This is a genomic window from Enterococcus sp. LJL98, from assembly GCF_054871745.1.
The window spans coordinates 57,672-173,014 of sequence record NZ_JBTXLU010000001.1; the positions used below are offsets into that span (position 1 = coordinate 57,672).

The following is a 115,343-nucleotide window of genomic DNA, read 5'->3' on the forward strand; positions in this document are numbered from 1 at the left end:
AGTCAACAACTAAAGAAAAAGGGGATTGCAGAAAATATCATTGGAACAGCCATTGATTTATATACCGATGAGGCGCAACGAGAGGTTGCCGTAAAAACGGCTGAAAAGAACTGGAAAAAAAACCAGAATCGCAGTCATCGAGAGGGGCTTAGTCGAGTGCGAAGCCATTTAATACAAAAAGGGTTTCATCAGGAGGTTATTCAGTTTGCCCTTAGTCAATTGCCGCAAGAAAAAGATGAGACAGCTGAATGGGAGAACTTAATGAAAGAAGGTCAAAAGGCTTTGCGTCGACAGCAGCGATTTCCCTATCCTACTCGTGTGCAAAAAATTAAAAATCAATTGTATCAAAAAGGATTTAGCATTGATCAAATTCAACAATTTATTGACGAGGAAGTTATAGATGAAGAGTGAACAATTAAAACAGTGGCAGGCAGCAGAAGTCGATGATTTTAATGAGCGGTTTCTTGCTTGGTACTATCAACACCAACGGCATTTACCTTGGCGTGGAACAAAAAATCCTTATTTTATTTGGATTTCTGAAATCATGCTCCAGCAAACGAGAGTGGAGACGGTAATTGGTTATTATTATCGTTTTATTGAGAAATACCCAACGATTGAAGCTTTGGCTCAAGCGGATGAACAAGAACTTTTAAAAGTCTGGGAAGGACTCGGTTATTATTCTCGGGCACGTAATCTAAAAGTAGCTGCACAGCAAGTGATGGCAAATTTTGAAGGCCACTTTCCACAAACGTTAGCTGACATTCAAACATTAAAAGGGATAGGGCCCTACACATCAGGTGCGATTGCGAGCATTGCTTTTGGATTGCCAGAACCTGCGATTGATGGCAATTTAATGCGTGTTGGCAGCCGTTTGCTAGGAATTGATGCAGATATTGCAAAGGCGAGTAGCCGTAAAGTTTTTGACGCTGGATTTCGAGAAATCTTATCAACGGATTTACCTGGCGATATGAACCAAGCCTTTATGGATTTGGGCTCAAGTATTTGTACGCCAACGAGTCCAGATTGTGCAAACTGTCCTTTAAAAGACTTTTGTTACGCGTATCAAACCAAGACGCAAGTCAACTATCCTGTTAAGACAAAAAAACAACCACCAAAAGATGTCTATTACGTTGCAGGGGTTATCGAGAACCAGGAAAAAGAATTTTTAATCATACAACGCCCAGAAAAAGGGTTGCTGGCGAAGATGTGGCATTTTCCTTTAGAGGAAGTGTCTAAAGAACGTTTTCTTGCTTATCAGACCCAATATTCAAAAGAAGCAGTCCAAGGAACACTGGATTTCGTTGCAGAGGACGCGCCATTTGATATTTTTGAAAACTATCCCGTAACCTGGCAAAAACGACACTTGAAAGAAGTCAAGCATGTTTTTAGCCATTTACGCTGGCATGTCCTGCTCTTTTATGGGAGAACACATGCGCCTTTGACCGTTGAAACGAGTCGCTGGGTAAGAGAAGCGGATTTTGAAACACTCGTTTTTCCGACCATTCAACAAAAATTGGTGAAACAATGGACCCAAAATCATAAAGTTCAGAAAGATTTGTAGGCAAGAAGCATTTTTATTGCTATAATGTTTACGAGGTTGGTGTGATGAACACCCAAACAAATGCGAGAATTCGCTGAGGGAAGGGTTGCTATGCGCGTTCCAAAAGAAGGAGAGTTTGTTAGCATCCAAAGCTACAAACATGATGGCAATTTGCATCGCACGTGGCGTGATACCATGGTATTGAAAACCAGTGAATATTCGATGATTGGCGTGAATGACCACACATTAGTGACGGAATCGGATGGCAGACGTTGGGTTACTCGAGAACCAGCGATTGTGTATTTTCATAAAAAATATTGGTTCAACGTCATTGCAATGATTCGAGAAAAGGGTGTTTCTTACTATTGTAATCTGGCTTCACCCTATCTATTGGATGAAGAAGCACTAAAGTATATTGACTACGATCTAGATATCAAGGTTTTTCCTGATGGTGAAAAACGTCTTTTAGATGTGGATGAATATGAGTTGCACAGCAAAATCATGGGCTATCCGGAAGACATTGATTATATTTTGAAAGAAAATGTCAAAATTTTAGTAGACTGGATTAACAACGGAAAGGGTCCCTTTTCCCAAGGATATATCGATATATGGTATGAGCGCTACAAGCAATTGTCGCAAAAATAACAAAAAAGAGGAGGCTGAAAAGGCCTCTTCTTTTTTGTTATATGGAGAAAATAAACGTAGCCGCTTCCTTGGGACGGTTGACTGCTTTTTCTTCCTTTCCCTTATCGTTTATAGGTTTGGTAATTTTTTTGTCATCATACGATGGGAGATACCTGCATCCATAAAAGGTTCTCCCTCAGGATGATAACCTAATTTTTTATAAAATGGGATGGCCGCTTCTTGTGCACCTAGAGAGACAAGTTCAAATCCTTGTTGTTTTGCAAATTTCTCAGCAAATAAGATTAGCTGTTTGCCTAATTGTTTTTTCCTAGCTTCTTTAACGACAGCCATTCGCTGTAATTTTATTTTGGAATCACTGATCGGTAGTAATCTTAGAGTCGCTAGGGCCTTCTCATCTTCATAAAGGACAAAATGAATCGCATAAGCTTCATCTCGATCAATTTCTAGTTCAAGAGGTACCTGTTGTTCTTTTACAAAAACATCTTGACGTATACGTAAAGCGTCCAGATAGGTTTGACTCATTGTATCTTTTGTTTCTCTGATAATCATTGTTTTCCCTCCCTCTAAAAGGAGTATAACCTGAAAAGAGAAAAGGGAAAAGGAAAAGATGATTCCTTACTCGAATCTTGAAAGAGTTTTCGTTTTTTTATTGCAAAGAAACGCGCTTTATGATACGATTCTCTCGTGGATAAGTCCACGCTTTTTTTTACCAATTATGCAAAAACAAGGAGAGAAACAACTATGAATTCTGACCCCGACAGTCAGTCGCTACTAGCGCAAATAATATTACTCGTCGTCTTAACGTTAATTAATGCTTTTTTAGCTGCATCAGAAATTGCAGTCGTGTCAATTAATAAAAATCGCGTCGAGCAAAAAGCCGAAGAAGGCGATCGGAAATCACAAAAAATCTTAAAAATACTAGAAAATCCAACGAACTTTTTATCTACGATTCAAGTAGGTATAACCTTGGTGAATATTTTATCAGGGGCCTCTTTAGCTGACAGTTTAGCTGTTCGTCTGGCACCTTTTATTGGAACCGGTGCAGCGGCTCGAAGCATCGCAACATTTATTGTACTTGCAATTTTAACGTATGTCTCAATTGTTTTTGGTGAACTCTATCCGAAACGAATTGCGATGAATAAGTCCGAGGAAGTGGCAATGTATACTTCAGGCGTCATTCGTATTTTAGGTGTCATCACGAAACCCTTTGTTTGGTTGTTATCTGCGTCAACGAATTTATTATCACGCTTAACGCCAATGACCTTTGATGATGAAAATTCGAAGATGACACGCGATGAAATGCGTTATATGTTGGAAAACGAAGGCGTTTTAGAAGAAGACGAGCTTGAAATGCTCCAAGGAATTTTTGCTTTAGATACAAAAGTAGCCCGTGAGGTTATGGTCCCTAGAACAGATGCTTTTATGGTCGATATTAATGGCGATGTCACAGACATTTTGCGTCGCATCTTAGATACGAATTTTTCTCGTATCCCAGTCTATAATGAAGACAAAGACAAAGTAATTGGCGTCTTACACACGAAAACACTATTAAAAGCGGCATATGAGGTCGGCTTTAGTGAATTAAATTTACAGTCTTTAATGCAAGAGCCCTTATTTGTACCCGAAACTGTTTTTATTGATGATTTAATGTATGAGTTGAAGAAAACCCAAAATCATATGGCTATTTTGCTGGATGAATATGGTGGTGTGGTTGGTCTCTTGACTCTTGAGGATTTATTGGAAGAAATCGTTGGTGAAATTGACGATGAATCCGATGAAGTCGAAACCTTATATGAAAAGATAAGCGAGCACGAATATATTATTCAAGGGCGTATGCAAATCGAAGAATTTAACGATGCCTTTGATGAGCATTTAGAAATGCCGGACGTCGATACAATGGCTGGTTACTTCATCACTGCTTTAGGAGCGATTCCAGAAGAAGAAACCCAGCTTACTTTAGACAAAGGCAACATTACTTTAATTTCTGAAGAGATTGAAGGGTCACGTGTACTTAAAATTCGGGTCATCTTTAAAGAACCTGAAGCAGTGGAAGACAAAGTTGAAGAAGAACGACGATTTTTCCGTAAAGACACTGAAGAAGAAGACTCAAAAAAATAATTTAACTGAAAGTAACAAAAGGAATTGTGGCGCAAAAGCGAGCAATTCCTTTTTATTTAAGTACAAACTCTTTTTCGAGAAACCTTTTCATGTTAAACTAGTTGAGGCGAAAGAGCCGGTCACTATGATTGCAGGCTTTTGAATGACTGATTTTTTAGAAAGAAAGGAAAACGAATAAATCAATGAAAAATCCGAATTTAAAACAACAAGTGGATAGTCGTCGCACCTTTGCGATTATTTCTCACCCGGATGCGGGAAAAACAACGATTACAGAAAAACTATTATATTTTGGTGGTGCAATCCGTCAAGCAGGGACTGTGAAAGGAAAGAAAACAGGAAACTTTGCGACGTCCGACTGGATGGAAATTGAGAAACAGCGGGGAATCTCGGTAACGAGTTCAGTCATGCAATTTGATTATGAGGGGAAACGAGTGAATATTTTAGATACCCCGGGGCATGAGGATTTTTCTGAGGATACGTACCGTACCTTAATGGCCGTTGATAGTGCCGTGATGGTAATTGATAGTGCCAAAGGGATCGAAGCGCAAACGAAGAAATTGTTTCAAGTCGTAAAACGTCGAGGCATTCCAATTTTTACTTTTATTAATAAGTTAGATCGAGATGGTCGTGACCCCCTCGATTTATTAGAAGAACTTGAAGAAGTGTTAGATATTGAATCGTATCCAATGAACTGGCCATTGGGGATGGGAAAAGGTTTGGAGGGCTTATACGATATTTATAATAAACGCGTGGAATTTTATCGTCCAGACAATTATGGCGGCGAAGCCTTTGTCCCCCTAGATGAAAATGGCGAAATCCCAAGTGACCACCCACTCCGACAAAATAGCATCTACAGTCAAGTCTTAGAGGAAGTTGAGTTATTAACGGAAGCGGGCGATTCGTTTGACCCTGAAAAAGTTGATCGCGGCGAGCAAACGCCAGTCTTTTTTGGGTCTGCCCTAACGAATTTTGGTGTCCAAACCTTCTTAGAAACTTTCTTACAGTTTGCCCATGCTCCTTATGCTCATGAGCTTGCAGATGGCCGGACCTTAAGTCCTGAGGAAGAGGAATTTTCAGGTTTTGTCTTTAAAATTCAAGCAAATATGAATCCGGCTCATCGCGACCGCATTGCTTTTGTTCGCGTTTGCTCAGGTACCTTTGAACGAGGGATGGATGTGACACTTGAACGAACCAAGAAAAAAATGAAATTAAGTAACGTGACTCAATTTATGGCAGATGCGCGTGAAAACGTGCAAGAGGCGGTTGCAGGAGACATTATCGGAATTTATGATACGGGAAATTATCAAATTGGGGATACCATCTATGAAGGAAAACTAAATGTCGCCTTTGAAGAACTCCCATCCTTTACACCAGAGTTATTTATGAAAGTATCTGCTAAAAACGTCATGAAACAAAAATCATTTCACAAAGGGATTTATCAGTTGGTTCAAGAAGGAGCCATTCAATTATATAAAACCTATTTAACAGAAGAATATATTTTAGGTGCTGTGGGTCAACTACAGTTTGAAGTCTTTCAACATCGCATGTTAAACGAATATCATTCTGAAGTTGTGATGACACCAATGGGCTCTAAAATCGCTCGCTGGATTGATCCCAAAGACTTAGATGAAAAAATGAGTTCGAGTCGAAATATTTTGGCTCGGGACCGTTTCGATCAACCCTTGTTCTTATTTGAAAACCAATTTGCGGAACGTTGGTTTGCGGATAAGTACCCAGGTGTTGAATTAAAGAGTTTGATGTAAAAAATAAAAGTTTGGTCTTTTCCTTAGGGGAAAGACTGAACTTTTTTCGAATTGGAAAATACAATAAAGGAGAGGGAAACGTTTGATTCAAGTCATCCTTACAGCAATCATTGGCTTTGTCTCGACGAATATAGACGATCTTTTTTTATTAATGTTTTTATTTTCCCAAGTTGGACCTCGTTTTAAAAAACGAGACATCTTATGGGGACAGTATCTTGGTCTAGGTAGTCTTACCTTATTTAGTTTTTGCTTCAGTTATGGTATCGGAGCGCTCCTCGTGGATTATGTACACCTTTTAGGAATTATTCCAATGATGATTGGCTTGAAACTATGGTGGGATCAACGACAGATTGCATCGGAAACTGCTGATTTAGTAAAAGCATCTTCAGCAGAGGCCAGTTCGATGAAAGCACCCAGAACATGGGGCGTTTTACCAGTGATGTTATTAATTGTTTCTGGTGGTGCGGATAATATTGGTGTGTATGCTTCGTTATTTTCTCACTACGCTTTAGCCGACTGGTTGTTGGTCCTTATGGTTTTTATTTTACTCGTTCCAATTTGGTGTCATTTAGGTGAAAAGATGGGGAATAACCCCTTAATCAAAGCAAAAATTGAAAAATATGAACTCTTTTTATTGCCACTTGTTTTTCTTCTTTTAGGATTTGCGATTCTCTTAAAATGGCTATAGTTGGTTGTCGCTTTTCCTCTCAATTCAATCTGTCTTTCTAACACTGAACAAGAAAACTATGCTATGATCGAAGAGATAAAAAAGGAGGTGGAAGAAATGAGGTGGAAAACAGAGAAAGCAGCCTTACCTTTCTTTCAAATTCGTCGATTCGGTTATTTACTGAGTCAACTTATGATGCCGCATTTAAGTATTTTTATTGCCTGGGGCTTTATCAATTTGATTGCAAGTAACCCAGCCAGTGACCTTCATTTGCTTCTTGGAAAAATGGAAGAAGCATTACTTTCTTTTTTACTTCCTTTGTTAATCGGCTACACTGGTGGGAAGCAATTAGAAGAACAACGAGGGGGAGCGATTGGAGCCATTGCGACAATTGGTTTAATTGTAGCAACCGATTCACCACAAATTATTGGTAGCATGTTGATTGCGCCATTAGCCGTTTGGAGTTTTTTATTCTTTGAAAAACTTTTTTTATCCAACTTAAAACAGGGCTACGAAATGTTAATAAAGAATATGCTGGCAGGTTTTATTGGGAGCTTTTGGTGTGTGGTGAGTCTTTCCTTTTTTGCACCGATTGTGAATCGGTTGAATCAGGAAATTGTGAAGGCGGTTTACACTTTGATTCATTTTCATTTATTACCACTTGTAAGCGTATTAATTGAACCTTTAAAAGTCTTTTTCTTTAATAATACAATCAATCATGGAGTCTTAACACCTCTTGGCTTGTCTTTCATCACACAGACAGGTCAATCCTACCTTTTTTTACTTGAAACCAATCCAGGGCCAGGTTTAGGCGTTTTACTCGCTTATCTAAGCAGTCATTTGTCCGCTGACGAAAAAAGGAAAACAGGGACAGCGTTACTGGTTCATTTGATTGGGGGGATTCAGGAAGTCTACTTCCCTTATGTTTTAATGGAGCCGAAGCTTTTTTTTGCTGTTATTTTAGGTGGAGTATCAGGGACAGCGATCTTTGAATGGTTAGAAGTCGGGCTAACGAGTCCGGTTTCTCCGGGGTCACTCCTCTTGATTTTGAACCATACCCCTGCCGAACACGTTTTTAGCTTGTTATTTGGAATCTCAGTTAGTACCTTGAGTTCCTTTTTAATGAGTTATGCGATGTTAAAAAATAGAAAGGAAGGAAAAACGATGCTCAACGAAACATCCCCTCAAATGCTGGGGCAAAAACCCGCTTGCTTCATTCAAGAAATTATCGTCGCCTGTGATGCAGGAATTGGGTCTAGCGCGATGGGGGCGAGTTTAATTCAAAGGCATTTAAAAGAAAAAGGACGAGAAATTCCAATCCGCCACCAATCCGTTTACCAATTAGAAAACAAAGCGGATCAGTTAGTCCTCCTTCATCCGCAACTTAGTGAGCAAGCCAAACGAATCGCGCCAAAGTCTGCAATTTTGTACATTGATAACTTTTTAGCAGTTGAGGAAAACGTGCTTAAAATTCAACAGTATTTGGCGCAGAATTCGCCAATCAATCCTCCTGTACTCGAAATGTCTTTGGCAAGGCCAGTCGGTTCAAAAGTTGTTTTATTATATGAAAAAAACCAAAGAGGGACGCAAACGATGGCAATTGAGATGATGCGGCAAAAAGCGCAAAGACAAGGGCACGATTTATTTTTTTCAAAGGCGAGTATCGAAGCTTGCCATTGGAATCAAGAAACGCTATATGTCATATCATCCGAAATGCTTGCGAAAAATCCAATTGACCGGCAAAAATATCAGATTTTGGTTGTACAAGATTTATTGAAAATGTCAGAATTTGAGAGGTGGCTAAAGGAGAGTGAAGACGATGTTCTTATCACCAAGAGAAAAGGAATTACTGATTGAATTGTTCAACCAACGTGAAGGACTTTCGATTCCTCAAATGATGAGCTTGTTAAAGGTTAGCCGTCGGACCGTTTATCGTGAGTTAGAAAACTTGGAGACGTCTTTGTTGACAATTGGCGCAGCTTTAAAAAAAGTTTCGCGTGGACATTATCAGTTAATTGCGAAAGAAGATGTCCGTCAAACAATTCAAAAACATCTCGCAAGTACGCCACTCATTGAACTTTCGACAAGTGAGCGGCAACGAGCGATCCTTATTGAATTATTACGAACGGAAATCCCCCTTTCGCTGCAAATGTTTTTAGACAAGTATCAAATAAGTAATACAACTTTTTATGCAGATATAAAACAATTGGAAGCACGTTTAGCAAAATCCCCCCTTCAAATTATTCGTAACCAAGGCTATGAAATTATCGGTTCAGAAAAATATCGACGTTTATTGATGGCCAATGTTTTGCAAGCAGAAATCAATGAATATCAATTTTTTCATTATGAACCGATTGAGGGGTCGAATCATTTTTTCTTTCAATTTTTAAACACGGGTGATCTATCCTTTACCAAAGAATTGGTTCTTACCGAACTGAATGAAAGTCTCCCCAATTTGAGTGATCGTAAGCTTGTTCATCTTATCTTTGTTTTGATGTTGACCATTGAACGGGTACATGCAGGACATCTCATTATAGAAGAAACGTACATGGAACAACTAAATAAAGAAATGCTTAATAGTAGTAAACGAATATTTGCCAAGTTAGCAGTTGAAACCAAGCAACTGTATCCAGTCAACGAGATTGTTTTTTATGCAAGTTTACTGAGTGATTTTGCCAACTCCTTTGAAGAAGATTTCTTTGAGGAAAACTTTGATACCGAAATGGCCTACGACGTTAAACGTTTAATTGAGGGCGTCAGTCGTGAAACAGAAGTTGATTTTTTTGAAGATTCCGATTTGTATAAAATGTTATTGACCCATTTATCCGGTGTTTTTTCACGTGTAATTTTACAAGAAGAGACATTAACGAACCCGATTTTAGAACGAATTATGGAACAATACACAGATGTTGTTCGAGGCATTCGCCAGACGTTACCGCTTGTTTTTCCCGGTAAAGTTTTATCGGAAGAGGAAATTGCGTATATGGTTTTACATTTCGCTAACGCTTTAGAACGGAGTCCAAAAATTATCGAAGTCGATATTGCAGGCTTTTCACCCAGTGGCCTTGCTTCAACAAGGATGTTAGAAATGCGTTTAAGAAAAAACTTTCCTTTTATCGATCAAATTCATTTTTTTAGTGTGTCACAATTAGGCGCAATCGATTTAATGGCACACTATGATCTGATTGTTTCCACCGCCTTATTGCCTGGGTATAGTGGCTCGTATCAATTAGTTTCTCCCTTGTTGTTAGAAGATGAAGTCAAACAGTTAAAAGAACGTTTTAAAGAAATTGGCAAACAACAAACGAAACCAAAACGAAAAAGGAAACACATAGAAAAAACAACGCCTAGCTATGAAGAAGTTTTGCATTTTATTGAAGAAGTGAATGGTCTTTTAGAACGTTTTTTTATTGGGAAGATTAAGAATCCAATGGAACTTTCTGGAATCGTTGATGCAGCAATTGCAACCATTCCAGAAAATCTAGTAATCGATGCGGCGGCAGTAGCCGTTCAATTACTTCGTCGTTTAAAGCAGGCGCCTGTGGGTATTCCTGGAACAACCATGGCACTTTTTCACGCGGCAACATCAGGGATCAAAGCCCCTCTTTTTTGTATCGTTGACTTGGAAACGACCGCCGTTATTACCGGTATGGATCAAACCCAGATGCCATTAAAACGTATTTTATTCATGCTTGCTCCTGAAAAAATTGAACCAATCGAAAGCCAATTACTAGGAAAAATAAGTGGTGCAATCATTATGAACGACTTATATACGGAAATTTTTCATTCGGGCAATGAAGCAATTGTGTACCAGTTATTGTCTTCTTTACTTATGGAAAAAATGCAATCGTAAGGGGTGGGAAAAATGCTAACAATCACATCGAAACAAGTGGTACTCGATCAATCCTTTGAAACGGCGGAAGAGGCGATCGCATATGCCGGGCAGCAACTAGTCAATTTGGGCTACGTGACACCCGATTACACGCAATTAATGCAAGAACGCCAACAAAAAGTGAGTGTCTATATTGGAAATTTTGTGGCGCTTCCACATGCTGAAATGCCGGAAGAAATGCTTTTAAAAGAAGGAGTTTTTATGATTCAAGTCCCAGATGGCGTGAATTTCGGTACAGCTGAGAAGCGACAAGTAGCCACTTTGATTGTTGCTGTCGCTTTATCAATGAAGAGCCAATTGATAATTTTACAAGAATTGGCATTGTTTTTTTCAGATATAAAAAATGTCCAAAAATTAAGCGATGCAACAGAGAAAAGCAGCTTCTTAGCGATACTAACTGATTATTTTGGTGAACAATCAAAACAATAAGTTTCATACAAGCAACCAGCCACCAAATCAAGGGAAATTCCTTTGATTTGGTGGCTGGTTTTGTTTTGGCACAAAAGATTGTGCCAAAGTACGACTATTTCCCATTGAGGAAAGCGGATACACTAAAGGTGTCAAGAAACACAAAATGAGGAGGAACAAAAATGGAAAGACAAATCAGGGAGAAAAGTTCACTAAAAGCAAGCGTTCAAAAGTTAGGCAGTACACTTTCAAGTATGATTATGCCCAATATCGGTGCCTTAATTGCCTGGGGAGTACTTACGGCATTATTCATTCCAGACGGTTATTTTCCAAATGCGCGCTTAGCAGAAATGGTCGGTCCCATCTTAACTTATTTAATTCCAATTCTAATTGGTTTTACCGGGGGGCGAGTAGTGGCTGGTGAACGGGGAGCAGTTGTTGGAGCAATTGCGACGATGGGAGTGATTGTTGGAACCAACGTACCAATGATGCTTGGTGCGATGATGATGGGGCCGTTTGCTGGTTTTTGCATGAAGCAATTTGATCGTTTCTTTCAACATCGAATTCGTACCGGATTTGAAATGTTAGTCAATAATTTCTCTGCTGGATTGATTGGTTTTGCTCTAGCAATTTTAGGATTTTTAGTAGTCGGTCCAGTTGTAGATAGTTTAACGCAAGTGATGGCTACAGGTGTCGATTGGATTTTGAATGCCCACCTCATTCCATTAGCCAATGTCTTTATCGAGCCAGCCAAAGTTTTGTTTTTAAATAATGCAATTAATCATGGCATCCTAACACCACTTGGAACAGAGCAAGCAATGGAAACGGGTCGCTCAATTTTATTTTTATTAGAAGCGAATCCTGGCCCAGGCTTAGGTATCCTTCTTGCCTTTATGTTCTTTGGCCGAGGTGCTGCAAAATCATCTTCTCCTGGCGCAATTTTAATTCATTTCTTTGGCGGCATTCATGAAATCTATTTTCCTTACGTGATGATGAAACCGCTATTATTTTTAGCAGCGATTGCTGGAGGAATCACAGGAACCTTCACTTTACAAGCCTTAGGTGCGGGACTAAAAGCTCCGGCTTCTCCAGGGTCAATTATTGCAATCCTAGCCATGGCTCCCCAAGGCGGACATGCAGCGGTTTTAGCAGGAGTCTTGGTCGCAACAGTGACTTCATTTGCCGTGGCTACAGTAATCTTAAAAGCAGACGTGAAAGAAACGGATGAAGATTTTGAAAAGAATGTAACGGCTTCCCAACAAGCGAAGGCTCAAGCCAAAGGACTCGAAAAAGCAGGGGAACTTGGAGCGATCACAGCCATTCAAAAGATCGTATTTGCTTGTGATGCAGGAATGGGGTCTAGTGCGATGGGTGCTTCTATTTTACGAAAAAAAGTCAAGGATGCGGGATTAACTCAGTCGGTAACAAACAGTGCGATTAGCCGTTTGGTTGATGATTCGAAGACATTGATTGTAACACAAAGCGAATTACAAGAGCGGGCAAAACAAAAAGCACCAAGCGCAACTTTTATTGCCGTTGAAAATTTCTTGAACTCACCTCGTTATGATGAAATTATCGGACAACTACTGGGTGAAACGGCTCAACCATCATCCTCAAAGGCTTCAAAAAGTTTGTCGCAAAGACAAGTACCACTTTTTGAAGGCGTGACTGAAATATACTTGGCACACGATGCACGCGTGGGGTCCGCAACGATGGGCCTTCGGATGATTGAAGAAATTCTTGCGAAAAATAATTTAGAGATTCCAGTAAAAAAAGTCAAGCTGGAAACTTTAACGACGAATGAAGGCAGTTTGGTTGTTTACCGTGAAGATTTAAAAGAAGAAGTCTTGAAACAAGCACCAAATGCGCAGTACTTAGAAGTGAAAAGTCTCATTCAGGCGAAACAATATGAAGCGGTAGTTGAGCAATTGAAGAAAGCAGCTTGAATCAGAAGGAGGAAAACAAAATGCAAACGAATTTTTTATCAATCGATATGATTGAGTTGAATCAACATTTTGAAACAAAGGAAGAGGCGATTCGTTTTTGTGGTCAAAAACTGGTGGATGCCGGTTGTGTCGAAGAAGATTACATAGAAGCCATGATTGAAAGAGATCGTATGCTTTCCGTTTATATGGGGAATTTTATTGCAATTCCTCATGGGACGGAGGAGGCGAAGAAATTTGTAAAAAAATCTGGGATTTGCATCGTTCAAGTTCCAGAAGGGGTGAATTTTGGAACCAAAGAGGAACCCCAAATTGTAACGGTGCTGTTTGGCATTGCAGGGGTAGGAGAGGAACATTTACAAATCATTCAACAAATTGCTCTTTATTGTAGCGATATGAATCATGTGGTCTATTTAGCAGATGCTTTAGAGAAAAAAGAAATAACAGAGCAATTACTCATTGCATAGGAGATGAAAAAGATGAAAATAAGGAAAGCAGTCCATTTTGGCGCGGGAAATATTGGACGCGGATTTATTGGTGAAGTTCTACATAAAAATCATTTTGAAATCACTTTTGTTGACGTGAACCAGCAAATCATTCAAGCATTACAAGAACGCAGAAGCTACACGATTGGCTTAGCGGATGCTTCAAAAGAACAGATTCAAATCGATCGGGTCACTGGTATAAATAATCAAGAGAATCCAGCTGCAGTCATTCAAGCGATTTGTGAAGCCGATTTGGTCACAACAGCGATTGGACCAACGGTTTTACCATTCATCGCAGAACTCATCGCAAAAGGGTTACAAGCCCGAGAAGCAATGGGGCTTAACCAGCCGCTTGATCTGATTGCTTGCGAGAATATGATTGGTGGTTCAACTTGTTTAAAAAGTGAAGTCTTAAAACACACAGAAAATAATGCGTATTTTAAAGAATTCTTCGGATTTCCCGATGCGGCGGTGGATCGAATTGTTCCAGAGCAATCACATGAAGATGTTTTATATGTGGAGGTTGAACCTTTTTCAGAATGGGTAATTAACGAAAACCAATTAAAAAATCCAGAGGTTCGGTTAGCAGGCGTCCATTACGTCGCCAATTTAGAACCATACATTGAACGGAAGTTATTTAGTGTAAATACAGGGCACGCAACCGTAGCATACACAGGAGCATTACTCGGCTATCAAACAATTGACGAAGCGATGGAAGACGCACTTGTCGTCGCCCAATTAAAATCCGTTTTAGAAGAAACAGGTGAACTGCTAATTGCAAAGTGGGGATTTGATTCGAAGGAACATCAAAGCTACATTCAAAAAATTATTCAACGTTTCCAAAACAAGCACATTTCGGATGCCATTACACGCGTTGCAAGAACACCATTAAGAAAATTAGGTGCAGAGGAGCGTTTTATTCGACCGATTCGAGAAATGAATAATTATGCGTTAGCTTCACCGCATTTAATTGCTATGGTAGGGATCATTTTTAATTACAATGACCCCCAAGATGAACAGAGTCGGGAGTTACAGCTGTTACTTCGTCAAAAAAACATGGATGAAGTCATCACTGATGTAACTGGCCTACATGATTTGACGACCATCAGTCGCATCAAACAAAATGTTGAAAGGTATGCAAAAAAAGTTGCATAATAAAAAAGTTGGTATTTTCCAAACGGAATTGCCAACTTTTTTTATGCTGTTTGGTATAATGAACGAAAAAGAAAGCGTTTTAAAAATGTTCTATACCGGTAAAAAAGTGATGTGACTCAAAAGAGAAAAAAAGGAGTGGATTTCATGTGTACGAGTATTGGTTATCAAACGAAAAATGGCATAAATTTTCTAGCAAGAACAATGGATTTTTATGTGAAGCTTGAAGCCCAACCGATAGTTATTCCTAGAAACCATCAGTGGACGACTGCTTTTGGACAGCCGATTTCTTCTCGCTTTGGCTATGTTGGAACTGGTCGTAAGCTGGCGAGTTATTTTTTTGCTGATGGGTTGAATGAAAAGGGTTTGTCTGGCGCAGAGTTGTATTTTCCGAATGAAGCAAAGTATGCCAGCGAACCCAGGCAAGCAAAACTCAACTTGGCTCCGCATGAGGTGTTGTCTTGGCTATTAGGTGAAATAAGCCATCTAGCAGAACTAGAAACCAGGTTGTCTGAAATTTCAATTGTCGCTAAAGAAAATGACTTGTTAGGAAATGTTTTACCCCTCCATTATATTTTGACAGATCCAAGCGGAAAAACAATGGTGATTGAACCGGATGGACAAGGTTTAAGAATCAAGAATAATCCCGTACATGTATTGACGAACAGTCCTGAACTCGAATGGCATCTGAAAAATTTGCATCATTATATTGGTTTGCAGTCAGAGAATTTTAGCCCCAAACTTTTTGGTGAGTGGCCAGCAAAGCCAATCGGTCAAGGTTCAGGTACGTTCGGGCTGCCAGGGGGCTATACTTCGGCGGAACGTTTTGTTCGTGCAGCTTTTCTTTGCCAACGAACAAAGCCAGCGGAAACGGCAGAAGAAGGGATGCAACATATTTTTCGAATATTAGAAAATGTGACCATCCCACGCGGAATCAATCTGAATGCAGATGGGAGCGATGATTTCACGCAATATCGTTCAATCATGAATACGACCGAAAGAAAGTATTATTTGAATAATCTAGATTCCAATCGTTTGTTTGAAGTGGAATTGACGGAAGAGGTATTAAATCAAGAAGTCCCAATCATTTATGAAACAAGTCCAGGCTTAGTCACAACTCGATTGAATTCCTAAAAAAAGAAAATCAAAGCCTCTGCAGCACCTGAAACAAGGATGTTCGAGGATTTGTCAGGGCTTTGATTTTGTTAGTCGTCCCAATCAACTTCGAGGACGGCCTTGGTCTTCGCATCAACTTTGACTTCATGTTCCTTTTTTCCGTCTTCAACGGTTACTTGCCAGTAGGTGATGTCTCCTTTTTTCTCAAGCTCCATTTCGGTTGCTTGACCGGAACCGATTTTTGAGACTGCTACCGTCTGGATTTCTGTAAAGGGCGCAAGATTTGTTAAATCAAGTGTTTTACGTTCACGATAAGCCGCAGTTCGTTCTTCTGAATCGAGCATTTCTTCTTCTCTTTGGTGGATGGCACCTGTTATCGGATCGATTTTTAACTCGTACTCTTTCGTATCATCCATTCCTTCAATTTTAAAATACCATTGATTGAAAGAAGTATCGTAGTCAAGCGATGTAATCGCAGCTTTGGGATATTCGTCTTGATAGATTTGAATCACCGCTTCCAACGAAAGTATTTTTTGAGAATCTGCTGGATGGCTACTGTCGTTACTGGTCGCTTCTTCATTTGTTGTGTGAGTACTTGGTACAAGGTTTTGACTGTTCACTTGCGGGACTTGTTCGCTAGGGGAACTGCAACCGACAACTACCAAAAGCATACTAGCTAAGATACTTAAAGTGACCCAGTTTTTTTTCTTATTCATTGAAATACACCTCCTTTTAAAGTGATGGGTTCAGCTATGCGTTCCTTCATTGAAAAAAGATGGGACATTCTCGAGGTCGGCGAAAACATTCCATCTTTTTTCAATCTGTTTGAGTTAACCGAATGCTCGGTGTTTTTTTTCTTTTGGAAATTTTGGGATGGAAATTTCAACGAGACCTGGACTCTCGATGGTCGATACTTGATCTTTTGCATATTCGTCAGTAGTGAGTTTGTTTAGGAAGTATTTCTTGATTTCTTGGATTTCTGCCAGTTCAAGCGGACGTTTTTTATTGACGATAACTACCTCATTATGTAAAGGGGCCTCGGTATAAATGACAGTAATACTACCTGACGTATAAACTTTGACGAGTTCCGCATCGGTATTTTCTAATTGCTGGAGGACTAGTCTAGAATAACTATTTGTAACATTGATCAGTCGCATTTGAATCACCTCGATTTTCTCTATTTATATCTAAGTATAAATATCTTTGCAGTAGATTGAAAGGAAAAACGTCTAAAAAAAGAAAAAAGATGACATTTCTTTACATTTTGATAAAAAAAACCTTTATTCTAAAAAAATAATAGAATAAAGGTTTTTTTTTAAGCGTTCATCTCAATGGATGTTTTTGCTAGTTCATGTGGCAAGATAACAATTTTTCCATGTTCATCTAGATTTGCGTAAAGTTGATGTTCTCCTGGATGGTCCAGGAAGAAGTCGGCGATGCCATCTTCAATTTGTTCTTGAATTGTACGGCGTAACGGTCGTGCCCCCATGGCAGGATCATACCCTAGCTCCACCAATTTCTCTAAGACCGTTTGTGGGACTTCAATCGAAAGTTCTTGTTGTTTGATTTGTTGATTGACTTCTTCAATCATTAAGGAAACAATCGAAAGTAAGTTTTCTTTTGAAAGTGCTTGGAATTCAATGATTCCATCAAAACGGTTCAAGAATTCCGGCGCAAAATAGTGATGTAGTTGATTTAAGATGGAACGAGTTGTTCCTGCGCGACTTGCTGCAAAGCCAACATTCGCTTCAACGTTTCGTGTGCCTGCGTTACTCGTCATAATAAATAAAGTATCTTTAAAACTCACTGTTCGACCTTTCGCGTCAGTTAATCGGCCGTCTTCTAGAATCTGTAAGAAGAGATGCAAGACATCTGGATGTGCTTTTTCAACTTCATCTAATAAGATGAGACTATATGGATTGCGACGAACCTGCTCAGTCAATTGACCAGCTTCTTCGTACCCAACATAGCCCGGAGGAGAACCAATTAATTTGGCAGTACTGTGTTTCTCCATATATTCAGACATATCAAAACGAATCATCGCATCAGCGGAACCAAACATTTCATCTGCTAATTGCTTAGCAAGTTCTGTTTTCCCTACACCTGTCGGACCGACAAAGAGGAAGGAACCAATCGGACGATTTGGTTTTCCTAAACCAACACGATTTCGTCGAATCGCTTTTGCAACTTTATCAATGGCTTCTTCTTGACCAATCACATGTTGTTTTAAATCGATTGCCAGATTTTTGAGTTGGGTTTGCTCTTTTTCTTTCAACTCGCCAACAGGAATACCTGTGCGAATTTCAACAATTTCTTCCATTGTTTGTTCGGTAATCACCGGTGTTTCCTCATCGGTAATTTGATGTTTTTTCATTTTTTCCAACTTAACAATTTGATCACGGTAGTAGGCAGCTTTTTCAAAATCTTCTTCTTGTGAGGCTTTGGTTTTTTCTTTTTCCGCATTGGCCAATCGATCAGCAATAGCTTGCGGATCAATCGTCTGAATGGTTAAGTTTTTCTTTGATCCAGACTCATCGAGTAAGTCAATTGCTTTATCCGGTAAGAAACGATCTTGAATGTAACGATAGGATAAGCGTGCAGCGGCTTCAATGGCTTCTTCTGTATACTTCACATGATGATAGTCCTCATAACGCGATTGCAAACCTTTTAAAATGGCAATAGTTTCTTCTACTGAAGGTTCATCGACGCGGACAGGTTGCATGCGACGTTCAAGTGCCGGGTCTTTTTCGATAATTCGGTACTCATTTAAAGTGGTTGCGCCAACCAGCTGCAATTCTCCACGTGCTAAGGCAGGTTTTAAAATATTTCCGGCATCTAGGTTGCCATCGCCTGCATTTCCTGCACCGACAATTTCGTGAATTTCATCAATAAACAAGATAATATTGTCAGCTGCTTTTACTTCTTCAATCAATTTTTGCATTCGCTCCTCAAACTGGCCACGAATACCGGTACCTTGAACAAGTGAAGCGACATCTAAACGAATGACTTCTTTATTTTTTAGTTTTTGTGGAACCGTGCCATCGACGATTTGTTGGGCGAAGCCTTCAACGACAGCAGTTTTGCCGACACCGGGTTCCCCAATCAAGACTGGGTTGTTTTTTGTTCGGCGATTTAAGATTTCAATTAGACGAGTGACTTCCGCGTCGCGCCCGATAACGGGATCGATTTTTCCATCGCGAGCTTGCTGAGTGATATTTATTCCAAACTCGTTTAAGAGGCTACCAGTTGATTGTTGCGGTGGCATCCCTCCAAAGTTTCCGCCACCTGTTTGAGTCGGAGGTGTTTGTCCTTGCTGTGAAGATTCTTGTTGCATTTTTTGTGACAGTTGTTTAAATAGTTCATCTAAGTTATTAAAACCAAAAGGATCTTTGGCACCATTTGTTGTGGCAGCGGACAGCTGATTTTTCATTTGTTGGTAACAATTTTGACAATAATCGATTTGTTTTCTTTGTCCACCGACGTTAGCGTACAAATGAATGGTTGCTTCGTTTTGATTACAATTTTGACAGCGCATGATTGTACACGACCTTTCTTTCATAGAAATTAAAAAGGAAACAACAACTTTGACCATTGTTGACCTTAATGATTTCATTATACAATTTATCGGAAAATCTGCAAGTATTTTGTTCATATCTTGAAACTACTATTTGCAACTAAAAATAAAGCAAGGTATGCTAAAAGAGAAGTCAAGCGACTGAATATGCGTACGAAAAGGTGAGAAAAGATGGAAGAAAATCGTTACATAGAAGAGATTCAAGCATTAAAACAAGGAGATCTCAAGGAAATCGTTGTGAATCGTGAAGATTTTATTGAATTTCGTAATGCTTGGTTACAAACAGAGAATCGGACAGAAATTGTCGGTGAAGCCGGCTTAAATGGCCAAATTACTTACCGATTTGTCAAGTTGAACAAATAAAGTCATGAATTCTTAGTAATTGTTACAAAAGTAGTTGTCTAAGCACTGAAAAAATGGTAACCTTAACAACTGAAAGGGTAAATTTATCTTAAGTTCAAAAGCTTGATTTAAAAAAATCGCCCTCAAAAAATAACCCAAATGATGAAGGAGAATGATACATATGGAAAAGAAAGATTTTCATGTAATTGCAGAGACAGGAATCCACGCGCGTCCTGCAACATTATTAGTTCAAACAGCGAGCAAATTTAACTCTGATATTAACTTAGAGTACAAAGGTAAATCAGTAAACCTTAAATCAATCATGGGCGTAATGTCTTTAGGTGTTGGTCAAGGTTCTGACGTAACAATTACAGCTGAAGGTACTGACGAAGCAGATGCAATCGTTGCAATCGCAGAAACAATGAAAAAGGAAGGATTGTCTAATTAATGGTTGAAATGCTAAAAGGGATTGCTGCAAGTGATGGTGTCGCTGTCGCAAAAGCCTATCTATTAGTCCAACCTGACCTATCCTTTACAAAAGTAACAATTGAAGACATTTCTGCTGAAGAGGCACGTCTAGATGAGGCATTAAGCCAATCATCAAACGAATTACAACAAATTCGTGACAAGGCAGCTCAGAGCTTAGGAGAAGAAGAGGCACAAGTATTTGATGCGCACTTAATGGTTTTAAGCGATCCAGAAATGATCGGTCAAATTAAACAAAACATTTCAGATAATAAAGTCAATGCAGAACACGCATTGAAAGAAGTAACTGACATGTATATTGGTATGTTCGAAGCGATGGAAGATAATGCCTACATGCAAGAAAGAGCAGCGGATATCCGTGACGTAGCAAAACGCGTTTTAGCTCATTTATTGCAAGTAACCTTACCTAACCCAGCAATGATTAACGAAGAAGTAATTGTGGTTGCTCACGATTTAACTCCAAGTGATACTGCCCAATTAGACCGTAATTTCGTTAAAGCTTTTGTAACGGATATTGGTGGACGTACTTCACATTCTGCAATTATGGCTCGTTCTCTAGAAATTCCAGCGATTGTTGGAACAGGCGAAATCACTGCCAAAGTGAAAGCGGGAGATATTTTAGCTGTAAACGGAATTGAAGGGGATGTTATTATTCATCCAACTGAGGAACAAAAAGCAACATTTATTCAAGCTGGCGAAGCTTATGCGGCTCAAAAAGCAGAATGGGAAAAACTCAAACATGCAGAGACAGTGACAGCTGACGGCAAACATTTTGAACTCGCAGCAAACATTGGAACACCAAAAGATTTAGAGGGTGTTCACAATAACGGCGGCGAAGGCGTTGGTTTATACCGGACTGAGTTCTTATATATGGACTCTCCAGATTTCCCAACGGAAGATGATCAATTTGAAGCTTATAAAGCAGTACTAGAAGGCATGGATGGGAAGCCAGTTGTTGTACGTACGATGGATATCGGTGGAGATAAAGAATTACCTTATCTAACACTGCCACATGAAATGAATCCATTCTTAGGATACCGTGCGTTACGAATTAGTCTTTCTACTTTGGGAGAAGAGATGTTCCGTACGCAATTGCGCGCTTTATTACGTGCATCGGTTTATGGTAATTTACGAATTATGTTCCCAATGGTGGCAACATTAAAAGAATTCCGTGCCGCTAAGAAAATGTATGACGAAGAAAAAGCAAAATTAATGACTGAAGGGGTGGCGGTTTCAGAGACCATCCAAGTGGGAATCATGATTGAAATCCCTGCAGCAGCTATCTTGGCAGATCGCTTTGCCAAAGAAGTTGACTTCTTCAGTATTGGAACGAATGATTTAATTCAATATACAATGGCAGCTGACCGTATGAACGAGCAAGTTTCTTATTTATACCAACCTTACAACCCATCGATCTTACGTTTAATTAAAAACGTTGTAGATGCAGCACACGCTGAAGGGAAATGGGCAGGTATGTGTGGAGAAATGGCAGGCGATCAAACAGCAGTGCCGCTATTGATGGGAATCGGCCTAGATGAGTTCTCAATGAGTGCCACTTCTATTCTAAAAACTCGTAGCTTAATGAAAACATTAGATACAAGTAAAATGAAAGAATTAGCAGATCGTGCATTGACTGAGTGCGATACGATGGAAGAAGTCCTTGAATTAATGAAAGCATACATTGGTTAATTTTACTAAAAACAAGATAGGTTTGAACCGAAATCTGAAAAGAAATCGGTTCAAACCTATTTTTTTGTTTAAGTGCCGAAGATAATCGCTTTTAACTGTGTAAGAGATTTTTGGTGGATAAATAGGACACAAAAGCCTGCCCTTTCGGAAACTTCGCGAAATTCGAGCAATTGAAAAAGCCAATGGTTCGAATTTCCCTCTGGTTACAATCATCTCTTTTGAAAATCGGACTATAGTATGGTTTTTTAATAAAAATGCTATGCTATACTAAAGAGGTAAAGAAGAAAGGGAGGGATTTTTCATGAAAGTCCTAATTTATTTTGAGGGACAAGACCTCTTATCTAAGTCTGGGATTGGGCGAGCATTTGATCATCAAAAAAAAGCGTTAGAATCTGCCGGCATCGCCTATAGCTTTAAAGAAAACGAAACGGATTATGATATCCTCCATATTAATACTTATGGTTTAAATAGCCAACGTATGGTTCGACGTGCAAAAAAAGCGGATAAAAAAGTGATCTATCATGCCCATTCAACCGAGGAAGATTTTCGAAATTCATTCATTGGTTCGAATCAAATTTCACCTATTTATAAAAAATATTTGATTCACCTGTATTCTTCAGCGGATCAATTGATTACGCCGACTTTATATTCAAAAAAAATTATTGAACAGTACGGGATCAAGGTCCCAACAAGTGTTGTTTCTAACGGAATTGAATTGGGGAAATTTCAGTCATCTGCTGAAAAAGAATCCCGTTTTCGTGAATATTTTCAATTAAAACCTCAAGATAAAGTCATCATCTCAGTAGGCCTGTATTTCGAAAGAAAAGGATTAATTGATTTTATCGAGGTAGCCAAACGCTTTCCAGAATATACCTTTATTTGGTTTGGTCATACGCCGCTGTACACAATTCCTAAAAAAATCCGGAAAATTGTCCAAGGAGAACATCCGACAAATGTTATCTTTCCCGGATACATTAAAGGTGATATTATTGAAGGAGCCTATACGGGAGCGGATTTATTTTTCTTTCCCTCTTATGAAGAAACAGAAGGCATTGTGGTCTTAGAAGCATTAGCTAGTCGTCAACACGTCTTGTTACGCGATATTCCTGTTTATGAAGGATGGTTAGAAAACCATAAAAATTGCTATATGGCGACATCGAATCATGAATTTGGTAATTATATTGAAAAAATAATGGCGAATCAATTACCTGATCTTCGAGAAGCAGGCCGAAAAGTAGCAGAAGCGAAAAGCATTGCAGCCGTCGGGCAGCAATTGAAAAGCGTCTATGAAAAAACGTTAAGTCAAAAGTAAAGGGATGAAAAGAAATGAAAATTGGTTTTTTTACAGACACCTACTTCCCCCAAGTAAGTGGCGTAGCGACATCGATTCAAACGTTAAAAGAACAATTGGAAAGACATGGACATGAAGTTTATATTTTTACAACGACTGATCCAAAAGCACCGAAAGACGAACCGAATATCATCCGCATGCCAAGCGTTCCATTTATTTCATTTAAAGAACGTCGGATTGTTGTCCGAGGGATGTGGTTTGCTTATCAAACAGCCAAAGAATTGAATCTAGACTTGATTCATACGCATACAGAGTTTGGTGCAGGCTTGTTGGGAAAATGGGTAGGGAAAAAATTAGAAATACCAGTTATCCACACCTATCACACGATGTATGAAGACTATATTCATTATATTGCTAAAGGGAAAGTACTTCGTCCCTCTTACGTTAAATATTTGTCACGTCAATTCGTTGACCATTCAACCGGTGTCGTTTGTCCGAGCCAAAGAGTTGTTGAAACGCTACGAGGGTATGGTGCAACGGCTTTAATGCGTGTCATTCCAACCGGGATTAAATTGGAGAAATTCAATCGACCGGAGATTACTCCTGAAAAGGTACGAGCATTTCGTGAAAAATGGGGAATAACGGATGAGCATACGCTCTTGCTTTCTTTAAGTCGTTTATCTTATGAGAAAAAAATTCACGTGATCTTACAAGCTCTACCTACAATTATTGAGAAACGCCCAGAAGTTCGTTTAATGATTGTTGGTGGGGGACCATATGAGGAAGAATTACGAGCAATTGTGGAAAAACAAGAGTTAGGAGCTTTCGTGTATTTTATTGGAGAAGTGGCAAGTGACGAGGTAGCCTGTTACTATTATGCGGCTGATTACTTTGTGAGTGCTTCGACTTCCGAAACGCAAGGATTAACGTATACCGAAGCAATGGCTGCCAAGCTCCAGATGGTTGTCGCAGGCAATGCCTACCTGGACCATTTATTAAGCGATCCTTCTCTAGGAGTCACTTATCAAGAAGAAAATGATTTTGCTCCTTGTTTACTCGATTACATCGAATCGAACATTGCAATGGATGAAGAAAAATTAGAGAAAAAGATGCATGAAATTTCAGCGGAATATTTTGGGCAATCGATGCTTGAATTTTACGAAGAAATGCGTCTTCATTATACCGAAGTGCAAGCCGAGAAGAAGAAAAAAGGCGCGCTTGAAGGGAAAATAAAAAATCGGTTAGAGTCGTTTAAAATACTTGTCAAATAAAAAAGAAGCGCTGCATACTGAGGAGGAATGATTAATGAAAATTGGATTCATTGGGATTGGTGTCATGGGACACTCAATTGTCTCACATTTATTGGCTGCAGGACATGATTTAACGCTTTTTACGCGTACCAAAAGAAAAGCGCTCGACTTAATCGAACAAGGTGCGGATTGGCGCGAAACGCCAAGAGAAGTAGCGGAAGCCAGTCAGATCATCTTTACGATGGTGGGTTACCCAAGTGATGTCGAACAGACGTATTTTAGTGAACAGACAGGCTTGTTAGCGGCAGATGTAACCAATAAGATATTGGTTGACTTAACAACGAGTACGCCTTCGCTAGCAGAAAAAATTCACCAAGCTGTCAAGCAAAAAGGCGGTCAGAGTCTGGATGCACCTGTTTCAGGTGGTGATTTAGGTGCTAAAAATGGGACTTTAACGGTAATGGTTGGAGGAGAGACGGCTGTTTATCAAGAGGTTCTTCCAATCTTTCAATTGTTTAGTCAGACTTCGATGTTACATGGGGGTGCTGGAAAAGGACAGCATACGAAAATGGCCAATCAAATTATGATTGCTGGGACGATGACAGGGATGACTGAAATGCTGGCATATTCCAAAGCGAGTGGTCTCAATCTAGAAAAAGTGATTGCGACGCTCTCGGGAGGTGCGGCCTCCAACTGGTCGATGATTCATTACGGTCCTCGTATATTAAAAGAAGATTACAGTCCAGGATTTTTCGTTAAGCATTTTATTAAAGATTTAAAAATCGCCTTGGATGAAGCAGCCAAGTTGGGTGTGCACTTGCCAGGAACACAATTAGCAAAAGAGTTATACGAAAAGTTAGCGGGAAGAGGTGCGCAAGATGACGGCACACAAGCTTTGATTAAGCTATGGTGGCAAGAGACGGTTGAATGATTGGGCTAGCGGCGATGAATTCTAAGTAAAAATGAAGATTAACTAAAAAAAAGAAGAAAAATCGACAAAAATCTATGCAAGAAACCTCTACTTTTGATACAATATAACAGAAGTGAGAAAAGGAGGTCTAGTGATGAAACATTCTCAGCTAGTAGCAATCATTAAACGCTTAGAAGCGATGATTGAAGCACAAGATAACGAGGTACAGATTCGACGTTTTGAAAAGGATGGCGTAGAACAATGTATCGTTAGTTATGATCATTCAACTGAAACATTCGAATTAACAGAAAGTCAAAGCAAGCAACCCTATCAGTTCGATAATATTGACATGGTAGCTATTGAAATTTATGATTTAATCCAATAAGAAGAGCTGAGAAGAAATAATTTCGTTTTATTTCTTTTCAGTTTTTTTTGAATGAAGGGGGAAGGAGTCAGATGATTAGAGAAATCAACATTCGTGAAAAAAAACGAGCCCAAGAAATCTGGGATTTGCAACAAATTGCGTATTCAAAAGAAGCGGAATGGTTGGGAACCAGTGATCTTCCGCCTTTAAAAGAATCAATCGAAGCTTTGCAACATTGTGAAGAACGCTTTTTAGTCTATATAATAGAAGGTAAAATCGTCGGAGTCCTTTCGTTTAAGCAAGAAGCCGCTGTCTTGGATCTACATCGTTTGTTTGTTTCACCGCAGTATTTTAGAAAAGGCTTGGCAAAGGCGCTGCTTATGAGAGTTGAGCAGGAAGCACATGAAAAAATCATCGTGATGACGGGAACTCAAAATCAACCTGCGGTCAAATTCTATTTAAAACATGGTTTTGAACAACAAAAAACGATGGAACTCTCACCAACGTTGTCCTTGACTACTTTTCAAAAGATGCAAAATAGCGTCGTCAATAGAGGGGAAATACTTTGTGAATCAAAGTAAAAAAGCTTAAATAGGTAAAAAAACAATGAAAAAATGAAAGAAAAAGGAAAAAGCTCTTGCTTTTATGATGAATTTAAATTATAGTTTGATTGTCAAACGATTTGACTATCAAACTAATTGGATGGTGATGGTAAAAAAATGCGACCTGATTTTGAAAGAATCAACGATTTATTAGTGGATGTTTTTAATGATATTTTAGTGATTGAAGAATCAGAACTAAGAAAATCCCGTTTTAACGATTTAACGATTACTGAAATGCATACGATTGAAGCTGTTGGCATGTATCGTAAGAAGACCACTTCTGAAGTTGCAAAAGAACTTTCAATTACTGTAGGCACATTAACGACTGCAATTAATCGATTAGTTAAAAAAGATTATGTCGAACGGATTCGAAGTGAAGATGACCGACGAGTGGTTAAATTGTCTTTGACGAAAAAAGGAAAACTATTGTATCGTGTCCATCAAAGCTTTCATCGTCAAATGATTGAAGCCATTCTTGTGGATATGGAGAAAGATGAAGCCGCTGCTTTATTAAAGGCACTAGGGAATCTTCATCATTTCTTACAAGAGTATAAGTGAGCGTAGATGAATGATGAAATTTGGGAAAATTGCAATGACTGCGAGTTATGTTCCAGAAAAGATCGTAACCAATGAGCAGTTATCGGAAATTATGGATACTAGCGATGAATGGATTTATTCACGCACGGGCATCAAAGAACGGCATATTGCAACGGATGAGAATACGTCGGATTTATGTATTCAAGTGGCAAAAGACTTACTAGATAAGAGTCAAACCAGGCCAGAAGAAATTGATTTCATCCTAGTTGCAACGATGTCTCCGGATTACAACTCGCCTTCCGTTGCGTGCTTGGTTCAAGGGGCGATTGGGGCAGTAAATGCGCTTGCTTTTGATTTAAGTGCAGCTTGTGCAGGCTTTGTTTATGCTTTGTCAATGGGTGAAAAACTGATTCGAACGGGGTCGGGTAAAGGCTTAATCATTGGCGGCGAAGTCATTTCGAAAGTGTTAGATTGGCAAGACCGTTCAACAGCTGTTTTATTCGGTGATGGTGCCGGAGGGGTTTTATTAGAACCTTCAGACACTCAACATCTAATAAAAGAAAGCATTCATGCAGACGGTTCACGCGCCATGTCCTTGACATCTGGCTACGTTAATGGGCACAACAATCCTTATCGTGTCGAACAAGCACCCAAAAATGCTTGTCTGTCGATGGTTGGACGTGACATTTTTGATTTTGCGACAAGAGACGTTGTTCAAAGTTTGGCGGAATTGGTTGAAGAAGATAAAGAAGCGATTGATTATTTTCTACTTCATCAAGCGAACTCACGAATTCTTGATAAAATATCAAGAAAGTTACAAGTGGAGCGTCACAAATTTTTACAAAACGTCGAAAAGTATGGCAATACTTCCGCTGCGACCATTCCAATCTTATTGAATGAAGCAGTTGAAGCAGGTACATTAAAACTAGGTACCAACCAAACAGTGGTTCTATCAGGTTTTGGCGGCGGACTAACGTGGGCATCTATGTTGTTGACGCTTTAAATCTGTGGACATATAAATTAGAAAAATAAAGAACAATTATATTGGAGGAATTATACATGGTATTCGAAAAAATTCAAGAAATTATTGCAGAAGAGTTAGGTAAAGAAGTTGAGGAAGTAAAATTAACTACAAACATCCAAGAAGATTTAGAAGCAGATAGCTTAGATTTATTCCAAATTATCAATGAAATCGAAGATGAATTTGATGTAAAAATCGAAACAGAAGATGGAATCACGACAGTTGAAGACTTAGTGAAATACGTAGAAAAACTACAAGCATAATTGATGAGAAAGGCTAGGCCAAAAGCCTGGCCTTTCCTTTTATCAAGAATAAAAGAAGAAACGTTGAAATGATTCGAATACGCTTCCCCAAAAAATCAACGAAAGCTTCATGAATCCTAAAGGAGAATGAAATGAAAACAGCTTTTTTATTTAGTGGTCAAGGTGCGCAATATGTTGGCATGGGACAAGAACTCTATGAACAAGAACCAATCGTGCGCGCAACATTTGACGAAGCAAGTCAAGCTCTAGGCTATGACCTTGCAGAATTATGTTTTACAGAAAATGAACGTTTAAATCAAACCGAATATACACAGCCGGCGATTTTAACCGTGAGTGTAGCTTTTTGGCGCTTGTTGGAAGCAAAGGGGTTTCAAGCATCCGCCGTGGCGGGATTAAGTTTAGGTGAGTATACAGCACTCGTAGCTAGTGGTGCACTAGACTTTCAAACGGCGGTTCAGTTAGTTGCTAAGCGCGGTGCTTTGATGGCCAATGCCGCTCCTGAAGGAACAGGGAAGATGGTAGCGGTTATGAATACACCGATTGAAGTCATTGAAGCAGCATGTGAGAAAGCAAGTACCGAGGGCATTGTTTCTGCAGCCAATTATAATACACCAAAGCAAATTGTGATTGGTGGAGAAGTGGCGGCGGTCGATCAAGCAGTTGCTTATTTAACGGAGGCTGGAGCGAAACGAATGATCCCTTTAAATGTGAGTGGACCTTTTCATACCGCTTTATTACAACCAGCAGCAAGCAAGTTGAAAGAAGTACTTGATACGATTGACTTTCAGCCAATGACGGTACCAGTCATTAGCAATACAACGGCTCAAGTCATGGAAGAAGGACAGGTGAAAACCTTACTTGAAAAACAAGTGATGTCTCCTGTACGGTTTTATGATAGTATCACAACACTAAAAGAGCTGGGCATTGAACAAATCGTAGAGATTGGACCAGGAAAGGTGCTTACGGGATTTATTAAGAAAATTGATAAAACGATAAAAACGACGCGTGTAGAAGACAGTCAAACACTGGCTGAGACGCTAGCGGTTTTGGCATAGGAGGCTATTATGGACTTAAAAGATAAAGTGGTATTTGTGACAGGTAGTACGCGCGGGATTGGGTTAGAAATCGCAAAGGCTTTTGCAAATGAAGGAGCGAATATTGTCTTAAATGGGCGGAGTGTCATTTCAGATGCCCAAATTGCTGAGATCGAAGCATATGGTGTGAAATGTATTGGCGTATCTGGCGATATTTCTGACTTTGCATCGGCCGGTAAAATGATTGCTGAAACCGAAGAGAAATTAGGTCCTGTGACAATTTTAGTCAATAATGCAGGAATTACGAATGACAAGTTGATGTTGAGAATGAAACCTGAAGAATTTGAGGATGTCTTAAAAATTAACTTAGTTGGTACGTTCAATATGACGCAACAGGTCTTGAAAAAAATGTTAAAGCAACGTGAAGGAGCGATTATTAATTTATCCAGTGTTTCTGGTTTAATGGGGAACGTGGGACAAGCCAACTATGCAGCAAGCAAGGCCGGTGTTGTTGGTTTTACAAAATCAGTTGCTCGGGAAGTGGCGCCGCGTGGGATTACGTGTAATGCGATTGCTCCAGGGTTTATCCAAACAGACATGACGGAAGTATTATCAGAAAAAGTAAAAGAGCAAGTCACGCAGAGTATTCCATTACAACGTTTTGGTCAAGTTGCTGATGTTGCACAAACGGCTATTTTCTTAGCCAAAAGTCCATATATTACGGGTCAGGTCGTCAATGTTGATGGCGGTCTTGTCATGCACGGTTAAGAAAGGGGAAAAAAGAATGAATCGCGTAGTAATTACAGGTTATGGTGTGACCTCTCCAATTGGGAACACGCCAGAAGAATTTTTAACAAGCCTAAAAGAAGGAAAAAATGGAATTGGTCCGATTACAAAATTTGACGCAAAAGCAACAGGAATTTCTGTCGCAGGTGAAGTGAAAGATTTTCCTTTAGAAAAATACTTTAAGAAAAAAGACACCAAACGAATGGATATGTTTTCTATTTACGGTATATACGCCGCACTAGAGGCTTTAGAAATGGCGAATTTATCGGCTGAACAAATGGATGCAGATCGTTTAGGAGTAATTGTAGGATCTGGAATCGGAGGGTTGCCAACGATTCAAGAACAAGTGACCCGAATGAATGAGCGTGGAGCAGATCGCGTATCGCCAATGTTTGTCCCAATGTCAATCGTGAATATGGTTTCAGGAAATATTGCCTTACGTATTGGGGCAAAAGGGATTAGTTCAACGATTGTGACTGCATGTGCTTCAGGAACACATTCGATTGGGGAAGCTTTCCGTAATATTAAACATGGCTATTCAGATGTGATTTTAGCTGGAGGTTCGGAAGCGACAATTTGTGAAATTGGCATTGCCGGCTTTGCAGCCTTAACAGCTCTGACGACAGAAACCGATCCAGAGAAAGCATCCGTGCCTTTTGATAAAAATCGTAGCGGTTTTGTGATGGGGGAAGGTGCCGGTATTTTTGTCTTAGAATCATTGGATCATGCGTTAGCGCGTGGCGCAAATATTTTAGGGGAGCTTGTCGGCTATGGAGCCAACTGTGATGCATACCATATGACGGCGCCAAATCCAGATGGTTCTGGAGCAGGTAAGGCGATGAAACTTGCAATGGCTGAAGCGGGTGTGGAACCGAGTGAAATTGGTTATATCAACGCGCATGGAACAAGTACACCAGCCAATGACAGTGCGGAAGGAACTTCGATTCAATATGGACTTGGGGATGCCTATCGTCAAGCTTACGTAAGTAGCACAAAATCAATGACTGGACATTTATTAGGTGCAGCTGGAGGAATTGAAGCAATTGCTTCACTACTAGCATTGCAACACCAATTTGTTCCTCCGACCATTAACGTGACGGAACAAGATCCGGAAATCGATTTAAATGTTGTAAAAAATAAAAGCATTGACGCAAACTTAACTTATGCAATGAGTAATTCGTTAGGTTTTGGCGGTCACAATGCAGTGATCTTAATGAAACGCTGGGAGGCTTAAGTCATCAATGGAACAAAAAGAACTTATTGAATTATTGAATTTAGTTGGACAATCAAACTTAATGGAGTTTCATTTAAAAGATGGCCAATTTGAACTTTATCTAAATAAAAATACGTTATCAAAAGGGCAGACAGCTGTCGTTAATCAAACATCGGAAACGCTGGTTGAAACAACCCCAGTAACGGTAGCGCCAGTTGCAACGTCACCAGCGCCGATTTCGGTTACTCCGGTGGTTGAAACAGAACCAACCGTCGTTGCTGGAACAGATATCGTCTCCCCCTTAGTTGGGGTGGCTTATTTGCAAGCAGCTCCAGATAAACCAAACTTTAAACAAGTTGGGGATCAAGTAACAAAAGGTGAAGTGGTGTGTATCGTCGAAGCGATGAAAGTGATGAATGAGATTACAAGTGATGTCACTGGTGAAATTGTTGCGGTACTTGTTGAAAATGAACAAGTTGTTGAATTCAATCAGCCGCTATTTCGTGTAAAGGAAGGATCGTAAAATGACCCAATTAAATATTCAGCAAATTAAAGAAATTATTCCACATCGTTACCCGATGTTATTGATTGATCGTGTTGAGGAGCTTGTGGATGGCGAAAAAGTAATTGCAAAGAAAAATGTTACAATTAACGAGCCATTCTTTCAAGGCCACTTCCCACATGAACCAGTGATGCCAGGAGTCTTAATTGTCGAAGCGATGGCTCAAGCTGGAGCAGTGGCTTTACTTTCTCTTGAGCAATTTAAAGGGCAGACGGCTTATTTTGGTGGCATTGATAAAGCAAAATTCCGTCAAAAAGTCACACCTGGTGATACACTAATCTTAGAGGTGGAAATTATTAAAGTGAAAGCTTCAGCTGGAATCGGCAAAGGAGTTGCACGTGTGGATGGCAAAAAAGTTGCCGAAGCAGAATTAACGTTCATGATTGGATAGGTGACTTATGTTTTCAAAAATTTTAATAGCAAACCGCGGAGAGATTGCGGTTAGAATTATTCGAGCTTGTCGCGAATTAGGCGTTCAAACTGTTGCTGTCTATTCCGAAGCGGACAAAGATGCGCTTCATACAGAATTGGCAGATGAAGCGATTTGCATTGGACCTGCGAAAGCAGCAGATTCCTATTTAGATGTCCAACAAATTTTAAGTGCGGCCATTGTAACGAACGCGCAGGCGATTCATCCAGGGTTTGGATTTTTATCTGAAAATAGCCGTTTTGCTTCCATGTGTGAGGAATGTAATCTTGTCTTTATTGGACCAAAAAGTCAAACGATTGATGAGATGGGGAATAAGATTAACGCCCGTCGTCTCATGATTGAAGCAGGTGTACCCGTTATACCTGGAAGTGATGGCGCCTTATCAACGGTTGAAGAAGCTTTAGCAATTGCCGAAAAAATTGGCTACCCGGTGATGTTAAAAGCTGCTGCTGGTGGTGGTGGAAAAGGGATTCGTAAAGTAAACAATAAAGAAGAACTTCCACAACACTTTGCTTCTGCTCAACAAGAAGCAAAGGCCGCTTTTGGCAACGATGAGATGTACATTGAAAAAATCATTTATCCCGCACGTCACATTGAAGTACAAATTTTAGGCGATCATTTTGGAAATGTCATTCATTTAGGTGAGCGTGACTGTTCTCTTCAAAGAAACAATCAAAAAGTACTTGAAGAAGCACCGTCTGTCGCAATTGATGAAGAGAAAAGATCTGCAATTGGTGCCGCAGCTGTGCGAGCAGCCAAAGCAGTCCAATATCAAAATGCTGGTACAATTGAATTTTTAATGGACGAAGCAGGCGCTTTTTACTTTATGGAAATGAATACCCGGATTCAAGTGGAACATCCGATTACGGAAATGGTGACCGGAATTGACCTCGTTAAAAAGCAGCTGGAAATTGCCAGTGGTGAACCTTTAGAATTGACTCAAGCGGATGTTCACTTTACGGGACATGCAATTGAATGTCGGATCAATGCCGAAAACCCTGCGTTTCATTTCGCACCATCGCCTGGAAAAATCAAAAATCTATTCTTACCAGGTGGAGGAATGGGGTTACGGGTAGATAGCGCCATGTATTCAGGCTATACCATTCCACCATTTTATGATTCAATGATTGCAAAAGTTATCGTGCATGGAGAAACGCGTTTTGAAGCGCTAATGAAAATGCAACGAGCTTTAGGTGAATTTGTCACAGAAGGTGTGACAACAAACGTTGAATTCCAGATGGATTTGATTAGTCATCCTAAAGTGGTAGCAGGCGATTACACGACTGCTTTCTTACAAGAGGAATTTTTACCCAACTGGATACCTGAGAACTAGGAGGAGGTCGTGATGGCTTTATTTAAGAAAAAAAAGAACTATATCCGAATTCGTCCGAATCGTATTGCCGCAACAGAGAAAAATGCGCCCTTTGTCCCTGATGACATGTGGGCAAAATGCCCGAGCTGTAAACATACGCTGTATACCAAGGAAATGGGTGTCGAAAAAATTTGCCCCAACTGTGGATATAATTTTCGTATTACGGCACAAGAGCGTTTACTGTTAACTGTTGATGATGACAGTTTTCAAGAATGGGATACGGATGTTTTTACAAAAGATCCCTTGGAATTCCCTGGCTATCAAGACAAATTACAAGGAATGCAAGAAAAAACAGCTTTACATGAAGCCGTTTTGACTGGTGAAGCAAAGATTAAAGGAAAAACCGTGGCTTTGGGGATTATGGACTCTCATTTTATTATGGGAAGTATGGGCACCGTTGTTGGAGAAAAAATTACGCGTTTATTTGAAAAAGCGATTGAAAAACGTTTGCCAGTTGTAATTTTTACTGCTTCTGGTGGTGCGCGTATGCAAGAAGGAATTTTGTCATTAATGCAAATGGCAAAAATATCTGCAGCTGTAAAACGGCATCATAATGCAGGGCTCTTTTACTTAACGATTTTGACCGATCCAACTACCGGAGGAGTCACAGCGAGTTTTGCAATGTCAGGGGATATCATCTTGGCAGAACCGCAAGCACTCATTGGCTTTGCTGGCAGACGTGTCATTGAAGAGACCCTGAAACAAGAGCTTCCAGAAGATTTTCAAAAAGCGGAATTTTTACTGGAACATGGCTTTGTGGATCAAATTGTTCCTCGGATGGAACTGCGTCAACGAATTTTTGATTTGGTTCAAATGCATACAATGAAAGGGTGGGGAAGTCATGACTAGAACGGCACATGAGATTGTTCAAATCGCACGATCAAAAGATCGCTTAACCGCCCTGGATTATTTTGAAACCATTTTTGATCATTACCAAGAGTTTCATGGCGATCGGCTTTATTCAGATGATGAAGCCGTTGTAGGTGGGATTGCCTTGCTGGATGAAAAACCTGTCACAGTGATTGGCATTCAAAAAGGACGGAACTTACCAGAAAACCTAAGACGGAACTTTGGTTCTCCGCATCCAGAAGGATATCGCAAAGCCTTGCGTTTAATGAAGCAAGCGGAAAAATTCAATCGTCCAGTGATTACTTTTATCAATACCGCAGGGGCTTTTTGTGGCATTGGTGCGGAAGAACGCGGCGAAGGAGAAGCAATCGCGCGAAACTTACTGGAAATGTCTGATTTAAAAGTGCCGATTATCGCCATTATTATTGGAGAAGGCGGCAGTGGTGGTGCATTAGGTTTGGCTTTAGGCGATGAAGTCTGGATGTTAGAGCATTCTATTTATGCCATCTTGTCTCCAGAAGGTTTTGCTTCAATATTATGGAAAGACGGAAGTCGGGCAAAAGAAGCAGCGGAGTTAATGAAGATTACCGCACGTGAACTAAAGGAGTTAGACGTGATCGAGCGTGTGATTCCAGAGACGTTTCGAGGAGAACCCTTAACACAAGCGGCGATTCTCAAGCGATTAAAATCGGAATTGATCTATAAATTAAAAGAATTATCTGCCAAGGAGTTACCAGAACTCTTAGAAGCGAGATATCAACGCTTTAGGAAATTTTAATGATTACAGTAGTCAAGACAAAGGCATACTTTCTTCTTGACTACTGTTTTTTTAGTGCTTATCATGAAAAGGAACGATGAAAACAATTGACTTGAGGGGATGTGCTGAAATGGGAAAAGCAAATTTTTGTCGCGTATCAAAAGTAATTCAAACCCATCGAATTTTTCCCTTTGATTTAAATCCTTTTGGTTTTTTATTTGGTGGAAAACTCATGACCTTGATTGATGATGCGGCATCAATCTCTGTTAGCCGTCATTGTCGACGGGGGGCCGTAACGGCGGCCTTGGATCAGTTAAACTTCTTAAAACCGTTACACGCAAACCATTCCGTTTGCATCGAAACTTATATTTCAGGGGTTCATCACAAATCAATGGAAGTGTTCGTGAAAGTCATTGGAGAAAATTTAGTGACAGGTGAGCGTTATTTAGCTGCGACTAGTTTTATGACTTTCGTCGCGGTTGCGTCACATATGAATGAAGAAACATCCTTTGTTTTACCGCAAGTGGTACCTGAAACGGAAGAAGAAAAGATGGTTTGTGCAGGATATGAGGCCCGTCGCGAACATCGATTAGCTGAAAGAACTGCCTTTAAAAACTTCGCAGAAGGGCTTTCGATTGATTTGCCTTGGGGGTAAATCAATCTTTTTTTCGAATTTGAAAACTTTTCACTATATTTCAGAAAGTTTTTTTGTTATAATGACTCGTCGAGGTAATGCCAAAAGAAAAAAGGAGCAATCAAATTGAAATACAGAAATAATCTTCGCAACGTTGCGATTATCGCCCACGTTGACCACGGGAAAACAACGCTTGTGGATGAACTTTTAAACCAATCGGATGCAACAAGCAAACGTGGTGAAACAAAATCAATGGATTCAAATGCAATTGAACAAGAACGTGGAATTACAATTTTAGCAAAAAATACTGCGGTTGATTACAAAGATACTCGTATCAATATTCTAGATACCCCAGGACACGCGGACTTCGGTGGTGAAGTGGAACGTATTATGAAAATGGTTGATGGCGTCATCTTGGTTGTCGATTCTTACGAAGGGACTATGCCCCAAACGCGTTTCGTTTTGAAAAAAGCGTTGGAACAAGGAGTGACACCAATTGTTGTTATTAACAAGATTGACAAGCCCTCTGCGCGCCCTGCGCATGTTGTGGATGAAGTACTTGAGTTATTCATCGAATTAGGTGCAGAAGACGACCAATTGGACTTCCCAGTCATCTATGCATCCGCTTTAAATGGTACTTCAAGTTTATCAGACGATCCTGCTGATCAAATGAATACAATGGATCCCGTCTTTGATACCATTCTTGAACACATTCCTGCTCCAGTTGATAATAGTGAAGAACCTTTACAATTCCAAGTTTCTTTACTTGATTATAACGATTATGTTGGTCGTATTGGGATCGGCCGCGTTTTCCGTGGAACGATCCGTGTCGGCGATCAAGTTTCATTAATGAAACTTGATGGTTCTGCGAAAAACTTCCGAGTAACAAAATTATTAGGCTTCTTAGGCTTTGATCGAGTAGAAATTGAAGAAGCGAAAGCCGGCGATTTAATCGCTGTTTCTGGTATGGAAGACATCTTCGTTGGTGAAACTGTGACGCCAGCGGATCATCAAGAAGCATTACCAATCTTGTATATTGATGAACCCACCTTGCAAATGACGTTCCTCGTGAACAATTCGCCATTTGCTGGGCGTGAAGGAAAATATGTGACTGCTCGTAAAATTGAAGAGCGTCTCATGTCTGAATTGCAAACCGATGTTTCTTTACGTGTCGATGCAATTGGACCAGACTCATGGACCGTTTCGGGACGTGGGGAATTACATTTATCAATTTTAATTGAAAACATGCGTCGTGAGGGCTATGAATTACAAGTTTCACGCCCAGAAGTGATTGAACGCGAAATTGACGGTGTGAAATGTGAACCTTTTGAACGCGTCCAAATCGACACGCCAGAAGAATACTTAGGTTCAGTTATTGAATCTTTAGGCCACCGAAAAGCGGAGATGCAAGATATGATTAATACTGGGAATGGGCAAGTGCGTGTGATTTTCTTAGCACCAGCTCGTGGTTTGATTGGCTACACCACAGAATTCTTATCTTTAACTCGCGGGTATGGAATCTTCCACCATACATTCGATCAATACCTACCGATGATTCAGCAACAAATCGGCGGACGTCATCACGGTGCGCTTGTATCGATTGATACGGGTAAGGCGACTACGTACTCCATCATGAGTATTGAAGAGCGTGGAACCATTTTTGTTGAGCCAACCACAGAAGTTTACGAAGGAATGATTGTTGGTGAAAATGCACGTGACAATGATTTAACCGTTAATATTACACGAGCAAAACAAATGACAAACGTTCGTTCCGCAAATAAAGACCAAACGTCTGTGATTAAAAAACCACGTCACCTAACATTGGAAGAGTCATTGGAATTCTTGAATGATGATGAGTATTGTGAAGTGACTCCAGAAAGCATTCGTTTACGCAAACGGATCTTAAACAAAGCCGAGCGTGAAAAAGCGGCGAAGAAAAAGAAAAAAGCAGAATAAAAAGGATTGAGAGAAGAGGCATTGGGCTTCTTCTCTTTTTTCTATACGTCAGAAACGATAAGAATTTTGTGTGGAAAGTAGTCGTGGAAACCGACAAAATTGTGGGTAACTTTCATTTATCCTCAGTAAAAAGGTTGATAACAAGAGCTTTATCAAAAACGAACCCTGTAATTACGCAAGAAAATGTTTCATATTTTTATGATGTTCCACAAAATGTAAAAAACGCTTTTTCTTGAAAAGTTCCAAAGAATAAACGGAAAGTTTATGCTATAATAATGAAACGAATAGATAGAAGGAGGGGACTAACATGGCATCATCTTCCGAGGAAAAGGCGAGGACGCTGCTCGAGGAAGAAGCGAATCGTATTCGTCTTTTGATAAAAAATCAAAAAAATAGTCTTTGTATTGCGCATTGTAAAGCGTTTGAGGAAGTCGTCGACACTCAAATGTATGGACTCTCTCGTCAAATAGCCTTTGCAATTTCACTAGGAGCCATTACAAATACAGAAGGGCAACAACTGTTGAGCGATTTAGAAAGAGATTTAAATCGCATGTACCATGAAGTCTTTTCAGAAAGAAAAGAAAACGAAACAGGCAAGGAGGTCTAGGTCTTGCCAAAAAAAATAAAAAAGCGTCATTTATTAGACTTTGGAATTCTCATTCCTTATCTGGTTTTAAGTGTGATTGGGCTCATGATGGTCTATAGTTCCAGTTCTTATGTGCAATTAATTGAAGGAAAAAACCCAGCAAAACTGGCGATTACTCAATTGGCCTTTTGGCTCTTAAGCCTCGTTGTCATTGCGATTATTTATAAAATGAAACTTGATTTCTTAAAGCAAAAGAACTTGGTCGTTTTTGCAATGTTTGTAGTGACGGGCTTACTTATACTGGCCTTTTTCTTTCAAAAAGTGAATGGCAGTTGGGGTTGGATTCCAATTCCAGGTGTTGGAACAATTCAACCCGTGGAGTTTTTAAAGGTGATTGTCATTTGGTTTTTAGCAGTTATGCTGACAGAGACACAAAAAGAAATGGATGGCTTATTGCCTAGTCAGTTACTGGGGTCAATCAAGGGCTCCTTGTTTGCTTTACTTTTTCAAGTAATCATTTTAAGCCTGTATCCCGATTTTGGGAATGCAGCGATTATCGTTATGTTGGTTATGGCCGTTCTATTAACGAGTGGCATTAATTTCCGATTTACACTTCTTGTCGGCGGATTATCTGTGGTGGGTAGTCTCGTTGCGGTTTGGTTTGTTAATGGAATCGGGAACAAGTTCATCCCTTATCATGTGGCTTCACGCTTTGCCGTTTTTAAAGACCCATTTTTTGATGAGTTTGATAAAGGGCATCATATGATTCAAGGATATTATGCGATGTTTAATGGGGGTCTTTTTGGTCGAGGACTAGGAAATAGCATTCAAAAGAATGGTTTTTTGAAGTTTGCCCATACGGATTTTGCCTTTGCAGTCGTTGTGGAAGAACTGGGTCTGATAATTGCTGTGTTAATTCTAGGTATTTTATTTTATCTCATTGCTAGAATTCTTTTAATCGGCATACGAACCAATGATCCCTTTAACGGTATAATGAGTCTTGGAATTGGGATTTTATTTTTAATTTCTGTGTTTATTAATCTAGGAGGGATTACAGGAATTATTCCATTAACTGGAATTACCTTTCCCTTTATTAGTCAAGGAGGATCCAGCTTGTTAATGTTTTCCATTTGTATTGGCTTTGTGCTAAATATTAGTGCCGATGAACGTCGAAAACAGTATCAAGCAATTTAAAAAAAAGAGGAGTGGTTAGATGAAAAAAATATTAGTCGCAAACCGAGGAGAAATTGCAACACGTGTCTTTCGTGCTTGTTCAGAATTAAAAATTAAAACAGTGGGGATTTATGCGGTAGAAGATGAGTACTCTGTCCACCGTTTTAAAGCCGATGAAGCGTATGTCGTTGGAAAAGGCAAGCGTCCAATTGAGGCTTACTTAGACATTGAAGACATTATTCGTATTGCCAAAGAATCGGGTGCGGAAGGGATTCATCCAGGTTATGGCTTTTTATCAGAAAATCTGGCATTTGCGAAACGTTGTGAAGAAGAAGGCTTAATATTCATTGGACCAAATCCTTACCATTTAGAAATTTTTGGAGATAAAATCAAAGCCAAAGAAGCCGCAATTGCAGCTGGTATTCAGTCGATTCCTGGTTCTGAAGATCCGATTGAAAACGTGGAGGATGTTCTAGCGTTTGCAAATGAATCGGGTTATCCAATCATGATTAAAGCTGCTCTTGGTGGGGGCGGTCGTGGGATGCGTGTGGCGCATAATGAAGCAGAAGCACGTGATGGTTATGAGCGTGCGAAAAGCGAAGCCAAAGCAGCCTTTGGAAATGATGAAGTGTATGTTGAGAAATACATTAGTCAGCCAAAACACATTGAAGTACAAATTTTAGGGGATAAACATGGAAACGTCGTCCACCTCTTTGAACGTGATTGTTCCGTGCAGCGTCGCCATCAAAAAGTGGTTGAAGTTGCTCCTTGTATCTCAATGTCTGATGAACAACGCGAAGAGATTTGTCAGGCGGCGGTTCAATTAATGAAACATGTTGGTTATGTCAACGCAGGAACCGTTGAGTTTTTAGTAGAAGGGGATCAATTCTACTTCATTGAAGTCAATCCTCGTGTGCAGGTGGAACATACGATTACCGAGATGATCACGGATGTTGACATTGTGACAAGTCAAATTTTGATTGCAGAAGGCAAAGATTTACACAAAGAGATTGGCATTCCGACACAAGATAAAATCACCTTTGAGGGGTCGGCTATCCAATGTCGGATTACAACGGAAGATCCCTTAAATGGGTTTATGCCTGATACAGGGAAAATTGATACGTATCGTTCTCCGGGTGGTTTTGGTGTTCGATTGGACGTTGGGAATGCCTATGCAGGTGCAGTCGTAACACCTTATTTTGATTCATTGCTTGTAAAAGTTTGTACGCATGGTGCAACGTTCGAGCAAGCAATTGGGAAAATGGAGCGTTGTTTAAAAGAATTCCGTATTCGTGGGGTTGAGACGAATATTCCCTTTATGCGTAATGTCGTGAAACATTCTGTATTTCGGACGGGTGATGCACAGACAACCTTTATTGATACAACACCAGAATTATTTGAGTTTCCACGGACAAGAGACCGCGGGAACAAAACGATGAAATACATTGCTGAAATTACAGTAAATGGTTTTCCGGGGATTGAAAAACAAAGAAAAAAACACTTTGATACTCCGAGAATTCCTAAAAAATTAGCGGCTTTACCAAAAGAAATCGTGACAGCAAAAAATATCTTAGATACAAAAGGTGCCGATGCGGTAACCGAATGGATTAAAGAGCAAAAAAATGTGCTGTTGACGGATACGACTTTTAGAGACGCCCACCAAAGTTTGTTGGCTACTCGGGTACGAACAACCGATTTAGCAAAAATCGCCACACAAACGGAACAAGCAATCCCGCAACTTTATTCAAGTGAAATGTGGGGAGGCGCGACTTTTGATGTCTCGTATCGTTTCTTAACGGAAGATCCGTGGGAACGTCTTCGTACCTTGCGTAAACGAATGCCAAATACACTGTTGCAAATGCTATTTCGTGGTTCAAATGCGGTAGGGTATTCCAATTATCCTGACAATGTTATTGTCGAATTTATCAATGAAGCTGCTGCGCAAGGAATCGATGTTTTCCGAATTTTTGATAGTCTAAACTGGATTCCTCAAATGGAAAAAAGTATTCAAGCAGTGCGCGATACAGGAAAAATTGCCGAAGCAGCGATTTGTTATACAGGAGATATTAATGATCCAAGTCGCGCGAAATACAATGTTCAATATTATATTGACATGGCCAAAGAGTTACAAGCACTAGGAGCGAATACAATCGCGATTAAAGACATGGCTGGTCTTCTAATGCCACAAGCCTCGTATCGTTTGATTAGTGAACTAAAAGCGGCGATTGATATTCCAATTCATTTGCATACACATGACACAAGTGGTAACGGAATTATCACTTATTCAGCAGCAGTGACGGCGGGAGTCGATATCGTTGACGTGGCGATGAGTGCCATGAGCAGTCACACAAGCCAACCAAGTTTAAGTAGTTTATACTTTGCCTTAGTCAATGGTAATCGAGTACCAGATGTGGATATTTCAGAAGTGCAAAAAATCAACCATTATTGGGAGGATATTCGTCCTTATTACAAACCATTTGAAAATGGCTTAAATGCGCCACAGACAGAAGTATATCTCCATGAAATGCCAGGCGGTCAATATTCGAACTTACAGCAACAAGCCAAAGCAGTTGGTTTGGGTGAGCGTTGGGATGAAATTAAAAAAGTTTATCGCACGGTGAATATGATGTTTGGCGACATTGTAAAAGTAACTCCTTCTTCAAAAGTCGTGGGCGACATGGCCTTATTCATGGTCCAAAACGATGTAACAGAAGAAGATATTTATGAACGCGGATCTGAAATGAACTTCCCGGATTCTGTTGTTAGCTTCTTTAGAGGAGACTTAGGTCAGCCAGTTGGCGGCTTTCCGGAACGCTTGCAAAAAATTATTTTGAAAGATCGCGAAGCTATGACGGTTCGCCCGGGCTCTCTAGCGAAACCGGTTGATTTTTCAGAAGTAAAAGCAGAGCTAACCACTTTGATTGGTTATGAACCGAAACAAGAAGAAGTCTTGAGCTACTTAATGTATCCGGAAGTCTTCTTAACTTATCGTAAAGCGTATGACAATTTTGCCGATGTCAAGGTGTTGGATACCCCAACCTTCTTTTATGGAATGCGTCTAGGTGAACGAATCGATGTCGAGATTGAAAAAGGCAAAGTTCTGATTATCCGATTAGATGAAATTGGAGAACCAGACGTTGAAGGGAATCGGACACTCTTCTTTAACTTAAATGGACAACGCCGCGAAGTGGTTGTAAAAGATAGTTCGATTAAGAGTCAGGTTCAAACGAAACGTAAGGCAGAACCAACGAATAAAGAACAATTAGGTGCGACAATGTCCGGTTCGGTCTTGGAAGTCCTTGTCAAAAAAGGTGAACACTTTAAGCGTGGAGATACCTTACTTGTCACTGAAGCGATGAAAATGGAAACAGCAATTGAAGCCCGCTTTGATGGTGTCGTTGAACGAATTCATGTCGAGCCAGGTGAGCCGATTGCCTCAGGAGACTTATTGATGGAAGTGAAAGAAAAGTAAAAGAGCACAGGAGGTAGGGAGTGTTTTGGGACGAAGAAGTATCCTTTTTAGTGGCCTTTTTATACTTAGTTTAGTCGTTGTATATTTACAGCCGGTGTTTTCTTATCGCGCGACACCGGCACCGGTCCAGGGAACGCATCTGCAAACTCCCCCACTTACTTCATTAAATGTGGAGCCGTTACCGACTCAAGGGCTCGCTCAGTGGGTTGGTCAGCCAATGAAAGCTTTTGAAGGCTTATATGGCCAAGCGATGGAAGTAACGGACTCTGGTTTTGGGTTTCAAAATCATCGTTATGCAGTGAAATCAGGAAGTTTGATGGAAGTGACCACGATGGAAAATCGAGTGACGAGTATTAAGGTCTTAGGTGACGGAGAATTTGATATTTCTCCTTTTCATTACAATCAAAACCTCGATGAATTAATGCAGCAAACAACGATTTCTCCAATTGTGAGCTTTGATTATCATGGGGAAACCTATCGTTTGGAGTTGATGGAGGACGATATGAATTATCGTCCTCTCGTCGCTTTTGACAATGATACGTATGCGATTTTATTTTTTAATCATCATAAAAAAGAGAATGCATTGTATAGCTTGATGTATTTGGATCAAGAGACATTGTTAAAATTAGCGCCTTATATTTTAATCTCTGGAAACCCTATCTTCTTTGAAGAAAAGGAGACAGCCAACTGGGCGAGTATTAATATTCAAAAAAGTGAAAAAAGTCGCGCCGCATTAGCTGTTTTACGCCAAATGGACGATCTGCCACCGTATGAGTCACAAATGAAACTTCAGCAAGAAACAGAGGAACGACTATCAGACTTTCTCCAAAACTCAGAAGACTATCTATCAACTGAACGCTTGCAATCTTTTCGTCGGATTCAGCAAAAAGCAATGAATCAAAATTGGGTGTTAAACAACAAAGAGATTCAAACGTTGATTGGCGAAGAAACAACGAATCTTACCTTTGCCCACTTTGAAATGCCGGTTTATGATCCAATATTGACGGTCTTATCATGGTCTAGCAATCCCTACCTCGTTTCTCATTTATTTAATGAAGATTCAGAAGCGTTGGGGATTGCCTTCTCAAAAGAAAATATGTTAGTCTTATTCCAAGCACTAGAAAATATGACAGAGAGCAGTGAAGCGCCTTGATTTACAATGATCATTTTTTTGCTATTGAGGACCAAGTTCAACGCGTGGTTGATCAATTACTAAAGAGTCCCTCTTTTCAAAATTATCTGATAAATAAAATAGAGATGTATCAAGATCAAGAATTAGCTGAGATTCGTCAAGAATTTACAGAAAAAAAAGAAGCTTTTGATCGGATTGCTGAGTATGGGCGGCATGCACCAGATTATCGAGAAAAGCAACGAGCTTTACGTAAGGTCAAACGTGTACTTGACTTGCATCCGAAAGTAGCTGAATTCCGATTAAGCGAAACGCATCTTCAAGGAATTTTAGATGAAATAATATTAAAAATTGCGGCCAGCTTTTCAGAAGACGTGATTGTCGACACAGGCAATCCATTTTTTGAATCGAAATCGAGTTGTGGAGGAGGATGCCATCATGGATGAGTTTGCCATTCAAAAAAGAAGAGGATTAATTGTTTGGGTCTATAGTTTGAGGCAATTAAAAAATTTGCGTCGCTTCGGTTTGATTCATTTTGTTTCAAATAAAATGAAGTATGTCGTTCTTTATATCAATGAAGAAAAGGTAGCAGACACCTTAGAAAAGATTGAACGCTTACATTTTGTTCGAGCGGTGGAGGTTTCTTATCGTCCAGACATTGAGATGAACTTTGGCGAAAAAATTGGGACGAAGGCTGCGTTTCAAGAAAGCGACGAGCCGGATTTTGAACATGAGAATCAAGTACCCGAAATTCGTCTAGCGGAACATCTATGATTGATGAAATAAAAAAATAAACAAATGCCGCTTTGTCCTTTAGAAATTGCTTTTCGATGCGTGCAAATCGGTATCGAAAAAGCAGTTTGGTGGGAAGACAAGGCGGCATTCTTTTTTGTATAGGAGTGAGAAAAATGCGTGTCATATCAGGAGAATATCGAGGCAGACGCTTAAAAAGTTTAGCTGGAGATCACACACGACCAACCAGTGATAAGGTGAAAGAATCCATTTTTAATATGATTGGCCCTTACTTTGAGGGAGGGCAAGTACTTGATTTGTTTTCAGGAAGTGGTAGCTTAGCGATTGAAGCTATTTCACGGGGGATGGACTTTGCTGTTTGTGTGGATCGAAATTATCAAGCGATTCAAATCATTCGAGACAACATTGCCATTACGAAAGAACCTGAAAAATTCGAAGTCATCAAAGGGGACGCCAAGAAGATCTTGTTGCGGCTCGCGTCGGAAAAAAAAGCCTTTGATCTAATCTTGTTAGATCCTCCTTACGCGCAACAAGCCATTGTGGAGCAACTTGAAAGCATGCAAGCCTTACAATTGTTGGCAAAAGACGCTTGTGTCGTTTGTGAGACCGATAAAAAATTTAGCTTACCTGAAAAAATTGGTACACTACAACAGACGAGACAACAAACTTACGGACTGGCAACGATTACGATTTATAGAAACGAGGGAGACGCGTGAGAAAAACGGCTTTATTTCCAGGCAGCTTTGACCCTTTAACGATGGGGCATATCGAAACCATTCGTCGAGGAGCGGCGTTATTTGACGACTTGATTGTCGGAGTTTTTGTAAATAGTCAAAAGCAGTCAATGTTTACGACAGAAGAAAAAGTACGGCTCATTGAAGAAGCGGTTTCCGACTTAGCAAATGTTCGAGTGGTCTTTCAAGAAACAGAATTAACCGTGGCAGCGGCAAAACGTTTGAATGCGCAATTTTTGTTAAGAGGAATTCGTAGCATTAAAGATTATGAGTACGAAAGAGAAATCATGGAAATGAACCAACATTTGGCTCCAGAGATTGAAACGATTTTTCTGCTGGCAACCTCAAAATATAGTCATATTAGTTCCAGTTTAATCAAAGAAGTAATGTTGTTTGATGGCGACGTTCAAGCATATTTGCCGGAAAATGTTTATCAAGCGATGTTGGAAAAGAAGCGTGAGAAGAATGAAGAAGAATAAAACGATTAAATACCTATTCCTTTTACTTTGCGCCATTGGCTTGGTCGCAAGTTTTGTATTACCCATCCCTTATTACATTGAACGCCCGGGTGTTCCCACCCACCTCAATCAACTGATTACGGTGAACGGTCAAAAAGATGAAGCTCCGGGGTCCTATTCTTTAACCTCGGTTGCTATCTATCAAGCGACACTTGTTCGAGCAATTCGTGCGAAATTTGAACCTTTTTCTGACATCATCAGTGAAAAAGAACTTTTTGGCGAAGCGACAGGTGAAGAGTATACCCAAATGCAGCAATATTATATGACCTCTTCCCAAAATAGTGCGATTGAGCAAGCGCTAACCTTGGCGAACAAACCTTTTGAATTTGAATTTAAAGGGGTTTATGTCATGCACGTAGATCCTGCTTCTAATTTTTACAATCAAATCAGTGTGGGAGATACTGTGACCAAGGTGGATGGAAAGTCTTTTAAAAGTTCACAAGCATTCATGGATGATGTTCAAGGAAAAAAAGTGGGAGAAGAAGTAACTATTACTTTCTTACATCATGATGAAGAACAAGAGGCAAAAGGAGCGTTAATCAAATTACCAAGCAATCAAAAAGCTGGAATTGGAATTTCTTTAATTGATCACACCGCCATCTCTTCAGAAGAAAAAATTGATTTCCATGTTGAAAATATTGGGGGCCCTTCTGCGGGGTTGATGTTTACTTTACAAATTTATGACCAACTGACGGGGAACAACCTTCGTCAAGGAAGAGAAATTGCTGGGACAGGGACCATGGACTTTGATGGGAAAATTGGTCGAATTGGTGGCATTGATAAGAAAATTGCGGGAGCAGTAGCTGCCGGAATCGATATTTTCTTTGCGCCTGATGATGAAATTACTCCTGAAATGGCAAAAGATTTCCCTGGTATTGTCTCCAACTACGAAGAAGCAAAGCAAGTACTTGAAACCTTGGAGACAGACATGCAGCTAGTGCCGGTGAAAACAGTTAAAGATGCCATTGACTATTTAGAAAACCAGAAATAATAATCTGATAAGATGGCAAAAAAAGCACTCCCTCTCAAATGAATTTGGTTGAGAGGGGGTGCTTTTTTGTGCTTTTAAGCGCGAATTAAGAACCATTCTTTGTTTTTTCTTCCCAAACATTTTTTAGGAAGGAAAAGGTCAGCTCCTGGGTGGAGGCGACGAGAGGAATATTTTCACCTAAATCGACTGCTTTTCCAACACCGATTGGAATCGCTCGGCTTGCTTGAATCGCCTGAATACCAGCAAGGGCATCTTCAATACCAAGGCATTGTGTAATTGGCGTATCAATTAATCGTGCGGCTTCCAAGAAAATATCGGGAGCGGGCTTTCCGTTTTTTACAGAAGCTGGATTCGCAATCCCGTCAAAGAAATCTGTTATCCCCATTTTATCTAATAAGACAGGTCCATTTTTACTTGCAGAAGCAAGGGCGATTTTGATATTCTGTTTTCTTAACGTTTTTAATAAGTCTAAAATACCTGGATAAACATCGGAAGGAGAGACATTTTGAATCAATTGCACATAATGCTCATTTTTTTGATGTGCGAGTTTTTTAAAAGTTTCTGGTGTGGTTCCCTCTAATTGATTGCCATGTTTCAAGATAAGGCGTAGAGAATCCTCACGACTGACCCCCTTTAGTAATTCATTAAAGGTGCGATCAATCGAAATCCCAAGTTCGTCTGCCAGCTGTTTCCAAGCGAGATAATGATATTCTGCTGTATCGGTGATGACGCCATCTAAATCAAATAATACCCCTTTAAACATTTGTACCATCCTTTCTAAAAGAGGGAAAGTCAGAATGCTCTCCCTTTTTTCTTTTATTTTTTAATTGGCAGTCTTAAAACGTCCGTTAACTGATGGGGCGTATCGTAAATAGCTAGGTCAATTGGTTCCCCTGATTTTAATGTGAGGGTGACAAAAGCAGAGTCGATTTCGATATGTAGTTGACGATGACGGTAATTAATATGAAAAGCGTATTTCTCCCATGAATTTGGTAAGAAAGGCGCAAAGTGCAATTGTTCGTTAAAAGTTTTCATTTGGGCGAATCCTTGAACGATCCCTAACCAGCTACCAGTCATTGAAGTAATATGTAGGCCGTCTTCGGTATCATTGTTGTAATTATCTAAGTCTAAACGTGCGGTCCGCTGGTACATTTCGACTGCTTTTTCTTCCATGCCGAGTTCTGCAGCGAGTACCGCATGAATCGAAGGCGACAGGGAAGATTCATGAACAGTCATCGGTTCATAAAAATCAAAATTTCGTTGTTTTTCTTCTCGGGTAAATTGGTCGCCAAAGAAATAAATCCCTTGTAGGACATCTGCTTGTTTAATAAAGCAAGAACGTAAAATTCGGTCCCACGACCAATTCTGACTTAATGGCACATCAGATGATGCAAGGGCCGTCGTTGGCAACAGTTCTTTATCCAAGAAAGTATCATGTTGGACAAAGATGCCCATCTCCTGATTGGTTGGTAAGTACATCTTGTCAATAATGTCTTGCCATTTCGCTATTTCTTTCTCGTCGATGTCTACGGTGGTTTCCGATTGGAATTTCCGATAATTTTCTAGCGTATATTTTAAGACCCATCTGGCGATATAGTTGGTATACCAGTTATTGTTTACATTATTCTCGTATTCATTTGGCCCAGTGACCCCATGTATCATATAAGAATGATTTCGTTTTGAATAATGTACGCGGTCTGCCCAAAAACGTGAAATCTCGGTTAATACTTCTAATCCTTCTTTTTTTAGATAGGAAGTGTCCCCTGTGTAATTAGTATAATTATAAATCGCATAGGCAATCGCACCATTTCGGTGGATCTCTTCAAAAGTAATTTCCCACTCGTTATGACATTCGACCCCAGTAAACGTCACCATTGGATACAAAGCGCCAGCGAGTCCTTGTTGTCGAGCGTTGTGTTTGGCTTGTGGCAATTGATTGTGCCGGTATTTTAATAAGTTTTTTGTTACTTTTGGATCTGCAAGAGCAAGGTATAAAGGAACGGCATAGGCTTCCGTATCCCAGTAAGTGGCTCCCCCGTATTTTTCTCCAGTAAAACCTTTCGGACCGATATTTAAACGTTCATCTTCACCATAATAAGTCGCAAATAACTGGAAGAGGTTGAAGCGGATGCCTTGTTGGGCGGCGTCATCGCCTTCAATAATTACGTCGGCGAGTTCCCAACGCTTGGCCCAAGCTTGTTGGTGTTGTTTTCTCAATTCGGAGATGGAAGATTGATTTGTTTCAGACATTAACTTTTTCGCGTGCGTTAATTGTTCCTTAGGACTTACGTCACGACTTGTAACAATGATGACCTTTTTGTCAAGTGTGATGGTGTCTGCTGTTTTTACATCAAAAGAAAAAGTCTCAGTAATTGCCAAGGGGGACTTTTCAATGGTTCGATGAGTCGGATGGTTGGTCTGATTTTCCATTAATCCTGTTACGACAAATTGTTCGATTCCAAAGTTATTTGGTACGGTTTGTGCATGAACATAGAGAGAATCATCGTTCGTTGAGAAATGGGCTTCTTGCCAAAAGCGCTCATCGTAGTTACTGTCTTCGTTGTGTACGTCGTTGTCTAGTTTAGAAACGAGGCGGAGCGTTCCTTGTCCCTGTAGCACTTTTGCAGAAAATTGAATCACACCTAACTCTTTTGTTGTGAGACTTAAAAAACGCGAGAAGGAACAAAAGAGGGTAAGGTCATCCATCGTTACAGTGAAATTCCGCGAGAGGATACCGTCTCTTAGGTTCAGTTCTTGATAAAAATCTTCTACCGGCATGGTGGCTAAATCAATTTTTTTCTCGTTTATAAAAAGGTCCATTGCGATAAAGTTCATACCGTTGATGACTTTTCCAAAATATTCAGGATAACCATTTTTCCACCAACCAACCCTTGTTTTATCTGGATACCAAATACCTGCTAAGTAGTTCCCTTGGTGGTGATCACCGCTATAATCTTCTTCGAAATTTCCGCGCATCCCCATATAACCGTTTCCAATACTCGTTAGAGATTCTTGTAGTCGAAAATTCTCATGATGTAAAGTCGTCGTTGTTAGTTTCCATGGATCAATGTTGAATAACCGTTTTAAGTGTTTCATTTGAAAATCCTCCTTTGGATAGGTATGTTATACTGCTATCATACACGCAACCGATTGCGGAATCAATAGCTATTATAATTATTGATGATATTAGCACTTTAAATGCATCGTGTGATAATTGAATCATGGAGTGATCTAAAATGGATGAAGTTATGGACGAAAACGATTGCGCTAGTTTATAGAGAGTGAGTAGTAGCATTTTTTAGGTTTGCGTGTTGAACAAAAAAATTACGCAATAAGTCGTCTTGTGATGGCGAAGGTGTTTCTCATCAATTAATTGATTTGTGTTTTCGCTAGTGAATTCCAAGTATTTCTGTGATTAAAAATCAAGTAAGAAGGTGCCATCGAAGATTGTCTCTTTATGTTAAAATGGTTGGTACAGTCTGACTTTATCGAAAAAGTTCGATGACAAAGTATCAACATAAAGGAGTGGAAATGATATGATAGAAACACTTGAAACACAGCGCTTAATCCTAAGAAAGATAACGACCGAGGATGCTACCGAGGCTTTTAACCATTGGACAAATTCAAAACAGGCAACGAAGTACCTCACTTGGGAACCTCATGAAACAGTGGAAGTTACGAGAGCTTGGTTTTTGTACCAAGAGCAAAACCAGAGTCACGAATGGGGAATTGTTTTAAAAGAAACGAATCAATTGATGGGGAATATTTCCGTTGTGGAAGAAAAGTCTGCAACAAAAACCAAAACGCTAGGCTATGTCTTAGGAGAGCAGTTTTGGAGTCAAGGGTATATGAGTGAAGCATTAACAGCGGTGATTGCTCATTTATTTGAAACAACTGATGTGAACCGGGTCGAAGCGGCCCATGATGTGGCAAATCCAGGGTCAGGTAGAGTCATGGAAAAAGCGGGAATGACTTTCGAAGGGGTTTTACGTCAGTCGGGGATCAATAATCAAGGAGTGGTGGATATGGCCTTTTATAGCGTATTACGTTCGGAGAGAGAGTAAGGAGGTTGAAGCTTTCGTTTCATGGTTCGATTGACGTGTCTTTTAATCATGAATTTATCCAAAGGCTTCGTCGATCTTTTAAAAATAAGCTGACAATAAGATAGCGATGTGACGAATGAAAAAGGAGTAACCAGAAACACTTTGATTTTTCCGTTTTCAAAGTGTTTTTTTATGGTATAATTTCTTTTGAGGAGTGTGAATAAATTGGAACTTAAAAGACAGCAACCAATCGTTGAAGCGTATCACTTTGATATGCGCGACCCGAACAAAGAAGTTGAAACAAAAATTAACGTGGGATTTGCACCGTTTCCTGCACCAGACGAGAATTACCCAAAAGAAAATAGTATTTTAGCTGGACGGTTACAATTTGAAGTGGTTTTTCCCGATTTCATCGTTAGCGGTGCGATTGGCCAAATTAACCATTTTATTAATCGCAAAGTGACAAAGCAAGAAGATTTAACACAAGAAGAAGCAAACGAACTTGTGGCACCTTTATTTGACATGTTACAACGCTTAACTTATGAAGTGACAGAAATAGTGACTGATCAACCTGGGATTAATTTAAATTTTAATCAGGAAGCAGAATAGGAGTCTCGCATGTTTTCAAATAACATTCAACTAATGATTTATGTCGATGATGTGGCTAAAGCACGTGATTTTTGGCTTAAGCTTGATTTTGTTTTAATTGAAGAACAAGAGATGGACGGGACTTTGGTTGTGGAAATGGCGTTGAATCAGACTTCTGGCGTCCACTTTGTCTTGTATGATCGTGAATTTATTGAACAACATTCGCCGGAAGTTGCGACAAATTCACCGTCTTTAATGTTTTTCGCAGAGGATATTTTTGTATTATATAAAAAAATGGAAGCACAAGGAGTTCAGTTGGGCGAACTCATCCAATTATCAGATAAGTACGTTTTTAACTTTGCCGATCTGGATGGGAACTATTTTGCGGTTTCAGGCATCGTAACTGAATAACGAGGAAATTCATCTTATTCAATGCGAGTAGGGTGAATTTTTATTTTTTAATGGAAAGGAGTCAATCATGAAACCTTACGTCTATGTCATTAGTGACATTCATGGCCAAATTGATTTATTCGAGCAGTTGTTACTTGATTTTGACCCCAACCAACATCAGCTGGTTTTGATTGGAGACTTAAATGACCGTGGCCCCAAGAGTAAAGACTGTTTTCTACGAGGAAAAGCGCTCGTTGAAAAATACGGTTGTATTTACTTACGTGGCAATCACGAAGAATATTTTTTACGATTCTTAGAAGAACCCGAAGAAATTGGGCCGAAGTATTGGCTAAATGGTGGGAAAGAGACGGTGAATAGTTTGCTTCATCCTGGAGCAACAGAGGAGTACTCGCCAACAGAAATGGCGATGATGATTCGTTCCCGTTACCCAGAGTTAATCACTTTTTTAATGGATTTACCTTTTTACTATGAATGGGAAAAATTTCTGTTTGTTCACGCAGGTGTCGATTTGACGCTAGCGGATTGGCATCAAACAAGTTTGCGTGATTTTATTTGGATACGTGAACCTTTCCATCATGGCTTAAATAAGACAGGAAAAGTGATTGTCTTTGGGCACACGATTACACCGAGCCTACATGGAGATATGGAAACGACGGATTTGTGGTTTTCTGATGATAAAATTGGCATTGATGGAGGAGCCATTTATGGGGGATCGGTCCATGGCGTGATTTTTGATTCGAATGGCATCGTGCAAGACATTGAATATCAAAATATGAAAGGTCCGTGGAAGCCGGATTTTTAAGGAGAAAGAGTGATTTTATGGCGACAGTAACTGTTGATCCAATTATTGAATTAGTAGCAAAGGAATTACCCCAGTATCATCTTGCCCAAATCACGAAGGTTTTGGGATTATTAAAAGAGGGCAATACCGTGCCTTTTATTGCTCGTTATCGCAAAGAAATGACGAATGCGCTCGATGAAGTACAAATTCGTGAAATTGAAGAGCGCTATCAATACTTAGAAAACTTGGAAAAAAGAAAAGAAGAAGTTCTAAGAATAATTGATGAGCAAGGAAAATTAACCAAAGAGCTAGCAGCAAGTATTAAAAAAGCCAGTAAATTACAAGAAATCGAAGACTTATACCGTCCCTACAAGCAAAAGAGACGGACAAAAGCAACGATTGCCAAAGAACGAGGACTGGAGCCTTTAGCGAATTGGTTAATGACTTTTCCAACAGAGAAAATCCAAAACGAGTTAGAAAAATTCATTACAGAAGATTTGCCGACCACAGAGGAAGTACTCGCTGGTGTGCATGAAATTTTGGCGGAACAAATAAGTGATTCGGCTCAGTTCCGTACGTGGATTCGTGAGTATACCTTTAAAAAAGGTCATTATGTGAGTGAAGTCAAAGATGCGGAAAAAGACGAGAAGAAAGTCTATGAAATGTATTATGATTTTTCTGAACCTATTACAAAAATGGTGTCTCACCGTATTTTAGCAACCAATCGCGGGGAAAAAGAAGGTATTTTAAAAATACGTTTCGCTATAGATGAAACCTTGATTGAGAAATACTTCCATCGCCAATTGGTAAAAAATGAAGCGTCTGAAACAGCAGCTTTAGTGGTTGCTGCTTATCAAGATGCCTACAAACGCTTTATTGCACCTTCTGTGGAACGAGAAATTCGTCATTCATTAACGGAAGAAGCTGATGAACAAGCCATTGCTATCTTTGGTGAAAATTTGCGTCATTTATTGTTACAATCCCCTTTAAAAGGGAAGATTGTTTTAGGTTTTGACCCAGCCTATCGTACAGGTTGTAAGTTAGCGGTGATGGATGATACAGGGAAATTGCTTAATACAACGGTTATCTACCCACATGCTTCTTCAGAAAAACGTCATAAAGAATCGCAAGAAATCTTTATCCAATTGTTAGAAAAATACAAGGTGGATATGGTGGCAATTGGCAATGGGACAGCAAGTCGTGAGTCCGAGCTTTTTGTAGCAGAACAATTAAAGAAAATCAAACGTGAAATTTTCTTTGTAATCGTTAATGAGGCAGGCGCTTCGGTTTATTCTGCCAGTGATGTGGCTCGCCAAGAGTTCCCACAGTTGCAAGTCGAGGAGCGTAGTGCGATTAGTATCGGTCGTCGTTTGCAAGACCCTTTAGCAGAATTGGTGAAAATTGAACCAAAAGCCGTTGGTGTCGGTCAGTATCAACATGATGTTGCACAAAAACGCTTGAATGAACAATTAGATTTTGTGGTTGAAACCGTGGTAAACCAAGTGGGTGTCGATGTCAATACAGCGAGTCCGCAATTATTGGTTCACGTGGCAGGGTTAAATAAAACAACTGCGCAAAATATTTTTGCTTACCGTGAAGAAAATGGGGCCTTCGTTCAAAGAAATCAGTTGAAAAAAGTTCCACGCTTAGGTCCAAAAGCCTATGAACAAGCGATTGGTTTTTTACGTATTCCTGGTGGGAAAAACATTTTAGATAATACAGGGATTCACCCGGAGAGTTACGCGGTGACTAATGATATTTTAGAAAAGACGGGAATTGGTTTAAAAGATTTAGGGAAAGAAACCACGAATGAGAAATTAAGAACGCTAAATCCGAAAACACTCGCGCAAGAAACAGGTGTTGGCGAGGAAACCATCAGGGATATTATTAGTGCCTTACTTCAACCGGGGCGTGATATGCGTGATTCAATGCCAGCTCCCTTATTAAGAACGGATGTCTTATCGATGGAAGACTTGCAAGTTGGAATGGAATTAAAAGGAACAATTCGTAACGTCATTGATTTTGGGGCTTTTGTTGATATTGGCGTGAAGCAAGATGGTCTGGTTCATTTATCAAAATTGAGCCAACGTTTCGTGAAACATCCAAAAGATGTCGTTGCGGTTGGTGATATTGTGACGGTTTGGGTGGATAAGGTCGACATAGCCAAAGGGCGTATTAGTTTAACGATGCTTGCGCCAAAAAAAGAGTAAAGAAAAGCTTTTTCACTGGTATGATTTTAGCAAATTGATTGCTATTTCAATCGGTTTGTTAGATAATCATTATCGTTCATAGAAAAAATTGTCAAGAATGAAATGCCTGGAAAAGAGGAAGTAAATCAAATGTTTAATCATGAAAATACAACGTATCATTTTATAGGAATTAAAGGCTCTGGCATGAGCGCGCTCGCTCTTGTTTTACATGGGAAGGGGTTCAATGTTCAAGGATCAGATGTAGAAGAATACCTTTTTACACAGCGTGAGTTAGAACAAGCAGGCATTCCTTTACGACCCTTTACGGCTGAAAATATCACTGAAGGCTTAACCATTATTGCCGGAAATGCGTTTCCTGATAGCCATGAAGAAATTGTGCGAGCACGTGAATGCGGCTTAGAAGTCATCCGTTACCACGACTTTTTAGGTCAGTTGACGCAAAATTATACAAGTATCGCCGTCACAGGTTCTCATGGGAAAACAAGTACCACAGGGTTATTGGCTCATGTGTTGTCTGGGATTCGCCCAACGAGTTATTTGATTGGTGATGGGACTGGTCGTGGGATCGAAGACGCCGAATTTTTTGCTTTTGAAGCTTGTGAATATCGTCGTCACTTCTTAGCTTATTCTCCTGATTATGCAGTCATGTTAAATATCGACTTCGACCATCCGGATTATTATAAGAGCATTGAAGATGTATATTCTGCCTTTCACGCAATGGCGAAAAAGGTGAAAAAAGGGATTGTAGCTTTTGGTGATGACGCTTATCTACGTCAGTTAACAGTCGATGTTCCTGTCTATTATTATGGTGTGGAAGACAACGACGATTTTCAAGGGAAAAATATTCAACGCACAACAAAGGGTTCAGCTTTTGATGTGTATTTCCGTGGAGAAAAGATTGGTCATTTTGTATCACCCGCTTTTGGCCAACACAATATTAATAATGCGCTAAGTGTGATTGCCATTTGTTACTTAGAGGGCCTCCCAATGGAAGAAGTGGCACGTGAAATGTTGACTTTTAAAGGGGTTAAACGCCGCTTTAGTGAAAAAGCGATGGCCGATATGATTATCGTCGATGACTATGCCCATCACCCAGCAGAAATTATTGCGACAATTGATGGTGCACGTCAGAAGTATCCAAACAAAGAAATTATCGCCGTGTTTCAACCGCATACCTTTACACGTACCATTGCTTTAATGGATGAATTTAGTGCAGCCCTTGATTTAGCGGATCATGTCTATCTCTGTGATATCTTTGGTTCGGCGCGTGAAACGCAAGGCTCCGTGAAAATTGAAGATTTAAGTAATAAAATCAGCAAAGGTGGACAAGTTATTCAAGAAGAGAATGTTTCGCCTTTACTGGAACATCAAGACGCAGTCATGATTTTTATGGGGGCCGGGGACGTTCAAAAGTTTGAAAGAGCATATGAAAACCTATTGGGTACAGTAACCAGAAACGTTTTATAAGAAAGCAATCGAGAGAAGGAGCAAAAAATCATTGTTCTTTCTCTCTTTTTTCAAGTTTTCTTCCTTGCACTTTTAAATGAGTTTGATAAAATAATAGATAATATCTATCGAAAGGATAGATGATTTAAGAAAGTGAGGAAACAAATGAATTCAACAGCAATTGAAACAAAAGGATTAAATCAGTTTTACGGGAAAGTTTACGGAATTTTCAGTTTAGGTTTAGCGATTACCGCAATTTCTGCTTATTTATCTATGAATTTCTTTTTTGAAGAAGTGATTCGCTTTGTAATCAACTTCCCATTAGGAATGACCGGAATTTGGCTCATTCAAATTGGACTTGTCGTCTTGCTAAGTGCCAAAGCGAAAAACAATCCATCGTTAACAATCGCGGGCTTTGTTGTCTATTCCTTATTAATGGGGTTGCTCTTATCCATTACACTCGCAGCCTACTCTTCAGCAGACGTCGCAGTGGCCTTTGTAGTAGCAGCAGGTACCTTTGTTGGGATGTCAATTTATGGTATTACAACGAAACGTGATTTATCAGGGATGGGTCGTGCAGCAATTGGATTATTATGGGGCGTGATTATCGCGACTTTAATTAATTTGTTTTTAGCAAGTAGCGCCGTGAACTATTTCTTATCATATGTGACGGTCATTATCTTTGTAGGCTTAACGGCTTATGACAATCAACGCATTCGTAGTGTTTATTACGGAACGCAAGGACAAGACAACACAGGTTTTGCAGCATTCATGGCCTTACAGTTGTATTTAAACTTTATCAACTTATTCTTATCAATCTTAAGAATCTTTGGTGGTAGAGACTAAGCGGAATCATAAAAAACTGACGATTGAAAGAATCAAATTTCAATCATCAGTTTTTTTATCATTTGCACTCGTTAAAAAATGCTTAAATAAAAGAATCCAGCGAAAAAAATGTATCGAAGCGCTTCATTCAATCGATAGGTAAGAAATCTCGCACGCGTGATTCTTTTTTCTTTCCTTTGCAAGGGTCCAACTGTAGTCTTTTTAATGCTTAAATGCCTTTTCTTTGTTAGAATAAGTAAGGACGAAACAAGAAGGAGTTTAATTCAATGAAAAACAAATTACTTTTAATTGATGGCAATAGTGTTGCTTTCCGTGCATTTTTTGCCCTACACAATTCGCTGAGCCGTTTTAAAAATAACAATGGCTTGCATACAAATGCCATCTATGCCTTTCATACAATGTTTGATAACGTGATGGCAAAAGAAAAACCAACCCATGTGTTAGTCGCTTTTGATGCAGGAAAAACAACCTTCCGCCATGAGTGGTATGATGCTTACAAAGAGGGGCGTTCAAAAACACCAGGTGAATTTAAAGAACAAATGCCTTATATTCGTGAGTTGATTAATGCCTTAGGCGTTCAATACTATGAACTAGATAACTATGAAGCCGACGATATTATTGGAACCTTGGCAACTCAAGTCGATAAAGACCTCTTTGATGTGGTGATTTTAACAGGTGACCGTGACTTGACGCAACTGGCAACCGAGCATGTGACGGTAGATATTACGGTGAAAGGGGTCAGCGAACTTGATTCATATACTCCTGCTTTTATTGCTGAAAAATACGACGGCCTCACACCGAGTCAAATCATTGATATGAAGGGGTTAGCCGGAGATGCTTCTGATAACATCCCTGGAGTGACAAAAATTGGTGAAAAAACAGCGATCAAGTTGTTAAAAGAATATGGTTCGGTTGAAGGCATCTATGAAAATATCGAAAGCATGAAGAAAAGTAAAATGAAAGAGAACTTAATCAATGACAAAGAACAAGCTTTTCTTTCGAAAAAACTGGCAACAATCAAGGTGGATTCGCCAATTGATGTGCAGATTGATCATTTAAAATATGAAGGAAAAGATTTCGAAAAACTCGTTCCTTTTTATAAAGAAATGAACTTTAATACGTTTTTAGAAAAGTTAAATCTTGTCGAAGAAATGGAAGTGTTTGAAGCGATTCATTTTGAAGTGGTTGATACAGTCACTGAAGAAATGTTTCCACAAGATGCAGCACTTTATCTCGAGATGCTAGGGGATAATTACCATGTCATCGATTCGATTGCGATTGCTTGGGGTACAAGCGAGAAAGTCTATGTATCGACGAAAATGTCGTTGTTAGAAGATCCAATCATGAAGAAATGGTTGGAAGATGAAACAATGAAAAAAGAAGTTTACGATGCCAAGCGCACCATTGTCTCTCTTGCTAAGTATGGTACACGATTAAAAGGCGTAAGTTTTGATATGTTGCTTGGCGCATATTTACTGGATACCAATGACCTAGGTACTGATATGGCCGCAGTGGCACAACATTATGGCTATACAGAAATTCAGTCCGATGTGACCATTTACGGAAAAGGTGCCAAGATTGCAGTGCCTGAAGAGGCTATCTTATTTGAGCATTTAGCAAGAAAAATTAAAGCCATTAAAACGCTAACCCCCCAATTAAAAGAACTGCTTGTTGAAAAAGATCAAGCGAAACTCTTCAATGAAATGGAATTGCCTTTATCCGAGGTCCTTGCAGAAATGGAAATTACTGGAATTAAAGTAGACAGTGAACGTTTAAATCAAATGCGCGTGGAATTTTCAGAACGTTTAAAAGAAATTGAAGCGAAAATCTTTGAACTGGCAGGAGAAACGTTTAATCTCAATTCTCCTAAACAACTAGGCGTGATTCTTTTTGAAAAAATGGGTCTGCCCGTGATTAAGAAGACGAAAACAGGCTATTCTACGGCCGTCGATGTGTTAGAACAGTTAAGAGAACAAGCCCCGATAGTGGAGGATATTTTAGTTTATCGTCAGATTTCAAAAATTCAATCGACTTATATTGAAGGGTTATTAAAAATGATTCAAACAGACGGACGAGTGCATACGCGTTATGTGCAGACGTTAACGCAAACCGGTCGATTAAGTTCCGTGGATCCAAACCTCCAAAACATTCCGATACGTTTAGAAGAGGGGCGGAAAATTCGAGAAGCATTTGTACCGGGGAAAGAAGATTGGTTGATTTATTCTTCGGACTACTCGCAAATTGAATTACGTGTTTTAGCCCATATTTCGGATGATGAGCACTTAAAGCAAGCCTTTGTTGAAGGACAAGATATCCATACAAGCACTGCGATGCGTGTTTTTGGGATTGAAAAAGCAGAAGAAGTCACCAGTAATATGCGTCGTCAAGCAAAAGCAGTGAATTTTGGTATTGTTTATGGAATTTCTGATTACGGCTTGTCTCAAAATCTTGGTATTTCTCGTAAAGAAGCACAAAATTATATTGATACTTATTTCGAACGTTATCCTGGAGTGAAAACCTTCATGGAAACCATCGTTCGTGAGGCCAAAGAAAAAGGCTATGTAGAGACGCTTTTCCATCGTCGTCGTTATTTACCAGATATCAATTCACGGAACTTTAATCTTCGTTCCTTTGCGGAAAGAACTGCGATTAATTCGCCGATTCAAGGAAGTGCTGCAGATATTATTAAAATTGCCATGATTCAACTAGCGCGTCGTCTAAAAGAAGAAAAACTAAGTGCGAAAATGCTCTTACAAGTGCATGATGAATTGGTTTTTGAGGTTCCTGAAAAAGAATTACAGCAATTAGACGCGCTTGTCAAAGAAGTGATGGAACAAGCTGTCCAACTCCATGTACCATTAGTAACGGACAGTAGTTGGGGAAAAACATGGTATGGAGCAAAATAAAGGGAGTGTTGTTTAATGCCGGAATTACCAGAAGTTGAAACGGTCCGCAAAGGCTTAGAGCGGCTAGTTGTAGGTCAAAAAATACATGCAGTGGAAGTTTTTTGGCCGCGAATTATTGAAAGTCCAACAGTGCCAGAATTTCAAGAGGCTTTAGTGGGGCAAGAAATCCTAGCCATTGCGCGCCGCGGGAAGTTCCTAATTTTGAAATTAACCGATTTTGACTTGGTTTCGCATTTGAGAATGGAAGGCAAGTATGAGTATTTCTCAAAAAATGAGTCCACGCATCGAGAAAAGCATACCCATGTTGTTTTTCAGATGGTCGACGGAAGTGAGTTACAATATCATGACGTACGAAAATTTGGTCGGATGGCCTTGGTGCCCAAAAACCAAAGTTCTGAGTATAAGGGGATCAAACAGCTTGGTCCTGAGCCACTGACCAAAGATTTTCAATTACTGCCATTTCAATTCGCATTACAAAAGAAAACAATGGCCATCAAGCCGCTGTTGTTAAATCAAAAAGTGGTGGTCGGTTTAGGCAATATCTACGTAGATGAAGCGCTGTGGTTTGCCAAGATTCATCCTGAACGCCCTGCAAACACGCTAATAAAAGAAGAAGTGGCGTTACTGTATGAAGGCATTGTTTTTGTCTTGGGAAAGGCGGTTGAAGCGGGAGGAACGACGATTCGCTCTTACGCCAATGCCCTGGGCGAAGCAGGGACTTTTCAAGTGGCATTAAACGTTTATGGACAAACAGGTGCGCCTTGTCCAAATTGTCACACGCCGATTGAAAAAATCAAGGTCGCGCAAAGAGGTACCCATTTTTGTCCCAAGTGTCAAGTGCGAAAAGAGGGAATGTGATGGCAGTTGTTTTAGGTGTGACTGGTGGGATTGCAACTGGAAAAAGCACGGCAGTCGGGGTGTTTTCTTCCTACGGCTTTCCTGTAGTTGATGGGGATCTCATCGCACGGGCTATTGTAGAACCTGGGCGACCGGCTTTAGCGGCGATTGTCCAACAGTTTGGCCCGCAAATTCTTCTAGCAGATGGTGCGCTTGATCGCCAAGCCTTAGGTCGTTTGATTTTTTCGCAACCAAGCCAACGCAAAAGACTCGATCATTTGCTGGAACCTTTTTTACGCCAGGCGATTTACCAAGCAATCGAAGCCGCAAAACAAACCGCGCCCCTAGTGATTGCGGATATCCCCTTACTTTATGAAGGGGGCTATCAATCCATGGTCGATCAAGTGGCCGTTGTTTATCTGCCTCAAACGCTTCAAATCGAACGCTTGATGACACGCGACCAATTGACTAAAGAAGAAGCTTGGCAGAGAATTGAGAGCCAAATGTCAATTGAAGAAAAAAAGCAGCAGGCAGATATCCTTTTTGATAATCAAGGAAGCATTGATTCTTTAAAAGCACAAATTACTTCCTGGCTAAAGGCACAAAAATATCTCTTGCAGGAGTGAAATCGTAAGTCTCGTTATTCTCTTTATGCCAGATAGAACTTAAAAAACAGTAAAACTCTAGAAAATCTAGAGTTTTTTTGTGATTATATAGCAGTTATCGAAAGAAATCATGTTATAATATACTTAAAATAGAAACATTTAAATGAAAAAGAAAAATGAGGTGGGAAAATGCAATGTCCAAAATGTCACCACAGCAGTTCAAAAGTTGTTGATAGTCGTCAAGCAGATGATGGGCGGACGATTCGTCGTCGTCGAGAATGCGAAAATTGTGGGTTCCGATTTACCACTTTTGAACGAATAGAAGAAACGCCTTTACTAGTGATTAAGAAAAATGGTACCCGAGAAGAATTTAACCGAGAAAAAGTTTTACGTGGACTTGTACGTTCAGCGGAAAAACGTCCAGTAACGATGGAGCAGATGGAGCGAATTGTGGATCAAGTGGAACGAAAAATTCGTGAATCAGGGGAAAGTGAAATCCCAACACAATTAATCGGTGAGTATGTGATGGAGTATTTAGTGGATCTTGATGAAATCGCGTATATTCGCTTTGCAAGTGTCTATCGTCAATTTAAAGATATGTCTGTTTTCTTAAAAGAATTACAGGATATCGTGGAAAAAGCAAAAGAAAAAGAATAGAAGAAGGAGGGGTTTTAATGGATAGTACTTGGGAAAAAATCACGCCAAATACTATTTATCAAGTGTTTAAAGCCCTGCCACTTACACAAGAAGGAAAAGACGGGCTCCTTTATTTATACCAACCGATTATTGGCGCTCAAGCTTTGGCGCTCTACTTGCATTTTATTGGAGATGAAAGCGACCGACAAGAAAATGAATTTATTCATCTGGATTGTTTGAATGCTTTAAATGTCGGGCTCCCCGCTTTTTTGGAAGCACGCAAACGTTTAGAAGGAATGGGTTTGCTAACCGTTTATGAAAAAGAAGAGGCTGAATTCGGGAAGATCTATCTTTATCAATTAGAAGAACCGCTTGCTCCTAAAGCATTCATGGAAGATGTGACCTATAGTTTTTTATTGACACAAGCGGTAGGGGAGCGGAAGTTTAAACAACTAGCCGCGCGCTTTCGTCCGAAAACGAGAGACGTTTCAGCCTATCGTGAAGTTACAGCGAATTTTACGACTGTTTATGGCAATCTTGACCTGAACTTATTTTCAGTTGCTTCAAAACAATTAGAAAAGACAGCGCAAGAATATGCAGCTCCTAAAGCAGCACGTTTAAAAGTAGCTACAGAAAGTCTGGACTGGCACTTTTTAATGGCCTTAGCGAGTAAAAAGTTTATTGTCAAAGAAAATTTTACGGAGGCGTTTAAGACACAATTAAGTGTCTACGCCAATTTGTATGGTTACACTGAATTAGAATTGGTTGATGATGTTTTAGCGCAAGTCGTTGCGCTAGATACGGGGTTGATTGACCCGAAAAAGTTAAAACAATTTGTTGAACGAAAACACCAAACCAGATTCCAAGATTCAAGTGTGAAAGCAAAAAATCACGAAGCAGAAGAACAACGTTACGCGCTGTTACGTCAGACGGGGTATTCAGAAAAAGATGTCGCTTTGATTCGGACAAGCGAAACGACGGCGCCATTTGATTTCTTAGAAGCGATTAAAACAGAGAAGAATAGTTACGTGACGGACAGTGAAAAATGGCTATTAAAATCACTCGTTGAACGGAGCCCCTTACCGAATGCGGTAATTAATATCTTGCTTCACTACGTGTTAGTGATTCAAAAAAACAGTACCTTACAAACGAATTTTGTCCACTCAATTGCGACAAATTGGTCTGAAAAAGGCTTCCAAAGTCCAGAAACAGCCATTCAATACGTACGTGAATATGTCAGGGAATCAAAAGAAAAACAAGCCGTTCGAGAACAGGCGAAAACCAATCGGAAAACGAGTTATTCCAAAGCACCGATTCGAAAAGAAGCCTTACCCGATTGGGTGACCAAACCGAAAGTCGTAGAAGAAAATCCTGAAAAACAAGCAGAATTGAATCGCCGACTAGCGGCCTATCTAAAACGTAAAGAAGGTGAAAAATAATGGAAAATGTGGGGAAAGAATTAAATCGCATGCTGGACCAACGCAATTATCGTATGCGTTTTGAAGAGATGATGGCAGAAGTCTTATCCAATCCTGAAGTGAAACAATTCATTGCTGAAAACAGTGATTACTTAACAGAAACCGATATTGAAAAAAGTTATGCAAAACTCTATGAATTTGTACAAGAGAAGCGGAAATTTGAAGCGCAAGACAAAAACATGATTGCGCCCGGCTATGAACCCCAACTCGTTTTGAATTATCATTCCATTGATGTGACGTATGTTCCTACGCAAGATTTATTGGCTCGACGCCATCAAGAAGAAGTTCGAAATCGCATTCGAGCAGTGAACATGCCAAAAGATATCCAAGAGGCTCGAATCAGTCATTACGATCATACTCCGGGTCGGGTGGCCGCTTTTATGGAAAGTCTTGATTTTATCGAAGAATTTGTCAGAGACCCGAAGAGTTTTCACAAAGGCTTGTATCTTGTGGGAAGCTTTGGTATCGGAAAAACCTATCTACTTGGAGCGATTGCACGCGATTTAGCCGAAGCTGGTTATTCGACCACACTCTTGCATTTTCCAACTTTTGCCGTCGAAATGAAACAAGCAATTGGGAAAGATTTGGTAGGCGAAAAATTAAATGCCATCAAAAATGCGCCAATTCTAATGTTAGATGACATCGGAGCCGATGCGATGAGTAGTTGGATTCGAGATGAAGTGTTCGGGGTCATTTTACAGCATCGAATGCAAGAGCAATTGCCAACGTTCTTTACTTCGAATTTTTCAATGCTCGAACTAGAGCAGCACTTGTCTGTTACGCAAAGAGGCGAGGAAGAGCCGTTAAAGGCGAAAAGAATTATGGAGCGTATTCGCTATTTAACAAAAGAAGTTGAAATGATTGGCGAAAATCGACGGAATCAAGGATAGTTTGAAGTTCAAAAAAATGAAACGAGGAGGAGCGACAAATGAAAAAAATCTTTCAAGTAAGTATCTTAGTCTTTGCAGTGAGCCTTTTAGGGGCTTGCTCAACATCAAAGGAAACGAAATCGGATGCGTCGACAACACCGATTTCGACAACAGAAGAAGAGGTGAGGACGATTTTTACAGCGACGGTTGAATTGGTTACGAATTTGGACGACAAAAATGAAACGACACAAATTTTATTAAAAGATGTCCAGTCAGTGGAAGATCCAGATGAAGTGACTCCTTCCTTTCAAGAGGGAGTGGCATTGAACGTCTCTCCTGAACTCCTAGATTTTGACGTAAAAGAAGGCGACCAGGTGAAAGTGACCTTAGACCGTTTAGCAATCATGACGATGTCTATCCCGCCACAAATTCCAGGAAATTCAATTATAGCAGTGGAACAAGTCAAATAAACCATTGAAAAGTTGCATGGATAAAAAATCAAGGGGTTCTTTTTTAAGAAATAGAAGATTTTGGCTATGCCACTCAATCACATTATGTCAGTCGAAGGGACCGTGACAATTGTCATCGTCCTTTCTTATCATTTTATTTTGGAGGTTGTTCTTTCGTGAATGAACAAGTGTTATCATCAAGGTTAATGGAAGTTGGAAAGTACGTCCCTCAAGGTGCTCGTTTAGCAGACATTGGATCGGATCATGCCTATTTACCGACTTATTTAATGCTGAAAGAAAAAATTTCGTTTGCCGTAGCAGGTGAAGTGGTGCGAGGTCCCTATGAATCCGCTAAAAAACAAGTAGCGAAAAATCGATTGGAGGACAAGCTTGTTGTTCGTTTAGCAGATGGACTCGCAGCTGTTCGACCGGAAGATCAAATTGATGCGATTACAATTGCCGGTATGGGTGGTGCCCTGATTCGGACGATTTTAGAAAATGGCAAAACGCAAGGGCAATTAACTGGGAAGGAAGTATTAATCTTGCAACCCAATGTCGGAGAAGCAACTTTACGTCGTTGGCTAGTTGAAAATCAATATGCGATTGTTCACGAAGAAATTTTAGAAGAGAACCATAAAATTTATGAAATTATAGTTGCGCAATTAAGCGAAAATGTTTCATATACCGCACAAGAATTATTTTTTGGACCAAAGTTATTACAAGACCGTCAGCCGATTTTTTTAAAAAAATGGCAAAAGGAACTCGCGAGTAAAGAACGTGTGTTACGCGAATTAATGAAGGCGCAAGAAGTGCCCTTGGAAAAGGTAGAGGAAGTGAAAGAACAACTATCTTGGATAAGGGAGGTAATTGCTTAATGGTTTGTGGTTTGGAATTGATTCGAACATTTGAAAATTTCTGTCCACTTTGGTTAGCAGAAGAAGGTGATCCAGTCGGGTTACATATTGGTGATCTTCATCGCGAGATTCAGCGCGTGATGGTGACTCTGGATGTCCGTCCGGAAGTCGTTGCAGAAGCAATTGAAAAAAAAGTGGACTTAATTATTGCGAAACATCCACCGATTTTTCGACCAATCAAGCGACTGACTCCAGACAATCCGCAAAATAAGATGTATTTGGATTTGGTTAAACATGAAATTGCCGTCTATGCGGCACACACAAACATGGATATTATGGAAGACGGCTTAAATGATTGGTTTTGTGAGGCACTCGGAATTGAAGTGGACAATTACGTGACGCAAACCCATGCGGTGTCATGGAAAAAATTAGTAGTTTATACCCCAGTGGAACATGGTCAAACAATGCGTCAAGCGCTAGGTGATGCAGGAGCAGGGGAGCAAGGTGCCTATCATCATACGAGTTATACAATGACAGGCATCGGTCGCTTTACGCCAACAGCAGCTGCCAACCCGGCGATTGGTCGAGCAGATCAAGAAGAAGAGGTGATGGAAGAACGAATTGAAGTTATCTATCTTGAAACACTAGAAGCCCAAATCTTGCAAGCAATGCGTGCCGCTCATCCCTATGAAGAGCCGGCTTATGACATTCTACCACTTACAAACCCACCTAAGACGTATGGCCTTGGCCGAATTGGTCAACTAGAGGAAGCTATCTCAGTTGAGACCCTCGTCCAAAAAGTGAAACAGGCCTTCTCTTTAGATTCTTTGCGGTTAATCGAACCTCTTCATGCAAGCAAGAAAGTCCAACGAATTGCGATTTGCGGTGGTTCTGGAGAGAAGTTTTATCCGGATGCCTTAAAGCAAGGGGCAGATGTTTTTATAACAGGCGATGTTTACTATCATACTGCACATGATATGCAAGCAGCTGGTTTAACCGTGATTGACCCAGGTCATCACATCGAAGTACTTTGTATAACGAAATTAGTTGAGAAAATGGAAAGTTGGAAACAAACACGAGGATGGACGGTTGATATTATCGCTTCGACGACGAGTACCAATCCTTTCCAATCGAAATAAGGAGCTAAGAAAATGACAAAATATGAAAATTTATTACCGCGTTTTTTGCGCTACGTGAAAATTGAAACACAATCCGATCCGACCAGCACAACGATTCCTTCAACAGAGTCTCAAATTGAATTTGCCTTAATTTTAAAAGAAGAACTTGAAGCACTCGGTATGAGTGATGTGAAGTACAACACGAAAAATGGCTTTGTGATGGCGACTTTACCATCGAATGTTGAGAAAGAAGTACCTTCAATTGGCTTTATTGCTCACTTAGATACTGCTGATTTTAATGCGAAGAATGTGAAGCCACAAATCATTGAAAACTATGATGGACAATCGGTGATTCCATTAGATAAAGAAGGAAAATATACATTAAATGTCAAAGATTTCCCTAATCTAAAAAACTATCAAGGGCAAACGCTAATCACGACGGATGGTTCAACCTTACTGGGCGCAGATGATAAATCAGGAATTGCTGAGATTATGACAGCGATGGAAATTTTATTAGCACACCCTGAAATCAAACATGGAACAATTAAAGTGGCTTTTGGACCAGATGAAGAAATTGGCGTTGGGGCTAACCATTTTGATGTCGAAGAATTTGGCGTTGATTTTGCCTATACAATGGATGGCGGGCCGGTAGGGGAGCTACAATATGAAACCTTTAACGCTGCACAAGCCGATATTACCATTTATGGAAAAAACGTGCATCCAGGTACCGCAAAGGACACGTTAATCAATGCGGTTTTATTAGGTATTGAGTTTAATGAATCACTACCTGCAGATGAAGTTCCCGAAAAAACAGAAGGTTCAGAAGGATTCTTCCATCTCATGAGCTTTGAAGGCAATCCAGAAGAAGCGCGCTTATCGATCATTATTCGTGACCATGACCGTGAAAAATTTGAAGCACGTAAGCAACTCGTGCAAGACATTCAAGCAAAAATCAATGCACGTTTTGAAGAAGCGCGTGTACAAATGCGCTTGGAAGATAATTACTACAATATGAAAGAAATTATCGAAAAAGACATGAGCATTGTTGAATTAGCTAAAAATGCGATGTTAGCACTCGGGATTACTCCAATCATTGAACCCGTTCGAGGTGGAACAGACGGATCGAAAATTTCCTTTATGGGAATCCCAACACCAAATATTTTTGCAGGTGGGGAAAATATGCACGGTCGTTTTGAATTTGTGGCATTAGAATCAATGGAAAAAGCGACAGAAATCATTGTGAAAATTGCGGAATTAAACGCACAATAAAACTGAAAGAAAAAACTCTCGGTGATTTGATAAGAATCGAGAGTTTTTTCAGTATTTCTACTTGAAAAGTGGTATGATACGAGGGAGTCTATGGAAGTTGGTGAGATAAAGAGATGTCTGTTTTAAAAGAAAAAAATAAGAACTTACTGAAGGTGCTTGCAAAAGGCTGTCTATTAGTTGGTTTACTTGGTATTTTAGGTTATTACTTGCGTGCTTCATTTGGAGACATTTTTACTGAATTAGGTCAAACAAGTCCTTGGTTATTTTTATCTTTGATTGTTTTAGGTTTTTTTTATCAATACCTCGAGGGGAAAATGGTCAAGGGCACCATCAAACCTTTTTCAAAAACATTCACAACTTTTGATGGGGCGATGGCAGCTGCTTATTCCGCTTTCTATCGTGTCGTTACATTTGGTGCTGGCACAATTTTTGCAGAAATTAATTTTTATCATCGAAAAAAATTAACGATTTCTGAGAGTGTGGGCGCGGCAATTTTGCGCTTTATTTTGTTTAAAGTGTCTTCACTAAGTGTTGCACTCATCGCTTTGGTGTATAGTTTCAACGACCTCTACCAATTATCCCCTAAATTTGTTTGGGTGCTGATTATTTGTATCTTCATTAATGCCGGTTTGTCTGGAATTTTACTTTCAGCGGCTTTGAGTTTGCCTTTACAAGTTGGCGTCGTTACTTTGTGCCATCGTCTAATAAAAAAAGAAAAATATCGCGCGCTTGTGGATCGAGGAAATATTCAAATCAATGCCTTGAGACGGATGTTACATAAAATCATGGCAAGTCGTAGGGTCTTATTTGAAATTTATTTTTGGAGTATTGCGAAAGCACTTATTTGGTTTATCATTCCTTACGTTTGTCTCGTGGATAATCATCCGGACTTGCATCCGCTTTTGGCGGTTGCCTTAATCAGCTTTGTTACGGTCATTTCAGGAGTGATTCCAACGCCTGCAGGAATAGGCTCCTTTGAATTTGTTTACTTGATCATGTTCCGCCCCCTTGTCGGAACGGTGGATGCGGCATCTTCTCTTTTACTGTATCGTTTTACTACTTTTTTAATGCCTTTTTTGATAGGCCTTTTGTACGTCGTTGCAACGAGCCGTTTGTTTCGCCAGAAAGAAAGTGAATAATTTCAGATTTGTTAGATGAAAAAAAGGTTGTGAAGCATTCACAGCCTCTTTTTTTTGTCGGCAAAAAGGTCAAAAATACCGCATAAGAGAAAATGGTTTTTATTTGACCAAGATTGACCAAGGGAGTACAATTAAGAGTGAAGTGAAAGCTTCAAGATGGGAGGAACAAAGAATGAATATTGAGAAAATGACGACCACGTTACAAAGCGCCTTATCCGAAGCACAACAGGTTGCAATCACTCGTCACCATCAAGAAATTGATATTGTCCATCTATGGAAAATCTTTTTGCAACCCAATCAATTTGCTCGAAATTTTTATACCGATGCAGGAGTCAATGTTGCTGCTTTTGAAAGGGAGATTGATCTAGAACTTGATCGCCGTCCAAGCGTTTCAGGAGGAAATGTTCAATATGGGCAAGCGATGAGTCAAAATTTATTTCAACTATTTAATGAAGCAGAACAATTAAAAAATACGTTTGAAGATGAGTTTCTATCAACAGAAATTGTTTTACTTGCTTTAATGAAATTAAAAAATTACGTGTTAACCAAATACTTAAAACAACAAGGAATCACTGAAAAAGAATTACGTCAAAATATTGAAGAAATTCGAGGAGGCGATCGTGTGACTTCCCAAAATCAAGAAGAAAACTATGAGGCACTTGAAAAATATGGTGTCGATTTGGTTCAAATGGTGAAAAACGGAAAAATGGACCCAATTATTGGACGGGACGAAGAAATTCGAGATGTCATTCGGATTTTAACTAGAAAAACGAAAAATAATCCCGTTTTAATCGGAGAACCAGGGGTCGGTAAAACGGCGATTGTCGAAGGCTTGGCTCAGCGGATTGTTCGTAAGGATGTCCCAGAAAACTTAAAAGACAAAACGATTTTTTCACTCGATATGGGCGCACTCATTGCAGGAGCTAAGTTCCGTGGAGAGTTTGAAGAACGCTTAAAAGCGGTATTACAAGAAGTAAAAAAATCAGATGGCCGAATTATTTTATTTATTGACGAAATTCATACGATTGTTGGGGCCGGAAAAACAGAAGGCAGCATGGATGCTGGAAACATTTTGAAACCAATGCTTGCTCGAGGAGAACTCCATACCATCGGTGCGACAACATTGGATGAATATCGAGAATACATGGAGACGGATAAGGCCTTAGAGCGTCGTTTTCAAAAAGTCTTGGTAAAAGAGCCTACGGTTGAAGATACGATTTCCATTTTACGTGGATTAAAAGAACGTTTTGAAATTCACCATGGAGTAAATATCCATGATAATGCACTTGTTGCTGCTGCAGTTTTATCCGATCGTTATATTACGGATCGCTTTTTACCAGATAAGGCAATCGACTTAATGGATGAAGCTTCAGCGACCATACGAGTAGAAATGAACTCCATGCCGACAGAACTTGACCAAGTGACTCGCCGCTTAATGCAACTTGAAATTGAAGAAGCAGCCTTGAAAAAAGAATCGGATGATGCATCGAAAAAAAGATTGGGTATTTTACAAGAAGAATTGGCGGAACTTCGCGAAGAAGCCAATCAAATGAAAATGCAATGGGAAACAGAAAAAGAAGAAGTAAATGCCTTGTCAAATAAACGTTCGGAGATTGATCAAGCCAAACACGAACTAGAAAATGCCGAGAGTAACTATGATTTAGAAAGAGCAGCTGTTTTACGTCATGGAACGATTCCACAACTCGAAAAGGAATTAAAAGAACTTGAAGCTAAAAATGATGCGGCTCAAGGAAAGATGGTTCAAGAGGCGGTAACAGAAAATGAAATTGCAGTGGTCGTAGGGCGTTTAACTGGCATTCCAGTGACAAAACTGGTGGAAGGGGAACGCGAAAAACTCTTGAAACTCAACGAAACCCTTCACCAACGAGTAATTGGTCAAGAAGAAGCGGTCAATGCAGTGAGCGATGCAGTCATTCGTTCACGAGCAGGGTTGCAAGACCCGAATCGACCACTTGGTTCCTTCTTATTCTTAGGGCCTACAGGAGTCGGGAAAACAGAACTCGCCAAAGCCTTAGCTGAAAACTTATTTGATGCGGAAAATCATATGGTCCGAATTGATATGAGTGAATACATGGAAAAACATGCCGTTTCTCGTTTAGTGGGTGCCCCTCCAGGCTATATCGGTTACGAAGAAGGCGGTCAATTGACAGAAGCGGTTCGTCGGAATCCGTATACGATCGTTTTACTGGATGAAATTGAGAAGGCGCACCCAGATGTTTTTAACCTTTTATTACAAGTATTAGACGACGGTCGCTTAACGGATTCCAAAGGACGTGTCGTTGACTTTAAAAATACGGTGCTAATTATGACTAGTAACATTGGTTCACAAACCTTACTTTCAGGTGTAACGGCAGAAGGGCATATTCCAGAAGAGGTACAAGAACAAGTGCTGAATGCTTTACGTGGCCATTTTAAACCAGAATTTCTCAACCGAATTGACGATACCATTTTATTTACGCCGTTAAGCTTAGAAAATGTCAAAGGGATTGTTGACAAGATTATTGCACACTTAGCAAAACGTTTAGCCCACCAAGAAATTGACTTAATGATTTCTGATGAAGCGAAAACCTGGTTAGCGGAAAATTCATATGAACCTGCATATGGCGCACGTCCACTTCGTCGTTTTATTACAAAAGAGGTTGAAACCCCTCTGGCTAGAGAAATTGTTTCTGGCCGTGTAATGCCTAAAACAAAAGTAGTGATTGATTTGTTGAATGATCATTTAGTTTTTAGAAACGAAAAAGTGACGGAATAAAGGATTTTTTTGCTTGGATGCTAGCATAAGAATAGGAACAGAATGAAAAACGAAGGAATGCAGAGGAGGACTCATGCTTTCTTCGTTTTTTGTATCTTTGTATTTAAGCAGCCAAGTACTTTCCTAGTCTTTTTCTAAATCACTTGCTATACTCAGGTTAGTAAGAAAGAAAGGTGTAATGGTGTTTATCGTTATGAAGAAAAGAAAGCGGATACTCGAACGGTAGATTGGAAAAAACTGATTTATAACAATGATTATTCGTTATAAAGCGAACGTTCGGTGTTTTTTCAGGAATTATTTTTCATGTTTTGTTGAATTTGTCAGAGCCAGAGACTATACTATCAATTGTGTCAAAAACGAACAAGGAGTGTACTCATGAAAAGAAATATACCGTATTTGATTCTAACACCTGGCATCATTCTGTTAGTTTTTTTCTTAATGATCCCTTTGGTTACGAATATTTTTCCAACATTTTTACCCATAAATGGGGGGATTGGAAATTACATTGACTTTTTCCAAGATGACTATAATCGAGGCATCTTTTGGCGAACCATTCGTATTTCAAGTATTGTTACAATTGTCTCACTCTTTTTAGGGATTCCGACTGCTTACTTTATTGCGGGATTACAAAAAAAATGGCGTGGGATTTTAATGGCGATGACCTTGTTTCCCTTATTAACCAATTCGGTGATTCGAAGCTTTGCTTGGATTAACATTTTAGGGAAAAATGGCGTCATTAATAATGCCCTAATGAGTCTTGGATTGATTGAACAACCACTAGGCCTTTTATATACCGAATTTGCCATCATTATTGGCTCCGTTTATCTTTTCTTGCCAACTATGATTATGACTTTGGTCGGTGTCATGGAAAATATTGAGGGGGAAATGCTTGAGGCAGCAGAAACCCTAGGGGCACCACCTTTAAAAGCGTTTCTCAAAATTGTCTTGCCCTTGTCGATTCCGGGTGCCATTGTTGGGAGCATTTTAGTTTTTACTGGGACATTGACCGCCTATACAACGCCATTGTTACTCGGTGGAAATCAAAAAATGTTGCTCTCAACCTTCTTATATCAGAAAGCTTCAACACTTGGTGATTGGAATGGCGTCTCCGTTTTAGCTTTTATTATGATTCTTGTCACCCTCGTTGTCATGCAAGGCTTGAACTTTATTTCGAAAAAAATGGATCGGAGAGAAATAGATCATGCGTAAACAAAAACTCATGAGTGTCATTGCAATTTTCGTTTTTGCTTTCTTGTTTTTACCTTTAATCTTAATTGTCGTAACTTCTTTTGGTACAGCTGCTGCGATTCAATTTCCTATTAAAGGCTTTACTTTCGATTGGTACGCCAATGCTTTAAGCTTGAGTACAATGATGGATAGCTTTAAATTAAGTTTAACGGTGGGGATTTTAGCAACCGTTTTGGCATTGCTTGTTGGTGTGCCTGCCTCATACGCGCTCGCACGTTACTCGGTAAAAGGAAATCAGATGATTAAAAGTTTCTTTTTATCGCCAACTGTGATCCCAGGAATTGTTGTTGGTTATACTTTATTTCAGTTTATTGTGGTCGCGCTAGGTTTACCGGTGTTTCAAGGATTATTAATCGGTCACTTTTTGATTAGCCTACCTTATATCATTCGTGTAGTAGGCTCAAGTATGGATCAGTTGGATTATTCAATGGAGGAAGCTGCTTGGACGTTAGGTTGCACTCGGTTTCGTGCATTTATAAAAATTGTCTTACCCAATGTTTCATCGGGGATTTTTGCAGCTTTTATGCTTGCATTTGTCAATTCTTTTAATAATGTACCGGTTTCCATGTTCTTATCAGGACCAGGAGTCACGATGTTACCAACAAATTTACTAAGTTACATGGAATACAACTATGACCCGACCGTATCGGCCATTTCAGTCATGCTAATGTTACTAACGATGGGCTTGATGTATTTAATTGAAAAAACACTAGGTTTAGCAGCGATTGCGTAAAGGAGAAAAAAATGTCATTTGTCGAATTAAAAGATATCCGTGTCAGTTATGATGGGAAAACGAATATATTAGAAGAATTAAATCTTTCAATGGAAAAAGGTGAACTTGTCTCATTGTTAGGACCAAGTGGTTGTGGAAAGACGACAACCTTACGAGTCATTGCAGGTTTAATCGAGCCACGAGAAGGAGAATTCTTACTCGAACAGGAGGCCTTAACAAAGGTGCCAGTTCACAAACGAAACTTTGGTATGGTTTTTCAAAGTTATGCCCTCTTTCCGCATATGACGATTGCTGAAAATGTGGCTTTTGGCTTGAAACTTCGTAAAGAGAAAAAAGAAGTCATTGAAACCAAAGTAGCTGAAATGTTGGCAATTTGTGGGCTAGAAAATTTTGGTGCGCGTTATCCCAAACAGTTGTCCGGTGGGCAGCGTCAACGGGTTGCGTTGGCACGCGCCTTGGTAATCGAACCAAAACTCTTGTTACTAGATGAGCCCTTATCAAACTTGGATGCCAAATTACGCGTAGCGATGCGCATCGAAATTAAACGCCTCCAACAAAAGCTAGGAATTACGACCGTGTTTGTCACCCATGACCAAGAAGAGTGCTTTTCGATTTCTGATAAAGTCGCGATTATGAATGCAGGAGTCATCGAACAATACGATACACCAGAGCAAATTTATCGTTTACCAATTTCAAAATTCGTGGCACAATTTATTGGCTTTGAAAACTTCTTTTCTGTGAAACGTAACGGGCAAGGACAGTTAGTGACTGCGAATGGGATTGAGATTCATTCGAGTATTTCACAATTAACAGTTGCTGAAGGGACGGCAACCATTCGTCCAGAAGACATTGTGATTGAAAAAGAAGGTCAACTCCGAGGAAAAGTACTTGTTCGTACGTTCCTAGGGAAAAGCCATCAATATGAAGTTGAAACAGAATTAGGGAAATTCTTAGTGAATGGGAATGACCAGCAATTCTTTGAAGTCGGCGAATCGTTAGGCTTAGTTTTCCCAGCTGAAAAAGTCGTATTATTAGAAAGGTGAGAATATTTATGAAGAAAAAATACTTAACAGGTTTATTATTGATCACAGCTTTGACATTAGGTGCTTGTGGGAATAGTGAAGCACCAGGAGGTTCAGGAAATAGTGGATCAGATAAGGCGAAAGGCAGTAAGAATTTAGTCGTTTCCACTTTTGGATTAAGTGAAGATATTGTTCGTGAAGACATTATGGTTCCTTTTGAAAAAGAAGAAGAGGCAAAAATAACCTTAGAATTAGGGAATAGTGCCGATCGTTTTACGAAATTAAAAAACAATCCTAAAGCGGGGATTGATATTATTGAGTTGGCACAAAACCATTCAACTGAGGGGAATCAAGAAGACTTATTCCTAACCATTACAGAAGCAGAAGTACCAAATTTAGCTCAATTAACCGACAGTGCCAAAGCAGTTTTTGAAAGTGGCGCAGGGGTGCCAATTGCTGTGAATAGTATCGGTATTGTTTATGATCAATCAAAAGTAGGCTATGAAATTACTTCTTGGGATGACTTATGGAATGAAGATTTAAAAGGTCAAATCTCTATTCCAGATATTACAGTCACTGCCGGGCCACTGATGTTGCACGTGGCAAGTGATTATGCTGGACAAGAGATTGCAGTCGATCAAGGAGCCAAAGCCTTTGAGGCACTAAAAGCGTTAAAACCAAATGTCGTTAAAACTTATTCGAAATCTTCAGATTTAGCTAATATGTTCCAATCAGGGGAAATTAGCGTAGCGGTTGTCGCCGATTTTGCTGTTGATATTATTAAAGGTGCAACCGAGGCAGTGACGTATATGGTTCCAGAAAGCGGAACGTACGCGAATTTTAATACGGTGAATATTCCAGCAACCACGGAAAACAAAGACTTAGCTTATGCTTTTGTTAACTACCGCATTAGTGCAGAATCACAAAAAGTTAAAGCTCTCTCGTTAAATGAAGGCCCCGTGAATCAAGAGGTCGTCCTTTCAGAAGCTGAAATTGGGGAGAAAACCTATGGTGCTGTGGCCGACCGCGCAAAACCAGTTGATTTTGCAATGATCAATGAAAATATGGCAAATTGGGTCGATCAATGGAATCGCACAATGAACAACTAAAAAGCAAGGAGAATGGAAGATGAAGGCAGATTTGTTAATCAAAAATGCGTGGGTCTATCAAACACCGACCCGAAATTTTGCGAAAAAGAATGTCGCAATCGCACAAGGGAAGTTTTATTATCTTAGCCCTGCCGACATGGAACATCTCAATGCAATGGAAACGATTGAAGCCGAGGGTCAGTACATGATCCCCGGCTTAATTGATATTCATTTGCATATTGAAAGTTCGATGACGACACCGGCTATTTTTTCAGAAACGGCCTTAGGCTATGGCGTAACGACTGTAGTGGCTGATGCTCATGAAATGGGGAATGTCTTTGGGCTCGACGGCTTGAAGCATTTTATGGCAGCAGAAACGAAGATGGATATTTTTCATGCAATCCCATCTTCCGTGCCATCGACAAGGGTTGATTTAGAAACAACGGGTGGTGTGATTGGCTTAGAAGAGGTCAAAGAACTCTTAAAAAATCCGAAAGTCATCTGTTTAGGAGAGGCGATGAACTTCAAAGGAATTGCCTACGAACCAAATTCCTTGATTCGTCAAATTATTGATCTTTGTAAAAAAGAACGACCAACGATGCCTTTAGAAGGGCATATCCCGAAAATTTATGAAGAAGAATTAGCGGACTTTTTATTAAGTGGGATTTCTTCTGATCATACCCACCAGTTTCCAGAACACTTACTAGAGAAAATCCAAGCAGGGCTCTTCATTCAATTTCAAGACAAATCGATTACACCGGAAAATATGGCGGTAATTCGCGACAATGCCCTATTTGATTTTGCTTGCTTCATTACCGATGACATTATGGTTGATGATTTTTTAGAGGGGCATCTCAATAAAAATTTAATGAAGGCAGTGGCTTGTGGTTTGCCGGTAGAAGAAGCAATCTATATGACAACCTATACCCCGGCTCGTCGGATGAGTTTGCTCGATCGAGGCATGATTGCTCCAGGAAAAGTGGCAGATTTTATGTTAATCAAAAATTTAAAAGCTTTTGAAATTGAAACAGTCTATAAAAGTGGCGAAAAAGTTTTTAGCAAGGGGCAACCTTTTAAGTATCCAGAAAAAGTGGAATCTTTCCCGAAAAATTATTATCAAACGATTGATTGTAAAAAATTAACAAAAGCAGATTTAGATTTACGAATTGCGACGAAACAAGCAGTTGTTCGTTGTAATGTGATTCAAAAACAAGTAGTTGGCACCTTTACTGAACGAATTACGAAAGAAGTGCCTGTCACAAATGGGCAACTGCAGTGGCAAGAGGCAGGACTGGCACAGTTAATCGTCATGGAACGTTACGGGAAAAACGGCAACGTGGCACATGCGCTAATGGATGATCCCTTAAGTGGTGTTGGGGCGATTGGCACAACCTGGGCTCATGATCATCATAATGTGATGTTAATGGGAAATGACCCCGAATCGATTGTTTTGGCTCAGGAGACATTGTTAGAGATGCAAGGTGGTTATGTTGTTGTGGCTGATGGGAAAGTGGTCGCTACTTGTCCGTTACCAATCGGCGGTATTCTTTCGCAAGCACCAATTGAGGAGCTTGGACATGCATTAAAAAAAGTTCGACAAGAAATGAAAAAACTAGGTTATGAAAATGGCAATGAAATCATGTCTTTTTCTACGTTGTCGTTACCTGTCTCACCAGCGATTAAAGTAACAGATAAAGGGATGATGGATACAAAATCACAAATCTTCTATCCACTTGTTTTTCCAGAAGATGGGGTGTTGTTAAATGAAACAGCTAATTAAAAATGTTCATTTATTAACGATGGATGAAAAGATGACAGAAATCCCGCACGCTTTTGTCTTAATCGAAAAAGAGAAAATTGCACGTTTTGGTGAAATGACAGAGGAACTACCTAAGGCAGAAATCGTCATTGATGGTCAAGGTGGCATTTTAATGCCTGGTATGATTAATACGCATACGCATGCAGGGATGGTTCCCTTTCGTTCGCTAGGCGATGACGTCCCCGATCGTTTACGTCGCTTTCTTTTTCCGCTCGAACAGTTTATGACTCCAGCATTGGTCAAGGCATCAAGTAAGTACGCCATGGCTGAGATGCTCTTAGCCGGAGTTACGACCTTTTGTGATATGTATTATTTTGAAGAAGAAGTGGCTGAAGCTGCGGTGGAAATGCAAATGCGTGGTCTTGTAGGTGAGACGATTATTGATATGGCAACTTGTGACTTTCCAACACCTAAAGCAGCTTTAGAATGGACAGAAGGGTTTATTCAACGCTGGCTAGAGCATCCCTTAATTACGCCAATGATTGCTCCTCACGCGACGAATACGAATACAAAAGAAGATTTTAAAGCGATTGTGGCATTAGCTAGTAAGTATCAAGTACCTATTTCAATGCATGTCGCCGAGATGACTTATGAAATGACGGAATTTCAAGAAAAGTACCAGCAAACACCGATTGCTTTTTTAAATGAATTCGGTTTTTTCGATGAACGCCTGATTATGGCTCATTGTTTGTTTATTGAAGAAGGTGATTGGTCTTTGTTACGTCAACATCAGGAGAAGCTTGGGATTGCTCATTGTATTGGAGCGAATACCAAATCAGCCAAAGGTGTTGCACCAGTGAAACGAATGCTCGCGGAAGGCTTGCATGTTGGTTTGGGAACAGATGGACCAAGTAGTGGAAATACACTGGACTTATTCACTCAAATGCGAATGTTTGCAAATTTTCAAAAGACTGATAACGCCGATCGTGGTTTATTTCCAGCAAAAGAAATTGTTCATCTAGCAACAAAAGGTGGCAGTGACGTTTTAGGCCTGGGACACCTCGTAGGGACAATTGAAAAAGGGAAACAAGCGGATTTAACTTTAGTCGAAACACAATCCGTCAATATGTTTCCAATTTATGATGCTTATTCTGCTTTAGTTTATTCAGCGAATAGTAGCAATGTTTCAGCAGTCTGGGTAAATGGGCAGCAACTCGTGCGCGAAAAGAAACTAGTCCACGTGGATGTCAATGAGCTGAGAGAAGCGCTTAGAAAAGAGATGACGGTTTTTGTGGCAGAAGCAAAGAAACGTTCGAAGGACCTGAATTAATGATTCCAAAAAAACGAAAAAACAGGACGATGATTTTTATCACTGTCCTGTTTTTTCTTATTCTTCTGTTGGATCAATCGGCAAGGAAGGCAAGGCTTCTTTTGTTTCTGAAGTTTTGTCACGATCAAGCCAATTCATTGTCACAATTTTAATAATTGCAGCTACTGGTACGGCTAAAAACATTCCTAGCACACCAAAATAAGCGCCCCCAATTGTAATGGAGATAATAATCACGATGGGGTTCAGATTCAAGGAACCTGCCATAATTCGTGGCCCGATGATGTTGCCATCAATTTGTTGTAAGATGGTTAAAGCGATTAAGGTGATTAATGCCAAACTCGGTCCTGTTGTAAACAGAGTCACAACGGCAACAAAGACTGAAGCAAAAATCGAACCAAAGTAAGGGATCATATTTGCGACGCCTAAAAGTAAAGCGAGCGTAATAGCAAAAGGAACTCTTAAGACGCTTAAGATAATCGTAGAAAGCAGTGCAATAATACAAGCATCGAGAAACTGAGAGGTAATAAACTTATAAAAAACTTTGTTCGTTGTTTGCAGCCAGTACTTACTGCTGGTAAAGGTTTTTTCTGGTAGTAGTTTTCCAAAAAAGCGATTGGTAAAATCAAGTAAAGACTCTTTAAAGACTAAAACATAAATAGAGATGACTAAAGTTAGAAAAGTATTTAGAACAAATGAAGAAACCCCCATTGAAAGTTGGCCAATGGAAGCGAGCGAATGCGACCATTGATTTAAAAGCTTTTCAAACGAAAAGGCACCGACTAAAGACGCCACAATATCTTCAATTGAGAAAAACTCTGAAAAACCATTATCTTCAATTTTTGCTGCCACACCCATTAAATAATTAATAAAGGTTGGAAAGAGTTTCAGCAATTCAATCATATTTCGAATCAGCAAAGGAACAATGAAATTTAATAATAAAAAGATCGCTAAAATTAAAAGGCAATACAAAATTAAGACGCTCAAACCATGTTTGTTTTTTTGAATGAATGTATTTTTGGTTTTTCCTAAAAGGGACTTGATTCGTCCTTGCGCACCATTTAAAAGATATGCCAACGCAAATCCCATAATAAAAGGGGAAAGGACTTTTATAAAACTTTTGATTGATGTGAAAATGGCTTGATAATTTGAAACCAGACGGTAACCAATAATGACAAGCATTAAAAAAACGAAACGAATAATCCATTCATTCCAATTGACTTTGATTCTTTTCAAAAGACGTACCTCCATATCGTTAATAAATGATTCCATTTCTTATTATACTTGAAAAAAGATGGAATGAATACAAAAAATGCCGAAGAAGCGGACAGAAGGATAAAACAGAGGCACTTCACCATGTTAACTGGAGTACTTCTCTGTTTTTATGGAACCTATTGATTTTTTCCAGATCAAAAAAAATCCTTTTTGTCCTGCTTACAATCGACCTCATATCGTTTTCCTTTCAGCAGCTAAGGGGGGATTGTCAAAAACTTCTTGTGTAATTTTGCTTCATTCTCGCATCGGACTTTAATCGATACGGGACCATTTCGGATGGTCACGAATTTCAACATGTCTGATGGCATCAAAAATGATTTTTTCACCATCGATAAATAAGCCACTGTGATCAAAGCCTTCGATTTTGCCAACGACCTCTGCGAGATAATTTCCCTCAAGATTGCGTGCTTCTTTTTGAATCGCGACAGAAAGTCCTTTCAATTGTGCTTTAGATAAAACATCATTTCTTTCATTAACGGTCATTTTCCTTTTTTGTTTCGGTTGATGAACAGAGTCATTCATGACGGTTTGTAATTGACGTAGATGTTCCGATAGATACATGCCATTCCATTTGACGATCCCCCGATCAATATACTCTTTCCCATATCCCATAAAATCCCTCCTAAAAAATTAATGACCGCCAATTTTAACTGAACGATCAATCGCAGTTGCATGATCTAAAAGCGAACTGGCGTGAATCAAGGAATGAAAGCCGTATTTATCTCTAATTTTATCTCGTAAATCATTGAGTTTTTCTTGATTTATTTGATTGTCGGGATCAGAAAATAAGTCTAATTGAATACTGGTATTATAAACCAACTTTGAGCAAGTAACGCCGACTTGTCGCACGTGTTTCCCAGGTTGATAATGCGTCTCGAAGATTTGTAAGAGGGAATTGGCAATCAACTTGGTACTATTGGTCTCAGCGATTTTTAGTTGCCTTGAAAACCCTGTTTCACTTTCACTTTTAGAATAACCAATCGATAGACGGACACAGGCTGTTTGCGCTTGGAGTTTTCTTAACCGTGAAGCAACAAGATCACTCATTTCTTTAATAATGACTTGGATGTCACGCTCATTGTTGTAGTCTTTTGGTAGAATTTGCGAGTTACTAATGCTTTTTTCTGTTGGTTGATAGTTGTCACCAATTTGGCTACGGTCAATCCCATTGGCATGGGCGTGTAGTTGAGCACCAATCACTCCCAGCGAATTTTTAAGCGAGTAAGGATCATAGTTTGCTAATTCTTTGACCGTACGGATTCCTTTTTCTTGTAGTCTCTTTTCCATACGACTACCAATTCCCCAAAAGTCGCTTAGATTTTCTATTTGCCAAAGTGTTTGAGTGACATCCTCATAGCGCCATTCTGCAATGGAATGTTCACTCTGTTTTGCCGCATTGTCTAAAGCTAACTTTGCAAGTAGCATATTATCTCCAACTCCAGTAGCAGTATAGATCCCAGTTGCTTCTTGAATCTTCCGCATCATAGCTAACGCAAATAATTTAACATCAACATTTTTATATAAACGTTTAACATTGTCATAACGAATAAATAATTCGTCAATGGAATAAATATGGATGTCTTCGATTGGTACATAGTTTTTTATCGTTTCAATAATTTTTAAATTGATTTCAATGTATTTTTGCATTTGAGGTGGGGCGATAATTAAGTCGGGATGGTCTGGTAATTCAAAACGCCGAGTCACGTTCGAAATGCCTAATACTTCCTTGGCTTTTGGTGAAGCGGATAAAATTAATCCGCTCGGTCGGTCGCCACCACTCATAACGACGAGCATCGTTTCTAACGGATTTAATCCACGCATGACGGCTTCACAACTTGCATAAAAAGAGCGGCAATCGATGCAAAGATAATCACCATGTGGTTCCGCGTCATAATCAAAGTACATGACTTTGTCTCCTTTCGTTCGATTTCTGACTCTATTATACGAACATTTGTTCTGTTTGTGAAGGGGAACAGAAGATAAAAAATGAGAGGGAATAAAAAAACATGTTGAAAGCGCGTCGGATCACGCAATTATAGAAATGGTTTTAAACGATTTTTTATCCCCCATTTTATTTTATGGGGGATAAATGGGGGAAGAAACACAAAAAAGGTCCTAGTCTTTCAACTAGAACCTTGATGTAGCAATCTTTACTCGTCGTCCATCTTCAGAACGGCCATGAAGGCGTCTTGAGGGACTTCCACAGAACCAATCTGTTTCATCCGTTTTTTTCCTTCTTTTTGTTTCTCTAAGAGTTTGCGTTTACGAGAAACATCGCCGCCGTAACATTTGGCAAGAACATTTTTACGTAGGGCCTTGATGTCAGAACGAGCCACAATTTTTTGTCCGATGGCTGCTTGAACAGGCACTTCAAATTGTTGGCGAGGGATTAATTTTCTTAATTTTTCAACAATCGCTTTTCCGCGTTCAAAAGAGAAATTGCGGTGAACAATAAAGCTGAGTGCATCGACTTTTTCAGAGTTTAATAAAATATCCATTTTCACTAAGTTACTTGGACGGTAGCCGGAAATTTCGTAGTCTAAAGAAGCATAACCTTTGGTACTTGATTTTAATTTATCGAAGAAGTCGTAGACAATCTCTGATAGCGGAATATCATAAATCACGTTGACACGATAATCATCCAAATAATCCATTGTCACAAAATCGCCACGTTTTCTTTGCGCTAATTCCATCACAGCGCCGACATAATCGTTAGGAACCATGATTTGTGCTTTGACATAGGGTTCTTCTACGTTCTCAATCTTTACAGGATCTGGGAATTCTGCAGGGTTATCAACCACGACCATTGAACCATCTGTTTGGTTGACATGATAGATAACGGAAGGAGCAGTAGTAATCATATCTAAGTTAAATTCGCGCTCTAAACGTTCTTGGATAACATCCATGTGCAACAAGCCGAGGAAACCACAACGGAAACCAAAACCAAGTGCTTGAGAAGTTTCTGGTTCGAACTGTAAGGCAGCATCGTTTAGTTGAAGTTTTTCTAAAGCTTCACGCAAATCATTGTAACGAGAAGTATCAATTGGGTAAAGGCCACAAAAGACCATCGGGGTCATTTTACGGTAGCCATCCAAAGCTTCTTTTGCAGGATTATTTGCTAGCGTAATTGTATCCCCAACTTGCGTGTCTTGAATCGTTTTAATTGCAGCAGTAATATAACCAACATCGCCAACCATCAAGTAGTCACGATCGACCGCCTTAGGTGAGAAGACGCCAACCTCAATCACATCGAAAGTTTTTCCGTTGCTCATCAGCTGAATGGTATCCCCAGGACGAACAACCCCATCAATAATCCGAATGTTTAAAACAACGCCACGATAAGGATCATAGACCGAATCAAAAATTAAAGCTTTCAGAGGTGCTTCCAAATCACCCGCAGGTGCAGGGACTTTTTCGACAATTTGTTCTAAGATTTCTTCGATGCCAATGCCAGCTTTCGCACTTGCTGGAACCGCCTCGCTAGCATCCAGTCCAATCACATCTTCAATTTCTTTTCGTACACGTTCAGGATCAGCCGCAGGTAAGTCAATCTTATTAATAACTGGTAAGATTTCTAAGTCGTTATCTAAAGCCAAATACACGTTTGCTAATGTTTGTGCTTCAATCCCTTGCGCCGCATCTACCACTAAAATTGCACCCTCACAAGCAGCCAGACTACGAGAAACCTCATAAGTAAAGTCCACGTGTCCTGGTGTATCGATTAAGTGGAAGGTATACGTTTCGCCATCTTTGGCGGTATACGTTAATTCTACTGCGTTTAGTTTGATAGTAATGCCACGTTCTCTTTCTAAATCCATGGAGTCAAGCAGTTGCGCTTGCATTTCTCGGGAAGTGACGGTTTCCGTTTTTTCCAAAATCCGGTCTGCTAAAGTGGATTTTCCATGGTCAATATGAGCAATAATCGAAAAATTTCGAATCAACTGCTGGCGTTTTTTCATTTCATCTAATGTATGCATTCATTTATTCCTCATTTCTATTAGTCAGCTCATCTATTATACCAACGAAAGAAAGAGATTAAAAGCCTTTTGTGTCAACAACACAGTGAAAAAGACAAACAAAGGTGAGTGAGATTTGTTATACTATAAAAAAAGGATGAATGGAGTGCGAACAAATGGAACAAAAGTTTGCGAAAGGATTTGAAATCCGACTGCTAGACGAAAATGATTTAAAGCAGTTTAATGAGTTGTTAAGTTATGTATTTCAAATAACAGAAGCGGATATTGAAGAAAGTGGCTATGCGGACAAACGAGAAATGATTCGATCAAAACGTCCAATTTTAGTCTATTCCAAAGTTTTCGGTTGGTTCGATCAAGATCAGCTCGTTTCACAAATTGCCATTTATCCTTGTGAAGTAAATATTCATGGGAAACAATATAAAATGGGTGGGGTGACAGGAGTTGGGACCTATCCAGAGTATGCGAGACAAGGGCTCATGTTGGAGCTGATTAAAGTGGCACTTGAAAACATGCGAGCAGATGGCCAAACGATTTCTTATTTATATCCCTATAATATTCCGTATTATCGGGAAAAAGGCTGGGAAATCATGTCAGATAAACTTTCTTTTAACATTCGAGGCACCCAATTGCCAAAACATGTGGAAGTTGCTGGTAGTGTCGAGCGTCATTCAGTCGAACATGAAGACGTGCTAGAGGTCTATCAGCGTTTTGCGCAAATGAACCACGGTGCGTTAAAGCGAACGGACTTTCATTGGGAAGAATATTGGCGCTATGAAAATGAGGAAGAGCGAACTGCCGCGATTTATTATGATGCGGATGGAAAGGCGCAAGGAGTTCTTTTTTACTGGGTTGCGGAAGAAATCTTTCACGTAAAAGAGATGTTTTACTTAAATCAAGAAGCACGAAATGGGCTTTGGAATTTTATCGGTGCGCATTTTTCGATGGTTTATCAAATTGAAGGCGATATTTATAAAAATGAACCTTTAGCTTTTCTTTTGGAAGATAGCAAAATAAAAGAAAGAATTTCACCGTACTATATGGCAAGAATTGTGGACGCGGAAGCATTCTTAAAAGAGTTTCCTTTTAAGTCTTTTAAAAAACCTTTTCATTTTGTGCTTTCTGATCCTCTTGCGGATTGGAATCGCGGCATTTTTGGTTTACAATGGGACACAGACACAAAACAAGTAATCGTCTCACGAGAGGCAATCGGAGAAGCCGTACACTTGGACATTCAGACATTGACTTGTTTATTAATGAATTATCGTCGTGCAGCCTATTTGTCGTTAGTCGAACGCATTCAAACGACAAAAGAGACTTTGCGGATTTTAGAAGAAATTATTCCGGATAATGCCGCTTATTTTAGCGACTATTTCTGATGGAAGAGGAGAAGAGAAGAAAAATGAATATTTATTTTGCAGCGCCAATGTTTGCACAAAGCGAGCGTTTCTATAATGAAGTGTTGGTTCAATCAATCCGTCAAGAGTTCCCGACATTGAACATCTATTTGCCGCAAGAAAATTTAGCGATTAATGATAAAACAGCTTATGCCAATAGTGAGATGATTGCTTTAGCCGATACGGAAAAAGTGCTAGCTAGCCACTTGATGATCGCAGTCCTCGACGGGCTATCGATTGATCCCGGAGTGGCTTCAGAAATAGGTGTGGCTTACGCCAAAGGTATTCCAATATTAGGCTTGTATACAGATAGTCGTCAACAAGGTGGCGAACATCCAAAAAAAATTGCTGCTTTAACGGAGATTGCCGAAAATCAATTCCATTATTTGAATTTGTATACGACGGGATTAATTAAATTAAATGGAAAAATTCTTTCGAGTCAAGCAGACTTATTAAAGGAATTGCAAAAAAGAATCTAAAAAAGATTCGACAGCCTACTGATAGTAGTTGTCGAATCTTTTTTCCATTGCATAGAAATCATTTGATGAAAGGCTAGGTTCCAGTAGGATCATTTTTCCCTCCGGTATGTCAATCAATAAGGAAGGCGTGTAGGTTGTTAAAATAAAGTCTGCTTCTTCTACTTTTTCAGTGAATGTCAGCACATACTTATTTGCTAGCGCATCGCTGATTTTTTGTTCCATTAGTTTTTCTAAAGCATACATTAAATTTGTATCCATAAATAATTTGATTTTTGGTAAATAATGATCAATTGGAATGAGTGATTGACAGATAAATAAGTTATTCATCTTTGTTTGCTGTAACTCAAAATCTGGATGAAGCTGTGTATATGCTTCCCAAAAATCAGAAAAAATATGATAATAGCGTGGGTGAGCGATTTCAAGGTGATGTAAGGTTTTAATCGTATAGGCACTAAAAAAAACATAGTTGATTTTTAGGACGCTAAGAGTTAAGTGTTCTCGTAATAAATTTTGAGAAACTTGTTTTTTCTGCTCTGATTTTAATGGTGTAAAGTGTTTTTCAAACAGCTGAAGCCAGTCCAAATAAAGTGGGGACTTGAAAAAAGTTTCTCTGAAAGATTTTTTGATTTTTAGATCAAGAGAAGAAAATGCAGTGCTGTAGATGGTTAAGAAAAAATAAATCCAGTCATTTTCATCCCAGTGGGCCAAGAAAAAGGGCTTTTTCGGAAAATCGATTTGCTCAATGAGCGCTTGGGATTCATTCTGAAAGAAAACTGCCCGTCCTCGACGAATTGCTTGTTCATTCACAAATGAAGTAAGCGCAATACTCTCAATGTAGCTATGATTCGTTGGTAGTTTAAGGTAATTGGCAATTTTCATGGCTTGCTTGAGATAAAATTCCTGGTTATCAACCCAGTCAATATTTGAGAATTGTCGATGGGCTAGCGACAGCATTAAAATCGTGAGCGACCGTCGCATCGCTTCACTACCAAATATTTTGATTTGATGAGAAACCGTCATATGTAAATCGTAGCCATTGATAATTCGATTCATCTGTGCCAACTGTCTACGTAATTTTGAATTACTGATACTTAATTGATCACACAAAGCAGCAGTGTCAATCGTTTCAGTAAAAATGAAATGTTTGACAGTGATATAGGGTAGCTCTTTTTTTATCAACGATTCGATGATTTTTTGTAGGTTGTTTGTTTCTCGGACCAGTTGAATCCCACGTCTTTTATCGATTAAAATCGCGACATCCCCTTGTGGGTAGCATTCCTTGACTTCTTGTTGAAGTTCATGACATTTTTTTTGGAGCGTGGACAGGCTAATTTGGGGGAAATCAACCAGGAGTTCATAAAAATAGATGGGCTTAGATTGATTATCCAAGACTTCAAGAATATCTCTTTTTAACCACACGTCTTTCGTAATTCGAAACAAGTAATATAACCACCTTTAATATGATATTGATTAGTATGTTAAGCGTATTAGCTTTGTCAAATCTATCGGTCACTATTTTTAAAATTTAAGAAAATAAGGTAAAAAAACGTTCTTACTGTGTATCGATGATTCTCAGTATGATTCAAAAAAAAGGAAAAGTCTAGGCTTTATTTAAGGTTTTAGCGAAAAAATAGCAGAAATACCTTCCCAAGTTGATAGAATCGGGAAGGTATTTTTTATTTTGACTAAGAGCGTCAAAGGTTATTATTGTGGTGCTTGATTGTTAAATTTTGCTTGTTTTGAAGCAGCAAGCTCGATAATCCCTTGCTCATCCAAAAGTTGTTTCTCTTTGGCGTCAGTTGGAACAACGTTAGAGTCTTCTTTTTCCGTATCAGGCGCATCATCTAAGTTTAATTCTTTTTCCATCTGGTCTAGTTTTGCAAAGGGACGTCGTTCTTTTTCTTCTTTTGCTAATTCACTTAAGCGATCAATTGGATCATTCATGAGTTTGCCTCCTTTAAGAATTGATAGAATGGACTGAAATTACTCTACAGTTCCATTCTACCAAGAAATCTTTCATTTTTCTAATGAAAAGCCTTTCAAAAAAAGGAGGGGAACGAAGGATTGATTTTTTGACGATGTATGGTATCTTTTTGAAAGGGAAAGGAGCACAAAAAATGTTTCGAAAAAAGACAAAGACATTTACTACGCAAGAAATTGCTTTTTTATCACTTTTAACAGCAGCCTGTGTTGTAGGGCGGCTGATGTTTCAATTTATTCCAAATGTACAACCGATGACGGTTTTATTTTTAATAGTTACCTTACAATACGGGATTTCTCGTGGCTTGATTGTGAACGTATTATCCTTGCTCATTACGAACTTTTATTTAGGGATGGGCGTTTGGACGATTTCTCAAATACTTTCATTTAGTGTCATTATTCTTCTCTTTGGCCTATTGACCCACATCTCCTTGTTCAAGCGCGCCGTCGGTCTTCAAGTTTTCTATAGCCTGCTGGCAGGGTATTTGTATGGTTTCCTCATGGCAATCATTGATACTCAGATTTATGGCTTGACGAATTTTTGGGTATATTACTTTGCTGGGATCTCATTTGATACATTACACGCGGTGGGAAACGCTGGATTTTATCTCATCCTCTATCCTATTTTTAAGCGACTTTTTCAAGCAGAGTCATTGGAAAAAGCCTGATTTTTTGAACGAAGGCTATACGAATGATTTAAAAGATTAAAATAAAAAAAGATAACCCATTTTTCGGCAGGCGGTTATCTTTTTTTATTTGGAATTATTTTTTCAAACACCTTATTTGCGACGCGGATTTTTAAACGTTTCAAAAGCTTCTTCAATTTCATGTAAGACTTCTTCATCGGTTTCTTTTTCTTTCAGTTTTTGAAAGAGAGCAATCGTCTCATCTGGTTGTCGCTTGGTTAACTCAGCGATGGCCCAAACAGCAGTCCCGCGAATGACCGGACGAGGATCCTCCAGACACTGGATAATCGTTGGCAATGCTTCACGTCCACCAAGATTGGCTAGTGCAATCAGCGCATTGCGTTGAAGCGGTTTTTTGCCGCGCCAGGAACCTGCAAGTCGTCCGAATTGTTCCTTAAATGCTCGATTGGAAAGTGTCAAAATCGGTTCCAATTTAGGAAACACTTCATCGATAACGGGTTCCATCTCCTTATGGAAGTGGAAGTCGACGCCTTGATTATAGGGACAAACAAGTTGGCAAATGTCACAACCATAAACGACATTTCGCGTTTTTTTTCGAAATTCTCGCGGCATCATGCCTTTGGTTTGGGTTTGATAGGATAAACATTGTTTTGCGTTCATTCGGCCATCACCAAGAAGGGCACCTGTCGGACAGGCTGTGATACAACGCGTGCAGTCACCACAACCATTTTCGACGGGAGTATCTGGCTCAAATTGAATATTCGTCGTAATTTCACCGAGATAAACAAAAGAACCGAACTCTTTCGTAATTAGCAGGCCATTTCGTCCGATAAATCCAAGACCTGCGCGCTGGGCGACAGCTACATCAATGTATTCTCCAGTATCGACTTGTGGAGCAAAGCGCCAATCATTTTTCTCTTCTTCAGATTTTGCTTCACTTTGAATATAGGCAATTAACTTCTTCAAGCGATCTTGTAAAATAAAATGATAATCTTCTCCCCAAGAGGCACGTGCGAATTGTCCACGTTTGACATCGCGCGGCACTTCACCGTGGAATTTGGTGGGGTAAGCAAGAGCGATAGCAATAATACTTTGAGGCTTGTCAAAAGTAAGTTCAGGATATAAACGTTCATCAATATTTTGATGTTCAAATCCGGAAGTAAACCCTTTTTCTTTTTGTTCAATTAAAGAGCCCTTCAAGTGGTCAAAAGGTTCCGCGGTTGTAAAACCGATTTTATCAATACCGAGTTCCTGACTTTTTGCAATAATTTTTTCTTTCAGTGTAATCAAGAAGGGACCTCCTATTTCTTTTTTCTCTTTCATACTATAACATAAGAATTTGATTTGTTTCTAGTCTTTAAGAACGGTATACTAAATAGTAATAACGAAAAAGGGAGTGTCAAACGATTGGAAAACTTAGCACTTTTAGAAAAATTATCTTTTGAACGAGTGGCAGGATCAAAAGAAGAATATCGTGCAGCCATGATTATGAAAGAAGAAATTGAAAAGTTAGGTCTAACAGCAGAACTCGAACCTTTTGAAATTGAGTTTCCTGAAGAAGTTACTGCAACTTTTGAAGTGACCCAGCCAGTAAAACAAAGCTTTACGGTAACAGGAGTCGGCATGGCGGGCGTAACCGATGGCTTAGAAGCAGACTTTTTTTACGGTGATGATTTAGATGATATCAGTTTAAGCCAAATGAAGGGGAAAATTGTGCTTTTTAATGGTGGGTTACGTTATGCCGCCTACAAAAAAATTGTTGCTGCAGGGGCAGTTGGTTTTGTGACATTTAACGGAAGTCTCTATGATGAGACGGTTGATTTAGAAGAGCGCTTTTTGCGACCGAAATTGCAGGAGTTAGGGAAGTTGCCTGGCGTAACGATGAGTATTCATGACGCAGAAGCGCTTGTGCGTTTAAAACCAGAAAAAGTAAAACTTACCGTTCATGGAAAAGAATGTACGCGTACTTCTCATAATCTAGTTGTAACCTTACCTGGTGAAATAGAAGATGAAATCATTTGTTTTTCGGGACATTACGATTCTGTTCGTCACTCAAATGGGGTCTACGACAATGCGACTGGTGCGGTAGCGATTTTGGATTTCTTAAAACATTTTAGCCAAACGAAACCGAAGCGGACACTTAAATTTATTTGGTGTGGGACAGAAGAACGTGGCTTGTTGGGAGCGACCGCTTATGTCAAAGCACATGAAGAAAAGCTTGAAGACTATAAACTAAATATTAATCTCGATATGTTGGGTGTCGTGTTAGGTAAAGACATTGCTTGTGTAACGGGGGAAGAGGCCGTGACGCACTACATTGATTTTGTCGCTAAAGAGTTAAACTTTGCAATTAAGACATCAACTGGCGTCTACCCAAGTGATTCCACACCTTTTGCAGATGGTGGCATTCCAGCTATCACGTTTGCGCGTGGTGCAGCAGGTGGTGGAGCGGAGATTCATTCGAAGAAAGATGTCATTGATTTTATTAGTGTCGAAAGCTTCAATCAAACCGTTGACTTCATTATTGCTTTTGCTACGCGTGTCATTGAAGCGGAGGTTTTCCCGATCCCAAGAAAGATGCCTGAAAAGATGAAAGAAGCGCTAGATAAATACTTGCTACGTAAAATTGAAGATTAAAAACGTTCTTTCACTAGTTCTTTAGAATGAAAAATGATAGAATGATGAAATTAATAAGAAAAATTCTAAGGAGTTGAGGGAATGCCCCTATTATATCAAAGTACGAGAGATGAAAAAAACATTGTGACGGCTTCACAGGCAATTTTGCAAGGACTTGCAACCGATGGGGGGCTTTACGTCCCAACACAATTACCTGCGATTCATTTAGATTTTGAAAAACTGGCAGGACAGAGTTATCAGGAAGTGGCCGTGTTGATTTTACAAGCTTTTCTACCTGATTTTACACCCGAAGAAATTCAAGCTTGTGTGACTGGTGCTTACGATGAAAAATTTACGGATACGAGCATAGCACCGCTAGTAAAAAAGGGCAAGGACTATTACTTAGAGCTGTTCCACGGTTCGACTTTTGCGTTTAAAGATTTGGCGTTATCTATTTTACCGTATTTAATGACGACTGCAGCAAAGAAAAATAACGTCAACAAAGAAATTGTCATTCTAACAGCAACCTCAGGGGACACTGGAAAAGCAGCGATGGCAGGTTTTGCGGATGTTCCGGGGACCCGTATCATTGTTTTTTATCCTGAAAAAGGTGTGAGTAAGATTCAAGAGACACAAATGGTCACACAAAAAGGAGCCAACACTCATGTGGTTGCAGTGAAAGGAAACTTTGATGACGCACAGACGGCTGTGAAAGAAATGTTTAACAACCCGTCTTTAAATGAAGCTCTGGCCGAGAATCAGCAACAATTTTCTTCGGCAAATTCAATGAATATTGGTCGGTTATTGCCACAAATTGTTTACTATGTATACACTTATGCGCAATTAGTGAAATCAGGTGAAATAATGGTCGGAGAAGCAATCAATGTTTCGGTTCCAACAGGCAATTTTGGAAACATTCTAGCTGCCTACTATGCCAAACGCATCGGTGTACCAATTAACCGATTACTCTGCGCTTCAAACACAAACAATGTTTTAACAGATTTCTTTGCTTCGGGGGAATACAATCGTAAACGACCGTTTCATTTAACGACCTCCCCTTCAATGGATATTCTCGTTTCAAGCAACTTAGAACGTTTGATTTATCATCTGTCAGGTGAGGATGCGAAGCAAACAAAAACTTGGATGGACGCGTTAACGACAGAGGGGCGTTACGAAATCACTAAAGAAATGCATGCAGAGTTGGCTGAATTTTATGGTGCTTTTGCAACGGAAGAAGCAGTTAATGCAACGATTCGAGAGGTTTTTCAGTCGCAAGACTATGTGATTGACCCTCATACAGCTGTTGCGAAAAATGTAGCGGACCAATTGACTGCGAAGACAGCTGATTTAACGAAAACGGTGATTGTATCTACTGCGAGTCCTTATAAATTTCCAAGAACCGTTGTGGAGTCTATCACAGGGAAGACCTCGCAAGTAGATGACTTTACGTTGGTTTATCAACTTGAAAAATTAACGGGTCTGACTTTACCCCAAGCAGTAAAAGAATTACCGGCATTACCGGTTTTACATCATAAGGTCGTGGAAGTCTCGGCGATGCAACAAGCAGTTGAACAGATTTTAAGTATATAAGAATAACGTCTCACTTTACTAGAACGTTTAGTAAAGTGAGACGTTATTCTTTTTTGCAACGAAATAGAGGAAAGGAATTGATATAAAAAATGATTCATGATTGTGATTCACTGCTAGGTATTTTCTAATAATTCTATTATTTTAGGTATTCGCTATTTATAAAAAGAAAAAGGAACTAATGTTCGGAAAATCTGGTGATATGGAAGTTTAGTCAAAGCTTAAATTTACTGAAAAAATAATTTGTTCAGATTTCAGTATTGATTAAGTAAAAATGAGGTCATGAGTTAAAGGTTAGATCCATGCTAATATTATCCATATATTAATGATTGAAACTTCGATAAATGGACACCGTTTTTTAAAGGAGGGTTAGAAACTCTGAATATGAAGAGGATACTTATTATCAGTTAGAATAGACTTTTTTTATTTACCTATTTAATTGTTATAGACCAAATCATTATAGAAAATGTTTTATTCTAAAGAAAGGGGAAAATTAACATTAATTGATAATTTTTAACCTCGATTCTAACAGACACAATTCTTCTTTACTATGTTAAAAATGAGCTGCTTTAATCAGACTATAGTTTGAAAATAGCTTCTTAGAATTCAAAAATGATTCAAGTAAGTATAGAAATAATTCTAATCCTTTAATCATTAAAAGATGGTATCATTATTGCTTTTTCGTTATTAATTAAAAAAGTTTGAAAGGGAGAATAATTATGAATAAGAAAAAATTGTTGGCAAACATTACGATTTGTACAGCGCTATTGGCTTCTGCTCCGATTAGCTTACTTGCGACCAATGTAGTACACGCAGAACAGACAATCAGCTCAAATCCAATCGCAGATGAAACAACAGAAAGAACCTTAACAATTTGGAAGTATCAAGTAAAAGATTCTTCAGAGTTGGGAGATCGTGGAGAAGGACTAGAACAAGTTGTTGATAAAACTCCACTCCCAGGAATTAAGTTTTCAATTCAAAAAGTAACAGGAACAAATTTAAAAAATCCGTTGAAGGATACTTATACTCCAGTTGGTGAGGCTGTTACAGTTATAACAGGTGAGGATGGAAGTGTTAAGCATTCGTTTGGTACGGGAACAGCTGGAGATGGTGTGTATTTAGTAACAGAATTAGCAGATGACCGCCCGGGAGATGGACCGAAAATTGCAAAACCAGCAGACCCGTTTTTTGTATATATTCCACAAACTCATCGTGAAGATACAGGAAAATTAATTTATGATGTTGAAGTACAACCAAAAAATATTTTAGAGTCTTTATTAGAACCAGATAAAACGATTGAAGGTGAAAAAGCTTATTCAATTAAGGCTGGTGAGCAGTTTGATTGGGAAGCAGCAGCAAATATTCCTGTCGGTCTGCACCAAGTACCCGCACAAGATATGGTGATTACACCTGTTTATGATAAGGATGGTCTTCAAATTGAAGATATTGAAGTCAAAGAAGGTGAAGATGTTTACGCGGATTATTTTACAATGTCAGACACATTAAATAAACAATTGTTACTTGACGATGTAAAATTACAAATTGGTGACAAAGACGATGCTGACAGTTGGGTAGATCTAGTTTTAGGTACAGATTATACGGTAACAGTTGATGGAGAGTCTCAAACGACGCATCCAATTACAAGTGCAACAACAGAGGATAAAGAAGTAGTTGTGAACTTAACTCAAGCAGGTATGAAAAAAGTAGCTGCAACAATTACTACACTACCACAAATTCGCGTAGTTTACACAACGCATGTGGATAAAGATTATAACGGCGTGATTGCTAATAACTTTAAAGTAAATTTCCTTTCACCTGGGCTCAAGCCGGTTGAAACAGAAACCCCAGATCCAGAAGATCCAGAGAATCCAGATCCAGAAGACCCGTCTTATCCAAAAGTATATACTGGTGGATTTGATATTTTGAAAACAAAAGAGGGAACAGAAGAAGAAAGAGCAGTTTTAGCAGGAGCAGAATTTCATATTGCAAGCTCAAAAGAAAATGCAGATGCAAAAGTATTTTTAGCAAGTGATGGAAAGTCTTATGCATTTGATGCGGAGCTGCCAACAGGTGTGACATTCTTGAAATCTATTTCTGATGAAAACGGATTAGCGGAATTTAATGGTTTGGAGTTAGATGTTGCAGATAAGAAAGAAGATATTAAACGGTCTTATTGGGTAGTTGAAACAAAGGCACCTGCTGGGTTTGAGTTACTGAAAGAAGCGAAAGAAGTTATTGTTGATTTAAGTACTCATGAAGACGAAACAATTGAACTAGAAGTTGTTAATAAGCCGAAAACAGACTTGCCATTCACAGGTGGTGAAGGGGCAACGCTTTTAGTGACAATCGCTTTAGGAGCAATCACAATTGGTACAGTAGCAATCTTGATTGACAAAAAACGTCGTCACGTATAATTGAAGAAGAAAGGAAGGACTGACAATGCATAAAAAAAGTTCACGCTTGTTTGTCTCTGTTCTCCTTTTAGGTACGATCTTACTGGGGCAACTTTTCTCGTTGCCTCAGTTCTTGCCACTAAAAGCTTCTGAAAAAGACCAGTCTCTTGTTAAGGTGGCTTTAGATGGAGAAGAAGTGGCTAAAGAAAATGCATGGACTCGGGAGAAGCAAGTCCTAGTTTCAGTGACCGGAGAAAAGAGTGGTTTTTATCAACTTCCGATTACCCCAAAGATTCAGGTGACACCAGTCCTATCATATGAGAGACCAGAACCCTTATCTGATCCTGCGTATTATTTAGAAAGTACTTTTGACGTGGATGATTGGCAGGCTTCATTTTTTGAAGCACAAACTGAAGTAGAACAAGTAAATGATTCAATGGAAGAAGTAGGAGATTCAACAGGCTTTTCAACAGTAGAAAACAAAAGTAAGTCATCGGATGATTTGAAACCTGAAGTTTTGCCACCTGTCTTTACCCTAGATGAAAAGGGAACTACCGGTGCACTTTACTTTTATCTAGAACGAGGAGAAACCCAAAGTTTTCTCGTGAAACACTTAGAGGAAAAAGACATATCCATCAACATTCAAAATGTTCCTTTTAGAGAAGAAAAGGGAGAAAGTTTACAACAAACGCTCTATTCTTATCGAGGGTTAGTAGGAGAATCTCAACGTTTATTAGAAATAGAAGATGAAAAAGAAGCTTCTGCGTCTGTGACAGTAGAAACGGAGGGGGACTTGTCAGAATCTTCTTTTAAAAAGGAACCAGTTACCTCGTTGCCAGATAAAGAACAGACACAAGAAACGGGAGATGCTTCTTCTCAACAAGACGATCAAAGTGCCTTGTCACGTTTTGAAATTTTTACAGATAAAGACACCTATCTAGTTGGCGAACAAGCGGTGGGATATGTTGCGTTAACGATGAACCAAGGGACAGGAAACTTAAAAGATGCGGTAATTGAAATTCGCATCCCAAAAACTTTTATTGCAGAGAAACCTAGAGGGTCAAGTTTCGCTTTAGCAAGTAATGTTGAACTGGATGAAACAGATCCGGATGATTACATTATTCGTTATCAAGTACCGATTATTGAAGCAGGTTATGAAGGGCAAATACCTTTTAGTTTTAAGGTTTCTGCAGGTATGACACCAAAAGGATACAAGCTACCGATTACCGCAGTCATCAAGGATGCTAATGAAGTAGAGCAAGCAAAGGCAGAAACAAAAGTTCCGTACACAACCAATGATCCAACATTGACAAAATATGTAAAATCCGATACAGGTTCTTGGACTTCTATTAACGGCGAAGCAATTACAATTGGTTCTAAAGATCCTGACAATCCGGACTATTTTCCAGGAAAAGATCAGTTAGATCTTTTGACACCTGTTTCTTATCGTTTCCATTTTCTAAATGATGGATTGAAGACTACGACGACCGGTAGACGAACGTTTGAATATTGGGAAATCATCGATAAATTACCTGAAGGCGCTCTATTTCGAACAGAGGATAATCCAGAATGGAGTTATAATCCTGATACAAGAGAAGTTACTTATCGTGGGGACTTAACTTTTTCTACGACAGGTGCACTTCTGAATAATTATAGTCCGGAACTAAAACTATACTATCCTGAAGCTAAGTTGGACCAACGTTTTACCAACACGGGATCAGCAACTTTTACTCCTTATCAAAAACCTGATTACGAAGAAAAAATAGTAAAGACTGATGATATCTATCATACAGTCGTAGAATTGAAGCGTCCGACAGGTTACATCGTCTCTAAAATGGGGGGGGGATCTGTTTACGATGTATTGGAGGAAAAGGAAAAATATATTGTTTCTTGGCAAAGTTATATTTACAATCCATCTAATACGACAGTGAGTCCAGAGGCCATGGAGAATTTAGTGATTCGAGATTATAATCAAGACAATCAACTGGCCTTTAAGGAAGTTCGAGTCTGGAGTAGTTCTATATCTAGTAATAGTGAGAACTTAACGAAGCCTGAAAACTACCATTATCAAGGAACTGTTACCTTGACGGCCTTGTTAGAAGATGGATCGATGGTTCTTCTTACAGAGGACTATGTGCCAATGTATTCTGGAACAACTCAATCGTATTCTTCTCCTTGGTTAACCATTCCAGCAGATACCAAAGAAATCCTCATGACGTCGAATAAGGGGGGGACATTGGCACCAGGTGGATCCGTAAACCTTATGATTAACAGTGTGTACCGAGATCCTGAAAAAACGACTTTGAAAGATCCAACGGTAAGAGGTACTATGCGAAATTATGCCCAATTCTCTGGAAATTATGTGAATGGTGGGCATCAATGGACAGGTTCTGGTAATGGTTATCATACTTTGAAACCAATTAATCCCTATATTGCTTTAATTAAGTCACGAAATGGTCCAAGTCCAACCTTTGTTTATGATATGCACAACTACACCTTAGACATGAGACATTTTAATGACGTACCAAACCAACGGGTAGAATCACCCGTCTTGTTGGATTTACTCCCTGTAGGATTCAATTATATTCCAGGGTCGGCGAACATAACTCGGCCAAGTGGTACGCGTTATATTTACGACGAATCGATTCCAAGCAATAAAGAACCAGAAATTATTCCTGATTTTGAAGGGACTGGTCGAACCGCTTTACGTTGGCGATTATCAAGCTATTATTCGAATCAAAGTACAATTGGTTCGTCTTATGCTATTCCTTATCGAATTACCTATCAAACTCAAGTGACAGAGCTTGCGCAAGAAGGTAGTAATACTAATAACGCTTACCTAGGTTGGGATAATAATAATGAGATTCGTGCATCAAGTACTGCCTCAGGAGGGACGACAGATATTTATGACGTCAATGAAAATGGCGATCGGACAGATAAGATTGCAGCAGATAGTAAAACCGTTGATTATCGTTCACCAATCGAGTTAATTGCTACAAAAGAGGTTCAGGGAAACTTGGATAATGGATACGTTTTTAATCCTCAGTCAGGAAAGACAGAAATAGCCTCTAGTGGTTTTTATCGTTTGAGAGTCTTAAATAATTCACTACACGATGCTCAGCATGTAGAAATCTTAGATGTCTTGCCTTTTGTAGGGGATAAGACTGTCGGAAAAGATGATCAAGGAAATCCCTACAATCGAGAATCGGAGTTTCCAGTCACTCTAAGTGGACCAATCCAAGTGCCGCTCAATTATAAGGCATATTACAGTATGGACTCTCCTACCCAAGATGATTATGGCGCTTTTTATGAAACGGCAACATGGCAAGAAACCGTCCTTGACTTTAGTCTTGTTCGGGCTTTTAAAGTTGTACTGAATGAGGAAGATACATTTTATCGGGGAGATCGCTTACAAGTAACGGTTCCAATTAATGCTGCGAAAGATTATGAGCTAACCACAGGACAAAAAGCAAACAACTCCTTTGGGGTATCTACCGATCCATTTGGTTCAACCAGCCATCGGTACTTTGAATCGAATAATGCAGCGATTGAAATTGTTCGTTACAAAGTCAAGGGCACGGTCTTCCATGACAAGAATTTAGACAGTACGATTGGAGACCTGATGGTAGAACCGAGGTTTGACAAACACTTAGTTGTCTTAATTGATGAAGAGGGCCAACCCGTCTTGAATTTAGAAGGACAACCGATTACTGCTCTAACTGATACAGAAGGAAAATATGAAATGGATATTTTTCGTCAAGGAATGTATCGTATTCGTGTTTTACCTCCGGAAAGTTATGTGTTAACTACACCAAAAGATGGAGAAACCCAATCAAATATTTATTACGAAATTTTTGATGAAGAGGAAGCTACGTATCAATCTAAATCTTTTCCATTAAATCCAACGAACCCGTTGGCCATTCGGAACGCAGGATTCTACAAACCAACGCGTCCAATTTATCTATATAAATATGATGAATCGACTTTAACGGACACAAACGGGAATGGGGAAATTGATGACGCAGATCGTCGTCAAGGGACTCCTTTATCCGGAGCTGTCTTTGAGATTTATGAGGGAGATGTTGTTGATCCTGCGAAGCAGTTGAAAGATGAAGACGGCCAAGCTATTCAAATCGTAACTGGTGCTGATGGTAAGTCTTCTTTTGATGGAAAACTGAGCGGAGACTATGTCCTTGTCGAAGTTAAAGCACCTGAAGGGTTTGAACTCGCGAAAGAACCAATAATACTTAAGAATGTGGATACAGAGATGGATTCTGATCTTTGGATTTACATTGGCAATCGTGAGCAAACGGAGCTACCTTTTACAGGAAGTAATCGTCCGATAGAGCAAATCTTGATTGTTTTTACTTTCTTGATGTTATCAGGCATGTTTGCCTCCGCTTATTTATTCTATCCGAGAAGAAAAGGAGGAGTTTAGTATGAAAATACATTTGAAAATACTCGGTAGTTTCTTGCTAGCTATCCTCTGGATCGGACAAACGGTAACACCGACTTTTGCAGCAGAGGAAAATTATAGTATTACCGTTGTGAAAGTTCAAATGACAAAAGATGTGTTGGAAAGTAATCCGTTTCCTTTAGATGGCACGAAAATAGATGTTGTGAAAGACCATGAAGGAAATGAGTTAAAAGCTTTACCTAGAGTGACTTATGTTATCGAAAGAGTGACTCCAAGTAATGGGGCTGATGGATTTGAAGTGATAGAAGGAGCAGACGCGCTGAAACAAGAGCTTGTTACAGATGAAGATGGAGTTGCACATTTCATAGAACTTCCTCAAGGCATGTATCGAGTTACTGAAAAAGAAAATGAACAGATACAAACTGTTATGAAGCCGGTTATTCTTGAGTTGCCTTTGCCGCAAACAAACGGAGATTCTCTAAAAGATGTGTATTTGTATCCAAAATCAAGTATTGTCCCTGGAGAAATTCCTAAGAAGGACGGTGAGGAAAACGACTCTTCTCATATTCAACCGGGAAAGAAGCCCATCAAAATTCCACAAACAAGTGGTAATATTGGGAAGTTTTATCCGATTGCTTGGTCGTTAGCTTTTGTCTTTTTTATGGGTTCGCTAGGTATGTATGTAATTTTTCGTAAGAATACAGAGGCTTGATTAAAAAATGAGAAGAAACGGATGGAAATTCATCCGTTTCTTCTATCTTTAATTTGAATTGACTCGAATAATGATGAAAGAGGAATCAAAATGAAAAAAAGAAAACGGAATTCCCTATTAAAGTATTTTGCCATTTTCATGATTTTTGGAGGAGTTATTATTTTATTATATCCAATTGTTGCAAACTACGTAGCCAATAGAGAACGTAGTGAAGCAGTCAGCAATTATTCGAATACAATGAAAAATATTTCTGAAGTAGAAAAAAAACAGCAACTTGAATTGGCAAAAAAATATAATGAGTATGTTTTCAAAAGACAGCAGGGGATAGAGACTCACAGTATAGAGTATAAGGATGTTCTGCGGTTGAATGAGGTGATGGGAACAATTGATATTCCAGCAATAGATATTAAAGAAATGCCTTTTTATCAAGGAACAGATTATCAGACTTTAAATAAAGGGCTAGGTCATTTTGAAACGACTTCAATTCCAATTGGGGGAGAGAATACTCGCTCGGTAATAACAGGGCATAGTGGCGTACAAAACCAAGTGCTTTTTACAGATGTATTAACGCTAAAAGAAGGTGATATCTTTTTTATTAATATTTTGGGAGAACGGTTGGCATATATGATCCATTCTTTAGAGGAAGTCTTACCGTCAGAAGTCGAAAAAGTTAATATTCGCTCTGGAAAGGATGAAGTAACCTTGTTAACTTGTACGCCTCCAGGAATCAACACCTTTCGTTTGTTAGTCAATGGAAAAAGAATCCCGTATGAAGAAGCGATAGAGATGAAGGTTGAAAAGAGAAATCGACTGAATTATACAAATGTAGTTCTTACAACGTTGGCGATCAATTCTTTGATCTTCATTCTGTTAATGGGACTCTACCAATATTACGTGCTACGCTTTCGTTCAAATGATGAAAACGTAGCAAAAAATGCGGCAAAACATTTAAAACGCCTTTTTTTTGTTACAAAAACTCTATTTGCATTACTTTTTATTTCAATGATTATTGTTTTAGGAGTTGCACTATATGGCTACTTTTTGATGGAAGAAGAACCAGTGTTAGGCACGGTAGATATAGGGAAACAAGAAAAACTAAGTCAGTACAATTTAGATAAAATTCATCAAGCTGATTTTGATGAACGTCAGATTGCAAGTGTTCGTATCTCTGACTATGCAGAAGCAAAAAAGATGACCTTCCAAACAACAAACCAATCAGGTATTGGCAAGCTAGTCATTCCATCAGTAGGAATTGATTTACCAATTTTAGCAGGTATTGCAAATCAAAATCTATTGACTGGTGCCTCGACATATCGTCCAGAACAGCAATTAGGGATGGATAACTATGTTTTACTTACTCATAATATTTTTGATCAGGACGTGTTGTTACATCGAATTGAAGATTTAAATGAGGGGGATTTAGTTTATACAACAGATTTTAAAGATTTGTTTATTTATGAAGTGTACCTAAATGAAATTGTCGAGGATACGGAGGTTCATTATATTGAAAAGAATGAACAGAATGAAGAAGCAATGATTACATTGTTTCGTTGTGAAGGGGATATTGGTACGAGGTATCGGCGTCTGGTTCAAGGGAAATTAAAAAGTGTGGAACCGTTAAAAAATCTTGATGAGGGAGAGTTCACTCAATTGAATCTCAAAAGATCATCTGAAAAAAGTGATGGCGCTTTAATTAAAATAGATCCGATTTCGTCTTTTGACAAACTGGGGATGAGTTTGGCAGCAAAAATCGTTTCGGATCCAATGCAAACGATAGTACCATTGTTTCTATTATTTATTATGCCTATTTTATTTTTTTCACTGATATGATTGTAAAAAAGAAAGAAGAGTGAGACATATGAAAAAAACAGTGTTAAGTTTAAGTGTCTTTGGAATAGGAGTTATATTATTAGCTACATCAATAGGTTCGAATTTGAATGCAAGTGTAAATGAAAAGGAAGGAACAACCGAAATGCCCTCTTTTGAATCTTTTGGAAGTCAAGCCTCCCAAGTAAGTAGTGGCAAAACTCTAGAAAATGAAACGATGGATTCGTTTGAATCCGAAGGCTCAGTCAACTCCTTATCATCCGACATCAATAGTATTTATGAAGAAGAAACAAAAGAAGAAATAAACCAAAATTCGAGTGACAGTGAAACTACGAGTACAGCGATAGAGAATACGGTAACAGAAACTACTTATACTGAGAGTGATATTTCTATAGAATCAGCAATAACTACAGAGTCTGGAGACTTAATGGAGTCGAAAGAAAGTCAGACTGAAACTTCATCAATTCAAGAAAATGAAAAGATAACTTCTTCAGAGGATAAGGATCTGACTTCCTCAACGGAAGCATCAGAGTCGGTAACGTCCTCTGAAGAAGAAAGTAAGACTAGAAAACCATCGATTATACTCTCGACAAGCCCTAAATTACCAACCTTTTCTGAGATAATAGCTAATGATTTTTCTTCTGTATCAGAAGAATACAGAGTGAATCAGGTAGGGGAAGATGATTTAGCAGGATTTGAACTTCCTTTGTTAAACAGCTATAAGGAAGTCAACCAAGGAGTTATCGTTTACGAAGCATTAAAACAAGTTCAAGTAGACTTTAAAGAGGAATGGTCTAATCCACTTTTGGTCAAACGTTTGTACCAATCACTATTTGGAATTAAGATAGAAGACTTAGCTATGTTAGAAGTGATGGAAGATGACATGACACCAGGTGATATCTTTTATTTGGAAGTTGAGGAAGAACAACAATTGTTTGGTCTTTATTTAGGTGAAAATTATTATATTTCAATTGAAAAAAAGATTGACTTGAAAGGTAAAGAATATCAAGTTCCGGCTATAAATAAACTAGTTTTAAAAAAACAGGAAAAAATCCAAGTGCGCAGACAAAGTCAGCATCCACTTACTTCATATGGGAAATCAGTTCTCTTGGATTATCCAGTTTCTTTTGACTTTCAAGCTAACTTTGTAACAGAAAGGTTTATTCAATCAATTGGCGAGGAAGCTCGACAATTAGGTTTGGAGTACGATATTTTTGCTTCGGTGATGATTGCTCAAGCAGTCTTAGAGTCTGGTGGTGGAACAAGTGGGTTAGCTAGTAGCCCATATCATAATTTATTTGGAATTAAAGGAAGTTACCAAAATCGTTCAGTTGTACTATCAACAAAGGAGGATCGCGGAAACGGGGAACTATATGAAATTAAAGCGGCATTTCGTTCTTATCCAAACTATCACTCAGCGTTAAGTGACTATGTTCAACTAATTCGCGGAGGAGTTTCTGGGAATGCTACTTTCTATCAAAAAAGTTGGCGTTCAGAGGCTAAAAATTATTTAAGTGCCACCCATGCATTAACAGGAAAATATGCGACAGATGCATATTACAATAACAAACTAAATTCAATTATTGCAGCCTATCATCTTACTAAGTATGATGAACCAGTTAATGAAAATCCGGGTATCTTCATTCAACATCTATCAAGTATTCCTGAAGAATATCGTAGTTTGATGTCTTACCCCACCTATAATGGGAAGGATTACAATTCTTCTGGTTCCTATCCAGTAGGTCAATGTACATGGTATGCCTTTAATCGAGTGAGTCAATTAGGTATGACTGTTGATGACTTTATGGGAAATGGAGGGGAATGGGGAGAGTCTGGAAAACGCCTGGGATATCAAGTTTCTTCAACACCGGAACCAGGTACATTAATCTCTTTTTCTCCAGGTACAGCGGGATCTGATATCCGTTATGGACATGTTGCTTTTGTTGAGGCGGTAGGACCTAATGGGATTTTGATTTCAGAAGGAAACGTGTTTGGAGGTCAAACAATATCCTACCGTATAATTAGTAATGAACTGGCTCACTCTAGTTTAGTTTCGTATATTACACCCAAAAGGTAGATGATGTGATTTGAATAGAAAAGTATTTTTTAAAGGTATTTGTATTAGCTTGATTGTTAGTGGAGGATTCTATTTTTCTAGACTATACCAGATTCACCGAATATCAGGAATATCTATGGAAGGGATGTATGAGAACAACGATCTCGTTCTAACTAAAAAAAGTAAAGAAATTGATCGCTATAGTGTCATTGCTTTTTCGAACTTAGATAAAACTGAAATGTATATTAAAAGAGTAATTGGAGTACCGAAAGATCGTTTTATTATAAATGATCATCGTATGATATTAAACATTGGGAGTGAAGGTTCGTTTAAAATGAGCTATTCATTTATTTTATCCGATGAAGTCGCAAATAAAATGCAACAAGTAGATGAAATTTCAGAGCATATGTATTTTGTAATAGGGGACAACGTTGATGTCTCGAAGGATAGTCGCACGGTAGGATTAATCCATCTTAATCAAATTGAAGGAATTGTTAAAAATAAAATAAACTTTTATTAGGAGGAGTCATAAAATAATGATCTGGAATATCTTAATTTTTATTTTGATATTTATTGCAACAATATTTCTTTTTTCTCGTGTTCTAAAAGAAATGCAACTGTTACAAATTGTAAATATGAGAGACAAGAGCCGTTCCTTTAATCGTAAATTAGAATTTATTCGACAAAAAGAATACAGAAGGCACACATTAGCACTACTTGTGCTTAGTTTTCTTCTTTTGATAACAATGGCTTTAATGACTGTCCGTTTTTTAAAATTAGAAGATAATTATCGCGCGCTCCAACAACAACAGATGAAAATCAAGGAAGATTTTCAATTATTAAAACAAGAAAAAACCGAACTAACGCAAAATTTGCCTATTTACCCTTATCCTAAAGAAGGATTGGATTTAAAGTCTTATAATTGGGAAGAACTGAGAGAGTCTCAGGATTCCAAGATACTGTCAACGATAGAATTAAAAATGGCTCAGCAGTTGACTCCTTACTTCGGAGTAACAACTCTACTTGTAATTTTTAATTCTTCAACGCAAACGCTATATTTGAATCTAATTTTAGATGTAATTGATCAAGAAAAGAGAGAAAAAATCTTAGAAAACATTAAGTCTTTTATTGTGGAAGCGGAAGAATTATCATTAATAGGTCAAATCAATGTTCAACTGAAAAACGTAGTGGACCCTACATTGGAAATAAATGAGTATTATATTCGAGAAAATACCGAAGGGAAATTCAAAAAAATAAGTAATCCAATAGAGGCAGAAAAGGAAGAAGAAAATAAGAAAACAGAAGGAAAGATAAAAGAAAAAGAACAAAAAGGGGCAGTAGAAATTGGAAAATAAAAAGAAAAATGGTTGGTTTTTTAGTCGTAGTATTCTAGATGAAATAAACAGTCTTTCTGCTATAGAAGAGGAATCTTTTAAATCGCTAACAAATGTTGAGGAAGATGAAATAAGCAAGTTACAGAATCAATTACTAGAAACGCGTTATCAAGTAGAAGGACTAAAAAATGAAAAAGAACTTTTACATAGACAATTGGCAGATCAAAAAGATTTATTTGAAGCTAAAAATGAAGATTCGTTTCATGAAGAATTGACTAAAAAATTTGAAGTTGAGAAAAAAGAACTTTTGGATGAATTAAGTGTTTTAAATCAGATGAATTTAGATTCAAGTAACAAATTGAAAGAAACAGAACAAGAAGTTTTTTTGTTGAGGCAAGAACTACTTCAACAAGAAAAAATGAAAAGTGATGATGTGTTTCATGAAGAATGTCAACAAGTTGCTTCTCGATTAACAGCTCAATTGCAAAAGAGTGATGAGAAGAAAAAAGAATTGGAAGAGCTACTTGCAATTGCAGCGTCTAAACAAGAAACAAGCAAAATTAAATTTTCTAAAGAATTAGCGTCTTATGAAGAGAAAAATACAGAACTGAAAAAGACTTTAGAAATTTTGCGAGAAAATTTAAAACAAGCAGAAGAAGAAAGTCATAATAATGTACAGGCGCTACAGGAAGAACTAGTTATTGCAAAGAAATCATTAGAAGAAAAACGTGGAAATGACGAGAAAGTACAAGAATTAGTACAAAAAATGGAAGGATATACGAAAAAAATGACAGAGATAAACTTAGAAAATACAAAACTCAAGGAAGAAATTGAAAATAAAGTTGGACCAGCGATAGTAGAAAGACTAGCACTTGAAATCAAGGAACTAAAAATAGTTAATGAACAATTATTATCTGAAAACGTTCAGTTAATCGATGAAAAACAGAAGAACGAAAAATTAATAAACGATAATTTAGTATTAAAACAAAAGTTAGAAGAAAAAAAGGAAAATCTACTTAGCTTAACCGAAAAAGAAAAAAGTTTTATAGATGAAAAAAATAAAACAACCTTGGAATTAAAACAGAGTTTACAAGAAAAGACTGAAGAGTTGAACAATGTAACAGAGGAATTCGAAAAACTACTAGCGTTGTCAAAGGAAGCTGGAGAAGACTCAATAGAGATCGTTAAACTTAAAGAGAAGATTAACGACTTACAAGAAGAAAATGATTGGTTAAAAGAAGAAAATGGTGAAATACAAACAGAGATTGGGGCTATTTTGACTTTTACTCGAAAAAAAGCGAATCGAACATTAGAAGAAGCTAAAGTCGAAGCAAATCGGATACTACGAACTGCTGAGATGCAGGTAGAGGCTATTAAAGATAATGCAAAAAAAGCAATTTATGAAGTTGAAGAATCAAAGGTTGCAGTATTGAGTCTTTATAATGATCTAGAAGAAAAAATACAACACTTAGCAGTAAGTAAACTAGAGATTGATGTTATAGAGTAATATTTATTGGAAAAAATGATAGAGTTCGGATGGATTCGAGAGGAGAAACGAGTCAATGGTTATTATTTATAAAGGTAAGGGGATATTAGTTTTTTTTTCACTTATTGTCTCTCTTTTGACCCTTATGCTAGTACAACCTACTTTAATCGAAAGTAATCAATATTTTCTTTCATTAGCACTATTGATTAGCGGAATATATAATTTTATGTTTACGCTGTTATTCCTTAAAAAAGATGAACGGCAATTATCAGAAGAAAAATTTCAAGCCATTTTATTGAATCGAAAATTAAAGTTTCCTAATAGAAAGTTTAATACTTTTACGATTAAGATGATGCGCATCATTTGGAATCCTAAAAGTTCATTCTTCTTTATTGATAATGCTACATGGACGTATATTTATGTTATTGCTTCCATGGTTGTATTTGTATTAAATCAATGAGGAACTCATTTTTTGAATGAGAGAAATAAAACATTAGCGAATCATTTAGATAGATACAGGAGATCTTAAAAGATGAGATTTTTTACAGAGTACAAAGATACTGTGACTGATTAGAAGAGTGAGAGTAATTCTAGTGTAATGGAAGGTAGTAACATTGTAGGATTTTTTTACACTTTTTGTTATACACTTTTCTCATCATACAAAGGAGACAGTTGTACGGACTCTATAATTTATAGACTTGATGATTGAAACGACCTCCAAAAGTTAGACCAAAAACCTAACTTTTGGAGGTCGTTATTTTTATGGCAAAATACAGTTTTGAATTTAAATTGAAAATGGTTCAAAAATACCTTAATGGAGAGGGAGGATACTCTTATCTGGCAAAGAAGTATAGAGTAAAAGCAGAGTCACAGATAAGAAAATGGGTCAATGGATATAAAGAGTTTGGTGGGGAGGGATTATTAAAAATACGTCAAAATAAGAAATACTCTGCTCAATTTAAGTTAGATGCGATAGAGTTATATCAAACGAGTGAAATGTCCTATCGTGAGGTAGCTAATGCCCTAGGTATTAATAAGCACCCACTGATTACCTCTTGGGTTCATAAGTTTCGAGAGGGCGGTGTTGAGGGACTTTCAAAACTGAAAGGACGTCCTTCTAACATGCCGAAGAAAAATAAAGAAGTAGAAAAGAAAATATCTAAAATCACTCCAAAAGAATCCGAACGTATTAAGGAATTAGAGAAACAAGTACGTTCACTTCAAATCGAGAATGCCTTTTTAAAAGAATTGAGGAAGCTGCGAAAACAGGAAGCCCAACAAAGACGCAAGAATCAATCACACGTATCATCGACAGCCTCCGACCGAGGCTCATTCAAATTAGTTGAGCTTCTTGAAACATTGAAATTCCCTAAGTCAACTTATATGTATTGGCAAAAACGGTTCGAACGTAGAAATCCAAATCAAAAAATTGAAGATGAAATGTTAGAAATCTGGAAAGAGCACAAAGATTATGGCTGCATCAGAATGAAAAAATAGCTGGAAAATCGCGGTTTTATCGTGAGCAAAAAGAAGATTCAACGGTTGATAAGAAAATTAACAATCGAAGTAAAATCCTACACTAAGAAGTCACATCGATATAATTCATATCGTGGAAAGTTGGGTACAGTTGCCAAAATTCGTATCCATTGTCCTTCATGTGGGTCTCACATCATTGTTTAAGCAATCTTATCAGTTAGGAATTATGCTAATAAAGAATTGAAAGTTTGCTCAACTAATTCTAAATCCTTTTTACTTAGGATTGAATTAATAATCAAACTTTTTTTTCCTAAGCATTCTTCTTCAATCAGTGGAACAGTGCTAAGGATTACATCAGCTTTCTTAAAATCTGGAGTAAAAATCAAATGATATTTTTTTGTGAAAGATATTTTTAGCAGGTTTGCCAAATAGTTAGAAAAAAGAGTCGATTGTTCTGAATAAATAGCAATATTGAAAACAGGAAGGTGTCCACTTAATGGCTCAAAAAGTATAATAAGGAGTAGGGAAACTAATTGGAAATTTTTATTTATGGGGAAATTGTTCGTTGCGATAATATTATCCCAAAATAGTAAAAACTTTCTATAATATATTGGATGAGATATGGCAATTTCTTCGAAACTCACGATACGAAGTAGCAAAAATAATTCATCGGTTATTGAAAAAAAATCATCCATTATAAATGATTTTTGAATGGTCTGGTAAACGATTTTTTTTTCATTCTTTTTAAGTTTTCTAAAACGTGACTCAAATAAAAAGATCCAGGAATCTCCCTCTGCTTGAAACACATTATTATTTTTTCTATTTAATCTAGTGATAAGATCGTATTCAATATAATCGGAAGCATAGACAAAAGTAATAAAAAAACTCCAATCTTCTACTGACCAGTAGTTTAAAAAAGATGGTTTCTCAGGGATAGAAAATTGATTAATGATCTCCTTTTGTTTTTCAGAAAGGAAAATTTTTTTTGCGAGAACTCCAGTTTCAAAGGCAAAAAAAGCCAATTTAAAAGTATAAATATCACGAGGGTTTAATGATTGCTTAGAAGCACGTAATATGTTTATTACATTTTTTTCAAGTTGAAAATATTCATTTTCAGGTAATAATTTTTCTAGCTGACGATGCGTGGAAACTAAAAAGTGAAAGTGAAACGAACGTATTGCTGTTTCATTCCCAGTTAATTTTATTCTATGTGAGTAGGTTATATGAATTTTATACTTATTTAGACTGACATTTATAGCTTTTATTTTTCTGCGTAATGTCGATTCGCTGATGTGCTGTTCTTCTAAAAAGTCAATTGAAATGACCTCTCTGTGTTGTAGAAGTCTTTGTAAAAGAATGAATGATAATTCTTGATTCGCATAATAATCAAGAACCCTTTTCAGGTTTCCTTTTTTTCGAACAAGTTTCAGTCCTAATCCAGGCTCAATTATCAATTGGCATTCATCTATCGTATATAATTTGGATATATCTTCTTTTAGCTTACGACAAATCGATTGTATTGTATCTAAACTAATTTTTCCCATAGGCGCAATAAAACTGGTTATTTCTTTTGTTGTTAAATAAGAAGAATTATCCAATAAATGGAGAATAATATTTTTTGCAACGAACTCTTTGTCTAATCCGAATAATGATTCAATCTCATAATGTTCAACGTTCATAAAACCCCTCCTTGTAATAAGAACATAATATAATGAAAATTTAATTAATACATGTCCTTTTTTTTATGTAATAAAAGTGATAAACGGAACAGAAAGGATAGAGTAAAATAATTATTTGAATAGATGAACTTCTCTTACTAATAGTGATATATCGTTTTTCTTTTATTCATTTCAAAAAAATAATATTTTTTATTTTTTATAAATTGTAAGATAATGATTTATTGTAATTTGATTAGAAAATAAGATTTGTGTTTTTCGTAAGGAGGGGAACTAATTAATTCAGAATATTCATTTTTGGCAATCCTGTCACACATGAAATAAGTATTCTAAATTACTCGTAGTACGATATTCTAATTTGAAAAGAAAAAACCATTAGAAAGAGTTAGACTCTATCCAATGGGAGTTAGATAACAATATTTTTAATAGAAATAACGAAAAGATTCAATTAGATGATAAGCTCTCCGAAAATACTAAAAAGACTGTCAATACAATAATGACAATCTTTTTTGTTTGCGGAGTGGTTCATAAAGTGTTCTCTTGCTCTTGAATGAGTTGTTGAATTTTTGCCTCAATGCGCAAAAGATCATTTTGATTGAGCAAGGGATCAATAATGACCGTTAAAGAATGGTCATCGTTTTCTTGCGCCAACGGACAGGTACTGACAATTAAATCAGCCTGTGCAAAATCATCAATAAAACGCAAATCATATTTGCTTTTAAAGTGAATATTAACTCGGTCAAATAAATATTTCGCAAAAAGACTGGATATTTCCGAATAAGTGGCAATTTCTAAAGAGTATAATCGTGTATCTAAAGGAACAAAGTGAACCGCAAGCATCAAGCTCGTAAATTTAAAGGCACTCGTATCAAGCGTAGGGATTTTTGAGCGGAAATCTTCCCAAAATTGTGTGAATTTATGATAAAAATAAGGATTGTGTTGTTGAAAATCTTCAAATTGGATGATCCGAAAGAGTTTAAAAAAATCGTCATCCAAAGAAATAAAATGGGAAAGAATTAAGGCCCGACTAATATTTTGATAGGCCATTTCTTTTTCCAAGCTCGTTAGTTGTTGGAATGGCATTTGAAATATTTGAATCCAGGTTTTTACTTCGAAATTAAATAAAGGTTTGATCATATTCCGCGAATCGATGCCAAAGTCTGCTTGAAAAAGGTTCGTTGCCATAGAAAACAACAAGAAAAAATACCAATCATCTAGCGACCAGTTATTTAGAAATGTTGGTTTCGCAGGGAAGTCGAACTGGTTAAACAATTTTCTGTCTTCTTCGGTCGGTTTTAAAGGGGAGCCTGAATGCACACCGTGTTCATGGGTGTAATAAATGAGTGAAAAAACATTTTGTTCATCGATTGTTAATCCTAGCTCGAGGTGAGCTTGGATTTTTTTTGTGCGTAATTCAAAGAATCCTTGGTTTTCAATTCCTGGAACGACAGGAAGCTGTCGATAGATTAAAAAAAGGAAGTAAAAATAAAAAGAACGAATAGCAATTTCAGAACCAACTAACTTTATTTTTTGAGCAAATGTGATGTGAATATGGTATTTATTTAAACTATGATTAATGGTCTTAATTTTACGTCGAAGAGTGGATTCACTGATATGTTGTTCCTCATAAAATTCGTAAGAAATGATTTCTCTATAATGAAAGAGTTTTTGAATCAAAGTATATGCGAGTTCTTGTGTGGCATAAAAATCAATAATTGTCTTTAAAGGAAGCGTGTTTCTGATAAAACGAACGCCAAGATTCGGATGGATAATTAATTCACAATCATCCGCGCTATGCAACGCTTTCAAATCTTCTCGTATCGTTCGGCAAGTTTGTAAGATCGTATCGTTACTGATACCGCTAATAAGTGAAGCCAACTCATTCGATGTGAGATAGCCTGAGGCGTTATCTAATAACTGTAACAACTGATTTTTTAGTAAGAAATCTCTATCCAACCCAAATAAAGATTTTGACTCTAGATGTTCACGTTTCAAGATAACCCCTCCTTATTTATGAACAGTATACTACAAAAATAGAAAACCATCATGTTCATTTATATGTAAAGGGTGTCTATCAAGATGAACATGAAAATATGATGAGAGAGTGCTAAAGTTAGATTAGAATTACATGACAAATAGTTGAGTTAGATGCAGTTTTGTATGGTTTTTGTTGTTCTGAAATTTTCATTTTTCTGTCTGTTACTATTTGAATAAATTCATAAGAAACTGTCACCCAGTGATAAGAAAAAAAGAGCAGGTCTGGGTTTAAAAGGGACTGAAATTTCGATTCCGGCTGTTTTTTTTCTTACAAAATGAAGAAAGGATAGGAGGGTAGACGATGAGAAAAAAAGGAATGATTTGGTTCACATTCATTTTGTTGCTTGCCAGCTTTATTCCCAACTTGATGCAAGCCTACGTGGTGAATGCCCAGTCAGCAAATGAAAATCATCAGACTGTGATTGAAACGGACGAATTGAGTGTTTCGACCGTTGTTCGACAAGTGGATGAACAATTCCATTGGGAAATAAAATATCAATTGGATGTTTCTGAGGAAAATACGACAAAACGTCCAAAATTTAAGTTATTCAATGGCGATGCTGACACGGACGCAAATCTAGTGGCCCCTCAAGAAATCCAAGGATGGGGGTACAGTCAAGACAACTGGTTTATGCCAGAAGGACTGTCCACCTCTTCTGAAGGCACAATTGTTGTAACAACTGATTTATCCGTCCAGCATTTAAATTTGCGTGTGCAAATCGATGAAGAAGTGACACATAAGATAGAAGTAGAAAAAACAATCGAAGGGGCAGCGGCACAAACGACAGCAACCACTGATTTGGCTTTAAGTGAAGAAGCTGAAATGGCACAAGCACCGCCAACAGAAACAATCATTGAAACGGTGGAAGAAACAATCGTTACTGAAAATATCTTAGAAGCACCTGATTCGAATACTCATCAATTGTCCGCTCCGAAAGTCACGAGTGAAGTTGACCAGACAAATAAAAAGCCAAATGTCGTCGAGCAATCGCAAGAGGAAACAGAGCCCCCAATATCGAGTGAAGAAGAATCTTCCCCAAGTGATACCCGCTCGGAAGAAGGTAGTGGTGAATTGGATCGCCCGATTACATTTCCCAATCCCTATGCTAGTCGTATGGCTGCTTTCCCAACAGTAAGCCCGGGTCTCTTGTCAACTGAAATTACTAATGGATTTGAGTACACGACCAATGAATTTGGTCGCTTTCCGACGCATGGCACGGATCCTGTAGGTAATTCAACCGATCCAGTAAACAATTTCAATTTTGGTGTACAGGTTCCAAGCGGTACGACTCCAGTAGTTGAAAATATTCTCTCAGGAGGATTAACATTTGAAGGAGGCTACCATAGTTATGATTTGTCAAATTTTCCAACCAATGCTTTGTTGAAAAAGACTGTCAAGCCGACAGCGAACCCAACGGAATTTGAAATTACCTTAGACGTCATTGGAGCAACGAATCGAACGGTCAATAACATTGATGTTGTTTTTGTCATTGATAAGTCAGGAAGTATGAATAGTGAAAATCGTTGGGCAAAATTAAAAACTGAATTAGCAAAATTCTCGAAAGCGTTGATTGAGTCCAGTTTTGAGGAAGACAATATTCGAATGGGGTTAGTAGCATTTGATGATTTAAAAACGTCTAATCCAACTCGTTACACTTCTCGAGCGCGAATTGCCGATTTTTCCAGTGGAAACTCAACCACAAGCATTACAGGTTTTACGTCCGATTATAACCGCTTTGATGCGACGAAAACAAATGGACATTACTTGCTGAAAAATGATGACCCAGAAGGTGGAACGCCACTTTTCCTAGGGATTGATGCAGGTTTAGAGCTGTTAACCAAGGAAAGCTTCGGTGCACGATCAGATGCTCGAAAAGTGTTAATTGTGCTTTCGGATGGGATTGCAACTTATGCACCGACCCAAATGTATTTAAATAATGGGTTGAATAGTTTAGCAAAAACAAAACAAAACAATTCAATTCAATATTTAACAAATACAACTGGAGGAACTTGGCCAAATCAAACAAACACCCATGTCATTGGTGATGGACAAGAAACCGATATTAACTTATTACCACCGAACCAAAGTAACTCAAATAGAAGAAATGTAATTAACTTGACGAATAACTTTATCACCTCTCGTAGAAGTTCTAGTTATTTACCGATTTCAATTGGTCTAGGCTTATCAGGAGATTATGTGAATCAAGCAAAAGGAATTTTAAGAAACTTTGCAGGAGGTTCCATTACTAACCCTAATGACCCGGGAAATTTCTTTGATACAGCAGTAGATGATCTAGATGATGCACTTGACAAAGTCCGAACCTTGATTTTGACCCTTCATGATATGATTCGTGATGGAACAATTACGGATCCTATGAGTCAATTTGTCGAATTGATTGGTGGTACGGTTAAGACCTTTGCCTTGACTTTGAATACAGGGACACATTCTTTGACGGCTACGCCTGCGCTCTATGCGAACGGAACAATGAATGCTGGAGCCCCGCAGTATGCTAAAAATGCGGTCCTTGA

98 protein-coding genes and 1 pseudogene (2 of these 99 cut by a window edge) are annotated in these 115,343 nt (G+C 38.8%); 84 read left to right on the plus strand and 15 right to left on the minus strand.

The window, feature by feature from the left end:
• From recX to ntdP, 3 genes are all read left to right on the plus strand, one after another.
• Window positions 1-411 carry the 3' portion of a recombination regulator RecX gene (recX, locus tag ACYSNO_RS00275; RefSeq protein WP_461729056.1) on the plus strand. Its footprint begins 384 nt before the window's first position, so 411 of the gene's 795 nt are visible here — the last part of the coding sequence; its start codon lies off the left edge, out of view; the stop codon is at window positions 409-411.
• Window positions 401-1,561 carry an A/G-specific adenine glycosylase gene (mutY, locus tag ACYSNO_RS00280; protein ID WP_461729057.1) on the plus strand — a complete coding sequence of 387 codons (1,161 nt, stop codon included), beginning with the start codon at window positions 401-403 and terminating at the stop codon, window positions 1,559-1,561. The genes recX and mutY overlap by 11 nt, the downstream gene beginning before the upstream one ends.
• Window positions 1,562-1,651: 90 nt before the next feature.
• On the plus strand, window positions 1,652-2,185 hold the full coding sequence (ntdP, locus tag ACYSNO_RS00285) for a nucleoside tri-diphosphate phosphatase (RefSeq protein ID WP_461729058.1): 534 nt from the start codon (window positions 1,652-1,654) through the stop codon (window positions 2,183-2,185).
• Window positions 2,186-2,293: 108 nt separating this feature from the next.
• Here the strand turns inward: ntdP and ACYSNO_RS00290 are convergent, their stop codons facing one another.
• The gene (locus ACYSNO_RS00290; RefSeq protein WP_461729059.1) at window positions 2,294-2,734 is read right to left on the minus strand and encodes a GNAT family N-acetyltransferase; all 441 of its coding nucleotides are present in this window, start codon (window positions 2,732-2,734) and stop codon (window positions 2,294-2,296) included.
• A 192-nt stretch (window positions 2,735-2,926) separates the two neighbouring features.
• Here ACYSNO_RS00290 and ACYSNO_RS00295 point away from each other — a divergent pair, with 192 nt between their 5' ends.
• The 10 genes from ACYSNO_RS00295 (at window position 2,927) to ACYSNO_RS00340 (ending at window position 15,747) form a co-directional block, all read left to right on the plus strand.
• Window positions 2,927-4,303 carry a hemolysin family protein gene (locus ACYSNO_RS00295; protein ID WP_461729060.1) on the plus strand — a complete coding sequence of 459 codons (1,377 nt, stop codon included), beginning with the start codon at window positions 2,927-2,929 and terminating at the stop codon, window positions 4,301-4,303.
• A 182-nt stretch (window positions 4,304-4,485) separates the two neighbouring features.
• Complete coding sequence (locus ACYSNO_RS00300; RefSeq protein ID WP_461729061.1) at window positions 4,486-6,066, plus strand: peptide chain release factor 3; 1,581 nt, start codon at window positions 4,486-4,488, stop codon at window positions 6,064-6,066.
• Between the two features lie 82 nt (window positions 6,067-6,148).
• The gene (locus ACYSNO_RS00305; protein ID WP_461729062.1) at window positions 6,149-6,754 is read left to right on the plus strand and encodes a cadmium resistance transporter; all 606 of its coding nucleotides are present in this window, start codon (window positions 6,149-6,151) and stop codon (window positions 6,752-6,754) included.
• 96 nt (window positions 6,755-6,850) lie between these two features.
• Window positions 6,851-8,590 carry a PTS transporter subunit EIIC gene (locus tag ACYSNO_RS00310; protein WP_461729063.1) on the plus strand — a complete coding sequence of 580 codons (1,740 nt, stop codon included), beginning with the start codon at window positions 6,851-6,853 and terminating at the stop codon, window positions 8,588-8,590.
• On the plus strand, window positions 8,553-10,586 hold the full coding sequence (locus ACYSNO_RS00315) for a BglG family transcription antiterminator (RefSeq protein WP_461729064.1): 2,034 nt from the start codon (window positions 8,553-8,555) through the stop codon (window positions 10,584-10,586). Before ACYSNO_RS00310 ends, ACYSNO_RS00315 begins: the two co-directional genes overlap by 38 nt.
• A gap of 12 nt (window positions 10,587-10,598) precedes the next feature.
• Window positions 10,599-11,054, plus strand: a complete 456-nt coding sequence (locus ACYSNO_RS00320; protein WP_461729065.1) for a PTS sugar transporter subunit IIA — start codon at window positions 10,599-10,601, stop codon at window positions 11,052-11,054.
• 161 nt (window positions 11,055-11,215) lie between these two features.
• Window positions 11,216-12,979 carry a PTS mannitol transporter subunit IICBA gene (locus tag ACYSNO_RS00325; RefSeq protein ID WP_461729066.1) on the plus strand — a complete coding sequence of 588 codons (1,764 nt, stop codon included), beginning with the start codon at window positions 11,216-11,218 and terminating at the stop codon, window positions 12,977-12,979.
• A 20-nt stretch (window positions 12,980-12,999) separates the two neighbouring features.
• Window positions 13,000-13,443 carry a PTS sugar transporter subunit IIA gene (locus ACYSNO_RS00330; RefSeq protein WP_461729067.1) on the plus strand — a complete coding sequence of 148 codons (444 nt, stop codon included), beginning with the start codon at window positions 13,000-13,002 and terminating at the stop codon, window positions 13,441-13,443.
• A 12-nt stretch (window positions 13,444-13,455) separates the two neighbouring features.
• Window positions 13,456-14,616, plus strand: coding sequence for a mannitol-1-phosphate 5-dehydrogenase (locus ACYSNO_RS00335; protein WP_461729068.1), 1,161 nt, complete (start codon window positions 13,456-13,458; stop codon window positions 14,614-14,616).
• A gap of 144 nt (window positions 14,617-14,760) precedes the next feature.
• Window positions 14,761-15,747: a choloylglycine hydrolase family protein gene (locus ACYSNO_RS00340; RefSeq protein WP_461729069.1), complete on the plus strand. Its 987-nt coding sequence runs from the start codon at window positions 14,761-14,763 to the stop codon at window positions 15,745-15,747.
• Between the two features lie 71 nt (window positions 15,748-15,818).
• Here the strand turns inward: ACYSNO_RS00340 and ACYSNO_RS00345 are convergent, their stop codons facing one another.
• The 3 genes from ACYSNO_RS00345 to ACYSNO_RS00355 form a co-directional block, all read right to left on the minus strand.
• On the minus strand, window positions 15,819-16,445 hold the full coding sequence (locus ACYSNO_RS00345; RefSeq protein WP_461729070.1) for a PepSY domain-containing protein: 627 nt from the start codon (window positions 16,443-16,445) through the stop codon (window positions 15,819-15,821).
• Between the two features lie 114 nt (window positions 16,446-16,559).
• Window positions 16,560-16,886 (minus strand): DUF1827 family protein, encoded by a 327-nt coding sequence (locus ACYSNO_RS00350; RefSeq protein ID WP_461729071.1) that lies wholly within the window; start codon window positions 16,884-16,886, stop codon window positions 16,560-16,562.
• Window positions 16,887-17,044: 158 nt separating this feature from the next.
• On the minus strand, window positions 17,045-19,264 hold the full coding sequence (locus tag ACYSNO_RS00355) for an ATP-dependent Clp protease ATP-binding subunit (RefSeq protein ID WP_461729072.1): 2,220 nt from the start codon (window positions 19,262-19,264) through the stop codon (window positions 17,045-17,047).
• A gap of 210 nt (window positions 19,265-19,474) precedes the next feature.
• Between ACYSNO_RS00355 and ACYSNO_RS00360 the strand changes: the two genes are divergently transcribed.
• From ACYSNO_RS00360 to ACYSNO_RS00505, 30 genes are all read left to right on the plus strand, one after another.
• The gene (locus ACYSNO_RS00360) at window positions 19,475-19,666 is read left to right on the plus strand and encodes a hypothetical protein (protein WP_461729073.1); all 192 of its coding nucleotides are present in this window, start codon (window positions 19,475-19,477) and stop codon (window positions 19,664-19,666) included.
• Window positions 19,667-19,826: 160 nt separating this feature from the next.
• Window positions 19,827-20,093 carry a phosphocarrier protein HPr gene (locus ACYSNO_RS00365; RefSeq protein ID WP_461729074.1) on the plus strand — a complete coding sequence of 89 codons (267 nt, stop codon included), beginning with the start codon at window positions 19,827-19,829 and terminating at the stop codon, window positions 20,091-20,093.
• Window positions 20,093-21,820: a phosphoenolpyruvate--protein phosphotransferase gene (ptsP, locus tag ACYSNO_RS00370; RefSeq protein ID WP_461729075.1), complete on the plus strand. Its 1,728-nt coding sequence runs from the start codon at window positions 20,093-20,095 to the stop codon at window positions 21,818-21,820. The genes ACYSNO_RS00365 and ptsP overlap by 1 nt, the downstream gene beginning before the upstream one ends.
• Before the next feature lie 301 nt (window positions 21,821-22,121).
• Window positions 22,122-23,132: a glycosyltransferase family 4 protein gene (locus tag ACYSNO_RS00375; RefSeq protein WP_461729076.1), complete on the plus strand. Its 1,011-nt coding sequence runs from the start codon at window positions 22,122-22,124 to the stop codon at window positions 23,130-23,132.
• 14 nt (window positions 23,133-23,146) lie between these two features.
• Entirely contained in the window at window positions 23,147-24,382 is a 1,236-nt protein-coding gene (locus tag ACYSNO_RS00380) for a glycosyltransferase family 4 protein (RefSeq protein ID WP_461729077.1), read from the plus strand.
• A 34-nt stretch (window positions 24,383-24,416) separates the two neighbouring features.
• Entirely contained in the window at window positions 24,417-25,292 is an 876-nt protein-coding gene (locus tag ACYSNO_RS00385) for an NAD(P)-dependent oxidoreductase (RefSeq protein ID WP_461729078.1), read from the plus strand.
• Between the two features lie 133 nt (window positions 25,293-25,425).
• A complete protein-coding gene (locus ACYSNO_RS00390) occupies window positions 25,426-25,656 on the plus strand; it encodes a YkuJ family protein (RefSeq protein WP_461729079.1) in 231 nt (76 codons plus the stop codon).
• A gap of 71 nt (window positions 25,657-25,727) precedes the next feature.
• Window positions 25,728-26,216, plus strand: coding sequence for a GNAT family N-acetyltransferase (locus tag ACYSNO_RS00395; RefSeq protein ID WP_461729080.1), 489 nt, complete (start codon window positions 25,728-25,730; stop codon window positions 26,214-26,216).
• A gap of 138 nt (window positions 26,217-26,354) precedes the next feature.
• Window positions 26,355-26,795: a fatty acid biosynthesis transcriptional regulator FabT gene (gene fabT / locus ACYSNO_RS00400; protein WP_461729081.1), complete on the plus strand. Its 441-nt coding sequence runs from the start codon at window positions 26,355-26,357 to the stop codon at window positions 26,793-26,795.
• 10 nt (window positions 26,796-26,805) lie between these two features.
• Entirely contained in the window at window positions 26,806-27,777 is a 972-nt protein-coding gene (locus ACYSNO_RS00405) for a beta-ketoacyl-ACP synthase III (protein WP_461729082.1), read from the plus strand.
• A gap of 56 nt (window positions 27,778-27,833) precedes the next feature.
• Window positions 27,834-28,058, plus strand: coding sequence for an acyl carrier protein (locus tag ACYSNO_RS00410; protein WP_461729083.1), 225 nt, complete (start codon window positions 27,834-27,836; stop codon window positions 28,056-28,058).
• 131 nt (window positions 28,059-28,189) lie between these two features.
• Window positions 28,190-29,113, plus strand: coding sequence for an ACP S-malonyltransferase (fabD, locus tag ACYSNO_RS00415; RefSeq protein WP_461729084.1), 924 nt, complete (start codon window positions 28,190-28,192; stop codon window positions 29,111-29,113).
• A 9-nt stretch (window positions 29,114-29,122) separates the two neighbouring features.
• Complete coding sequence (gene fabG / locus ACYSNO_RS00420) at window positions 29,123-29,860, plus strand: 3-oxoacyl-[acyl-carrier-protein] reductase (RefSeq protein ID WP_461729085.1); 738 nt, start codon at window positions 29,123-29,125, stop codon at window positions 29,858-29,860.
• A 16-nt stretch (window positions 29,861-29,876) separates the two neighbouring features.
• Window positions 29,877-31,112: a beta-ketoacyl-ACP synthase II gene (gene fabF, locus ACYSNO_RS00425; protein WP_461729086.1), complete on the plus strand. Its 1,236-nt coding sequence runs from the start codon at window positions 29,877-29,879 to the stop codon at window positions 31,110-31,112.
• A 7-nt stretch (window positions 31,113-31,119) separates the two neighbouring features.
• Window positions 31,120-31,614, plus strand: a complete 495-nt coding sequence (gene accB, locus ACYSNO_RS00430) for an acetyl-CoA carboxylase biotin carboxyl carrier protein (protein WP_461729087.1) — start codon at window positions 31,120-31,122, stop codon at window positions 31,612-31,614.
• A gap of 1 nt (window position 31,615) precedes the next feature.
• On the plus strand, window positions 31,616-32,044 hold the full coding sequence (fabZ, locus tag ACYSNO_RS00435; RefSeq protein WP_461729088.1) for a 3-hydroxyacyl-ACP dehydratase FabZ: 429 nt from the start codon (window positions 31,616-31,618) through the stop codon (window positions 32,042-32,044).
• A gap of 7 nt (window positions 32,045-32,051) precedes the next feature.
• Window positions 32,052-33,416, plus strand: a complete 1,365-nt coding sequence (locus tag ACYSNO_RS00440; RefSeq protein WP_461729089.1) for an acetyl-CoA carboxylase biotin carboxylase subunit — start codon at window positions 32,052-32,054, stop codon at window positions 33,414-33,416.
• A gap of 12 nt (window positions 33,417-33,428) precedes the next feature.
• A complete protein-coding gene (gene accD, locus ACYSNO_RS00445) occupies window positions 33,429-34,304 on the plus strand; it encodes an acetyl-CoA carboxylase, carboxyltransferase subunit beta (RefSeq protein ID WP_461729090.1) in 876 nt (291 codons plus the stop codon).
• On the plus strand, window positions 34,297-35,082 hold the full coding sequence (locus ACYSNO_RS00450; protein ID WP_461729091.1) for an acetyl-CoA carboxylase carboxyl transferase subunit alpha: 786 nt from the start codon (window positions 34,297-34,299) through the stop codon (window positions 35,080-35,082). The genes accD and ACYSNO_RS00450 overlap by 8 nt, the downstream gene beginning before the upstream one ends.
• 109 nt (window positions 35,083-35,191) lie before the next feature.
• Complete coding sequence (locus ACYSNO_RS00455) at window positions 35,192-35,716, plus strand: acyl-CoA thioesterase (protein WP_461729092.1); 525 nt, start codon at window positions 35,192-35,194, stop codon at window positions 35,714-35,716.
• Between the two features lie 105 nt (window positions 35,717-35,821).
• Entirely contained in the window at window positions 35,822-37,651 is a 1,830-nt protein-coding gene (typA, locus tag ACYSNO_RS00460; RefSeq protein WP_461729093.1) for a translational GTPase TypA, read from the plus strand.
• A 307-nt stretch (window positions 37,652-37,958) separates the two neighbouring features.
• Window positions 37,959-38,258 (plus strand): DUF1507 family protein, encoded by a 300-nt coding sequence (locus tag ACYSNO_RS00465; RefSeq protein WP_461729094.1) that lies wholly within the window; start codon window positions 37,959-37,961, stop codon window positions 38,256-38,258.
• Window positions 38,259-38,261: 3 nt separating this feature from the next.
• Entirely contained in the window at window positions 38,262-39,431 is a 1,170-nt protein-coding gene (locus ACYSNO_RS00470) for an FtsW/RodA/SpoVE family cell cycle protein (protein WP_461729095.1), read from the plus strand.
• A 19-nt stretch (window positions 39,432-39,450) separates the two neighbouring features.
• Window positions 39,451-42,882 (plus strand): pyruvate carboxylase, encoded by a 3,432-nt coding sequence (locus tag ACYSNO_RS00475; protein WP_461729096.1) that lies wholly within the window; start codon window positions 39,451-39,453, stop codon window positions 42,880-42,882.
• Window positions 42,883-42,907: 25 nt separating this feature from the next.
• Window positions 42,908-44,035: a CAP-associated domain-containing protein gene (locus ACYSNO_RS00480; protein WP_461729097.1), complete on the plus strand. Its 1,128-nt coding sequence runs from the start codon at window positions 42,908-42,910 to the stop codon at window positions 44,033-44,035.
• Window positions 44,032-44,457 carry a YlbF/YmcA family competence regulator gene (locus ACYSNO_RS00485; protein ID WP_461729098.1) on the plus strand — a complete coding sequence of 142 codons (426 nt, stop codon included), beginning with the start codon at window positions 44,032-44,034 and terminating at the stop codon, window positions 44,455-44,457. The genes ACYSNO_RS00480 and ACYSNO_RS00485 overlap by 4 nt, the downstream gene beginning before the upstream one ends.
• Window positions 44,450-44,785, plus strand: a complete 336-nt coding sequence (locus ACYSNO_RS00490) for a YlbG family protein (protein ID WP_461729099.1) — start codon at window positions 44,450-44,452, stop codon at window positions 44,783-44,785. The genes ACYSNO_RS00485 and ACYSNO_RS00490 overlap by 8 nt, the downstream gene beginning before the upstream one ends.
• A gap of 134 nt (window positions 44,786-44,919) precedes the next feature.
• Window positions 44,920-45,480 (plus strand): 16S rRNA (guanine(966)-N(2))-methyltransferase RsmD, encoded by a 561-nt coding sequence (gene rsmD / locus ACYSNO_RS00495; protein WP_461729100.1) that lies wholly within the window; start codon window positions 44,920-44,922, stop codon window positions 45,478-45,480.
• Complete coding sequence (gene coaD / locus ACYSNO_RS00500) at window positions 45,477-45,977, plus strand: pantetheine-phosphate adenylyltransferase (RefSeq protein WP_461729101.1); 501 nt, start codon at window positions 45,477-45,479, stop codon at window positions 45,975-45,977. Before rsmD ends, coaD begins: the two co-directional genes overlap by 4 nt.
• Entirely contained in the window at window positions 45,964-47,007 is a 1,044-nt protein-coding gene (locus ACYSNO_RS00505; protein WP_461729102.1) for a SepM family pheromone-processing serine protease, read from the plus strand. The genes coaD and ACYSNO_RS00505 overlap by 14 nt, the downstream gene beginning before the upstream one ends.
• Before the next feature lie 85 nt (window positions 47,008-47,092).
• On the opposite strand, the gene pgmB is transcribed toward ACYSNO_RS00505, so the two are convergent.
• Complete coding sequence (pgmB, locus tag ACYSNO_RS00510) at window positions 47,093-47,770, minus strand: beta-phosphoglucomutase (protein ID WP_461729103.1); 678 nt, start codon at window positions 47,768-47,770, stop codon at window positions 47,093-47,095.
• Between the two features lie 53 nt (window positions 47,771-47,823).
• Window positions 47,824-50,103, minus strand: coding sequence for a glycoside hydrolase family 65 protein (locus tag ACYSNO_RS00515; protein WP_461729104.1), 2,280 nt, complete (start codon window positions 50,101-50,103; stop codon window positions 47,824-47,826).
• 440 nt (window positions 50,104-50,543) lie between these two features.
• Here ACYSNO_RS00515 and ACYSNO_RS00520 point away from each other — a divergent pair, with 440 nt between their 5' ends.
• The 25 genes from ACYSNO_RS00520 to ACYSNO_RS00640 all read left to right on the plus strand — a co-directional run bounded on the left by ACYSNO_RS00520 (window position 50,544) and on the right by ACYSNO_RS00640 (window position 79,448).
• Complete coding sequence (locus tag ACYSNO_RS00520) at window positions 50,544-51,071, plus strand: GNAT family N-acetyltransferase (protein ID WP_461729105.1); 528 nt, start codon at window positions 50,544-50,546, stop codon at window positions 51,069-51,071.
• Between the two features lie 204 nt (window positions 51,072-51,275).
• A complete protein-coding gene (locus ACYSNO_RS00525) occupies window positions 51,276-51,659 on the plus strand; it encodes a DUF1149 family protein (RefSeq protein ID WP_461729106.1) in 384 nt (127 codons plus the stop codon).
• A 9-nt stretch (window positions 51,660-51,668) separates the two neighbouring features.
• On the plus strand, window positions 51,669-52,049 hold the full coding sequence (locus ACYSNO_RS00530) for a VOC family protein (protein WP_461729107.1): 381 nt from the start codon (window positions 51,669-51,671) through the stop codon (window positions 52,047-52,049).
• Between the two features lie 67 nt (window positions 52,050-52,116).
• Window positions 52,117-52,851 carry a metallophosphoesterase gene (locus tag ACYSNO_RS00535; protein ID WP_461729108.1) on the plus strand — a complete coding sequence of 245 codons (735 nt, stop codon included), beginning with the start codon at window positions 52,117-52,119 and terminating at the stop codon, window positions 52,849-52,851.
• A gap of 17 nt (window positions 52,852-52,868) precedes the next feature.
• Complete coding sequence (locus ACYSNO_RS00540) at window positions 52,869-55,040, plus strand: Tex family protein (protein ID WP_461729109.1); 2,172 nt, start codon at window positions 52,869-52,871, stop codon at window positions 55,038-55,040.
• A gap of 129 nt (window positions 55,041-55,169) precedes the next feature.
• The gene (gene murC / locus ACYSNO_RS00545) at window positions 55,170-56,507 is read left to right on the plus strand and encodes a UDP-N-acetylmuramate--L-alanine ligase (protein WP_461729110.1); all 1,338 of its coding nucleotides are present in this window, start codon (window positions 55,170-55,172) and stop codon (window positions 56,505-56,507) included.
• Window positions 56,508-56,651: 144 nt separating this feature from the next.
• Complete coding sequence (locus ACYSNO_RS00550) at window positions 56,652-57,332, plus strand: Bax inhibitor-1/YccA family protein (protein ID WP_461729111.1); 681 nt, start codon at window positions 56,652-56,654, stop codon at window positions 57,330-57,332.
• Window positions 57,333-57,598: 266 nt separating this feature from the next.
• Window positions 57,599-60,238, plus strand: a complete 2,640-nt coding sequence (gene polA, locus ACYSNO_RS00555; RefSeq protein WP_461729112.1) for a DNA polymerase I — start codon at window positions 57,599-57,601, stop codon at window positions 60,236-60,238.
• Between the two features lie 15 nt (window positions 60,239-60,253).
• Window positions 60,254-61,096 carry a DNA-formamidopyrimidine glycosylase gene (mutM, locus tag ACYSNO_RS00560; protein WP_461729113.1) on the plus strand — a complete coding sequence of 281 codons (843 nt, stop codon included), beginning with the start codon at window positions 60,254-60,256 and terminating at the stop codon, window positions 61,094-61,096.
• Window positions 61,096-61,701 carry a dephospho-CoA kinase gene (coaE, locus tag ACYSNO_RS00565; RefSeq protein WP_461729114.1) on the plus strand — a complete coding sequence of 202 codons (606 nt, stop codon included), beginning with the start codon at window positions 61,096-61,098 and terminating at the stop codon, window positions 61,699-61,701. Before mutM ends, coaE begins: the two co-directional genes overlap by 1 nt.
• Before the next feature lie 168 nt (window positions 61,702-61,869).
• Entirely contained in the window at window positions 61,870-62,337 is a 468-nt protein-coding gene (gene nrdR, locus ACYSNO_RS00570; RefSeq protein ID WP_461729115.1) for a transcriptional regulator NrdR, read from the plus strand.
• Between the two features lie 17 nt (window positions 62,338-62,354).
• Window positions 62,355-63,755: a replication initiation and membrane attachment family protein gene (locus ACYSNO_RS00575; protein ID WP_461729116.1), complete on the plus strand. Its 1,401-nt coding sequence runs from the start codon at window positions 62,355-62,357 to the stop codon at window positions 63,753-63,755.
• Entirely contained in the window at window positions 63,755-64,684 is a 930-nt protein-coding gene (gene dnaI / locus ACYSNO_RS00580; protein ID WP_461729117.1) for a primosomal protein DnaI, read from the plus strand. The genes ACYSNO_RS00575 and dnaI overlap by 1 nt, the downstream gene beginning before the upstream one ends.
• Window positions 64,685-64,722: 38 nt before the next feature.
• Entirely contained in the window at window positions 64,723-65,133 is a 411-nt protein-coding gene (locus ACYSNO_RS00585; RefSeq protein WP_461729118.1) for a hypothetical protein, read from the plus strand.
• A gap of 155 nt (window positions 65,134-65,288) precedes the next feature.
• Window positions 65,289-65,987, plus strand: a complete 699-nt coding sequence (locus tag ACYSNO_RS00590; protein WP_461729119.1) for a tRNA (adenine(22)-N(1))-methyltransferase — start codon at window positions 65,289-65,291, stop codon at window positions 65,985-65,987.
• Complete coding sequence (locus ACYSNO_RS00595; RefSeq protein WP_461729120.1) at window positions 65,987-67,105, plus strand: Nif3-like dinuclear metal center hexameric protein; 1,119 nt, start codon at window positions 65,987-65,989, stop codon at window positions 67,103-67,105. Before ACYSNO_RS00590 ends, ACYSNO_RS00595 begins: the two co-directional genes overlap by 1 nt.
• Before the next feature lie 12 nt (window positions 67,106-67,117).
• Window positions 67,118-68,353 carry a peptidase T gene (pepT, locus tag ACYSNO_RS00600; protein WP_461729121.1) on the plus strand — a complete coding sequence of 412 codons (1,236 nt, stop codon included), beginning with the start codon at window positions 67,118-67,120 and terminating at the stop codon, window positions 68,351-68,353.
• A gap of 113 nt (window positions 68,354-68,466) precedes the next feature.
• On the plus strand, window positions 68,467-69,492 hold the full coding sequence (locus tag ACYSNO_RS00605) for a lysylphosphatidylglycerol synthase transmembrane domain-containing protein (protein WP_461729122.1): 1,026 nt from the start codon (window positions 68,467-68,469) through the stop codon (window positions 69,490-69,492).
• Between the two features lie 172 nt (window positions 69,493-69,664).
• On the plus strand, window positions 69,665-72,268 hold the full coding sequence (gene clpB / locus ACYSNO_RS00610) for an ATP-dependent chaperone ClpB (protein WP_461729123.1): 2,604 nt from the start codon (window positions 69,665-69,667) through the stop codon (window positions 72,266-72,268).
• A 375-nt stretch (window positions 72,269-72,643) separates the two neighbouring features.
• Window positions 72,644-73,477: an ABC transporter permease gene (locus ACYSNO_RS00615; protein ID WP_461729124.1), complete on the plus strand. Its 834-nt coding sequence runs from the start codon at window positions 72,644-72,646 to the stop codon at window positions 73,475-73,477.
• Window positions 73,470-74,249 carry an ABC transporter permease gene (locus ACYSNO_RS00620; RefSeq protein ID WP_461729125.1) on the plus strand — a complete coding sequence of 260 codons (780 nt, stop codon included), beginning with the start codon at window positions 73,470-73,472 and terminating at the stop codon, window positions 74,247-74,249. Before ACYSNO_RS00615 ends, ACYSNO_RS00620 begins: the two co-directional genes overlap by 8 nt.
• 11 nt (window positions 74,250-74,260) lie before the next feature.
• A complete protein-coding gene (locus ACYSNO_RS00625) occupies window positions 74,261-75,292 on the plus strand; it encodes an ABC transporter ATP-binding protein (RefSeq protein ID WP_461729126.1) in 1,032 nt (343 codons plus the stop codon).
• A gap of 8 nt (window positions 75,293-75,300) precedes the next feature.
• Window positions 75,301-76,380 carry an ABC transporter substrate-binding protein gene (locus ACYSNO_RS00630; protein WP_461729127.1) on the plus strand — a complete coding sequence of 360 codons (1,080 nt, stop codon included), beginning with the start codon at window positions 75,301-75,303 and terminating at the stop codon, window positions 76,378-76,380.
• A gap of 19 nt (window positions 76,381-76,399) precedes the next feature.
• Window positions 76,400-78,139 carry an adenine deaminase C-terminal domain-containing protein gene (locus ACYSNO_RS00635; protein ID WP_461729128.1) on the plus strand — a complete coding sequence of 580 codons (1,740 nt, stop codon included), beginning with the start codon at window positions 76,400-76,402 and terminating at the stop codon, window positions 78,137-78,139.
• Window positions 78,123-79,448: an amidohydrolase gene (locus ACYSNO_RS00640; protein WP_461729129.1), complete on the plus strand. Its 1,326-nt coding sequence runs from the start codon at window positions 78,123-78,125 to the stop codon at window positions 79,446-79,448. The genes ACYSNO_RS00635 and ACYSNO_RS00640 overlap by 17 nt, the downstream gene beginning before the upstream one ends.
• A 57-nt stretch (window positions 79,449-79,505) precedes the next feature.
• On the opposite strand, the gene ACYSNO_RS00645 is transcribed toward ACYSNO_RS00640, so the two are convergent.
• The 4 genes from ACYSNO_RS00645 to lepA form a co-directional block, all read right to left on the minus strand.
• A complete protein-coding gene (locus ACYSNO_RS00645) occupies window positions 79,506-80,681 on the minus strand; it encodes an AI-2E family transporter (RefSeq protein ID WP_461729130.1) in 1,176 nt (391 codons plus the stop codon).
• Between the two features lie 291 nt (window positions 80,682-80,972).
• Entirely contained in the window at window positions 80,973-81,332 is a 360-nt protein-coding gene (locus tag ACYSNO_RS00650) for a hypothetical protein (protein ID WP_461729131.1), read from the minus strand.
• Between the two features lie 18 nt (window positions 81,333-81,350).
• A complete protein-coding gene (locus ACYSNO_RS00655; RefSeq protein WP_461729132.1) occupies window positions 81,351-82,625 on the minus strand; it encodes a Y-family DNA polymerase in 1,275 nt (424 codons plus the stop codon).
• A 245-nt stretch (window positions 82,626-82,870) separates the two neighbouring features.
• Window positions 82,871-84,697 (minus strand): translation elongation factor 4, encoded by a 1,827-nt coding sequence (lepA, locus tag ACYSNO_RS00660; protein ID WP_461729133.1) that lies wholly within the window; start codon window positions 84,695-84,697, stop codon window positions 82,871-82,873.
• 155 nt (window positions 84,698-84,852) lie between these two features.
• Between lepA and ACYSNO_RS00665 the strand changes: the two genes are divergently transcribed.
• Both ACYSNO_RS00665 and ACYSNO_RS00670 read left to right on the plus strand, forming a co-directional pair.
• Window positions 84,853-86,073 (plus strand): GNAT family N-acetyltransferase, encoded by a 1,221-nt coding sequence (locus ACYSNO_RS00665; protein ID WP_461729134.1) that lies wholly within the window; start codon window positions 84,853-84,855, stop codon window positions 86,071-86,073.
• Window positions 86,074-86,096: 23 nt separating this feature from the next.
• Entirely contained in the window at window positions 86,097-86,570 is a 474-nt protein-coding gene (locus ACYSNO_RS00670; protein WP_461729135.1) for a nucleoside 2-deoxyribosyltransferase, read from the plus strand.
• Between the two features lie 15 nt (window positions 86,571-86,585).
• Here ACYSNO_RS00670 and ACYSNO_RS00675 read toward each other — a convergent pair whose 3' ends face one another.
• Both ACYSNO_RS00675 and ACYSNO_RS00680 read right to left on the minus strand, forming a co-directional pair.
• Window positions 86,586-88,010, minus strand: a complete 1,425-nt coding sequence (locus ACYSNO_RS00675) for a helix-turn-helix domain-containing protein (RefSeq protein ID WP_461729136.1) — start codon at window positions 88,008-88,010, stop codon at window positions 86,586-86,588.
• A 264-nt stretch (window positions 88,011-88,274) separates the two neighbouring features.
• Window positions 88,275-88,514, minus strand: a complete 240-nt coding sequence (locus ACYSNO_RS00680) for a hypothetical protein (protein WP_461729137.1) — start codon at window positions 88,512-88,514, stop codon at window positions 88,275-88,277.
• Between the two features lie 173 nt (window positions 88,515-88,687).
• Between ACYSNO_RS00680 and ACYSNO_RS00685 the strand changes: the two genes are divergently transcribed.
• On the plus strand, window positions 88,688-89,218 hold the full coding sequence (locus ACYSNO_RS00685; RefSeq protein ID WP_461729138.1) for an ECF transporter S component: 531 nt from the start codon (window positions 88,688-88,690) through the stop codon (window positions 89,216-89,218).
• Window positions 89,219-89,329: 111 nt separating this feature from the next.
• On the opposite strand, the gene queG is transcribed toward ACYSNO_RS00685, so the two are convergent.
• Window positions 89,330-90,487 carry a tRNA epoxyqueuosine(34) reductase QueG gene (queG, locus tag ACYSNO_RS00690; protein ID WP_461729139.1) on the minus strand — a complete coding sequence of 386 codons (1,158 nt, stop codon included), beginning with the start codon at window positions 90,485-90,487 and terminating at the stop codon, window positions 89,330-89,332.
• A gap of 117 nt (window positions 90,488-90,604) precedes the next feature.
• On the opposite strand from queG, the gene ACYSNO_RS00695 reads away from it, so the two are divergent.
• The 12 genes and pseudogenes from ACYSNO_RS00695 to ACYSNO_RS00750 all read left to right on the plus strand — a co-directional run.
• Window positions 90,605-91,834: a M28 family peptidase gene (locus ACYSNO_RS00695; RefSeq protein ID WP_461729140.1), complete on the plus strand. Its 1,230-nt coding sequence runs from the start codon at window positions 90,605-90,607 to the stop codon at window positions 91,832-91,834.
• Window positions 91,835-91,915: 81 nt separating this feature from the next.
• Window positions 91,916-93,403 (plus strand): threonine synthase, encoded by a 1,488-nt coding sequence (gene thrC / locus ACYSNO_RS00700; protein WP_461729141.1) that lies wholly within the window; start codon window positions 91,916-91,918, stop codon window positions 93,401-93,403.
• A gap of 716 nt (window positions 93,404-94,119) precedes the next feature.
• Window positions 94,120-95,814, plus strand: a complete 1,695-nt coding sequence (locus tag ACYSNO_RS00705; RefSeq protein WP_461729142.1) for a SpaH/EbpB family LPXTG-anchored major pilin — start codon at window positions 94,120-94,122, stop codon at window positions 95,812-95,814.
• Between the two features lie 25 nt (window positions 95,815-95,839).
• Window positions 95,840-100,231, plus strand: coding sequence for a SpaA isopeptide-forming pilin-related protein (locus ACYSNO_RS00710; RefSeq protein ID WP_461729143.1), 4,392 nt, complete (start codon window positions 95,840-95,842; stop codon window positions 100,229-100,231).
• 1 nt (window position 100,232) lies between these two features.
• Window positions 100,233-100,922, plus strand: a complete 690-nt coding sequence (locus ACYSNO_RS00715; protein ID WP_461729144.1) for a pilin N-terminal domain-containing protein — start codon at window positions 100,233-100,235, stop codon at window positions 100,920-100,922.
• Window positions 100,923-101,012: 90 nt separating this feature from the next.
• Complete coding sequence (locus tag ACYSNO_RS00720; protein ID WP_461729145.1) at window positions 101,013-102,752, plus strand: sortase family protein; 1,740 nt, start codon at window positions 101,013-101,015, stop codon at window positions 102,750-102,752.
• A 28-nt stretch (window positions 102,753-102,780) separates the two neighbouring features.
• Window positions 102,781-104,826, plus strand: a complete 2,046-nt coding sequence (locus ACYSNO_RS00725) for a glucosaminidase domain-containing protein (protein ID WP_461729146.1) — start codon at window positions 102,781-102,783, stop codon at window positions 104,824-104,826.
• A 49-nt stretch (window positions 104,827-104,875) separates the two neighbouring features.
• Complete coding sequence (lepB, locus tag ACYSNO_RS00730; protein WP_461729695.1) at window positions 104,876-105,325, plus strand: signal peptidase I; 450 nt, start codon at window positions 104,876-104,878, stop codon at window positions 105,323-105,325.
• A gap of 16 nt (window positions 105,326-105,341) precedes the next feature.
• Window positions 105,342-106,160, plus strand: a complete 819-nt coding sequence (locus ACYSNO_RS00735) for a hypothetical protein (RefSeq protein WP_461729147.1) — start codon at window positions 105,342-105,344, stop codon at window positions 106,158-106,160.
• The gene (locus ACYSNO_RS00740; RefSeq protein WP_461729148.1) at window positions 106,150-107,646 is read left to right on the plus strand and encodes a hypothetical protein; all 1,497 of its coding nucleotides are present in this window, start codon (window positions 106,150-106,152) and stop codon (window positions 107,644-107,646) included. Before ACYSNO_RS00735 ends, ACYSNO_RS00740 begins: the two co-directional genes overlap by 11 nt.
• Before the next feature lie 55 nt (window positions 107,647-107,701).
• The gene (locus ACYSNO_RS00745) at window positions 107,702-108,085 is read left to right on the plus strand and encodes a hypothetical protein (RefSeq protein ID WP_461729149.1); all 384 of its coding nucleotides are present in this window, start codon (window positions 107,702-107,704) and stop codon (window positions 108,083-108,085) included.
• Between the two features lie 302 nt (window positions 108,086-108,387).
• Window positions 108,388-109,272: pseudogene (locus tag ACYSNO_RS00750) on the plus strand (transposase); the annotation flags it as partial.
• Between the two features lie 53 nt (window positions 109,273-109,325).
• On the opposite strand, the gene ACYSNO_RS00755 reads toward ACYSNO_RS00750, so the two are convergent.
• Both ACYSNO_RS00755 and ACYSNO_RS00760 read right to left on the minus strand, forming a co-directional pair.
• Window positions 109,326-110,780 (minus strand): helix-turn-helix domain-containing protein, encoded by a 1,455-nt coding sequence (locus ACYSNO_RS00755; protein ID WP_461729150.1) that lies wholly within the window; start codon window positions 110,778-110,780, stop codon window positions 109,326-109,328.
• Between the two features lie 522 nt (window positions 110,781-111,302).
• Entirely contained in the window at window positions 111,303-112,772 is a 1,470-nt protein-coding gene (locus tag ACYSNO_RS00760) for a helix-turn-helix domain-containing protein (RefSeq protein ID WP_461729151.1), read from the minus strand.
• 343 nt (window positions 112,773-113,115) lie between these two features.
• On the opposite strand from ACYSNO_RS00760, the gene ACYSNO_RS00765 reads away from it, so the two are divergent.
• Window positions 113,116-115,343 carry the 5' portion of a SpaA isopeptide-forming pilin-related protein gene (locus tag ACYSNO_RS00765; protein WP_461729152.1) on the plus strand. Its footprint extends 1,300 nt past the window's final position, so the window shows 2,228 of its 3,528 coding nt (coding positions 1-2,228); the start codon lies at window positions 113,116-113,118; the stop codon falls past the right edge of the window.

What these genes read in the sequence shown, in the direction of transcription:
- mutY (WP_461729057.1), top strand. Translation starts at nt 401, where the DNA reads ATGAAGAGTGAACAATTAAAACAGTGGCAGGCAGCAGAAGTCGATGAT.
- ntdP (WP_461729058.1), top strand. Translation starts at nt 1,652, where the DNA reads ATGCGCGTTCCAAAAGAAGGAGAGTTTGTTAGCATCCAAAGCTACAAA.
- ACYSNO_RS00290 (WP_461729059.1), bottom strand. Translation starts at nt 2,734, where the DNA reads ATGATTATCAGAGAAACAAAAGATACAATGAGTCAAACCTATCTGGAC.
- ACYSNO_RS00295 (WP_461729060.1), top strand. Translation starts at nt 2,927, where the DNA reads ATGAATTCTGACCCCGACAGTCAGTCGCTACTAGCGCAAATAATATTA.
- ACYSNO_RS00300 (WP_461729061.1), top strand. Translation starts at nt 4,486, where the DNA reads ATGAAAAATCCGAATTTAAAACAACAAGTGGATAGTCGTCGCACCTTT.
- ACYSNO_RS00310 (WP_461729063.1), top strand. Translation starts at nt 6,851, where the DNA reads ATGAGGTGGAAAACAGAGAAAGCAGCCTTACCTTTCTTTCAAATTCGT.
- ACYSNO_RS00315 (WP_461729064.1), top strand. Translation starts at nt 8,553, where the DNA reads ATGTTCTTATCACCAAGAGAAAAGGAATTACTGATTGAATTGTTCAAC.
- ACYSNO_RS00320 (WP_461729065.1), top strand. Translation starts at nt 10,599, where the DNA reads ATGCTAACAATCACATCGAAACAAGTGGTACTCGATCAATCCTTTGAA.
- ACYSNO_RS00325 (WP_461729066.1), top strand. Translation starts at nt 11,216, where the DNA reads ATGGAAAGACAAATCAGGGAGAAAAGTTCACTAAAAGCAAGCGTTCAA.
- ACYSNO_RS00330 (WP_461729067.1), top strand. Translation starts at nt 13,000, where the DNA reads ATGCAAACGAATTTTTTATCAATCGATATGATTGAGTTGAATCAACAT.
- ACYSNO_RS00335 (WP_461729068.1), top strand. Translation starts at nt 13,456, where the DNA reads ATGAAAATAAGGAAAGCAGTCCATTTTGGCGCGGGAAATATTGGACGC.
- ACYSNO_RS00340 (WP_461729069.1), top strand. Translation starts at nt 14,761, where the DNA reads ATGTGTACGAGTATTGGTTATCAAACGAAAAATGGCATAAATTTTCTA.
- ACYSNO_RS00345 (WP_461729070.1), bottom strand. Translation starts at nt 16,445, where the DNA reads ATGAATAAGAAAAAAAACTGGGTCACTTTAAGTATCTTAGCTAGTATG.
- ACYSNO_RS00350 (WP_461729071.1), bottom strand. Translation starts at nt 16,886, where the DNA reads ATGCGACTGATCAATGTTACAAATAGTTATTCTAGACTAGTCCTCCAG.
- ACYSNO_RS00355 (WP_461729072.1), bottom strand. Translation starts at nt 19,264, where the DNA reads ATGCGCTGTCAAAATTGTAATCAAAACGAAGCAACCATTCATTTGTAC.
- ACYSNO_RS00360 (WP_461729073.1), top strand. Translation starts at nt 19,475, where the DNA reads ATGGAAGAAAATCGTTACATAGAAGAGATTCAAGCATTAAAACAAGGA.
- ACYSNO_RS00365 (WP_461729074.1), top strand. Translation starts at nt 19,827, where the DNA reads ATGGAAAAGAAAGATTTTCATGTAATTGCAGAGACAGGAATCCACGCG.
- ptsP (WP_461729075.1), top strand. Translation starts at nt 20,093, where the DNA reads ATGGTTGAAATGCTAAAAGGGATTGCTGCAAGTGATGGTGTCGCTGTC.
- ACYSNO_RS00375 (WP_461729076.1), top strand. Translation starts at nt 22,122, where the DNA reads ATGAAAGTCCTAATTTATTTTGAGGGACAAGACCTCTTATCTAAGTCT.
- ACYSNO_RS00380 (WP_461729077.1), top strand. Translation starts at nt 23,147, where the DNA reads ATGAAAATTGGTTTTTTTACAGACACCTACTTCCCCCAAGTAAGTGGC.
- ACYSNO_RS00385 (WP_461729078.1), top strand. Translation starts at nt 24,417, where the DNA reads ATGAAAATTGGATTCATTGGGATTGGTGTCATGGGACACTCAATTGTC.
- ACYSNO_RS00390 (WP_461729079.1), top strand. Translation starts at nt 25,426, where the DNA reads ATGAAACATTCTCAGCTAGTAGCAATCATTAAACGCTTAGAAGCGATG.
- ACYSNO_RS00395 (WP_461729080.1), top strand. Translation starts at nt 25,728, where the DNA reads ATGATTAGAGAAATCAACATTCGTGAAAAAAAACGAGCCCAAGAAATC.
- fabT (WP_461729081.1), top strand. Translation starts at nt 26,355, where the DNA reads ATGCGACCTGATTTTGAAAGAATCAACGATTTATTAGTGGATGTTTTT.
- ACYSNO_RS00405 (WP_461729082.1), top strand. Translation starts at nt 26,806, where the DNA reads ATGATGAAATTTGGGAAAATTGCAATGACTGCGAGTTATGTTCCAGAA.
- ACYSNO_RS00410 (WP_461729083.1), top strand. Translation starts at nt 27,834, where the DNA reads ATGGTATTCGAAAAAATTCAAGAAATTATTGCAGAAGAGTTAGGTAAA.
- fabD (WP_461729084.1), top strand. Translation starts at nt 28,190, where the DNA reads ATGAAAACAGCTTTTTTATTTAGTGGTCAAGGTGCGCAATATGTTGGC.
- fabG (WP_461729085.1), top strand. Translation starts at nt 29,123, where the DNA reads ATGGACTTAAAAGATAAAGTGGTATTTGTGACAGGTAGTACGCGCGGG.
- fabF (WP_461729086.1), top strand. Translation starts at nt 29,877, where the DNA reads ATGAATCGCGTAGTAATTACAGGTTATGGTGTGACCTCTCCAATTGGG.
- accB (WP_461729087.1), top strand. Translation starts at nt 31,120, where the DNA reads ATGGAACAAAAAGAACTTATTGAATTATTGAATTTAGTTGGACAATCA.
- fabZ (WP_461729088.1), top strand. Translation starts at nt 31,616, where the DNA reads ATGACCCAATTAAATATTCAGCAAATTAAAGAAATTATTCCACATCGT.
- ACYSNO_RS00440 (WP_461729089.1), top strand. Translation starts at nt 32,052, where the DNA reads ATGTTTTCAAAAATTTTAATAGCAAACCGCGGAGAGATTGCGGTTAGA.
- accD (WP_461729090.1), top strand. Translation starts at nt 33,429, where the DNA reads ATGGCTTTATTTAAGAAAAAAAAGAACTATATCCGAATTCGTCCGAAT.
- ACYSNO_RS00450 (WP_461729091.1), top strand. Translation starts at nt 34,297, where the DNA reads ATGACTAGAACGGCACATGAGATTGTTCAAATCGCACGATCAAAAGAT.
- ACYSNO_RS00455 (WP_461729092.1), top strand. Translation starts at nt 35,192, where the DNA reads ATGGGAAAAGCAAATTTTTGTCGCGTATCAAAAGTAATTCAAACCCAT.
- ACYSNO_RS00465 (WP_461729094.1), top strand. Translation starts at nt 37,959, where the DNA reads ATGGCATCATCTTCCGAGGAAAAGGCGAGGACGCTGCTCGAGGAAGAA.
- ACYSNO_RS00475 (WP_461729096.1), top strand. Translation starts at nt 39,451, where the DNA reads ATGAAAAAAATATTAGTCGCAAACCGAGGAGAAATTGCAACACGTGTC.
- ACYSNO_RS00490 (WP_461729099.1), top strand. Translation starts at nt 44,450, where the DNA reads ATGGATGAGTTTGCCATTCAAAAAAGAAGAGGATTAATTGTTTGGGTC.
- rsmD (WP_461729100.1), top strand. Translation starts at nt 44,920, where the DNA reads ATGCGTGTCATATCAGGAGAATATCGAGGCAGACGCTTAAAAAGTTTA.
- ACYSNO_RS00505 (WP_461729102.1), top strand. Translation starts at nt 45,964, where the DNA reads ATGAAGAAGAATAAAACGATTAAATACCTATTCCTTTTACTTTGCGCC.
- pgmB (WP_461729103.1), bottom strand. Translation starts at nt 47,770, where the DNA reads ATGTTTAAAGGGGTATTATTTGATTTAGATGGCGTCATCACCGATACA.
- ACYSNO_RS00515 (WP_461729104.1), bottom strand. Translation starts at nt 50,103, where the DNA reads ATGAAACACTTAAAACGGTTATTCAACATTGATCCATGGAAACTAACA.
- ACYSNO_RS00520 (WP_461729105.1), top strand. Translation starts at nt 50,544, where the DNA reads ATGATAGAAACACTTGAAACACAGCGCTTAATCCTAAGAAAGATAACG.
- ACYSNO_RS00530 (WP_461729107.1), top strand. Translation starts at nt 51,669, where the DNA reads ATGTTTTCAAATAACATTCAACTAATGATTTATGTCGATGATGTGGCT.
- ACYSNO_RS00535 (WP_461729108.1), top strand. Translation starts at nt 52,117, where the DNA reads ATGAAACCTTACGTCTATGTCATTAGTGACATTCATGGCCAAATTGAT.
- ACYSNO_RS00540 (WP_461729109.1), top strand. Translation starts at nt 52,869, where the DNA reads ATGGCGACAGTAACTGTTGATCCAATTATTGAATTAGTAGCAAAGGAA.
- murC (WP_461729110.1), top strand. Translation starts at nt 55,170, where the DNA reads ATGTTTAATCATGAAAATACAACGTATCATTTTATAGGAATTAAAGGC.
- ACYSNO_RS00550 (WP_461729111.1), top strand. Translation starts at nt 56,652, where the DNA reads ATGAATTCAACAGCAATTGAAACAAAAGGATTAAATCAGTTTTACGGG.
- polA (WP_461729112.1), top strand. Translation starts at nt 57,599, where the DNA reads ATGAAAAACAAATTACTTTTAATTGATGGCAATAGTGTTGCTTTCCGT.
- mutM (WP_461729113.1), top strand. Translation starts at nt 60,254, where the DNA reads ATGCCGGAATTACCAGAAGTTGAAACGGTCCGCAAAGGCTTAGAGCGG.
- coaE (WP_461729114.1), top strand. Translation starts at nt 61,096, where the DNA reads ATGGCAGTTGTTTTAGGTGTGACTGGTGGGATTGCAACTGGAAAAAGC.
- nrdR (WP_461729115.1), top strand. Translation starts at nt 61,870, where the DNA reads ATGCAATGTCCAAAATGTCACCACAGCAGTTCAAAAGTTGTTGATAGT.
- ACYSNO_RS00575 (WP_461729116.1), top strand. Translation starts at nt 62,355, where the DNA reads ATGGATAGTACTTGGGAAAAAATCACGCCAAATACTATTTATCAAGTG.
- dnaI (WP_461729117.1), top strand. Translation starts at nt 63,755, where the DNA reads ATGGAAAATGTGGGGAAAGAATTAAATCGCATGCTGGACCAACGCAAT.
- ACYSNO_RS00585 (WP_461729118.1), top strand. Translation starts at nt 64,723, where the DNA reads ATGAAAAAAATCTTTCAAGTAAGTATCTTAGTCTTTGCAGTGAGCCTT.
- ACYSNO_RS00595 (WP_461729120.1), top strand. Translation starts at nt 65,987, where the DNA reads ATGGTTTGTGGTTTGGAATTGATTCGAACATTTGAAAATTTCTGTCCA.
- pepT (WP_461729121.1), top strand. Translation starts at nt 67,118, where the DNA reads ATGACAAAATATGAAAATTTATTACCGCGTTTTTTGCGCTACGTGAAA.
- ACYSNO_RS00605 (WP_461729122.1), top strand. Translation starts at nt 68,467, where the DNA reads ATGTCTGTTTTAAAAGAAAAAAATAAGAACTTACTGAAGGTGCTTGCA.
- clpB (WP_461729123.1), top strand. Translation starts at nt 69,665, where the DNA reads ATGAATATTGAGAAAATGACGACCACGTTACAAAGCGCCTTATCCGAA.
- ACYSNO_RS00615 (WP_461729124.1), top strand. Translation starts at nt 72,644, where the DNA reads ATGAAAAGAAATATACCGTATTTGATTCTAACACCTGGCATCATTCTG.
- ACYSNO_RS00620 (WP_461729125.1), top strand. Translation starts at nt 73,470, where the DNA reads ATGCGTAAACAAAAACTCATGAGTGTCATTGCAATTTTCGTTTTTGCT.
- ACYSNO_RS00625 (WP_461729126.1), top strand. Translation starts at nt 74,261, where the DNA reads ATGTCATTTGTCGAATTAAAAGATATCCGTGTCAGTTATGATGGGAAA.
- ACYSNO_RS00630 (WP_461729127.1), top strand. Translation starts at nt 75,301, where the DNA reads ATGAAGAAAAAATACTTAACAGGTTTATTATTGATCACAGCTTTGACA.
- ACYSNO_RS00635 (WP_461729128.1), top strand. Translation starts at nt 76,400, where the DNA reads ATGAAGGCAGATTTGTTAATCAAAAATGCGTGGGTCTATCAAACACCG.
- ACYSNO_RS00640 (WP_461729129.1), top strand. Translation starts at nt 78,123, where the DNA reads ATGAAACAGCTAATTAAAAATGTTCATTTATTAACGATGGATGAAAAG.
- ACYSNO_RS00650 (WP_461729131.1), bottom strand. Translation starts at nt 81,332, where the DNA reads ATGGGATATGGGAAAGAGTATATTGATCGGGGGATCGTCAAATGGAAT.
- ACYSNO_RS00655 (WP_461729132.1), bottom strand. Translation starts at nt 82,625, where the DNA reads ATGTACTTTGATTATGACGCGGAACCACATGGTGATTATCTTTGCATC.
- lepA (WP_461729133.1), bottom strand. Translation starts at nt 84,697, where the DNA reads ATGCATACATTAGATGAAATGAAAAAACGCCAGCAGTTGATTCGAAAT.
- ACYSNO_RS00665 (WP_461729134.1), top strand. Translation starts at nt 84,853, where the DNA reads ATGGAACAAAAGTTTGCGAAAGGATTTGAAATCCGACTGCTAGACGAA.
- ACYSNO_RS00670 (WP_461729135.1), top strand. Translation starts at nt 86,097, where the DNA reads ATGAATATTTATTTTGCAGCGCCAATGTTTGCACAAAGCGAGCGTTTC.
- ACYSNO_RS00680 (WP_461729137.1), bottom strand. Translation starts at nt 88,514, where the DNA reads ATGAATGATCCAATTGATCGCTTAAGTGAATTAGCAAAAGAAGAAAAA.
- ACYSNO_RS00685 (WP_461729138.1), top strand. Translation starts at nt 88,688, where the DNA reads ATGTTTCGAAAAAAGACAAAGACATTTACTACGCAAGAAATTGCTTTT.
- thrC (WP_461729141.1), top strand. Translation starts at nt 91,916, where the DNA reads ATGCCCCTATTATATCAAAGTACGAGAGATGAAAAAAACATTGTGACG.
- ACYSNO_RS00705 (WP_461729142.1), top strand. Translation starts at nt 94,120, where the DNA reads ATGAATAAGAAAAAATTGTTGGCAAACATTACGATTTGTACAGCGCTA.
- ACYSNO_RS00710 (WP_461729143.1), top strand. Translation starts at nt 95,840, where the DNA reads ATGCATAAAAAAAGTTCACGCTTGTTTGTCTCTGTTCTCCTTTTAGGT.
- ACYSNO_RS00715 (WP_461729144.1), top strand. Translation starts at nt 100,233, where the DNA reads ATGAAAATACATTTGAAAATACTCGGTAGTTTCTTGCTAGCTATCCTC.
- ACYSNO_RS00720 (WP_461729145.1), top strand. Translation starts at nt 101,013, where the DNA reads ATGAAAAAAAGAAAACGGAATTCCCTATTAAAGTATTTTGCCATTTTC.
- ACYSNO_RS00725 (WP_461729146.1), top strand. Translation starts at nt 102,781, where the DNA reads ATGAAAAAAACAGTGTTAAGTTTAAGTGTCTTTGGAATAGGAGTTATA.
- ACYSNO_RS00735 (WP_461729147.1), top strand. Translation starts at nt 105,342, where the DNA reads ATGATCTGGAATATCTTAATTTTTATTTTGATATTTATTGCAACAATA.
- ACYSNO_RS00745 (WP_461729149.1), top strand. Translation starts at nt 107,702, where the DNA reads ATGGTTATTATTTATAAAGGTAAGGGGATATTAGTTTTTTTTTCACTT.
- ACYSNO_RS00755 (WP_461729150.1), bottom strand. Translation starts at nt 110,780, where the DNA reads ATGAACGTTGAACATTATGAGATTGAATCATTATTCGGATTAGACAAA.